Origin of the sequence: Hymenobacter sp. B1770 (genome assembly GCF_049896385.1) — a bacterium.
Lineage (GTDB): Bacteria > Bacteroidota > Bacteroidia > Cytophagales > Hymenobacteraceae > Hymenobacter.
Genome location: NZ_JAFCUF010000003.1, coordinates 172,610 through 287,952 on the forward strand (window position 1 = coordinate 172,610; position 115,343 = coordinate 287,952).

At 59.0% G+C, this 115,343-nt stretch carries 84 protein-coding genes (2 of these 84 running past the window's edge); 32 read left to right on the plus strand and 52 right to left on the minus strand.

Annotation, left to right across the window (positions count from 1 at the left end; all coding sequences use genetic code 11):
* The 8 genes from ACP7AJ_RS07610 to ACP7AJ_RS07645 all read left to right on the plus strand — a co-directional run.
* On the plus strand, positions 1-1,891 hold the 3' portion of the coding sequence (locus ACP7AJ_RS07610) for a SusC/RagA family TonB-linked outer membrane protein (RefSeq protein WP_426059591.1). It extends 1,487 nt beyond the left edge of the window; the window shows 1,891 of its 3,378 coding nt (coding positions 1,488-3,378); its start codon lies beyond the left edge, outside the window; its stop codon occupies positions 1,889-1,891.
* 20 nt (positions 1,892-1,911) lie between these two features.
* Positions 1,912-3,288 (plus strand): SusD/RagB family nutrient-binding outer membrane lipoprotein, encoded by a 1,377-nt coding sequence (locus ACP7AJ_RS07615; RefSeq protein WP_426059592.1) that lies wholly within the window; start codon positions 1,912-1,914, stop codon positions 3,286-3,288.
* Between the two features lie 347 nt (positions 3,289-3,635).
* Positions 3,636-6,881 (plus strand): SusC/RagA family TonB-linked outer membrane protein, encoded by a 3,246-nt coding sequence (locus ACP7AJ_RS07620; RefSeq protein WP_426059593.1) that lies wholly within the window; start codon positions 3,636-3,638, stop codon positions 6,879-6,881.
* Between the two features lie 17 nt (positions 6,882-6,898).
* Positions 6,899-8,671, plus strand: a complete 1,773-nt coding sequence (locus tag ACP7AJ_RS07625) for a SusD/RagB family nutrient-binding outer membrane lipoprotein (RefSeq protein ID WP_426059594.1) — start codon at positions 6,899-6,901, stop codon at positions 8,669-8,671.
* 35 nt (positions 8,672-8,706) lie between these two features.
* Positions 8,707-9,354 (plus strand): hypothetical protein, encoded by a 648-nt coding sequence (locus ACP7AJ_RS07630; RefSeq protein ID WP_426059595.1) that lies wholly within the window; start codon positions 8,707-8,709, stop codon positions 9,352-9,354.
* Between the two features lie 851 nt (positions 9,355-10,205).
* Entirely contained in the window at positions 10,206-13,388 is a 3,183-nt protein-coding gene (locus tag ACP7AJ_RS07635; protein ID WP_426059596.1) for a SusC/RagA family TonB-linked outer membrane protein, read from the plus strand.
* 32 nt (positions 13,389-13,420) lie between these two features.
* Entirely contained in the window at positions 13,421-15,016 is a 1,596-nt protein-coding gene (locus ACP7AJ_RS07640) for a SusD/RagB family nutrient-binding outer membrane lipoprotein (protein WP_426059597.1), read from the plus strand.
* Positions 15,017-15,055: 39 nt separating this feature from the next.
* Positions 15,056-15,694 carry a hypothetical protein gene (locus ACP7AJ_RS07645; RefSeq protein WP_426059598.1) on the plus strand — a complete coding sequence of 213 codons (639 nt, stop codon included), beginning with the start codon at positions 15,056-15,058 and terminating at the stop codon, positions 15,692-15,694.
* Between the two features lie 115 nt (positions 15,695-15,809).
* On the opposite strand, the gene hslU is transcribed toward ACP7AJ_RS07645, so the two are convergent.
* The 3 genes from hslU to lon all read right to left on the minus strand — a co-directional run bounded on the left by hslU (position 15,810) and on the right by lon (position 21,002).
* On the minus strand, positions 15,810-17,222 hold the full coding sequence (gene hslU, locus ACP7AJ_RS07650) for an ATP-dependent protease ATPase subunit HslU (RefSeq protein ID WP_426059599.1): 1,413 nt from the start codon (positions 17,220-17,222) through the stop codon (positions 15,810-15,812).
* 163 nt (positions 17,223-17,385) lie between these two features.
* Complete coding sequence (gene porQ, locus ACP7AJ_RS07655) at positions 17,386-18,450, minus strand: type IX secretion system protein PorQ (RefSeq protein ID WP_426059600.1); 1,065 nt, start codon at positions 18,448-18,450, stop codon at positions 17,386-17,388.
* Between the two features lie 128 nt (positions 18,451-18,578).
* Positions 18,579-21,002: an endopeptidase La gene (lon, locus tag ACP7AJ_RS07660; RefSeq protein WP_426059904.1), complete on the minus strand. Its 2,424-nt coding sequence runs from the start codon at positions 21,000-21,002 to the stop codon at positions 18,579-18,581.
* 377 nt (positions 21,003-21,379) lie between these two features.
* Here lon and ACP7AJ_RS07665 point away from each other — a divergent pair, with 377 nt between their 5' ends.
* Positions 21,380-23,482 (plus strand): OmpA family protein, encoded by a 2,103-nt coding sequence (locus tag ACP7AJ_RS07665; RefSeq protein ID WP_426059601.1) that lies wholly within the window; start codon positions 21,380-21,382, stop codon positions 23,480-23,482.
* A 54-nt stretch (positions 23,483-23,536) separates the two neighbouring features.
* Positions 23,537-23,977 (plus strand): hypothetical protein, encoded by a 441-nt coding sequence (locus tag ACP7AJ_RS07670; RefSeq protein ID WP_426059602.1) that lies wholly within the window; start codon positions 23,537-23,539, stop codon positions 23,975-23,977.
* A gap of 12 nt (positions 23,978-23,989) precedes the next feature.
* Here ACP7AJ_RS07670 and ACP7AJ_RS07675 read toward each other — a convergent pair whose 3' ends face one another.
* From ACP7AJ_RS07675 to ACP7AJ_RS07685, 3 genes are read right to left on the minus strand one after another with little or no spacing between them, the layout of a single operon-like run.
* Positions 23,990-24,439, minus strand: a complete 450-nt coding sequence (locus ACP7AJ_RS07675; RefSeq protein ID WP_426059603.1) for a 3-oxoacyl-ACP synthase — start codon at positions 24,437-24,439, stop codon at positions 23,990-23,992.
* Positions 24,440-24,443: 4 nt separating this feature from the next.
* Entirely contained in the window at positions 24,444-24,917 is a 474-nt protein-coding gene (locus ACP7AJ_RS07680; protein ID WP_426059604.1) for a hypothetical protein, read from the minus strand.
* 11 nt (positions 24,918-24,928) lie between these two features.
* On the minus strand, positions 24,929-26,422 hold the full coding sequence (locus tag ACP7AJ_RS07685; protein ID WP_426059605.1) for a GH3 auxin-responsive promoter family protein: 1,494 nt from the start codon (positions 26,420-26,422) through the stop codon (positions 24,929-24,931).
* 99 nt (positions 26,423-26,521) lie between these two features.
* Between ACP7AJ_RS07685 and ACP7AJ_RS07690 the strand changes: the two genes are divergently transcribed.
* A complete protein-coding gene (locus ACP7AJ_RS07690; protein WP_426059606.1) occupies positions 26,522-27,001 on the plus strand; it encodes an OsmC family protein in 480 nt (159 codons plus the stop codon).
* A 189-nt stretch (positions 27,002-27,190) separates the two neighbouring features.
* Entirely contained in the window at positions 27,191-27,688 is a 498-nt protein-coding gene (locus ACP7AJ_RS07695) for a hypothetical protein (RefSeq protein WP_426059607.1), read from the plus strand.
* Positions 27,689-27,849: 161 nt separating this feature from the next.
* On the opposite strand, the gene dnaA is transcribed toward ACP7AJ_RS07695, so the two are convergent.
* The 3 genes from dnaA to ACP7AJ_RS07710 all read right to left on the minus strand — a co-directional run bounded on the left by dnaA (position 27,850) and on the right by ACP7AJ_RS07710 (position 31,295).
* On the minus strand, positions 27,850-29,406 hold the full coding sequence (gene dnaA / locus ACP7AJ_RS07700) for a chromosomal replication initiator protein DnaA (RefSeq protein ID WP_426059608.1): 1,557 nt from the start codon (positions 29,404-29,406) through the stop codon (positions 27,850-27,852).
* A gap of 152 nt (positions 29,407-29,558) precedes the next feature.
* Positions 29,559-30,500 carry a bifunctional metallophosphatase/5'-nucleotidase gene (locus tag ACP7AJ_RS07705; protein WP_426059609.1) on the minus strand — a complete coding sequence of 314 codons (942 nt, stop codon included), beginning with the start codon at positions 30,498-30,500 and terminating at the stop codon, positions 29,559-29,561.
* Between the two features lie 30 nt (positions 30,501-30,530).
* On the minus strand, positions 30,531-31,295 hold the full coding sequence (locus ACP7AJ_RS07710; protein ID WP_426059610.1) for a 5'-nucleotidase C-terminal domain-containing protein: 765 nt from the start codon (positions 31,293-31,295) through the stop codon (positions 30,531-30,533).
* A gap of 187 nt (positions 31,296-31,482) precedes the next feature.
* On the opposite strand from ACP7AJ_RS07710, the gene ACP7AJ_RS07715 reads away from it, so the two are divergent.
* The 3 genes from ACP7AJ_RS07715 (at position 31,483) to ACP7AJ_RS07725 (ending at position 36,657) form a co-directional block, all read left to right on the plus strand.
* Complete coding sequence (locus tag ACP7AJ_RS07715; protein WP_426059611.1) at positions 31,483-33,264, plus strand: methylmalonyl-CoA mutase family protein; 1,782 nt, start codon at positions 31,483-31,485, stop codon at positions 33,262-33,264.
* 241 nt (positions 33,265-33,505) lie between these two features.
* A complete protein-coding gene (gene scpA / locus ACP7AJ_RS07720; protein WP_426059612.1) occupies positions 33,506-35,683 on the plus strand; it encodes a methylmalonyl-CoA mutase in 2,178 nt (725 codons plus the stop codon).
* A gap of 350 nt (positions 35,684-36,033) precedes the next feature.
* Positions 36,034-36,657, plus strand: a complete 624-nt coding sequence (locus ACP7AJ_RS07725) for an outer membrane beta-barrel protein (protein ID WP_426059613.1) — start codon at positions 36,034-36,036, stop codon at positions 36,655-36,657.
* Positions 36,658-36,804: 147 nt separating this feature from the next.
* Here the strand turns inward: ACP7AJ_RS07725 and ACP7AJ_RS07730 are convergent, their stop codons facing one another.
* The 3 genes from ACP7AJ_RS07730 to ACP7AJ_RS07740 all read right to left on the minus strand — a co-directional run bounded on the left by ACP7AJ_RS07730 (position 36,805) and on the right by ACP7AJ_RS07740 (position 40,062).
* The gene (locus ACP7AJ_RS07730; protein ID WP_426059614.1) at positions 36,805-38,208 is read right to left on the minus strand and encodes a S8 family peptidase; all 1,404 of its coding nucleotides are present in this window, start codon (positions 38,206-38,208) and stop codon (positions 36,805-36,807) included.
* 511 nt (positions 38,209-38,719) lie between these two features.
* On the minus strand, positions 38,720-39,202 hold the full coding sequence (locus ACP7AJ_RS07735; RefSeq protein WP_426059615.1) for an ankyrin repeat domain-containing protein: 483 nt from the start codon (positions 39,200-39,202) through the stop codon (positions 38,720-38,722).
* A 113-nt stretch (positions 39,203-39,315) separates the two neighbouring features.
* The gene (locus tag ACP7AJ_RS07740) at positions 39,316-40,062 is read right to left on the minus strand and encodes a hypothetical protein (protein WP_426059616.1); all 747 of its coding nucleotides are present in this window, start codon (positions 40,060-40,062) and stop codon (positions 39,316-39,318) included.
* A 390-nt stretch (positions 40,063-40,452) separates the two neighbouring features.
* Here ACP7AJ_RS07740 and ACP7AJ_RS07745 point away from each other — a divergent pair, with 390 nt between their 5' ends.
* Positions 40,453-41,310 (plus strand): urease accessory protein UreD, encoded by an 858-nt coding sequence (locus tag ACP7AJ_RS07745; protein WP_426059617.1) that lies wholly within the window; start codon positions 40,453-40,455, stop codon positions 41,308-41,310.
* 25 nt (positions 41,311-41,335) lie between these two features.
* Here the strand turns inward: ACP7AJ_RS07745 and ureG are convergent, their stop codons facing one another.
* The 17 genes from ureG to ACP7AJ_RS07830 all read right to left on the minus strand — a co-directional run bounded on the left by ureG (position 41,336) and on the right by ACP7AJ_RS07830 (position 61,253).
* Positions 41,336-42,088 (minus strand): urease accessory protein UreG, encoded by a 753-nt coding sequence (gene ureG / locus ACP7AJ_RS07750; protein ID WP_426059618.1) that lies wholly within the window; start codon positions 42,086-42,088, stop codon positions 41,336-41,338.
* 130 nt (positions 42,089-42,218) lie between these two features.
* The gene (locus ACP7AJ_RS07755; protein ID WP_426059619.1) at positions 42,219-42,890 is read right to left on the minus strand and encodes an urease accessory protein UreF; all 672 of its coding nucleotides are present in this window, start codon (positions 42,888-42,890) and stop codon (positions 42,219-42,221) included.
* A gap of 24 nt (positions 42,891-42,914) precedes the next feature.
* Positions 42,915-44,630: an urease subunit alpha gene (gene ureC / locus ACP7AJ_RS07760; RefSeq protein ID WP_426059620.1), complete on the minus strand. Its 1,716-nt coding sequence runs from the start codon at positions 44,628-44,630 to the stop codon at positions 42,915-42,917.
* A 1-nt stretch (position 44,631) separates the two neighbouring features.
* Positions 44,632-45,186, minus strand: coding sequence for a hypothetical protein (locus tag ACP7AJ_RS07765; protein WP_426059621.1), 555 nt, complete (start codon positions 45,184-45,186; stop codon positions 44,632-44,634).
* A 31-nt stretch (positions 45,187-45,217) separates the two neighbouring features.
* Complete coding sequence (locus ACP7AJ_RS07770) at positions 45,218-45,961, minus strand: urease subunit beta (protein ID WP_426059622.1); 744 nt, start codon at positions 45,959-45,961, stop codon at positions 45,218-45,220.
* Positions 45,962-46,140: 179 nt separating this feature from the next.
* Positions 46,141-46,701 (minus strand): urease accessory protein, encoded by a 561-nt coding sequence (locus tag ACP7AJ_RS07775; protein ID WP_426059623.1) that lies wholly within the window; start codon positions 46,699-46,701, stop codon positions 46,141-46,143.
* A 249-nt stretch (positions 46,702-46,950) separates the two neighbouring features.
* Positions 46,951-47,964 (minus strand): aspartate--ammonia ligase, encoded by a 1,014-nt coding sequence (gene asnA / locus ACP7AJ_RS07780; protein ID WP_426059624.1) that lies wholly within the window; start codon positions 47,962-47,964, stop codon positions 46,951-46,953.
* A 554-nt stretch (positions 47,965-48,518) separates the two neighbouring features.
* Complete coding sequence (gene leuB / locus ACP7AJ_RS07785) at positions 48,519-49,640, minus strand: 3-isopropylmalate dehydrogenase (protein WP_426059625.1); 1,122 nt, start codon at positions 49,638-49,640, stop codon at positions 48,519-48,521.
* Complete coding sequence (gene leuD, locus ACP7AJ_RS07790; RefSeq protein WP_426059626.1) at positions 49,628-50,224, minus strand: 3-isopropylmalate dehydratase small subunit; 597 nt, start codon at positions 50,222-50,224, stop codon at positions 49,628-49,630. Before leuD ends, leuB begins: the two co-directional genes overlap by 13 nt.
* Before the next feature lie 189 nt (positions 50,225-50,413).
* Positions 50,414-51,811 (minus strand): 3-isopropylmalate dehydratase large subunit, encoded by a 1,398-nt coding sequence (leuC, locus tag ACP7AJ_RS07795; protein WP_426059905.1) that lies wholly within the window; start codon positions 51,809-51,811, stop codon positions 50,414-50,416.
* Between the two features lie 62 nt (positions 51,812-51,873).
* The gene (locus ACP7AJ_RS07800) at positions 51,874-53,040 is read right to left on the minus strand and encodes a 2-isopropylmalate synthase (RefSeq protein ID WP_426059627.1); all 1,167 of its coding nucleotides are present in this window, start codon (positions 53,038-53,040) and stop codon (positions 51,874-51,876) included.
* Positions 53,041-53,220: 180 nt separating this feature from the next.
* Positions 53,221-54,489, minus strand: coding sequence for a threonine ammonia-lyase IlvA (gene ilvA / locus ACP7AJ_RS07805; protein WP_426059628.1), 1,269 nt, complete (start codon positions 54,487-54,489; stop codon positions 53,221-53,223).
* Positions 54,490-54,655: 166 nt separating this feature from the next.
* Positions 54,656-55,723: a ketol-acid reductoisomerase gene (gene ilvC, locus ACP7AJ_RS07810; protein WP_426059629.1), complete on the minus strand. Its 1,068-nt coding sequence runs from the start codon at positions 55,721-55,723 to the stop codon at positions 54,656-54,658.
* A gap of 101 nt (positions 55,724-55,824) precedes the next feature.
* Positions 55,825-56,415, minus strand: a complete 591-nt coding sequence (gene ilvN / locus ACP7AJ_RS07815; protein ID WP_426059630.1) for an acetolactate synthase small subunit — start codon at positions 56,413-56,415, stop codon at positions 55,825-55,827.
* Positions 56,416-56,605: 190 nt separating this feature from the next.
* Positions 56,606-58,342 carry a biosynthetic-type acetolactate synthase large subunit gene (gene ilvB, locus ACP7AJ_RS07820; protein WP_426059631.1) on the minus strand — a complete coding sequence of 579 codons (1,737 nt, stop codon included), beginning with the start codon at positions 58,340-58,342 and terminating at the stop codon, positions 56,606-56,608.
* Positions 58,343-58,522: 180 nt separating this feature from the next.
* Entirely contained in the window at positions 58,523-60,196 is a 1,674-nt protein-coding gene (ilvD, locus tag ACP7AJ_RS07825; protein WP_426059632.1) for a dihydroxy-acid dehydratase, read from the minus strand.
* A 163-nt stretch (positions 60,197-60,359) separates the two neighbouring features.
* Positions 60,360-61,253, minus strand: coding sequence for a branched-chain amino acid transaminase (locus ACP7AJ_RS07830; RefSeq protein ID WP_426059633.1), 894 nt, complete (start codon positions 61,251-61,253; stop codon positions 60,360-60,362).
* A gap of 394 nt (positions 61,254-61,647) precedes the next feature.
* On the opposite strand from ACP7AJ_RS07830, the gene ACP7AJ_RS07835 reads away from it, so the two are divergent.
* The 3 genes from ACP7AJ_RS07835 (at position 61,648) to ACP7AJ_RS07845 (ending at position 69,798) form a co-directional block, all read left to right on the plus strand.
* Positions 61,648-63,192, plus strand: coding sequence for a hypothetical protein (locus ACP7AJ_RS07835; protein WP_426059634.1), 1,545 nt, complete (start codon positions 61,648-61,650; stop codon positions 63,190-63,192).
* Positions 63,193-63,627: 435 nt separating this feature from the next.
* Entirely contained in the window at positions 63,628-68,148 is a 4,521-nt protein-coding gene (gene gltB, locus ACP7AJ_RS07840) for a glutamate synthase large subunit (protein WP_426059635.1), read from the plus strand.
* A 180-nt stretch (positions 68,149-68,328) separates the two neighbouring features.
* Positions 68,329-69,798, plus strand: coding sequence for a glutamate synthase subunit beta (locus ACP7AJ_RS07845; protein ID WP_426059636.1), 1,470 nt, complete (start codon positions 68,329-68,331; stop codon positions 69,796-69,798).
* Between the two features lie 209 nt (positions 69,799-70,007).
* Here the strand turns inward: ACP7AJ_RS07845 and ACP7AJ_RS07850 are convergent, their stop codons facing one another.
* On the minus strand, positions 70,008-71,552 hold the full coding sequence (locus ACP7AJ_RS07850) for a SulP family inorganic anion transporter (protein ID WP_426059637.1): 1,545 nt from the start codon (positions 71,550-71,552) through the stop codon (positions 70,008-70,010).
* Between the two features lie 157 nt (positions 71,553-71,709).
* Entirely contained in the window at positions 71,710-72,876 is a 1,167-nt protein-coding gene (locus ACP7AJ_RS07855; protein ID WP_426059638.1) for an NAD(P)/FAD-dependent oxidoreductase, read from the minus strand.
* A 233-nt stretch (positions 72,877-73,109) separates the two neighbouring features.
* Between ACP7AJ_RS07855 and ACP7AJ_RS07860 the strand changes: the two genes are divergently transcribed.
* The 4 genes from ACP7AJ_RS07860 to ACP7AJ_RS07875 all read left to right on the plus strand — a co-directional run bounded on the left by ACP7AJ_RS07860 (position 73,110) and on the right by ACP7AJ_RS07875 (position 77,110).
* Positions 73,110-73,817 carry a GAF domain-containing protein gene (locus ACP7AJ_RS07860; RefSeq protein ID WP_426059639.1) on the plus strand — a complete coding sequence of 236 codons (708 nt, stop codon included), beginning with the start codon at positions 73,110-73,112 and terminating at the stop codon, positions 73,815-73,817.
* A 54-nt stretch (positions 73,818-73,871) separates the two neighbouring features.
* On the plus strand, positions 73,872-75,038 hold the full coding sequence (locus ACP7AJ_RS07865; RefSeq protein ID WP_426059640.1) for a 1-deoxy-D-xylulose-5-phosphate reductoisomerase: 1,167 nt from the start codon (positions 73,872-73,874) through the stop codon (positions 75,036-75,038).
* A gap of 121 nt (positions 75,039-75,159) precedes the next feature.
* A complete protein-coding gene (gene rseP / locus ACP7AJ_RS07870) occupies positions 75,160-76,506 on the plus strand; it encodes an RIP metalloprotease RseP (protein ID WP_426059641.1) in 1,347 nt (448 codons plus the stop codon).
* A 133-nt stretch (positions 76,507-76,639) separates the two neighbouring features.
* The gene (locus ACP7AJ_RS07875; protein WP_426059642.1) at positions 76,640-77,110 is read left to right on the plus strand and encodes a DUF6702 family protein; all 471 of its coding nucleotides are present in this window, start codon (positions 76,640-76,642) and stop codon (positions 77,108-77,110) included.
* Positions 77,111-77,153: 43 nt separating this feature from the next.
* Here the strand turns inward: ACP7AJ_RS07875 and ACP7AJ_RS07880 are convergent, their stop codons facing one another.
* Together ACP7AJ_RS07880 and ACP7AJ_RS07885 are read right to left on the minus strand one after the other, a co-directional pair.
* Positions 77,154-77,819: a DUF2461 domain-containing protein gene (locus ACP7AJ_RS07880; RefSeq protein ID WP_426059643.1), complete on the minus strand. Its 666-nt coding sequence runs from the start codon at positions 77,817-77,819 to the stop codon at positions 77,154-77,156.
* A 70-nt stretch (positions 77,820-77,889) separates the two neighbouring features.
* Complete coding sequence (locus ACP7AJ_RS07885) at positions 77,890-80,346, minus strand: alkaline phosphatase family protein (protein WP_426059644.1); 2,457 nt, start codon at positions 80,344-80,346, stop codon at positions 77,890-77,892.
* A 184-nt stretch (positions 80,347-80,530) separates the two neighbouring features.
* Here ACP7AJ_RS07885 and ACP7AJ_RS07890 point away from each other — a divergent pair, with 184 nt between their 5' ends.
* The 3 genes from ACP7AJ_RS07890 (at position 80,531) to ACP7AJ_RS07900 (ending at position 84,078) form a co-directional block, all read left to right on the plus strand.
* Positions 80,531-81,337 (plus strand): L,D-transpeptidase family protein, encoded by an 807-nt coding sequence (locus tag ACP7AJ_RS07890; protein WP_426059645.1) that lies wholly within the window; start codon positions 80,531-80,533, stop codon positions 81,335-81,337.
* A 52-nt stretch (positions 81,338-81,389) separates the two neighbouring features.
* Positions 81,390-82,718: a glycosyltransferase 87 family protein gene (locus ACP7AJ_RS07895; RefSeq protein ID WP_426059646.1), complete on the plus strand. Its 1,329-nt coding sequence runs from the start codon at positions 81,390-81,392 to the stop codon at positions 82,716-82,718.
* Positions 82,719-82,986: 268 nt separating this feature from the next.
* Positions 82,987-84,078, plus strand: coding sequence for a hypothetical protein (locus ACP7AJ_RS07900; RefSeq protein WP_426059647.1), 1,092 nt, complete (start codon positions 82,987-82,989; stop codon positions 84,076-84,078).
* Between the two features lie 197 nt (positions 84,079-84,275).
* On the opposite strand, the gene ACP7AJ_RS07905 is transcribed toward ACP7AJ_RS07900, so the two are convergent.
* Entirely contained in the window at positions 84,276-85,688 is a 1,413-nt protein-coding gene (locus ACP7AJ_RS07905; protein WP_426059648.1) for a DUF5723 family protein, read from the minus strand.
* 150 nt (positions 85,689-85,838) lie between these two features.
* Here ACP7AJ_RS07905 and meaB point away from each other — a divergent pair, with 150 nt between their 5' ends.
* Positions 85,839-86,846 carry a methylmalonyl Co-A mutase-associated GTPase MeaB gene (gene meaB, locus ACP7AJ_RS07910; RefSeq protein ID WP_426059649.1) on the plus strand — a complete coding sequence of 336 codons (1,008 nt, stop codon included), beginning with the start codon at positions 85,839-85,841 and terminating at the stop codon, positions 86,844-86,846.
* On the opposite strand, the gene ACP7AJ_RS07915 is transcribed toward meaB, so the two are convergent.
* Positions 86,830-87,300: a hypothetical protein gene (locus ACP7AJ_RS07915; protein ID WP_426059650.1), complete on the minus strand. Its 471-nt coding sequence runs from the start codon at positions 87,298-87,300 to the stop codon at positions 86,830-86,832. The genes meaB and ACP7AJ_RS07915 overlap by 17 nt on opposite strands.
* Positions 87,301-87,701: 401 nt before the next feature.
* Between ACP7AJ_RS07915 and ACP7AJ_RS07920 the strand changes: the two genes are divergently transcribed.
* Positions 87,702-89,312 (plus strand): S8 family serine peptidase, encoded by a 1,611-nt coding sequence (locus ACP7AJ_RS07920; protein WP_426059651.1) that lies wholly within the window; start codon positions 87,702-87,704, stop codon positions 89,310-89,312.
* Between the two features lie 303 nt (positions 89,313-89,615).
* Here the strand turns inward: ACP7AJ_RS07920 and ACP7AJ_RS07925 are convergent, their stop codons facing one another.
* The 8 genes from ACP7AJ_RS07925 to ACP7AJ_RS07960 all read right to left on the minus strand — a co-directional run bounded on the left by ACP7AJ_RS07925 (position 89,616) and on the right by ACP7AJ_RS07960 (position 99,960).
* Positions 89,616-89,789, minus strand: a complete 174-nt coding sequence (locus ACP7AJ_RS07925) for a hypothetical protein (RefSeq protein WP_426059652.1) — start codon at positions 89,787-89,789, stop codon at positions 89,616-89,618.
* Positions 89,790-89,864: 75 nt separating this feature from the next.
* Positions 89,865-90,326 (minus strand): LEA type 2 family protein, encoded by a 462-nt coding sequence (locus tag ACP7AJ_RS07930; protein ID WP_426059653.1) that lies wholly within the window; start codon positions 90,324-90,326, stop codon positions 89,865-89,867.
* A gap of 455 nt (positions 90,327-90,781) precedes the next feature.
* Entirely contained in the window at positions 90,782-93,340 is a 2,559-nt protein-coding gene (locus tag ACP7AJ_RS07935; RefSeq protein WP_426059654.1) for a DUF5916 domain-containing protein, read from the minus strand.
* Between the two features lie 302 nt (positions 93,341-93,642).
* Positions 93,643-96,636 carry a M56 family metallopeptidase gene (locus ACP7AJ_RS07940; RefSeq protein ID WP_426059655.1) on the minus strand — a complete coding sequence of 998 codons (2,994 nt, stop codon included), beginning with the start codon at positions 96,634-96,636 and terminating at the stop codon, positions 93,643-93,645.
* The gene (locus ACP7AJ_RS07945; RefSeq protein ID WP_426059656.1) at positions 96,623-97,048 is read right to left on the minus strand and encodes a BlaI/MecI/CopY family transcriptional regulator; all 426 of its coding nucleotides are present in this window, start codon (positions 97,046-97,048) and stop codon (positions 96,623-96,625) included. The genes ACP7AJ_RS07940 and ACP7AJ_RS07945 overlap by 14 nt, the downstream gene beginning before the upstream one ends.
* A gap of 187 nt (positions 97,049-97,235) precedes the next feature.
* Positions 97,236-97,613, minus strand: a complete 378-nt coding sequence (gene folB / locus ACP7AJ_RS07950; RefSeq protein ID WP_426059657.1) for a dihydroneopterin aldolase — start codon at positions 97,611-97,613, stop codon at positions 97,236-97,238.
* 176 nt (positions 97,614-97,789) lie between these two features.
* On the minus strand, positions 97,790-98,938 hold the full coding sequence (locus tag ACP7AJ_RS07955; RefSeq protein ID WP_426059658.1) for a DivIVA domain-containing protein: 1,149 nt from the start codon (positions 98,936-98,938) through the stop codon (positions 97,790-97,792).
* 95 nt (positions 98,939-99,033) lie between these two features.
* A complete protein-coding gene (locus ACP7AJ_RS07960; RefSeq protein ID WP_426059659.1) occupies positions 99,034-99,960 on the minus strand; it encodes a WD40 repeat domain-containing protein in 927 nt (308 codons plus the stop codon).
* Between the two features lie 117 nt (positions 99,961-100,077).
* On the opposite strand from ACP7AJ_RS07960, the gene ACP7AJ_RS07965 reads away from it, so the two are divergent.
* Both ACP7AJ_RS07965 and ACP7AJ_RS07970 read left to right on the plus strand, forming a co-directional pair.
* The gene (locus ACP7AJ_RS07965) at positions 100,078-100,767 is read left to right on the plus strand and encodes a 4'-phosphopantetheinyl transferase family protein (RefSeq protein ID WP_426059660.1); all 690 of its coding nucleotides are present in this window, start codon (positions 100,078-100,080) and stop codon (positions 100,765-100,767) included.
* Between the two features lie 22 nt (positions 100,768-100,789).
* Complete coding sequence (locus ACP7AJ_RS07970) at positions 100,790-101,386, plus strand: redoxin domain-containing protein (RefSeq protein WP_426059661.1); 597 nt, start codon at positions 100,790-100,792, stop codon at positions 101,384-101,386.
* A 203-nt stretch (positions 101,387-101,589) separates the two neighbouring features.
* Here ACP7AJ_RS07970 and ACP7AJ_RS07975 read toward each other — a convergent pair whose 3' ends face one another.
* The 3 genes from ACP7AJ_RS07975 to ACP7AJ_RS07985 all read right to left on the minus strand — a co-directional run bounded on the left by ACP7AJ_RS07975 (position 101,590) and on the right by ACP7AJ_RS07985 (position 105,104).
* Entirely contained in the window at positions 101,590-102,423 is an 834-nt protein-coding gene (locus tag ACP7AJ_RS07975) for a transglutaminase-like domain-containing protein (protein WP_426059662.1), read from the minus strand.
* 77 nt (positions 102,424-102,500) lie between these two features.
* Positions 102,501-104,228, minus strand: coding sequence for a ubiquinone-dependent pyruvate dehydrogenase (gene poxB / locus ACP7AJ_RS07980; protein ID WP_426059663.1), 1,728 nt, complete (start codon positions 104,226-104,228; stop codon positions 102,501-102,503).
* 279 nt (positions 104,229-104,507) lie between these two features.
* Positions 104,508-105,104: a PH domain-containing protein gene (locus ACP7AJ_RS07985; protein WP_426059664.1), complete on the minus strand. Its 597-nt coding sequence runs from the start codon at positions 105,102-105,104 to the stop codon at positions 104,508-104,510.
* A gap of 498 nt (positions 105,105-105,602) precedes the next feature.
* Between ACP7AJ_RS07985 and ACP7AJ_RS07990 the strand changes: the two genes are divergently transcribed.
* Complete coding sequence (locus ACP7AJ_RS07990; protein ID WP_426059665.1) at positions 105,603-106,676, plus strand: hypothetical protein; 1,074 nt, start codon at positions 105,603-105,605, stop codon at positions 106,674-106,676.
* An 81-nt stretch (positions 106,677-106,757) separates the two neighbouring features.
* On the opposite strand, the gene ACP7AJ_RS07995 is transcribed toward ACP7AJ_RS07990, so the two are convergent.
* The 6 genes from ACP7AJ_RS07995 to ACP7AJ_RS08020 form a co-directional block, all read right to left on the minus strand.
* A complete protein-coding gene (locus ACP7AJ_RS07995) occupies positions 106,758-107,153 on the minus strand; it encodes a Gfo/Idh/MocA family oxidoreductase (protein WP_426059666.1) in 396 nt (131 codons plus the stop codon).
* Positions 107,154-107,158: 5 nt separating this feature from the next.
* Positions 107,159-107,911, minus strand: coding sequence for a Gfo/Idh/MocA family protein (locus tag ACP7AJ_RS08000; RefSeq protein WP_426059667.1), 753 nt, complete (start codon positions 107,909-107,911; stop codon positions 107,159-107,161).
* 571 nt (positions 107,912-108,482) lie between these two features.
* Positions 108,483-108,752 (minus strand): hypothetical protein, encoded by a 270-nt coding sequence (locus ACP7AJ_RS08005; RefSeq protein ID WP_426059668.1) that lies wholly within the window; start codon positions 108,750-108,752, stop codon positions 108,483-108,485.
* A gap of 250 nt (positions 108,753-109,002) precedes the next feature.
* Entirely contained in the window at positions 109,003-110,631 is a 1,629-nt protein-coding gene (locus tag ACP7AJ_RS08010; protein WP_426059669.1) for an acyl-CoA carboxylase subunit beta, read from the minus strand.
* Between the two features lie 88 nt (positions 110,632-110,719).
* Positions 110,720-111,727: an MlaD family protein gene (locus tag ACP7AJ_RS08015; protein WP_426059670.1), complete on the minus strand. Its 1,008-nt coding sequence runs from the start codon at positions 111,725-111,727 to the stop codon at positions 110,720-110,722.
* 114 nt (positions 111,728-111,841) lie between these two features.
* Positions 111,842-112,588: an N-acetylmuramoyl-L-alanine amidase family protein gene (locus tag ACP7AJ_RS08020; protein ID WP_426059906.1), complete on the minus strand. Its 747-nt coding sequence runs from the start codon at positions 112,586-112,588 to the stop codon at positions 111,842-111,844.
* 326 nt (positions 112,589-112,914) lie between these two features.
* Between ACP7AJ_RS08020 and ACP7AJ_RS08025 the strand changes: the two genes are divergently transcribed.
* Positions 112,915-115,343, plus strand: partial view of a putative LPS assembly protein LptD gene (locus tag ACP7AJ_RS08025; protein ID WP_426059671.1) — the 5' portion only. 496 nt of this gene lie beyond the right edge of the window; the window shows 2,429 of its 2,925 coding nt (coding positions 1-2,429); the start codon lies at positions 112,915-112,917; its stop codon lies beyond the right edge, outside the window.

Sequence of the window (115,343 nt, forward strand, 5' to 3'; positions counted from 1 at the left end):
TGGCATCACCCGTACGGTGTACGACAACCCCCTCTGGACCCAGGACCGTGTGCAAAACACCAGCCGCGTAAACCGTTTTCTTGGTGCACTGGAACTGACTTACGACATCACTCCCTGGTTGAACATCCTTAACCGCACCGGGGTAGACACCTACGCGGACAACCGCCGTGCTTATTTCCCGGTTGGGGCCGCCGCCGCTGTGCAGGGTTCGCTTACGGAAGAAGTGATTCAGGAAACGCAGGTGAACAACGACCTGATTTTGCGGGCAAACCGCAGCCTGACCGAAAACATAACGATAACTGGTCTGATTGGCTACAACCTAAACGGGCGCCGCAGCTCCCAGGTAGGTGCTACGGCTACCCAGTTCATCAATCCTTTCTCGCCGCCGCAGCTCAGCAACACGCCGGCGTCAAGCCGCACGCCTTTCAACCTGGTGGTAGAGCAGCGGACCGCCGCCCTTTATGGTCAGCTCGACCTGGGTCTGTTCAACCAGCTGTTCCTTAGCGGCACGGTTCGGGGCGAACAAGCTTCGACTTTTGGCCCCGAGGCGAACAGCACGTTTATCTACCCTGCTGCTTCGGCGGCCTGGCAGTTCACCAAGCTTGGCGCACTCGCTGAGAACCGCATTCTGAGCTTTGGTAAGGCTCGCGCTTCGTTCGGCACCGTGGGTGTGCAGCCTACTCCTTACCTGACCCGCACGTACTACACCGGCGCCAGCAGCGCCATTATCGGCGATGGCTGGGGCACGGCTATCGACGCTGCCAATTACGGCGGTGGCTTTGTGCGCTCTACTACCCAAGGCAATGCTACCCTTAAGCCCGAGCGCAAAACTGAATTTGAAGGCGGCCTGGACTTGCGCTTCTTCAGCGACCGGGTGGGTTTGAACGTGACCGGCTATGCCAACAAAACGGTTGACGCCATCCTGTCGGTACCGGTGGCTGCTTCTACCGGTTTTCAGAGCACAAACGGCAACGTGGCTTCCATCCAGAACCGCGGTTTTGAGTTGAGCCTGGACGGCGACGTCATCAGAACGGGTGGCTTCACCTGGAACATTGCTCCGAACTTCTCGCTGAACCGCAACAAAGTGCTTGAGCTAGCCGGCGCCGAATCCATTTTCCTAACCGGTTTCACCGGCACGTCGTCGCGCGCTGTGCAGGGCCACCAGCTGGGCGCCCTGTGGGGCACTGAGTTTGGCCGCAATGAATCGGGCGGATACATTCTGGATGCCAACGGCTTCCCGACCTTGGCCGACGGCGGCACCGAGCGTGTGATTGGCGACCCCAACCCCAAGTGGCGCGGTGGCCTGAACAACACGTTCAGCTTCAAAGGCCTCTCGCTCAACGTCCTGGTTGACCATGTAAACAGCTTCGATGTGTGGAACGGTACCAAAGGTGCTCTCTACTTCTTTGGCACTTCCGACGAGCTGGAGCAGGAAACGACGGTTTCGGCTAGTGAAGCCGCAAATCTGCGCCGCTACAATGGCACCACAGTAGCCTCATCTTACCCGCTGGTTAACGGGAATTATACCTTCCGTGGCACTGTTGGCAACTTCGGAGGCAACAACGTGGCTCTCGACGAGCAGTGGTACCGCGCTGGCCTGGGCAATGGCTTCTCGGGCGGCCCGGCCAAGCCTTTCATTGAGAACGTGAGCTACACCCGTCTGCGCGAAGTGTCGCTGATATACACCCTCAACCAGGACTGGTTGCGCAACGCGACCAAGCTCGCTGGCATTGACCTGTCGGTAACCGGCCGTAACCTCTACCTCTGGACTAACTACACTGGTGTGGACCCTGAGACTAACCTGACTGGTGTTTCGAATGGCCGCGGCCTCGATTATTTCAACAACCCGAGCACTCGCTCGGTGATTTTCTCCATTAAGTTCACCTACTAGTCCTTAGGGGAATCCTCATCATGAAAAACATTAAACAATTCGTGCTGCTGGCTGCTATGGGCTTGTCTCTGGGCAGCTGCAATAAGCTCATTGAGGGTAGCGATATCAGCCCCAACTCGCCGCAAGACGCTCCTGCCGACCAGCAACTTACTGCTGCCCAACTGAGCATGGGCTTCTTTATGAGCGGCGAGATGCCGCGCCAGGCAGGCATCTGGAGTGGCATGTTTACCGGTGCCGACCGTCAGTACACAGGCCTCAACCTTTACAACACTGCCGCAGGCGACTACGACAATGCCTGGGCTACCGCTTATGCCACCACACTGGCTCAGACTCGTATTGTGTCGGAGAAAGCACAGGCCGTAAACAACCGCGCTCTGCTGGGCGTGGCGCAGGTAGTAGAAGCTCAGATAGTAGGTCAGATTACCGCTCTGTGGGGTGATGTACCCTATTCGGAGGCTCTGCGTCCTAATGCGCCAAGCAAGTTTGACGCTCAGGCCGATGTGTACGCCGCTACCCAGACCCTGCTCGACCAGGCTATTACAAACCTGCCCCTGAATGGCGTTTACACCCGCAGCCGCGACATTTTCTATCAAGGTTCGGTAGCGAAGTGGACGGCCGCTGCGCACTCGCTCAAGGCGCGACACTACCTGCACGTAAAGAACTACGCGCAAGCTGCTACGCAGGCTCGCCTGGGTATTTCCAGCAGTGTAGATGACATGGTAATGCCTTATGCAGGTTCGGCCTTTAGCGGCGATGTGAACCCGTATTACGACTTCATCGACTATAACCGTCCAGGTTACATCTCGGCTGAAGGTTCTTACGCACTGTCATTGCTGAACTCCCGCACAAACGCTAAGACTCTGGAAACAGCCCGTCGCGACTACTTCTACACCGAAGACGGCGACTACTATCCCTTCGACCTGAACTACATCGACGGAGCCTTTGCTGCGGATGCTGATGCGCCGCTGCTAACTTACGTGGAAACGCAGGCCATTCTGGCCGAGGCGCTAGCTCGCACTGGCAACCAGGCTGGTGCTTTGGCTGCGCTCAACAACATCCGCGCAGAGAATCGCTCGACGTTTGCAGGCACGGGTTCCCGTTATGTAGCTTTCACCCTGGCCGACTTTGCTGCTGGTGGATTGATGAATGGCGGTCTCACACCAGAAAAAGCCCTTATAAAGGAGATTCTCACTGAGAAGTACCTGAGCCTGATTGGTCAGTTGGAGCCCTTCCACGACCTGCGTCGTACTGATAACGAGATTGGGGTGCCCAAGAAGAACACAGCATCCCCTAGCCTGCCCCAGCGCTTGCTGTACCCGCAGAGCGAGGTTAACGCCAACCCGAACGTGCCGAATCCGATTCCTGGCGTGTTTGATAAAACGCCCGTGAACCGCTAAGCTGTTTGGTCAGCTAGCTAGCTTCCTGAAAAAAACCTGGTCCGCTTTGGGCCAGGTTTTTTTGTTTACTCAAGTCGAATAATCAACTCATGACTCTTGCCAGTTAGACACTAAACTTAGTGCTGGGCAGGGGGCGAAAATCCATAATAAAAATTGGTAGGCATTTACCAATTCTCGAGTATTGCTATTCAATTCGGCAACTGTAACTTACAATTCTAAAAGAGGTCATCGCTGGCCTTTACCAACACAAACCCACAGCGGCAAGCTTGTGAAGCTATCTAAACATTTCAGCTAAGAATTCGCGCCGCTTTCACTTATTTTCTCCCTCCCATCTTTCCCACAACTCAATGAAGAGAACCTTACTGCTAAGTCTGCTCTTGCTTCTGTTTTTGGTGGGCCGGAGCTGGGCCCAGAGCCGTCCCGTATCGGGCCGCGTGCTTGACAAGGCCACCAACGAAGGCCTGCCCGGGGTAAGTGTTATTGTGAAGGGCACTACCGTGGGCACCGCCACCGACCTCGAGGGCCGCTTTGCGCTCAATATCTCGGGCCCCGAAGCTACCCTGCAGTTTAAGTACCTGGGGTATGTAACGCTGGAGCAGGCAGTGGGACCTTCGGCGACGATTGAGGTGGCGATGGTGGTTGACGCCAAGCAGCTCGACGAAGTAGTTGTCACTTCGCTGGGCATTCAGCGGGAAAGGCGCGCGCTGGGCTATGCCGTGTCCGAGGTGAAGGCAGAGCAGGTGGTGCAGCGGTCCGAGCCGGATATCCTGCGCACGCTCACGGGCAAGGTACCGGGGGTGAACATTACGAGTTCGAGCGGAGTACCGGGGGCGTCATCGCGCATCACCATTCGGGGCAACACCTCGCTGCTGGGTAACAACCAGCCCCTGTTTATCGTGGACGGGGTACCCTACGACAACTCCCAGACCGAATCGGAAAACCAGCTGGTGCGAGGAGCGGGTTATTCCAGCCGCACGGCCGACATCGACCCCAACAACATTGCTTCTATTAATGTCCTGAAAGGGGCCGCTGCCGCCGCGCTCTACGGCTCGCGGGCCGCGGGAGGCGTCATCGTCATCACCACCAAAACCGGCGGTGGCCAGCGCGGGCCCAAAGGAGTGCAGCTGGGCTACAGCACGGGTTATTCCATCGAGAAGATTGCGGGCCTGCCCGAGTACCAGAACACTTATGGCACGGGCGCAAATTTTGGCAATGGCGGCAATGACTATGCTACGAACGGCTCGTGGGGTCCTGCTTTTGGCAGCGACATTGCGCCCCAAACCCTCCCCCACCCCCAGGCGGGCAATGCGAACCTGGGCATCCCCAGCGACGCCCGCATTCCCTATCAGGCCTATCCCAACAACGTTCGGGACTATTTTGACACGGGCCACCTGTATGAAAACTCGGTGTCGCTGACGGGTAGCGGCGACAATGCGACCTTCAGCACCATCGTGTCGCGCGCGGACCAAGCGGGCACCATTCCCAACTCAAAGTTTACGCGGAACAACATAAGCGCCGGCGGGTCGGGCCGCTTCGACAAATTTACCATCAACGGGGCCGTGGGGTATACCAATACCCAGCAGCAAGGGCCACAGCTCGGGGCTAACAACGCACGGGGCAGTGCCTCTGCCTTTGCGCGCACCCTCTTTATTCCGCGCAACCTCGACTTGCAGGGGCTGCCTTACATTGACCCCGTTACGAAGCAGCAGTACTTTGGCTGGCTTTCGGGCCAGGCCGACAACCCGCGCTGGAGCACCGAGAACAACCAATATACCTCCCGGGTGGACCGCATCACGGCCAGTGTTGGCCTTTCTTATGCCATCAAGGATTGGCTGACGCTTAGCTACATGGGTGGTTTAAACTCCTACACCGACAACCGCCGCACCACCGTGCGCCCCGGCTCCAACGGCTATGGGGGCGTGGGCAACGTGCTGGAAGATAATATTCAGAACACAGAATTGGAGCAGACTCTTTTGCTGAATATCAACAAGAATCTGACGGAGGATATCAGCCTACGCGCTTCAGTGGGTCAGAACATCAACCATCGGCAGCAGGAATTCCTGGCATATGCCGGGCGGGGCATCATCGTATTTGGCATTGACAACATCGAGAACACCAACGAAAAAAACACCAATGGCTACGACTTTTTCAGGCGCCGCCTGATAGGGGTGCTGGGCGACGTGACGGTGGGCTATAAAGACTGGGCCTTCCTGACGGCTACGGCCCGCAACGACTGGTCATCGACGTTAAACAAAAACGGAAGGCAGGGCCAAAGCGGGGGCTCCTACTTCTATCCCAGCGTAAGCGGTTCGGTGGTGGTGAACGAAGCCTTAGGCCTAGACTTGGCTTGGCTGTCGCTGGCCAAAGCCCGCGTGGCTTATGCGCGCGTGGGCCGCGATGCCCCGCCCTACACCGCAGGCCCCACCCGTTACCTTATCAATCCGTCCTTCGGGAATGCGGGCCAGGGTCTCGGCACCGAGTTTCCGCTCAATGGCACCCCCGGCCTGGGCCTGAGTGGGCAGATTGGCAACCCAGCCCTGACACCGGAGTTCACCACCGAGCTGGAAGTGGGCACGGACCTGTCGTTTTACAAAAACCGGATTACGCTGAGCGCTTCCTATTACGACCGCCGCTCGACCAACCAGATTGCCCCCGTAGACCTCCCCGTTTCCACGGGCTTTGCATCTATCGTGACCAACTTTGGCGAAATCTCTAATAAAGGAGTAGAGTTGGCCCTTACGGCCGTGCCAGTGCAGACCAAAGGCTTGACGTGGAGCACGACCTTCAACTTCACGCACAATAAGAACAAGGTAGAAAGCCTCACATCCGGCTTGGAGCAGCTGGCTTTTGGCACCGGTTTCACGGGTGGCGTTCAAGCCATTCTCAAGCCCGGCGAAGACTATGGCGTGTTTTATGGCTCGGCCGCAGCGCGCGATGAAAAAGGCAACTACCTCATCAACCCGGCCACGGGCTATATGATTGCCGAACTGAACCCCCAAGTGATTGGCAACCCCAACCCGCAGTTTTTGATGGGATTCATCAACCAAGTCACGTTTAAAGGCTTCACCTTGAACATGCTGGTGGACTACCGCAAGGGCGGCGACCTCTACTCTACTACCCTGGCCTCTTACCTGGGCCGCGGCGTGACTAAGGATACGGAAGACCGCAACCGCCTGGTTATCATCAAAGGCGTGCAGGGCGACCCCAACACCCGGCAGCCTCTGCGCAGCTCGGATGGCACGGCCATCCCAAATAACACTGCCATTTCCCTGAACGACTACTATTTCAGCTCGGGAGCTGCGGGCCTGGGCGCGTTCGACGAGAAACAGGTATACGATGCCACCACGGTCCGCTTGCGCGAGCTTTCTTTGGGCTACGACTTACCCAAGGCTCTGCTGGCCAAAACGCCATTTGGCGTTGTCAACGTTTCGGTTTCGGGGCGTAACCTGTACTGGTATTCGCCCAACATTCCGAAGTACACCAACTTCGACCCCGAAACCAGCACTTTCGGCGCCAGCAATCAGCAGGGGTTTGAGTACACCAATGCTCCAAACACCCGGCGCTACGGTGTAAACCTGCGGGTGAACTTCTAATCAGCCTCCTCATTTTCATGAAATTACGTAAATTTTATAGCGTGCTGGTTTTGGCTGGCCTGCTGGTGGGAAACCCGGGGTGTAAAGGCTTCTTCGACGTTAACGTGGACCCCCTCCGCCCCACCCAGGCCGACTTGCAGCAATTGCTGCCGGTGGCGCAAACGGCGGTATCGACTTACCTGGGCTTTAGCATTGCAGGCTTGGGCCAGCCCACCTCGGCGCTTATGCAGCAGCTCTCCAACGGGCGCGGCATTGGCACGTTTCAGCAAAATGGCGACTCCTTTAGCAATGCTTGGAATGGTCTGTATTCGGACATGCTTGCCAACAACGAGCTCATCATCACGAAGGGCACTGCCGAGCAGCGCTGGGGCTACGTGGGCGTAGCCCAACTGCAGAAAGCCTACGTTTTCAGCCAAATGGTCGACATGTTTGGCGACATTCCTTACTCAGAAGCTTTGCGGGGTGCTGGAAACACCTCGCCTCGCTTCGATAAAGATGCCGACATCTACAACGGCAATGCCAGCTTGGGCATTCAGGGCTTGTTTCAGCTGATTGACGAAGGCCTTGCCAACCTAGCCAAGCCCGGCGCATCCGTGCAGGGCACCGCCGATTTGTTTTATGGCGGGGCCATCAGCAAGTGGGCGCGGTTTGGTCGCACGCTGAAGTTGAAGCTGTACGTGCAGATTCGGAAAACCCGTCCCGATGCTTTCCGGCCCGAAGTAACCACACTACTGGCAGGCGCCCTCGCCAATACCGACGCGGCCGGATTGCTGGATGCCAACAGCGACTTTGAGTTTAAGTACGGCGCCTCAGAGTCGCCCGCCAACCGCAACATTGGCTTCCTGTCCGACTACGTCGACGTGGCCCGAGAGAACCACGTGGGCCGGTACCTGTACCTGTTCATGAGATACGGCGACGGTGCCCGCGTGTCCAACCCCGTGAATGTGCGCCCCGCTGACCCCCGCATTCCTTACTATTTTTTCAATCAGAATACCTCCCGAACCGTCGATTTGAGCGCCTTCGACTACCAGGACCCCAACGATGGACGCTTTGTAACGACGCGCCAGGGCAGCACGGGCCCAGCCAATGCCAGCGCCCTTTCATCGAGCACCCGAACCCTGCCGGGCCTTTACCCCATTGGGGGGCGCTACGACGACGGCCGCGGCGGCAACGCCAATACCACCTACGGTCGGGGTCTGGTGGCCCAACGCCTGCTGCCCTACTTCAGCCGCAAGTTTTTGGAGGCCGAAGCCCAGTTAGTGATTATGAATGACCGGGCCGCTGCCCGCACAGCGTTTCAAGCAGCCGTGCAAGCTTCCTTCGATAAAGTGAATGCCATTGCGCTGGCCGAAGGCACTCCCACTACGCCTACCACCACTTCGGGGGCGCCCTATCCTACGGCTATCCCGGCGGGCTCGCGGGCCCTGGCGCCCATTCCAGCAGCCGAGATTGCGGCCTACATCACGGCCGCCCTGGCCCGGTTCGATGGTGCCACCCCACTCCGCATCATCATGGAAGAGAAATACGTGGCCAGTTTTGGCATGGGCCCCGATATCTATACGGACTGGCGGCGAACCGGCTTCCCCGTCATCACCGTGCCCGACAACAGCAACATCGGCAACAACGCTGGCCTGGTCGAAGACAACGACCCGGTTACCCGCGGGGCTGGCCTCTTTCCCCGGCGCCTGTTCTATTCGCAACAAGACCTTACGGCTAACGCTAACCCGGCGGCTCCCAAAGGCCAAGTGGACCCTACCAGCCCTAACTATCGCATTTTCTGGGACCGCTAGGCCCGGGCAGTCTTCTCCCTATGTTTTTCATCCCAATGAAAAAACTCCTACTTAGCCTGTTAGTTGTTTCGGCTACTCTGGCTTCGCTTAGTTCGTGCCAGGACAGCAGCAAAATTCCGGCCCCTGACGTTACCAGTGTGCCGCTCATCTTCGCGAAGGCCAGCCCCGACCCGTCCAAAAACAGCTTTGATTTCCTGCGGGCGCGGGCCAGCATCAACGAGCTGCCCTCCCTCGCCAACCCCACCCGCCCGGTGTTTGAGTTTACAATAGACATTCCCGACCAGCGCGACGTAAAAATCAGAGAAGTGGAAGTGTACAAAAGCTTCTTGCGCGGCACCCGGCTGGGGCCTAGAGCCTTTGTTGGCGCATACAACACTTTCCCAGCCACAGTATCGCTCAATAGCCAGACTGCATTGACGGGCTTACAACAACTGGTATTTACCTCCAATGCCTCCCTCCCTTCCCTGAGCAGCCTAGTGGGGGCCACCCCCACGGCTCGGAACCCCATTTTCAATGGCGACATCATTGTCTTCACCTTCGAATATGTGCTGCAGGATGGCTCACGCGTGATTTTGACTCCGCTCACTGACGTCAGGCTGGACGATGGTAGCGTTGCTAAGGTCATTTCCGGCACCCAAATCAATCCTCCTTATGCCCTGTACGCCAAATTTCAGGCGCTCTAACCAATCCAGCTGAAGCAGTTTATCAAGCCCAAACAAGGCAAAAGCCAAGGAAACTCATCTAAGCCGAAGAAAAAGCAAAGGCCCCACCGGATTCCGGCGGGGCCTTTCCCATGCCGGGACCCCAAGCTAGACTCCGGGTCAAAGAAGATTCCTACTTGACTGCTCCCAGCGTCTCTGGCTTTCGAGTACTCGGGTTAAACAATGACGCAGGTGCCGACTGTGCCTAGCCAGCCACTAGCCCCTTCTTTTAGAATGCGCCCCTCCCCGAGTGCAAGGTCTTGCAGCGTAACGAACTGATGCAGCTTTTGTGAGAAATGACCTTCAACCTACGCTACGGCAGAAGAATACCCGCTAAATACTCTCCAGCATAAATCACTCCTACATTCTACTGGCGCAATACCTCTGGGCAAATTCCGGGCAAGAAGACACTACCTACTATTCTTCTTTGCTTCAATGGCCCATACCTACCCTGGAAACACCTATTTAGGCAACTGTAGCAATAATTTAAACTATTGGAAACCAATAATTCACACTGCAAACCCGGATATTTTTTATCTTTATGTTCGAGACTCTACCTACTTAGGTTTTCTGGTTAACTTCTATTTAGGAGTTAAATATAAACAATTAGATGAGACTTGTATCTGACATTAAATTATAAACTTTCCAATTATTAACTTTAAAATTACAACAAGACTCATAATAAAGCTAATTCAAAATTTAAGCGTATTCGCTAGCAGGTTTGAAATTTTCAATGTCCTGAAGCTTATTAAATTGTTAGAATGTGACAGTGACGCCCTATTTTTGATAACCAAAGACAACACCACCTTCAATTTTTTTTAACTTTTATGTCCATGAAAAGAATCTTACTCATGAGCTTGGTGCTCATGTTTACATTCCTTAACGGAGTAATGGCGCAAACGCGGACCATCTCCGGGCGGGTAACCGACCAAACATCTGGCGAAGGGCTGCCAGGCGTAACGGTATTGCTTAAAGGCACTACCAATGGCATCTCGACCAACTCTAGCGGTGCTTTTAGCTTAACTGTTCCTGAGAGCGGCGGCACCCTCGTATTCTCGTCAGTGGGTATGGCTACCCAAGAGCGGGCCATCGGCTCTGAATCGACCTTCAACGTTGCTTTGGCTCAAGACACCAAGCAACTGAGTGAAGTTGTGGTAACGGCACTTGGCATCGAGCGCGACACTCGCTCGCTGGGCTACGCTACGCAGCAAATCAAAGCTGACCAGATTTCGCAGAAATCGGAGCCCAACGTGCTGAACGCACTGCAAGGCAAAGTTGCTGGTGTTCAAATCACTACTGCCAGCGGCCTGCCCGGCGCTTCGTCGAACATCAACATCCGCGGCATAACCTCGCTCGGTGGCAGCAACCAGCCCTTGTTCGTAGTTGACGGTATTCCGATTAGCAACGACCTGGACCGCACCGCTAACAGCCTTTTTGGTGCTCAACAGTCTAACCGTGCTCTCGACATTGACCCCGAGAACGTTGAAAGCATCAACATCCTGAAAGGCCCAGCGGCCGCGGCCCTCTACGGCTCGCGCGCTTCTTCGGGTGCTATCATCATCACCACCAAAGCTGGTCGTAACGTAAACAAGAAGCTGGAAGTAACCGTGACTTCGGGCCTCTCGGCGCAGCGCGTGTATGGCCTGATAGACCTGCAGAACGACTATGGCCAAGGCACTGCCATGACCAACCTGCTAACCAACGGCGACCCTAACTCGGGTGGCACTGCTTCCTGGGGTCCGCGCTTCGGAACAACGCCCACTCTGTTCAACGGCTTGCAGTACCGCGATGCCGCCGGCAACCTCCAGACTTACGACTACCGCGCTTACCCCAACAACACCCGGGACTTTTTCCGCACGGGCCGCATTCTGCAGAACGGGGTTAACATTGCCGGGGGCAATGCTGACCAGAACGTGTCGTTGAACATCAACAACACGAACCAGGAAGGCATCACTAAGTTCTCTAAACTGAACCGCACCAGCGTGCAGCTGGGTGGCAACACCACGCTACTTAACAAGCTGAAGGCCGGGGGCTCGGTGAACTTCATCCAAACCAACCAGCTCGGCCCAGTACAGGGCAACGGTGGTTCGCCGTTTGGCCGCCTGAACGTAGTACCGCGCAGCTACAACCTGCAGGGCCTGCCCTACATTGACCCTGTTACGAAGCGCAACATATTCATTGGCACGGGTGAAAACCCTTACTGGAGCCTGGAGCGGAACTTCACGACGTCTAACCTGACGCGTTTCATCAACGTGGCCAACCTGAGCTATGACATTGCACCGTGGCTGAACGTGGCCTACCGCGCCGGCTTGGACACCTACACTGACCGCCGCAAGCAGGTGTACGACATTGGCTCGCAGCGCCAGGCCGCTGGCCAGTTGATAGACCAGTCCTTATTCCGCAGCGAAATCAACGGCGACCTGTTGGTGACCTTGAAAAAGGATAACATCCTAACCGAAGGACTCAATGCTAACCTGTTGTTGGGTCAGAACATCAACCAGCGCCGCGTGCAGGAAATATTTGCCCAAGGTGCCAGCCAAGTATTGCCCGACATCTACAACCTGTCGAACTACACCAACTACAACGGCACCAGCGAATCCGTCCAACTGCGCCGCCTGCTGGGCTACTATGGCCAGCTTTCGTTGGCTTACAACAACTACCTGTTTGTGGAACTGACGGGCCGGGCTGACCAGTCGTCGACGCTGCCTAAAGCCAATAACACGTTCTTCTATCCCTCAGCTACGGCAACGTTGGTGTTCACCGATGCCTTTAAGATTTCCAACGACATCTTCTCGTACGGCAAAATCCGGGGTAACATTGCCCGCGTGGGCCGTGACGCCTCTCCATACCTGCTCGACACCAACTTCCTGGTGGCCGGCCAAGGCAACAACGTAGCGAGCATCACCTTCCCCTTCGCCATCGGTGCGAACAACTTTGCTGGTTTCGACATCGGCAACCGCCTGGGTGGCGGCCAGGTGCTGACCCCGGAATTCACGCAGTCGTACGAAGCAGGCACCAATTTGGGCTTCTTCGGCAACCGTCTGACCTTGGACCTGACGTATTTCAAAACCGTTAGCGAAAGCCAGATTCTAGATGTGAGCACGGCTCCTTCTTCCGGCTTCCTGTCGCGCACCACCAACGTGGGCCGCGTAGACAACCAAGGCTTCGAGGCCCTGCTGAACGTGACGCCTGTGAAATCGAGCAACTTCCGCTGGGACGTGTCTGCGAACTTCACGCGCATTCGCAACAAGGTGCTTGAAATCTCGGAGGGTGTAACCGAGTCGTCCATTGGTGGCGGCGCCTTCATCGGCACCACTCCCTCGTTCATTGTTGGCCAGCCCTACGGCGTTATCCGCGGCGGTAAGAAGCCTCGCGTAACCGACCGCGACAGCGAGTTCTTCGGCCAGTACATCATCAACCCAGGAAACGGCTTGTGGGCTCCCGAGTTGCAGAATCAAATCATCGCTGACCCCAACCCCGAGTGGCAGGGCGGCATTAACAACTCCATTAGCTTCAAAGGCCTCACGGCTTCGGTTCTGGTGGACGCTGTTTACGGTGCCGACGTTGTTTCCTTCACCGCTGCCGGCTACAGAGGCGCAGGTGCTTTGAAAGAAACCGGTGTTGACCGCGAGGCTCCTCGCACGATTCCTGGTGTGATTGAAATTCGGGACACGGACGGCAAATTGACTGGCTACCGCCCAAACAACATCCAGATTGATGCCCAGACTTACTGGAGCAACTTCGGCTTCCAGAGCGACCTGAACGTATTCGACGCTACGGTATACCGCCTGCGCGAAGTATCGTTGGGCTACTCCCTGCCCAAAGGCCTGCTGGAGCGCACTCCATTCGGCCAGGCCAGCATCTCGCTGTCGGGTCGTAACCTGTTCTTCCTTGCCCCCAATGCTCCCTTCGACCCAGAGGTGAACACCCAGGGCGCTGGCAACATCCGCGGCCTGGAGCTGCAGGGCTCGCCAAATGCGCGCAACTACGGAATTAACCTGCGCTTCACTTTGTAATACGGCTTAAATACCGCTTTTCGAACTCAACAATGAGAAATACTAAAGTAATCGGGTTTGCGCTGGCAGGGCTGGTAACACTAGGCGGCGCAGGCTGCAGCGTGGACAAGTTCCTCGACGTAAACAATACACCTAACAACCCCATCACGGCGCCGCCGACAGTACTGCTGACCAGTACGGCTATTGGCACGGCTTTCTCCAACGGTAACGAAATCAACCGCATCACGTCGCTGCTGGTGCAGCACGTGGCAGGTGCGGCCAACCAGGCAGCCGGCCAGGACCGGTACAACATTCGCGGTGGTCTGGACAACCAGTGGCAGTTTGAGCAGTATGCTGGCGTTCTTCAGAACTCCCAGACCCTCATCGAAACGGCTAACAGTGTGAACAGCCCCGCCTACGCGGGCATCGGCAAGCTATTGAAGGCTTACAACTTTGCAATGGTGACCGACCTGTGGGGTGATATTCCTTACTCGGAAGCTCTGCAGGGCCTTAACAAGTTGCAGCCGCGTTTCGACTCGCAGGAAGACATCTATAAGGGTAACTCAGCTCTGGGCATCCAGAGCCTTGACGCTCTGATTAAGGAAGGCTTGGCCGACCTGGACGCGACAAGCACCCTAAAGCCTTCGACCAGCGATGACCCGGTGTACGCAGGCGACCTGGCCAAGTGGAAGCGGATGGGCAACACCCTGCGCCTCAAGCTAGCCAATACCATGAGCCGCAAGGAGCCGGCTTTGGCCCGCACCATCATCAACGAGGTTATTGCCGGTAACAACTTCATCAGCAGCAATGCCGACGATTTCGAGGTGCGTTTCGGTGGTGCCGTAGGCAACCGCAACCCCATTGCAGACTTCAATGGTGTCAACATTGTTAACCCGACGACCGGAGCGGTTACGGGCTCTACTACTCTGGTTGGTCAGCGCAACGTTGACATAATATTGAGCCAGCGCCTGCTCGACAGCATGGCCGTGCGGAACGACCCACGTCTGCCCATCTTCTTCAATACGGTTCCGGCTACTGCCGGTACCCCGGCTGCTCCCGTTGCAGGCGTTACCACCACCTCGGTTGGTACGTTCCGGGGCTTTCAGAACGGTGGCGTCGGTGCACTTCCTACAACTCCCGCTGGCCGTTCGAAGTACTTTACTTACCTGACCGGCAACAGCGGCGAGGCTCCTATTCGCTTGCTGACTAACTTCCAGCGCCTGTTCATCATGGCCGAATCGGCTTTGATACTGGGTACTTCGACGGGTGGTGCTGCTAACGCGCAAGCCCTGTACCGCGACGCCATCCGCGCTTCGATGACTAAAGCCGGTTTGACCAACGCACAGGTAGATGCTTACTTCACTGACAACCCCCAGGTGGCTAACCTCAGCACCAACCAAACTAAGGCGCATAACCAGATTATGACGCAGAAGTGGATTGCTTGGGTAGGCAACGGCTACGAAGCCTACAACGACTACCGTCGCACGGGCTTCCCCCGTTTGGCGCTGACACTGAACGCCGAAGGCGATAACCCAAACGTGCTGCCTAAGCGCTTTGTGTACCCAGCGTCCGAATTGTCGGGCAATGCTAACAACGCGCCCAAGAATGTGCCTGACACCACTGTTCCCGTTTGGTGGGACGTTGATTAATTGTCTGCACCTCGGCGTCACTTCTCATCACGATTGAATATGAAAAATAACCTCATAAAGCTTTGCACCCTGGTGCTTCTTTCAGCTAGCGTTATCTCCTGCAAAAAGGACTATGGTGTAAACCTGGGCCCTGTAGAAGACAGCCAGGCCGAAATTCCTGTAACCGTAACCAACGCCGATGCTTTCGAGCGCTACCCTGTAGTGAATACCTCGATAGCAGCGGGTGGCAACATCACTATTACGCTTGCTATTCCTGCAGACAGAGGCAGAATCAAGCAGATTAACCGGGTGGCCACGAGTAGCACAACTCAGTCAATTAACCTGACGAACATCAACGCTGCTATCAATCCTGGCCCGGCCTCGGCCCCGGTTTCGGTCTTTGCATATAACGCAACGGGTACAGGCACTAACCGGGTAGTTACAACCATTCCGGGTAACGGCAGCAACACCATCACCTTCACGACTACGCTCGCTAGGTACCTGACTCACCGCATTGCGGCAGGAGCTACTGCTGGTCCGGCTGGTCCTCAGGCAGGCACTCCCCCTGCTGGCCCTGTTACGATGCCTGTGCCTAGCACCACCGCTGCGCCAACGGATATTGCTTTCTACTTCCAGCTTGAGCTGGAAGATGGTAGAACCATCATCCCAATGCCGGTACGTGTACGTGTGCTACCCTAGCACTACGCATTACCTGACATAAAAAGCCCCCCGTCGTTTGACGGGGGGCTTTTTTTTATGGCTCGTTTTAGTGCTCTGGTCCGCCAAAAGGCGCCGCACAAAGCAATGGGCAAGGTTACAGAATGTACTGGCTCAAGTCCCGGTTTTTCACCATGTCGTTCAATCGTTCATTCACCAAGTCGGCCGTGATGAGGATGCGAGCATTCGGACCAATCTTATCGGGCACATCGTAAAGGATATCATTCAGCAACCGGCTCATTACCGTGTGCAGCCGACGAGCACCGATGTTCTCCACCTCAGCGTTTACCTGGGAGGCGATTTCGGCTACGCGTTCAAGAGCGGCATCGTCAAAGGTCAGCTCTACCTCCTCGGCTTTCACCAAGGCTTCGTACTGCTTGGTGAGCGCATTTTTGGGGTCTTTCAGAATGCGGAAGAAATCGTCCTTGGTCAGGCTTTGCAGCTCGACGCGGATGGGGAAGCGGCCCTGTAGCTCCGGGATAAGGTCACTGGGCTTGCTGACGTGAAAGGCGCCGGCAGCAATAAATAGAATATGGTCGGTGTTGACGATGCCGTACTTGGTGTTTACGGCCGAGCCTTCCACAATGGGCAGCAGGTCGCGCTGCACACCCTGGCGGCTGACGTCGGGGCCACTGCCGCCGTTGCGGCCGCCGCTGCTAGCCACTTTGTCGATTTCGTCGATGAAGATGATGCCGGCGTTTTCGGCCTGGCGAATGGCTTCGTCCTTCACCTCGTCCATGTCGATGAGCTTGGCAGCTTCTTCGTCAAGGAGGAGCTTGCGGGCTTCGGCTACGGTTACTTTGCGCTTGCGGGTTTTCTTAGGCAGCATGTTGCCCAGCATGTCCTGCAGGCCGGAGAGGGTGCCTTCGTCCATGCCGGGAGGCGCGCCCATCACCCCGATGTTGGGGCCGGACTGGGCTACCTGGATTTCAATGCGGCGGTCTTCGAGCTCGCCGTTTTTGATTTTTTGGCGAAACCGCTCGCGGGTGCGCTCATTCAGTTCGGCGTCCGACTGGGGCATGTCGTCGGCTCCTCCCCCACCGCCGCCAAAGCCCAAGCCAGCTTTGGACCCCGCGGGCCGGGGCACGGCCGGAATCAGAGCGTCGAGAATTAACTCCTCGACGGCATCGGCGGCCTGAGCTTTTACGGCTTCCTGGCGACGGGCTTTCACGCGGTTGACACTTTGCTCGGCCAGGTCGCGGACCATGCTTTCCACGTCGCGACCCACGTAGCCAACCTCAGTGAATTTGCTGGCTTCCACCTTTACAAAAGGAGCATCGGCGAGGTGTGCAAGGCGGCGGGCTATTTCGGTTTTGCCCACGCCGGTAGCGCCTATCATCAGAATGTTGTTGGGCACAATTTCGGCCTGCATGTCGGCCGGGGCGTGCAGTCGACGCCAGCGGTTGCGCAGGGCAATGGCCACGTGGCGCTTGGCATCGTGCTGGCCGATGATATATTTGTCGAGTTCGGCCACAATTTGGGCCGGGGTTAAAAAATCTTGATTAAGCATAAGCGGATGTACGGGAGGGGCTGAAATAAGAACGTCATGCTGAGCGCAGCCGAAGTAGCTCTGCCAGGCATATCCCCCCTTACGAGTGGGTTTGCTGCTGCAGTATAGCTGCTTCGGCTGCGTTCAGCATGACCGTTCTGGTTGTTGAGTGGTGAAGGCAGCGCTATTCTTTCTTTTTAAACAGCGAGTCGAGATTGCGAGACAGCGTGAAGTATTCGCTGGACCCGGCCGCCTGCAGCACAGCGTGAGTATAGTCAATCTGAAAGCTGCTGATTTTAAGCATAACTCCAAAACTGAGACCCGCGCTGCCACTGGTGTTTTCCAGGCGAAGCTCTCGGCGTTGCAGGTGGTTGTAGCCCGCACGCAGGTGCAGGTTCTTGCTAAGCTCCAGAGCCGCACTGGCGGTGAAATGACGCGCCAGGTTGTCGCCGAAGCTTTTGGTGGGTTTCTTTTCTACGTTGTTGCCGTCTAACTGGCCACGTTGGTTGGGGTCGAGGTATTGAATGTCCCACTGCTGCAGATGGTGGGCCGTGAGAGAAAACCGCAATGGCATGTGCTCAGGCTTGATTGTGGCGCCAAGCTGTACATCGAGGGGCAAGGGGCCGCGGTCGGTGCCAGGGTAAGGCGTGAGCTGGAGCCCTACGTTTTTGGCAGCTAAGCCTACTGTGAAATCCTGCGTGGCATGCTTGAACACTACCCCCACATCGGCCACGCCGGCCACTGAGCGGTTGCCGGCAATGCTGGAAACTGCCAGCTTGGTAGTGGCGCCAAACGTGAATTTGCCCTTGGTGTAAGAGTCCGAAATACCCACCGTGTACTCATTTACGCTAAAGGTGCCCAGGCTATTTCCCGCCGGGTCGTAGCTCTCAAAGCTGCCGTAGTTTAGATAGGTAATGCCAACGCCAAAACGGCCGTACTTTTCGGTATTAAAAACGTAGGCCGCAGTGCTTTGCTTGATATCGGCCACGTACGCCACGTAGCTCAGGGCGAGGCGGCCATCCATGCCCTCATTCAGCAGGGCCGGGTTGGCAAAAAGCATTGAGGGGTCGTCGTTGCGAGCCGACACGTTGGTACTGCCCAACGCAGCCTGTTGCGCACCAGTCGGAAGGTCCAGAAAAGGAAACACAGTGCGGCCACCAAGCTGCTGAGCAGCAGTGGGCCGAAATGCCACAAGTCCCCCAACCAATAAGCAAACACCGGCAACCCGGTGAGCGGAAAATTGCTTCATACGTCTAAGTTAACGCTTGTAGAACACGCTTGGGCTTGCTGCCAGCAAGGGCGCCCCAAACAACGTAAGCTGATTAGCTAAAGTATAGGGATGCTCTGACTGACAACAAGCTCGAACGTATCCTCCGCTTATTGCACCTCCACGCTGGGACCTGCTACGGGCAAGGGCTCGTCGCGCACCGGCAGCTTTTGCGGGTGCGGCACCAGCTCATCGAGCAGGGCCACGCGTAGCACATCATCTACGCGCTCAGCGTAGTGAATGGTGAGGCCTTTGAGGTAGTCTTCCTGAATCTCCTCGATGTCCTTGCGGTTTTTGGGGCACAGAATGATGTCCTTCATGCCTGCGCGGCGGGCAGCCAGCAGCTTTTCTTTGATGCCGCCCACGGGCAGCACCTTGCCTCGCAGGGTGATTTCGCCGGTCATGGCCAGGCGGGGCCGCACGCGACGCTGCGTGAAGGCCGAGGCCATGCTGGTGAAAATAGCAATGCCCGCGCTGGGTCCATCCTTGGGCACTGCTCCTTCGGGGAAGTGAATGTGCAGGTCATACTGCTCAAACAGGCGGTAGTCGATGCCAATCTCATCGGCCCGGCTGCGCAGGTACGAGAGGGCCGTAATGGCCGACTCCTTCATCACATCGCCTAGCTGGCCCGAGAGCGTAAGCTTGCCGCGGCCACGGCTCAGCAGGCTTTCTACAAAGAGAATGTCGCCGCCCACGCTGGTCCAAGCCAAGCCCGTTACCACGCCGGCGGTGTCATTGTCCTGGTACTGGTCGCGGTCAAACATCGGCGCGCCGAGGATTTTGCGGATTTCGGCCGGCTCCATCACGGCGGGCAGCTCTTCCTTGCCAGCCTTGCGGCGGGCCAGGTTGCGGGTCACGGCGGCCAGCTTGCGCTCCAGCCCGCGCACGCCCGATTCCCGGGTGTAGTCGTCGGCCACGCGGTGCAGGGCAGCGTCCGTAATCTTTACTTCGCCCTCGCCCAGGCCGTGGTCTTTCAGCTGCTTAGGCCAAAGATGCTTGCGGGCAATCTGTACTTTTTCCTCCTGGGTGTAGCCGGTGAGGTCGATGATTTCCATGCGGTCGCGCAGGGCGGGCTGAATGGTATCGAGTGAGTTGGCCGTGGCAATGAACAGGACCTTGCTCAGGTCGTACTCCACCTCCAGGTAGTTGTCGGTGAAGGTGGCGTTTTGCTCGGGGTCGAGCACTTCGAGCAGGGCCGAGCTGGGGTCGCCGCGGAAGTCACTGCTCACTTTGTCAATCTCATCGAGAATGATGACGGGGTTGGAAGCGCCAGCCTTTTTTATCTGAGCAATGATACGGCCGGGCATGGCCCCCACGTAGGTTTTGCGGTGGCCGCGGATTTCGGCTTCGTCGCGCACGCCGCCCAGGCTCATGCGCACGTACTTGCGGCCCATGGCAGCCGCAATGCTGCGGCCCAAGCTGGTTTTACCCACGCCGGGAGGGCCGTAGAGGCACAAGATGGGCGCCTTCAAATCCTGCTTTAGCTTGAGTACAGCGATGTACTCCAGAATCCGCTCCTTCACCTTTTCCAGGCCGAAGTGGTCGGAATCAAGAATCTTCTTGGTTTGCTTCAGGTTGAATTTATCCTTGGTGTACTCGCCCCAGGGCAGGTCGAGCAGGAACTCCACGTAGTTCATGCTCACCGAATAGTCGGGTGCCATGGGGTTGGTGCGGGCCAGCTTTTCCATCTCCTTTTTGAAATGGAGCGCCACGCTTTCGGGCCACTTCTTGGTTTCGGCGCGGGCCTTGAGGCGGTGCACGTCCTCGTCGGGCCCGTCCTGGCCCAATTCGTCCTGCAGGGTTTTGAGCTGCTGGCGCAGGAAATACTCCCGCTGCTGGGCGTCGATGCCGGTGTGAGTTTTGGACCGAATGTCCTGCTTGATTTCGAGCAGCTCGGCTTGGCTGAGCAACGCCTCCAGCAATTGGCGGGCCTGTTGCTCAGGGTCGGCCAGCTCTAGCAATTTTTGCTTGGCGGGCAAGTCCAGCTGCACGTTCGACGACAAAAAATGCGTCAGAAAAGCCGGTGACTGGATGCCGTCGAGCATGGCCCGAGCCTCCATCGGTATCTCGGGCGTGAGCTCCAGCACCTTGGTGGCCGCCTCGCGCAGGGCTTGCAACAGGCCAAACTCGCCGGGAATTTCGGGATTAAGGGCTATTTCCGAAAAGTAAGTTACCCGCGCCGTGAGCGTGGGCGTGAAGGTGAGTTGCTCTTCAATAGTGAAGCGCACCTGCCCTTGCAGGATGATGGTAACCTGGCCATCGGGCTGCTCCAGCAGCTTAAGAATGCGGGCCAGCGTGCCCACAGAATGCAGTTCGTCAGTGGTGGGCTCGTCGGCGTCGGGGCTTTGCTGGGCCACTACGCCCAGCAGCTTGTCGGCGGCGTAGGCCTTGCGTACCAGCTTGATGCTTTTTTTGCGGGTAACCGTGACAGGCAAAACCACGCCTGGAAACAAGACGGTATTGCGCACGGGCAGCAGTGGCAGCGTGGGCGGGGCATCGTCGCCGCGCAGCAGGTGGTCCGGGTCAGCGGCCATAATGGCAATAGCTTCGGGTTGGGAATTCGTGTCGCTGAAGGCCCGAATGCGGGACGTCGCGGGGGGAGTAGGAGAAATGACTGGTGCCAGACGCATGAACGAGAATAAAGCCTAAAGCAAGAACAAAGGTGCCAGTTTGGCAGCCGTGCGCCGCGTGAAGCGGGAAGTACAAGGTACGGCTTCCCGGCGCTTTTGGCCGTCAAGGGCCGTGCCAGCAGAACTGTTCCGCCAAAGCGGCGCACTTAACAACAAATCGCAACCGCTCTCAGCTTGAAATCGCTAAATTGTTGGCAACTTGCGTAAATTATTATTTTAATACTCTACTAATGCCCGTCTTATTGCGTTGGTGCCAACTGGTTCTCCTATTGCTGTTGGGAATGGCCGCCGCTCCGCACGCTCAAGCCCAACGCCGGCCCACCAAAAGAATTCCCCCGGCCGCATCTCCATCCAGGGACACCACCAGCGGCGGCGCCTCAGCGACCCCGGCCAGCCGCAAGCCCAACGCGCAGAAACCAGCAGCAGCTCAACCAGCCAGCCAGCCGGCTATTGCAGCCGGCAGCTACCACGTTGCGGGCCTCAACAGCCGCATTACCCGCAAGTTGCGACTGCGCCCCGACGGCACCCCAGACTTTATATACATCAATAGCTACCCTTATTTTGAGAACAAGAAAGCTCTGCGGGCCATTGCCAAAGCCGAGCGCCGGCACCAGTACCACGAGGCCCGGCAGCTGCTAGAAAGCTACGTGGCCAAGTTTGGCCCTACCAACTTTGCCCGTAACACCGACATGCTCTGGCGCCTGGGCCAGTTGCTGGAGCGCGACAACCAGCAGGTGAAAGCCAAGGCGTACTACCGACTGGCCCTTAAGCATCACCGCACCGATATTAAAAAGGTGCAACTTTATTACGACTCGCTGGAGAAAAAAAATCAGGACTTATACGTTCCCCTCAAAACGTATTACGACCTGGTGGAGTACCGCAAAAATCTAAACACGTTTCACCCACCGCGGGGCGTGTACACGAGCATGGGCGATGCTGTTAACACCAAGACACCGGACTACGGGCCCGCCATGGGCGGCAACGATTCCATTATCTATTTCAGTAGTAAGCGCAAGCGCCGCGGCATCACCGGCGTGATGGACGAAGACCTGTACTTTTCCCGCAAAGAAGGCATAAGTTGGAGCGATGCCGAGCCCATGCCCAAGCCCATTAATTCGCCTAACAACGAAGGCTCGGCGTGCCTGAGCAAGGACGGACGCACCATTTTCTTCGCCCGCTGCGAATGCTCGACCTGCCACGGTAACTGCGACCTCTTTACAGCCACGATGGGAAAAGACGGCAAATGGAGCACCCCAAAAAGCCTGGGGTCCAACGTTAATTCCCCGGCCTGGGATTCGCAGCCCACGCTCTCCCAGAACGAGGACACGCTTTACTTCGCGTCTGACCGATTGGGGGGCTTCGGGCTCTCCGACATCTACTTCACCCACAAGCTAAAAAATGGCCAGTGGAGCCCCGCCCAAAACGCCGGGCCCGTGGTGAACACCCGCGAGAGCGAAGTGAGCCCCTTCTACCACCCGCTCTACCACGTGCTGTACTTCAGCTCGCGGGGGCAGCTGCTGAACTTTGGCGATTTCGACATTTATAAAACCTACCGCGTGGGCGGCCGCTGGCAGGAGCCTAAAAACATTGGCCCCCTCGTCAACGGCAAAGGGTCGGAATACTACTTTACCATCGACGCCGGTAGCAAAAACCTTTACTACGCCCGCTCCGAAGCCGAGAACATCAACAACCTCGACCTCTATTCCTTTCCGCTGCCCATGGAGGCCCAGCCACTGGCCACTACGCACGTCGAGGGCACTCTCCTTGATTCGGTGTCCAGCAAGCCTCTAAAAGGGATTGTGAGCATCATCGACCTGGACAATGGCATTGAGGTAGCCAGCAAGTTCATCCGGCCCGATGGCACCTTCGACTTTGAGCTGATGGAAGGCTCGCACTACGCCATGCTGATTCAGAGCACCGATTTCTTCAGCGTGGAAAAACAGTTTGAGCTGAAAGGCGACACGGTGATGACCCTGCTCACGAACAGCATCGACTACAAGCTGCCACTGATTTTCAAGAACATTGAATTTCAGCCCGGCAAGTCGTCCATCCTGCCGTCTATGTACGCGACGCTTGACCGGATAGCCATTTTTCTGGTCGACCATCCTACGTTCCGGCTCAACATTGGGGGGCACACCGATGCCAGCGGCGACCCCGACGTGAACGAGCAGCTTTCGCAGGACCGCGCCGAGGAAATTCGCCGCTACATTGAGCGCAAAGGCAAGCTCAAGCCCAACCGCATCGAGAGCTTGGGCTACGGCTCTACCCGCCCCCTCAAGGACGAGCTGACCGATGCCGACGCCAAAGTAAACCGCCGCGTCGAGTTTCGCCTCATCAAGCCCGACGACGAAAAGCCGGCTGATGGTGGCGGAGAGTGGAAATAACATGGTATCAGCGGCACTTATCTTGCCGCCCGAGGCAATTGGGTCCAGGCTAGCGTGATAATCAACCACATTCCCGACTTTAACCTGCAGTACGATGAGGCACTGGGCCTGCTGCGCTTGGAATGGGTTTCGGGCGAAGCCACCCACACGCTCCGCACTAGTGCCGAGCAGCTGTTGCTATTGGCTCGTAAGTTAGCCGTGCGCTCCCTGCTCATCGACATGAACTCGGTGCCCAACATTTCAGTGGAAGACGAGCTGTGGCTGGGCTCCCACTGGATGCCCGGCATTGTGCAGCTGCCGCTAGAGCGTCTGGTGCTGGCCATTGACAGTAGCCAGCTGCACAACCAGCTGGCCATCGACGCGCTTCATGATTTGGTGCAGCCTGCCATTCGGTTCGACTCGCACTATTTTTCCGATGCACTTTCGGCTATGCAGTGGCTTACGGAAGGCACTAATCGCCTGCCTGCACTGCTGGCCGAATGGAACGCCCGGTAGCCCCGCCCTCCCCTACTCCACTGCCAGCACCCGCACCGCCTTGCCGTTGAACTCAACCTGCTCGCCGGCCCGAAGCCCCTTAAGCGCCACCGCCACCGGCGCCGCCGCCGACACTGCAAAGACCTCCGGCCCGTCGCCTACCACCAGCTTGCCCGCGCTGATGCTGATGTAGAAACGGCCCATGCTGGTGTGCACCAGCGCGCCGGGCCGCACGGTATTACAAGCTCCATCGGGGCTGATGCGGGCCAGCTCGACTTGCAGTTGCTGGGCCTGCTGCATGTGAGCGGCGTTGCGGTCGCGCTCGGCGTTGGCCATTTCGCGCCCAGTTTCATACTTGTCGCCGGCGCTGCTCTTGGTTTCTGAACTGGAGGACTCCTGCGCAGCTTGCATGGCCGTGCGAGCAGCGTCGATACGTTCCTGGATGAAGGTCTGGCAGAGGGCGTGTAGGGCGGGTTTAGTCATTTTTCTATTCGTTAGGTGGAAACCAGCCAGCATTTATTAATGGAATCAATTCCTGGATTCGACTTCGGCTTTGATTGGTCAAATCAAGGCAAAAGAGGGTCTTAATCGATTCATCAGATAATGGAGCGACTGAAGTGGCAAACCAAAAACCCTCATCCAAGCTGGTATCGGCGGTGGTCGTAGGAGCTAACCCATAGTCAAATGGCCCCTTATGCTCTTCTTCCCACGCCAATGCCTTTTCTACAATTTCTTCATCAAACCAGTCTTCCATAATAGAAGCACTTTCGCCTACACAACAGATGTAAGACGGCTTGTGCTCTATACAGGCTTTCGTAATCGCTGAAAACAGAACCGGTTCCACTTCACACGTCACGGTAAGAAGAAGCCAATTAGATAGTGGCAAAGCGTCCACCCATTCTTGACATTGGTCTACTCCCAGATACTGCACTTCCAGAATCCCTATTTTACCCAGTTCCATAATCTGAGCTTTTACAATTCAGTGAGTCCCTCCGCCACCTTCCGGTCATTACCCAAGCGCGGCACCTTGTTTTGCCCGCCCAACTTGCCCAGGCTTTTCATATACCGCTGAAAGGCACCAAGCGGCAGCGTTGTAAGCTTCAGCGGAACGAGAATATTGCCCTGGCGGAGGTCGTCGTAATATGTGTTACGCTGGCGTAAAGAGTCATCCAGAGCTGCAGCAAAAGCAGCGGTATCGCGCGGCGGACGGGCAAACTCCACCAGCCACTCGTGGCGCGAAGGCGTCGCGGGGTCCTCACTCACCAGGGGCGCTACGGTGAATTCTACTACTTCCACCTCTGGAAACAGCGCCATGCCGGCGCGCAGCGCTTGTTCGACCTCTTCGCCAATGACGTGCTCTCCAAAGGCCGAAAGAAAATGCTTGATGCGGCCCGTTACCACCACGCGGTGCGGCGCCAGGCTCACAAAGCGCACAGTGTCGCCCAGCGAGTACGCCCACAGGCCGGCGTTGGAAGTGAGTACTACGGCGTATTGCTTGTCCAGCTCCACATCAGCAATGGTGAAGCGGGGCGCATCAGGCTCGAAGAAGCGCTCGGCCGGCACAAACTCGAAGAAAATGCCGCTGTTCAGCAGCAGCAGCAGCCCCGGGTTGCCCGGTTCGTCCTGGAAGGCCAGAAAGCCCTCAGAGGCCGGAAACAGCTCAATGCTGTCGACTGGCCGGCCAATGCTTTCGAAAAGCTTGGCGCGGTAGGGCTCGAAGTTGACCCCGCCGTAAACGAACAGGTTAAAATTCGGGAAAATGTCTTTGATGGGGCGGCCGGTACGGGCTGTGAGTCGGTCGAAGTACATCTGCACCCAGGGCGGAATGCCCGAAATGACGGTCATCTTCTCCCCCAGTGTTTCGTCCACGATGCGTTCCAGCTTGGTTTCCCAGTCCTCCACGATGTTGGTGGCGTAGCTCGGCAGCTGGTTGCGACGCAGGTAGGCCGGCACGTGGTGATTGGCAATGCCCGAGAGGCGCCCGGTGCGGATGCCGTGGTGCATTTCCAGCTCCGGGGAGCCTGACAGGAAAATCAGCTTGCCGTCGAGAAACTGGCTACGGCCGGTGCGGTAGATGTAATAAAGCAGGGCATCGCGGGCCCCATCGATGTGATTGGGGATGCTGTCCTTCGTAATGGGAATGTACTTGGTGCCAGAAGTGGTGCCACTGGTTTTGGCCAAATACAGCGGGTGGCCGGGCCAGAGCACGTTGGCTTCCCCGGCCTGGGTGCGGTCGAAATAAGATTTGAGGCCTTCATAGTCGCGCACGGGCACTTGCCGGGCCAGCTGGGAAGGCGTTGCTACGCTGCCCAGGTCGTGGTCGCGGCCAAACGCCGTGTTGGCAGCCGCAGTGGTAAGCTGGCGCAGTAGCTCGAGCTGGGTGACTTCGGGGCGGTGTTGCCAGCGCTGGTAGCGCCGGGCAATGTACCGGGCCAGCGGCCGGCTGAGTGCAGATTTTACTCCCATAATCCGATTAAAAGCGCTATTTCAACGGTTGCGAAGGTACGTTGGCCCGGTTCGTCGGTGCTCAAGCTGGGCAACCCGGTTAACTTGCTGCCGTTACCCTTGTTTCCCATACTCAACACTTACCTCACCAACCACCATACAATCATGGCAGACCACAAAGGCACCGCCGCCTGGACCGGCGATATCAAAGGCAGTGGCACCCTCAGCACCGAAAGCGGCGCACTGAACGCTCCCTACTCCGTGGGCAGCCGCTTCGAAGGCAAGCAAGGCACCAACCCCGAGGAGCTCATTGGCGCAGCCCACGCTGGCTGCTACACCATGTACCTGACCAGCGTGCTCACCAAGCACGGCCACCAGGTCGAGAGCATCACCACCCACTCCACCGTCACGATGAACCCGAACAACGGGCACCCTGTCATCGAGCGCATTCACGTGAGCACCGAGGGCCGCGTGAGCGGCGGCAACATCACGGCTGAGGACTTTCAGAAGCACGCCGAAGATGCCAAAGCCAACTGCCCAGTGTCGAAGGCACTGAGCGCCGTGCCCGAAATGACGCTGGACGCTAAGTTAATCGGCTAGTTTTTGCCCAAGCTGATTTGAAAAAACGTCGTGCTGAGCACAGTCGAATCACCGCTACCGCGCAATTAGTCAATTTTAGTATTGCGGTAGTGGTGATTCGGCTGTGCTCGGCACGACGTTTTCATTGTTCCAAGGAGGCATTATTGGCCTATGCGCCGCTGTTTCTGCTTTCCGCACTAAATTTGCCCTATGCCCACTGGTACCACTCGCATCCGCCTTCGCCCCGCCAATACTTCCCGCATTCCCTTCTGGGGTCAATTAGCCATTGGCGCCTTCTGGCTAACCTATGTGCTGTTTTCAATGTGGGGCGATACCAAAGCGAATGACTACCATTTTCTGCACTGGGTTTTCTTGGTGTTCACGTTCGTGTACATCGGCTACGTGCTGGTGCACAACGCGCCCATTTTTGGTACCCAGAGCTACTTGGAGTTTACCCCTGGCTACATCGTGCACAAGGCCGGCCTCTTCCGTGCCAAGCAGGTATTCGCGGCCGAGCGAATCGCGACGCTAGAGCTTCGCCCCATGATGCTGCGCCTGCAGCTCAAAGACGGCGAAGTATATGCCCTGAACCTACGCGAGGTAAAAGGCAAAATGCGCAAAACCCGCTTTCGGGAGCAGGTACGGGATTTTGCAACCAAACACGATGTTCGGCTGCTGGAAACCAACAATCCCACGGCTACGGCCTAATTCTCGGGTTCACAGAACGAGGTAGAGGCCCTACCCTTGGCGTCCGGTTGCCCGCGCCGTTAGGGAATAGTCGCCCACATACTATCGTTCGGGTATCGTTAAACGACGAGACGCGAACCTAAGGTCGGCGTAGCCAAGTGTCGCATCTCTACGGCATGCGCCTACTTCGCGAACTTCTTGCGCAACTCGTCGACTTGGTCGCGAAATTTTTTGTCCGAGTCTACCAAATCCGACACCGTTTGCACCGAGTGCATTACGGTGGTGTGGTCGCGCCCGCCAAAGTGAAAACCAATGGTTTTCAGGGTGTGCGCGGTATGGTGCTTGGCGAAGTACATGGCTACCTGGCGGGCCGTCACCACTTCTTTCTTGCGGGTCTTGTCTTTCAGCAGCTCGACTGAGATGCCGAAATAGGCGGCCACGGTCTTCTGAATAAAGTCGAGGTTGACTTCCGCTTCCACTTCTTCAATGATGTGGCGCAGGGCCTGCTTCACCATCTCCAAATCGATGTCGCGGCGCGAGAGGCTGCTCTGCGCTACCAGCGAGGCAATCACACCTTCCAGCTCGCGCACGTTGGTATGCACCGAGTTGGCGAGGTAGTCCACTACGTGGTCTGGCGGAATGTCGATGCCATCCTGCTCCATCTTATTGCGGATGATGGCCACCCGCGTCTCAAAGTCGGGGCTCTGCACATCGGCCGTGAGGCCCCACTTGAAGCGGTTAAGCAACCGGTCTTCCAGGCCCAGCAGGTCCTTGGGGGGCCGGTCCGACGTCATCACAATCTGCTTGCCGGACTGGTGCAAGTGGTTGAAGATGTGAAAGAACATCTCCTGGGTCTTGCCCTTGTTGGCCAGAAACTGCACGTCGTCCAGAATCAAGGCGTCGACTTGCAGGTAAAAGTTAGCAAAGTCCTGCACCTGCGCGCGCTGCACGCTGTCAATGAACTGGTTGGTGAATTTCTCAGCGGACACATATAGCACAAACCGCTCGGGCGCGGTGGCCTTGATGTGGTTGCCGATGGCCTGCACCAGGTGCGTTTTGCCCAAGCCTACGCCGCCGTACACCATCAGCGGGTTAAAGCTGGTGGTGCCGGGTTTGTTGGCCACGGCCAAGCCCGCTGAGCGCGCCAGGCGGTTGCAGTCGCCCTCGATGTAGTTATCGAAGGTGTAGGAACCGTTCAGCTGCGACGGCACGAGGTTGCCGTCCATGGGGCGGGCCGTGTCGAAGGGATTGCGCGGCGGTGCCATGGTGTCGGCGGCCTGGTTGTTGATGCCGAAGTTGCCGCGGGGTGTAGTGCGCACGGCACCCGAGTTCACGTAGCGGGCCGAACCGGCACGTGCACTGCCAGCAAAGGGGTTGCCCGATGGCTGCGATGGCGCCGTCTGCGGGGTGTCGCGCGGGTCGGGCGCAGCGGTTTTGCGAGGTGGCGGCAGGTGCAGGGCGCGTGGCGGCGTCTGCTCGTTGCCCTGGTCCACCACCACACTGTATTCGAGGCGGCCATCGGCGCCCAGCTCGCGAAACAGGGCGCGGCGCAGCTCGTCCACATAATGCTCCTCCAGCCAGTCGTAGAAGTAGGCGCTCGGCACCTGAATGGTCAGCACGTTGCCCTTCAGCTCAACCGGAACAATGGGCTGAAACCAAGTTTTGAAACTCTGCTCCCCGATTTCCGCCGAGATGCTGCGTAAACAGCCAGCCCAAACCGTGCGAAAATCTTTGAGCATGAGTTTTTTGAACAGTAACCGGGTGCGGGCCGGAAGCGAAAAAAGTGACAAAAACAGCGGGCACGGGGTGCCCAGGTTTTTTTAGAGGGGGACAAAATTGTGGAAAACTCAGCACTTAAAAAAGCCGATTCCCGCTTGTTTATATCGTGCTTTTAACAGGCTGCCCGAACCGGCACCACAGAAGCACTGGCTAAGCCGGCCCGCTTTGTTTTCGGCGAAAATTCATAATCCAGCCTTCCCAAATTTATACCCGACCAACCCACTTGGTTTATCAGGGTGGGCTTGCCATCGGGGCTGGCAATGGGCTCCGGCGCGTCCATAAATGTGTGGGTGTGTCCGCCTAGTATCAGGTCGATGCCGGAGACCTGAGCCGCCAGCTTGCGGTCGTCAATTTTCGCATTTTCGTACTTGTAGCCGAGGTGTGAGAGACAGATAACGAGGTCACACTTTTCGGCCCCGCGCAGCTGAGCCACGGTTTCCGTGGCTTTCACCACCGGGTCGAGGTACTCGGTGGCGCCAAAGTTCTTATCGCCCACCAGGCCCGCAAGCTGAATTCCTAAGCCGAACACGCCAATGCGGACGCCCTGCTTCTCAAATACCTTGTAAGGAGCAAAACGGCCAGCCAGCGGCGTCTTGGAGAAGTCGTAGTTGGCGATGAGGAAGGGGAACGTGGCGTTGGGCAGCTGGCGTAGCAACCCGTCGAGGCCGTTGTCGAAGTCGTGGTTGCCGAGCGTGCTGGCGTCGTACTTCATCTCGCTCATGAGCTTGTATTCCAGCTCGCCCCCGAAAAAGTTGAAGTACGGGGTTCCCTGGAAAATGTCGCCCGAGTCGAGGAGCAGCACGTTGGGCTCTTTGCTGCGGATGTCTTTGATTAGGGCTGCCCGCCGCGCCATGCCGCCGAGCCCGGCCCACTGCCCGCCGTTGTTGGGAAAGGGCTCGATGCGCGAGTGCATGTCATTGGTGTGCAAGATGGTGAGCTTGATGGGCTCTTTAGCAGCAGCGGCGGCTTCGGCGGTGTTGGCCAAGCCACCCAGCATGGTAAGGCCGGCGGTGCCGAGCAAGGATTGACGAAGGAAATCGCGGCGAGTAGTCATCGGGATAGTAGTAATTAAATTCCTTGCGCTTTACTGTTTCACGCGGCCCTCGACCTTGGCGGTCACAGGTTGGCCGGCCTTGGTGAGGCTGCGGATGTGGTCGGCAATGGCGTTTCGCAGCAGCACATTGGTGTGGCGGGGCTCTATAGATTTGAAAAACACCATGTTATCGCCGCCCGAAGCCAGGTAATCGGAAATGGCAATGGGCCAGGTCCGGTCCTGGTTGGCGTCGAACACTTGGTTGCCGATGCGGATGTCTTTGGGCATGCCGTCGAAGGTGACGGCGTAGGTAGCACCCGAAACTGCCATTTTGATGCGGGCTGCGTACTCGAATAGCTGCTGTACTACCGGGCCGGGGGCATCTAGCACCACCAGCTCGTTTTCGAAGGGCATCAGCTCAAACACCGAACCCAGCGTAACGGGCCCGGCCGACAGCCCAGCGCGCAGACCGCCATTGGTCATCACGCCCAGCGGAACGGGTTTGCCTAATACCTGGCTGGCGCGGGCGCGCTGCAAGTCGGCCACAAAGTTGGCCAGCGGCGATTCGCCCTGGGCTTTCACCAAAGCTACCGGCGCTGTGCCCAGCACTTCTTGCATGTGGCTGGTGACCCGGTCGTGGTAGGGCGCAATCATGGCGGCCACGGCAGGGTCTTCAGCCTGAGTTTTGCCCACGGGCTGGCTGGTGACGGGCGCAAAGCGGGCCGTGGGTGCATAAGCAGCCCGTTGGCAGCCGGGGGCTACCGCCACCACCACCAGCAAGGAGGCTAAAGCGGTACGAAAAGAGTTTTGCAGCATGAATGCGACGGCTAAAGCAGCTTGGTTATTTTTTTACAAAGCTACGATGTATGCCCCTCCTTATACAGAAGTAGGAAGCTGCCAGCGGACAGCTTCGGGACTAGCGCGGTATCTTTCGGCCTGTTTTCAGCGTTGCTATGCCCAAAGCTGGGCCGTTGGAAATGATGCTCCGAAGCGCCACATACTTATGTCTGACACCCCCGTTTCCACGCCCGTTTCGTTTGCCGAATTTCCGGCTGTGACCACTGCGGAGTGGCAGGCCCGCCTGACCCGCGACCTGAAAGGCCAGGACCCCGCCACGCTCCGCTGGCCCCTACCCGATGGCTTTAGCGTGGAGCCCTTTTACCACCGCGAGTCCCTGGCAGCACTGGGCGGGCCGCCCGCTCCCCTGCCCCACCCGCAGACACCGTGGCTGAACGTGCCCGTGATAAACGTGCCCGCCGGTGATGGCCGCGCAGAAATTGACCGAGCGGCGGCCGCTTTAGAGAAAGGAGCCGATGGTATTCACTTTGTACTGACGGAAACAGGGTCCTTCGCCGTGCATCACTTGGCCGAGCAAATGCCGCTGGCTACCACTTACATAGGATATACAGTTGTGGCAGACCCTGATACATTGCTTACCCACCTGATTGATACGGCACCGGGCACGGCCCTGCGCGGCTTTCTGCGCTTCGCGCCCGGCACTGTGCCCGAAGGTGCCGAACTAGCCAACTACCGCACTGCTCTGCGCCGCTGTATAAGCCTGACCACCGGCATGCCCGACTTCCAGGCCCTGGCCGTGAACGGCGCCTTTTTTGGCAACCGCGGCGCTACCGCCACCCAGCAGATTGCCTTCAGCCTGAACACGGCCGCGGCGCTGCTGGCCGAGCTGCCCAACGACGAAATTAGCTTAGACCAGGTAGCGGCGGCGATGCATTTGCACGTGGTCATTACGCCCAGCTACTTCCCGGAAATTGCTAAGCTGCGGGTCCTGCGCCGCCTGTGGGCCACGTTGCTACACGCCTTTGACCTGCCTGCCGCGCTCAACCAGTGCCTGCGCATTCACGCCGCCACGGCCTCCTGGACCCAAACCACCCTCGACCCGCACACCAATCTACTGCGTCACACCACTGAAGCCATGAGTGCCGTGCTCGGCGGCGCCGACTCGCTGTCGGTAGCGCCATTCGATAGTTTATTTGCCGTGCCCAACGATTTTTCGGGCCGGCTGGCGCGCAACCTGTCAGTGCTGCTGCGCGAAGAATCGGGCCTGGGCTGGGTGCAGGACCCCGCCGCGGGTTCCTACTACCTCGAAACGCTCACCGACCAGCTGGCCCAGGAAGCCTGGGGGCTGTTTCAGCGCACGGAGGCGGCCGGCGGCCTGCCCAAAGTGCGGGCGCAGGTGCTGGACGAAATCAAGCAAGTGGCGACCGAAACGTTCCGGCGCATTGCGAGTGGCCAGCAAATTGTGGTGGGAACTAACCGCTTTCAGAACCGGGGCGAGCAATTCAGTTTCAACCCCAAAAAGCTGTTGCGGTCCGCCAATTTTGACGTCACCCGCGCTACGTATCCCACCGAAGTGCTGCGCTTGGCTACGGCCTTGCACTTTGAGCGCCGCGAGAAAAAGAGCAAGCGCGCCGCCGTGGTGCTGCTGGGCACCAACACCAACCAGGTGATTCTGGATACCTTCCTCAACATGCTGCTGCCCCACGAGCGGCCCGAAATTGCAGCTAGCCATCCGGAAGGCACTTTGTCGCTGCTGTACTCGTCGCCCGAAGAAGCCACGTTGATGTACGCCACGCCCGAGCAGTTCCAGCGCTTTGCCCGCTTCATTTACCAGATTCCGACCGAGAAGCAGGTGTTCATACCCCCCACCCTGCTCAGCTCCGACATGCCTACCCTACAAGAGGCTGTGCGCGTGTTTGGCTTTCACGAAATGAAGGTGCAGGGCTACACCACAGAGCAAGTACTGGACCGAATTCAAGGCCGCTAGCCTTTTATCTTTTATAAAGCACGTAATACACAGCGCAGTAAGTCTACTGCTTTGTTAGTAAACCAAATCGTTTGTCATACTTACGAAGGAAGCATCTTATCGCCGCTAAACGAATCGTTGCGGATTGAGAAGATGCTTCGCAAGCTCAGCATGACACACGGAATAAACGAAGCGGTAAATATGCTTGGCTACGCCGACTTTGGTTCGCTCCGCATGACGCTTTTACATTCCAATCCCACCCATGAAACCCGACTTTTCCACCATTCCCTACAACGCGGCTACGGCGCCCAGCGCCACATCCGCTGCTTCGGAAGCTGCTACGCTCACGCCGGAGGGCATCGCCATTAAGCCGGTATATACTCCGGACGATGTGGCCGGGCTCGACCACCTGGGTTTTGGGGCAGGCCTGCCGCCGTATCTGCGCGGTCCCTACGCCAGCATGTACGTGCAGAATCCGTGGACCATTCGCCAGTACGCGGGTTTCTCGACGGCCGAGGCCAGCAATGCCTTCTACCGCCGCAACCTGGCGGGCGGGCAAAAGGGTCTGTCGGTGGCGTTTGATTTGGCCACGCACCGGGGCTACGATTCCGACCACCCGCGGGTGCAGGGCGACGTGGGCAAGGCCGGCGTGGCCATCGATTCGGTAGAGGACATGAAGATTCTCTTCGACCAGATTCCGCTCGACCAGATGTCGGTGTCGATGACCATGAACGGGGCCGTGCTGCCGGTGCTGGCCTTCTACATAGTGGCGGCCGAAGAGCAAGGCGTGACGCCCGACAAGCTGGCGGGCACCATTCAGAACGACATTCTGAAGGAGTTCATGGTGCGTAACACCTACATCTACCCACCCGCGCCGAGCATGCGCATCATCGCCGATATTTTCAGCTACACGGCGGCGAACATGCCTAAGTTCAACTCGATTTCTATCTCGGGCTACCACATGCAGGAAGCTGGCGCCACTGCCGACCTGGAACTGGCCTACACCCTGGCCGATGGCCTTGAGTACGTGCGGGCGGGCCTGGCGGCGGGCATGAAGATTGACGAGTTTGCCCCGCGCCTGTCCTTCTTTTGGGCCATCGGCATGAACCACTTCATGGAAATTGCCAAGCTGCGCGCCGGGCGTATGCTCTGGGCCAAGCTCATGCAGCAGTTCAACCCCACTAACCCCAAAAGCCTGGCCCTGCGCACGCACTGTCAGACCTCGGGCTACTCGCTGACGGAGCAGGACCCCTACAACAACGTAGCCCGCACGGCTATCGAGGCGCTGGCCGCCGCCCTTGGCGGCACCCAAAGCCTGCACACCAATGCTCTGGACGAAGCCATTGCCCTGCCCACCGACTTCTCGGCCCGCATTGCCCGCAATACCCAGCTTTACCTGCAGCACGAAACCGACATCACCAAAGTAGTTGACCCCTGGGGCGGCTCTTACTACGTAGAGTCCCTGACCCACGAGTTGGCAGACAAGGCCTGGGCCCTTATTCAGGAAGTAGAGGAACTCGGCGGCATGGCCAAGGCCATTGAAACCGGCTTGCCCAAGCTGCGCATCGAAGAAGCCGCCGCCCGCAAGCAGGCACGCATCGACTCGGGCAAGGAAATCATTGTGGGGGTGAACAAGTACCAGACCACCGAGAAAACCGAGGTGGAAGTGCTCGACATCGACAACGACGCCGTGCGCGAAAGCCAGATTGCCCGCCTCAAAACCATCAGGGCCAGCCGCGATAACGTGGCCGTGAAGGTGGCCCTGGCCGCCCTTACCGAAGCAGCCGGCGTGCGCGTGGAGGAGTTGGCAACCGCAAAGTCCGCATCCGACAACGGGCAACCGCTCGCCCACAACCTTCTGGCTCTGGCTGTGACCGCCGCCCGGGCCCGGGCCACGCTGGGCGAAATCTCCGACGCCCTCGAAGCCATGTATGGCCGGCACCAAGCCACCACGCGCACCGTTTCGGGCGTGTACTCTCAGGAAATGCACTACAACGAAGCATTCGAAAAGGCCCGCAAGGCCGCCGAAGAATTTGCCGCCCGCGAAGGCCGCCGCCCCCGCATGCTGGTAGCCAAGATGGGCCAGGATGGCCACGACCGTGGTGCCAAAATCATCGCCACCAGCTTTGCCGATGTGGGCTTCGACGTCGACATTGCCCCACTCTTCCAAACGCCCGCCGAAGTAGCCCGCCAGGCCGCCGACAACGACGTGCACGTGGTGGGCGTTAGCAGCCTCGCGGCGGGCCACAAAACGCTGCTGCCTCAGCTGCTGGCAGAGCTTAAGCAACTAGGCCGTGAGGATATTCTGGTGATAGCCGGCGGCGTGATTCCAGCCCAGGACTATGGGTTTCTGTACGCGGCCGGCGTGGCTGGCGTGTACGGGCCGGGCACGGTGATTGCCACGGCAGCGCAGGAGATTCTGGCGAAGCTGGGGGAGTAATTCCAACAATTGCAAAGTTCCTTCATGCCATGCACTGCAATCAGTATAAGTCACTGACTTTAAAGTTTTAACACTATAATTCAAGAGCATAATCGCTCCAAAAACAGCTGCAGTAAGGTCTGATGAACGCAAAAGTTAAGCTACTGCCCAATTGGGAAAGCACTTCCTTTACATCGTTCAATCAGGCCTATATTATAATGAAATTGTTTTTATGCCATTGCCTCTTGGCTGGGCTAATTTGTTCATTACCCGCACTAGCCTAGCAAGCGGCTCCCCTCCTATCTACTACTGTGAGCTTGGGGCTGTCAGCAGGGGCAGGCATTCCATTCACGGCCATGAGCCCAACCCACTTGGACCTAGGCGGGGTTTCCCAGATTCGTACTAATGCCGAGGCATCCTGGCTCAATGGCACGACTAAAGAAGCTTTCTCGGTAAACCTGTTCATGCGCCTGGCCTGCGGCAAGTGGTTTTTGCAGCCCGAGGCGGGATACCAATCCTTGCTCTCTTCGCCGGTTGAGTATAAGGATGACTACCCCAACGGTTTCGGCGGAATCATCACCGCACGCAGTGAGGATTTGCATAATTTCCGTTCCGACCAGCTTAGCCTAGGAACCCTAGCTGGTTGCTATGTGGGGTCCGGACAGCATTTTTATGTCTTAATAGGTCCCGCAGTAGGGTTTCGTGTGGGTGGCGCTGATTACGGCAGTCCCCGGACGGAACTGGGCCATGAAATAAGAGCCAGTTTGAACCAAGCGCCCGCAAGCACTCGATTTCTTGTTCAAGGTGGCCTCGGCTACTGGGGCTTGGCGAGGCACCTCAATTTTGAGCTGCGCTACGTGCATGGCCTCACTCCCCTGGTAAGGAGCGTTACGTTTCGAGACGAAAAATATGCGTTGAAAGCGCAGGCCCACATGCTGCTGACAATGGCCTTTACTTACGATTTCCGACGCAAAGTCACGGCTGCTACACTTTGAAGCTAATTTAACAACCCTGCGCTATGCCCCCGTTTCCGGCCTCGACCGCCTCAAAGCTAAACTTTATGCTTTGCGGCCGCTTGTGCCGGAACGGGAGCAGCGAGTGACGCAGAAGTTTCTATCGGTACGGCAGCGCTGCCCCCTATTCTACTTTTTCTGCGTGACGGCTCGCAGCGCATTCACTCGCCCAAAACCATAGTACGGGTCGCGGCCGGGCTTGCCCAAGTCGTCGGCCGAGGCGCGGAGGATGGCCTCAACGCGGGCGGGGTCCATCTGGCCGCCGTTTTTGCCGATGATGAGGGCGGCGACCCCGCTGGCGTGGGGCGCGGCCATGCTCGTGCCCGCCAGCCAGGAGTACCCCCCGTGGTGGTCGGTGCTGAGCACCATGTCCATGGCGTAGGTGGGCTGGTAATAGCCAAATAGTGTAGTTATCTCGCTAAAGTCGGGGTAGCGGGAGTCGCCACCTGGTGCGGCGAACATCACTGTGGGCGTGCCGTAGTTAGAGTAAGAGGCAAACCGGTCGAGGTCACAATTTTCGGGGGCCTTGCCCCAGCCCATAGGACCCGTGGCGGAAATGGCAATAACCCCAGAGGCGTCAGCTGGCATGCGCACCCAGTTGTGGTCCTGGCTGCTGTCGATGCCGTCGTTGCCAGCCGAAGCAATGATGGTAGCACCGTGTTTACGGGCGTAGCTCGTGGCCTTGTTCAAAGCAGACAGCAAATCTTTGGTGGTTTTGGAATTGGTGATGGACTTGCCGTTCTCGTCGCGGAACTTCCCGTTGCGGGGCAGCAATGCCGTCAGGCTCATGTTGATGACGTCGGCGTTGTGGTCGGCAGCGTAAATAATGCCGTTGATTAACCAGGACAGTTGGCCTTCGCCGGCGTCGCTCATCACTTTCACCAGCAAAAGCTTGGCTTTGGGTGCTACTCCTATCACACCCTCGTTATTGTCGGCCGCAGCAATGGTGCCGGCCGTGTGTGTGCCGTGGCTAGTACCAAAGGTTCGGTGCTGCGCATCGTAGCTTTCACCGGGCATCGTCACGAAGGAGGTGCTGCCGATGATGTTGTCCCGCAGGTCGGGGTGGGTCAGGTCGTAGCCCGTGTCCAAATCGGCAACTATCACGCCTTCGCCCCGGGCGCCCGTGTTCCAGGCAGCAGGCGCATTAATGGCCGTCAGGCCCCACTGAAGCGGGAGGAGAGGGTTGTTGCCTCGCACGCCAGAAGAGCCGTGCGAAGCCGGGGTTACAAATGGTCGCGCCGGCTGAACTTCGTCGGCATGAAACACAAAATCATTGACTACGGCCTGCACTCCTGGCATCTTGGCGGCTTTGGCGGCAAAATCAGGGTCGTCGGAGGTAGCCGTGGCCAGACCTGCGCCTTTGAACTCGGCAGTTACTTTACCCTTGGCCCGCTTGGTTTGGTTAGCCAGGTCGGACGGTAGATTATCGCCCGAGGAGATAATAATGTAGTGCTGGGACAGTAGCTGGACTTCTTTTTTTTTCGGTTTGCTGTCTTGGTAGATGGGCGATGCTTCTGGCCCCTCAGGGCTCACTTGGTCTTTGCTACAACCAACAATAAAAAGCAAACCCAAACAGAACGCTGGGATAATACGCCGGGTAGAGGCACGATACCACATATAGGTTAATAATGAACGAATGATAGAAAGAGCCTACATACTGTGTAAGCCTCTTTGAAGTTAATTAATTATCCAGTCCCCGACCTGATTTTCTTATAGTTTAAATTGAATTGGGACAAATTAATTGGATAACATCATCCGTAGAAGGTGCCATCGATTTATCCTGTAGGCAACTATGAAATAGGCCCAAACCAGCTTTTTTTATTCTGATTTGGGGCAACAAATAAAAAAGCTCCTCACAATGAGGCTTTGCCACGGCTAGCTTGCCACATTCCAAAAACTGCAGACCACGCGCACACATATGCCGGAGCCGTGCATCAACACCTGCCGCCGGCCCGAATGGGTAAGCACAACCAGCACCCACCCATGCCGGTGGCAGGTCAGAAATCCTCGCGTCGTGTTAGAAATTGGCTAAAGCTGCTGGGTGTTAGGCCAACTGAGTCAGGGCTTCTTCATTGCCCTGCTGTAGGGCCAGGCCGCGAGCGGTAAGGCCCCGAACATCGGCAATGGTTTGGTCAGCCCCGGCTTCAATCAGCAGCTTCACCAGGTTGTTGCGGCCAAAAAGGGTGGCAAACATGAGAGCAGTGCCGCCGTTGCCGTTTTGCAGATTGAGGTCGGCGCCGTGCTGAATCAGGAGCCGGGCAATTTCGGGGTAGCCTTTGAAGCTGACGCCCATCAAGGCGGTGTTGCCGCTCACGTCCTGCACGTTGGGGTCGGCCTTGGCTTCGAGCAGGAACCGGGTGGCATCGAGGTGGTCGTCGTACGAAGCCAGGATGAGGGCCGTGAAGCCTTTACCGTTGGTTACGTTGATGTCGAGGCCGGTGGCCAGCAGTTCCTGTAGCACGGCAACGTCGCCGCGGCGAGCGGCATCAAACAGTAAATCCTCGGGGCGGGAAGAGGTAAAATCCATGGTTGGGGTAATCAGAGTTGAAAACTTGGTGGTCCGTATTCGATAATTCAGGGTCAGGAGTTGGCAAAATTTTACTCACCAGCACCTGACTCCCTCATACTGACAACCAAAGATTAAAACCACATCAGCATGACTAGGTTTAGAACGGTCAGCAAACTACTTAAGGTTGCGGTGTTAATCACGGCTTCGGGCGAGAGCCTGGGCCATACGCCCAAGCCCGCCACTAGGCCCAGCAGCAGCGGCAGCAAGGCAAACGTGCCGTAGATGGTGCCACCATAGGGCTGAAATACCTCGGGGCCCTCGGGCGAGGCGGGCGAGCTCACGCGCCGCACCACTCCCAGCAAAGGCGTTTTCCAGACGCTGACGCGCTGGCCCGGGCGCACGCGGTGGCTGATGCGGTTCGGCAGCCGGAACGACGTGTGCTGGGTGTGCACCCGGTAGGCCAGTTGTGGGCTGGACAGAGCCGAGGACACCAACACTGGAAACCGGGTGTGTACCTTTTCGTTGGGGTATTCGCGGAGTGGCAAGCCCCAATCGATGGCCAAAAGAAGGAAGCAGGCCAGCAGCGCGGCGTTGAGACTGCGGGCTACGCGTGCGTAGCGCAAGAGCCGCTCGTCGTGGCCCAAGCGCGGCCGGGCGGGCGCCTCGGGCTCCTGGGCCAGCAGCAGGTCGTAGGCAATGCGACGGCGGGCATTGCCCAGAATGTCGAACCCCGCTTCCACATCGGCCAACCGCGCCTTCATAATGCGGTCGGCCGCCGCGAGGCGCTTAAAGCGGGCGCGCTGACGCACGTAGGCCTGCTCAATCTGTACAGCCGTGGCCGTGGGGCCAACTCCCAATATGTGGTAGTAGTTCTGCATACATCAGGCGTGGGTGAGGCTCTAAAATACAGAGTCGCCGCGATATAAAAACGTTGCTTGCAGCCAGCCCGTTGTTCACTAAACGCGACAGTTGCCATCGGCCCTGGGCCGGGCCAGGCGGGCATTACCAAAAGCCTATCTGAGGGATAATGTGGCCGTCATGCTTCATCTGGCGTCCGCTTGGCTTTCCCAACCTTCGGTTGGACAAACAGACGCCAGATGAAGCATGACGGCCACATTAATTATCGGGATTGGCATTTTTGGACAGTCTTTACTAGCACAGCCTTTATAGATAGTTGCTTACTAAGCACCGAGGGCGTAATTCGTGGTTACAAAGCCCACTTCAGCGCAGCGCTTCCACTTTCAATCTCTCATCACTTTCTGCCCGACATGAACACCCCGACGGAGTGGAGTACGCTGGAGGTAGCGCAGGTGCGCGGCAAATCGCGGCTCATCACCAGCAAAAGCATTCAGCCCCTTAAGGTTTTCAATCCTGCTTCGCCCGGCCGCACCTGCCACGTGGTGCTGTCCAGCTACGGCGGCGGCATGGTAGCCGGCGATGCCATTCGGCTGCGCATAGCCGGGGCAGCGCATGCACAGCTGGTGGTGAGCACCCAGGCCAGCACCAGAATTTTTCGTTCGATAGACGGCGCCGTGGCCGAACAACATACCACCGGCAGCCTGGCCACGGGCGCCATGGCCGTGGTTTTTCCCGACCCGGTGGTGCTGCAGGCCGAGAGCCGCTACCGCCAAACCCAGCAGTGGCAGCTTGAGCCAGATTCGCTACTGCTGCTGGTCGACTGGTTCCACTCCGGTCGCATGGACCAGGGCGAGCGGTTTGCCTTCACCGCCCTGCACTCGGAGCTACGCGTGCGCGTGGCCGACAGATTGGTGCTGCTGGACCGCTTTGCCTTCAGCCCCGCCGAAAACATCGCCACTTCGCCCGGCAACTTTGCGGGGTATCAAACTTTCTTCTCAGTGTTTTTGGTGGGCAGCCCCACAGATGCGCGCTTCCAACTGCTGGCAGAGCTGCTGGCGCGGCAAAAGATGCCCGGCAGCACAGGCCCGCACTTCAACATCAACAGCCAGGAATGCGTAATTTCGGTGGCACAGGCGCGGGAGAATGTGTGGGTGCTGCGGGCGGCTGCGCACGGCCGGATGGCTTTGCAGCCACTGTGCGAGCGTATTTTGGCGGCGCTCGCGGATAAGGAGCTACTAGGGTATAATCCGCTGGCGCGAAAGTACTGATGTAGAACGACTCTGCCCGGCATTGCTACCGCCGGTCTTCGCGCACGGCGGCCAAGGCGCGCTCCCTGGCCGCTTTGATGTGGGCAATAATGTCGTCTAACCCATGCCCATCTATAGCGCGGGCGAAGAGGAAAGGTCCCTCGCCACGCATCTTACGCGAGTCGCGCTCCATCACGCCCAGGTCGGCTTTAATGAGGTCTTTAAGGTCGATTTTGTTTATGATTAGCAGGTCAGACTGCGTGATGCCGGGGCCGCCTTTGCGCGGAATTTTGTCGCCGCCCGACACGTCGATGACGTAGATGGAGTAGTCGACCAGCTCGCGGCTGAAATGGGCGGCCAAGTTGTCGCCGCCGCTTTCCACGAAGAGGTAGTCCAGCCCGTAGTCGAAACGCTGCATGAGGCCTTCCAGCGCGTCCATGTTTAGCGAGATGTCCTCGCGAATAGCGGCGTGTGGACAGCCACCGGTTTCCACGCCCACAATCCGGTCTTCGCTCAGGGCGCTGTGGCGAATCAGAAACTCGGCGTCTTCGCGGGTGAAAATGTCGTTCGTAACCACGCCCAGCTCGAACTCGTGGCGCAGTCGTTCGCACAGGGCTTTGAGCAGCGCGGTTTTGCCCGTGCCTACCGGCCCGCCAATCCCCACCGTGAAAGCCCGCTTGCGGAAGTTGCGGTAAGATGGCAGGCGGCGGGTTTCGCGCTCCGCAAAGTCGCCTGGCGATTCGTAAGCTTCGTGCTGGTGGCCGTGGAGGAGAAGGGCGAGTTTTTCGACAAAAGCCATAGTGAAATAGAAGTTACAGAACGTCATGCCGAGCGCAGCCGAGGCATCTCGCGGGCAGCAATCTAATTGTTGAACGAAGCGAGCAAGATGCCTCGGCTGCGCTCGGCATGACGGCCTTTGTTAATTTTAGTCAGTTCTGAAAAAGCTTGGAATAAATATCCTCGTGCAGCACCTGCGCAACATCAAGCAAAAAGGCTGAGCGAACCGCCTCGCCGTATTCCTTACCTGCGTGTGCCGCCAGAATATGCTCGAATACTGTATAAAAATCGTGCTGCAGCTGGTGCCCCTCCAGTGGCCCCAGAAACCCGAGGCGAATAGCGGCGCTGAGCTGGTCGCGCAGCAGCATGTGCAAGTACATGGCCTGTAGCTCCGCCAGCGCGAAGCCGGACCGCTGCAAAGCCAGCGCGAAAACCAGCGTGAAGTGCGGCGGAATATTCAAGCCTGCGAACCATTGGGTAATGGTGTCCAAGCCAGACTCCGGGTAGAAGCTGGCCAGCAGCTTCAGCCAATTCCGGCCCTGCACGGCGCTGGCTTTGTACAGACTTGGCACCTGCAATTGCGCGTCGTACTCTTCGGCCACCACTTTCATTTCTTCGCCGAGCTCCGCTAGCCGAAAGCTGGAATTGATGAACGGCAATTCGGCACTCCCGGCCTGCTGCAAATAGGAATACAGGTAGTTCCGTAGGGCAAACGGTGTACTTACCAAACCCAGCGTGATGCTGCTTTCCAGCCCATAGGAATAGGCAAACGAGCCGGTTGGAATGGCAGAGTCGACGAGGTGCAGGAGGCGGGCGAATTGCATTTGGAACGTTCTAACGGGCGCCTGTTAGAACAAATTATACAGCTGCGCCAGCGGCAATTTCTCCGCCGGCTCGCACGTCAGGTGCACACCGTCTACCATCACACGGTAGGTTTCCGGGTCCACTGAAATATTGGGCAAATAGTCGTTGAGGGCCATGTCCTTTTTGCCGATGTTGCGGCAGTTTTTCACGGCTACTACCTGCTTAGTCAAGCCATAATCAGCTCGTACCCGCTCCACCGAAGCTGCTGATACAAACACCATCGACGACTTGCCAATGGCCCCACCCAGCGCCCCGAACATGGGCCGCGAAAAAGACGGCTGCGGTGTGGGAATCGAAGCATTAGCGTCGCCCATCTGCGACTGCGCAATGATGCCGCCTTTGATAATCATCTCCGGCCGGGCGCCGAAAAAAGCCGGTTTCCAGAGCACCAAATCGGCCAGCTTGCCGATTTCGACAGAACCTACCTCGTGCGAAATGCCGTGGGCGCGGGCCGGGTTGATGGTGTACTTTGCCACGTAGCGGCGCACCCGGAAGTTGTCGGCCTGGGTGGCAGCGTCCTCAGGCAAGGAGCCGCGCTGCTGCTTCATTTTGTGGGCCGTTTGCCAAGTGCGGGTGATGACCTCCCCCACACGGCCCATGGCCTGCGAGTCGGAGCTGATAATGCTCAGGGCGCCTAGGTCGTGCAGGATGTCCTCGGCGGCAATGGTTTCGCCCCGGATGCGGCTTTCGGCAAAGGCCACGTCTTCGGGAATATTGCGGTCGAGGTGGTGGCAGACCATGAGCATGTCGAGGTGCTCGTCGATGGTGTTCACCGTGAAGGGCCGCGTGGGGTTCGTGCTCGACGGAATGACGTTTGGCTCGCCGCAGATTTTGATAATGTCGGGCGCGTGGCCGCCCCCCGCCCCTTCGGTGTGGTAAGAATGAATGGTGCGCCCCTTAAACGCCGCCGTGCTCGTTTCCACGAAGCCGCTTTCGTTCAGCGTATCGGTGTGGATGCACACCTGCACGTCGTATTCCTCGGCTATGCGCAGGCACTGGTCGATGGCCGCCGGCGTGGTGCCCCAGTCCTCGTGCAGCTTAAAGCCCAGCGCCCCGGCCTCGGCCTGTTCGCGCAGCCCCTCCGGCTTCGAGGAGTTGCCTTTGCCCAGAAACCCGAAGTTGAGGGGGTAGGCCTCGGTGGCCTTCAGCATCATTTCGAGGTAGAATGCGCCGGGTGTGCAGGTGGTGGCGTTGGTGCCCGCCGCCGGCCCGGTACCGCCCCCTATCATGGTAGTGACACCGGAGGCCAGCGCCTCGGGAATTTGCTGGGGGCTGATGAAATGAATGTGGCAATCGATGGCTCCCGCGGTCAGTATCTGACCTTCGCCGGCAATGACTTCGGTGGTCACGCCCACCACCATGCCGGGCGTGACGCTAGGCATGATGTGCGGGTTGCCAGCCTTGCCGATTCCCACGATGCGGCCGCCTTTAATGCCAATATCGGCCTTAAAGATGCCGGTATAATCAACCACCAGCGCGTTGGTGATGACCAAATCCAGTGCGTCGGCCTGTCCGATGCCGGCCGCCTGGCCCATGCCGTCGCGCAGCACCTTGCCGCCGCCAAACTTGCATTCCTCGCCGTACACGCAGTAGTCGCGTTCCACTACTATCAGCATGCCGGTATCACCGAGGCGCACCTGGTCACCGGTGGTAGGGCCGTACATATCGGCATAGGCGCGACGGGAGATGGGGAGGGACATATTAAGCTATTGAAACAAGCGGCGTGGAATTGTAAAAAGCGTTAATTCTGTCGAGCAAAGGGCCAATTGGTTTGCTACCAATCATGATGCTGTAGAATTGATTATTCACTGATGTATCAATCACTTGACAATTCTCAATTTTCAACAAGTATGGAAAGCCTTTTCGCTCTTTTACACCATAGAGCATTTTTGAAATGTATTTACTATCAGGCCCATTTTTAACATTACTTCCCTCCACAAAAACGACGTGTACTGATGGGTCTAATGCGGGCACAATAATATCCTGAGCGAATGCTATGCTGCTTTTGCGGTTGTTATAACAGAAGAAGCGTGCCCCATTCATCCGCTCCAAATACAGCTTATATTCTTTATGAAATTTCTTATCTGAAAACTGCGAGATTACCAGAAGCGAAAGAAGAAACACAAGCATAACAGCAATAAATGTGGCTACTAATACCAGAGTAATTCCAAGTACGTACTTGGCCACGGAGGCAAAAGCAACCACTAAAGCGGTATAAAGAATCTTATCGACCCATTCACTATTAGCATGTCTCATACAGCAGAAATAATTTATTCAACTGCGAATATTATTTATTGCTGAGACTCTCCAGCGCCTGTTGCTTCTTTCCAGCATTATTCAGCTGCCCATCAATCAGCCCATTGCCGCCGTACACGATGCGCTCGCCGGCCAGGGCCACCAGGCGCACGCACTTGCGCTCGCCGGGCTCGAAGCGCACCGCCGTGCCGGCCGGGATGTTGAGGCGGAAACCGTAGGCTGCCGCGCGGTCAAATTGCAGCAACGCGTTGGTTTCGAAAAAGGGATAGTGCGAGCCGACCTGCACGGGCCGGTCGCCCATGTTCACGACTTCCACGTCCACGGTGGCACGGCCTTCGTTGAGGATGACCTCGCCCAGGTGCAGCAGGTATTCGCCGGGCTGGGCGTGGCTGGCATTGTCGGGCGCGGCGCTGGGGGCCGGGGCTTTGTGGAGGCCGGAGCCGTAGAGGGCCAGGGCGGCATCGCCAGTTTCGCGGCAGATGGGGTGGTGCACGGTCACGAGCTTGGTGCCGTCGGGGAAGGTGCCTTCTATTTGGACTTCGTGGAGCATGTCGGCCACGCCGGGCAGCACGTCGGCCAGGCCCAGCAGTTGCTTGCCCTTGTCCATGAGCACGGCCACCCGCTCGCCGTCGCGGATGAACTCCAGCAGCTGCGTGGCGATGAGGGCCAGGGCTTCGGGGTAGTTCAGGAGCAGGCCACGGGCGTAGCGTTTCTGGGCCACGAAGCCGGCCTGGTGCAGCACGAGCTTGTCGAGGTCTTTGGGAGATAGATGCATTGGGGTTTCGTTCTTACGGGCGCCTAACCCCCTAACCCCCCTCCTCCGAAAAGCAGAGGGGACTAATTGCTAGTTTTTTAAAGGATGTTTTTCTGTGGCAAGTTTGATTTAGAACTAGAGGCTAATCCCCCTCTCCTATGTCGTAGAGGAAGCTAAGGAGTAAGGCGCACCGTTGCACGTTAAGTGTTTCCATAAATCATCCACCCGCCATACCCGATACATAGCAGCGAGGACAAGGTGACGGTACTAAATTTCAGCACTCGGCTGATTTTCATGCGCTTGGTAAATGGCACGCTGCATAGCCCGGCCACGATGAACATGCCCAAAATAGAACCGATGCCGAACACCGCGAAGTACAGCACGCTCAGCCACGGGTCGCTGATTTCGCTCATCACCAACAGCACCAGTGCGCCGCTGCCGGCCAAGCCGTGCAGCAGGCCCACCGCGTAGGCCGCCCGCGAGGGAGTAGCCCCGGGCCGTACCTTGGCAGGCAGCCGGCGCTGGTCGAGCAGACGGCTAATGCCCATTACGACGAGCATGAGGCCGACAGCAGCCTCGAAATAGCCAGAAGTAAGAAAAGTGATGCGTCCCAGCAGAATAAAACTGCCCACAACTACCAGCGTTGTGGTGTGTCCCAAGCCCCAATACACGCCGTCGCGCATGGCTTCGGCCATCGTGTCGCGGCGCGAAATGAGGTTGCCCACAGCCAGCAAGTGGTCGGGTTCGAAAGCATGACCCATTCCGGCCACAGAAGCGAATAAAACTGGCAACACCGCCTGCATATGATAGGGTTCCCGGAAAAAAATATCCTATCGGAGGATATACGCCCTATTTACAAAGGCATCCTTCAATATTAGTCAATTTTTCATCTAGCTCCCCGCAAATATTTAGAAAAGCTGCTTATTTTCATAAACCGCGGAATAAAATGGGGGATTGAATGCCTAGCTGAGCATTCAATCCCCCATATGCAAGCTTGCTCGCAGCAGTTGTTACAGCAACGCTATGCCGGCTTCGGCTAGCTCCTGGCGCACCGCTTCGGGCCAGATGCTCACCTGCACCTCCCCGATGTGGGCCTTGCGCAGCAAAAACATGGTCACCCGCGACTGCCCAATGCCGCCGCCGATGCTTTGCGGCAACTCGTCGGCCAAGAGCAGGCGGTGAAAATGCAGAGACTGGCGCTCGGAGCAGCCGCGCAGCTCCAGCTGGCGGGTTAGGGCCTCCTTATCGACCCGAATGCCCATGGAAGAAACCTCAAATGCCGTTTCCAATACCGGGTTCCAGAGCAGAATGTCGCCGTTCAGGCCGCGGTGGCCGTCTTCGTTGCGCGTGCTCCAGTCGTCGTAGTCAGGGGCGCGGCCGTCGTGGATTTCGCCGTGGCTGAGCTCCCCGCCAATGCCCATCAGGAACACCGCGCCGTACTCGCGGGCCGCTTCGTGCTCGCGCTGCTTGGGCGTGAGGTTGGGGTAGCGCTGCAGTAGGTGTTCGGCATGTACGAAGGCAATGGTGGGCGGCAGAATGGGCGCGATGCCGAACCGCTTGCGCACCTGCTCCTCGGTCGCTTTCAGGGCGCCGTAAATGGTTTCAACGGTGGCTTTAAGAAAGGGAATGGTGCGCTGCTCGGGCAGGATGTGCTTTTCCCAGTCCCACTGGTCCACGTAGATGGAGTGAATGGCGCTGTAGTCCTCGTCGGGGCGCAGGGCGCGCATGTCGGTGAGCAGGCCTTTGCCGGCCGGAATGCCTAGCTCGAACAGGCGCAGGCGCTTCCATTTGGCCAGGGAGTGCACCACCACGGCACGCTGCTCGTCGAGGGCTTTGATGGGGAAGCCTACGGGCCGCTCAATGCCGTTCAGGTCATCGTTGATGCCGGTGCCGTCGAGCACCACCAGCGGGGCCGACACCTTCACTAGGTGCAGCTGCTGGGCCAGCACTTTCGCGAAGGTTTCCTTCACGAACGAAATGGCTTCTTCGGTTTCGAGCAGGTCGGCCGCAGTGGGCCAGGTCATGGATGATGAGCTAGTTTTCATGGGGGTGAAATGGGGGGTTGGTTTGATATAAGTTGAATTAATTGAAGAGTCAGGGCCTTGGGTTTGGGCAATAAGCAGCCACCTCCCTCGCAGAGAGTTTTTTTGAGATTTCGGAAGTGAGCCTTGGGGCCGGAAGGGCTAAAAAAAAAGCCTTCCAGATAACGGAAGGCTTTTCAAATTGAAAATATGTTCTTGGGTTTATCCTTCGGAACAATAGCCTCCCTGTCTCGGAATATTATTATTCGAGTTATTCAGGAAAGAATTGTTGCTGCGGAAGGACATGAATGCGATTTTTGTCTTAGCGAAAGCAAATTAGGAGCTAATAATTTAAGAAGCAAGAATTAATTTCTAGCGCGTCTTAATTAAAAGTTGTTGAGAAAGCAATTTCTTATCTAGTCGTTGTTCCGGTCCTTCCGCCCCAGGCGGGCCGACCGGTGGCCGCTGGAGCAAGCTGCGCAGACTTCAACCGGTCGGCCTGCCTGGGGCGGAAGGACTGGAGCAACGACCTATTATTATAGGCCCAGGAAAGCAGCTTATATAATTGTACTCTTGCCGCAAGCTACGTTGCTGCGGTGCAGATGGCAGTCCATCAAATCGAGCACACCGTAGGCAATGAAGCTGCCTACCTGCTCGGTGGTATAGGGGGCGCCGGGGTTAAGCTCGGGCGTTAAGACTTCTTCGCTGAGGGCGTTTTCCACGGCGGCGCGCACGGCACGGGCCTCGTCGGGCAGGCCGAAGTAATCCAGCATCATGGCTGCCGACAGGATGGCGGCAATGGGATTGGCAATGCCTTTGCCCTTGGCCTGCGGGTAGGAGCCGTGCACGGGCTCAAACAGCCCTGCGCCATCGCCAAGGGAGGCGGAGGGCAGCAGGCCCAGGGAACCCGCAATCACGGAGGCTTCGTCAGACAGGATATCGCCGAACATGTTCTCGGTCAGGATAACATCGAACTGGCGCGGATTGAGAATGAGCTGCATGGCGGCATTGTCGACGAATAAATAGTCGACGGCTACCTCGGGGTAGTCAGGGGCGATGCCCTGAACGACTTCGCGCCAGAGCCGGGAAGTTTCCAGCACGTTGGCTTTGTCGACTAGTGTCAGCCGTTGGCGGCGGCCCTGGGCGGCACGGAAGGCGCGGTGGGCGATACGAGCAATTTCTTCGTGGTTGTAGGTGCAATGGTCGAAAGCGGTGCCGTCGGGCGTGCGGCCCTTTTCACCGAAGTACACGCCGCCGGTCAGCTCCCGGAAGATGAGCAGGTCGGTGCCGGCAATGCGTTCGGGTCGCAGCGGTGAAAACTCCAGCAGCTGCTCGTAGGCCGTGACGGGGCGAATGTTGGCGTAGAGGCCCAGGCTTTTGCGCAGCCCGAGCAAGCCCTGTTCGGGGCGCACCTTGGCGGCGGGGTTGTTGTCGTACTTGGGGTCGCCGATGGCCCCGAGGAGCACGGCGTCGGCCTGGTGGCAGGCCTCGAGCGTGGCATCGGGCAAGGGGCTGCCGGTGGCGTCGATGGCGCAGGCGCCCATCAGTTGGTAGTCGAAGGTGAAGCGGTGCCCAAACCGCTCGGCCACGGCCTTGAGCACGCGTACGGCTTCGCCGCATACTTCCGGGCCGACGCCGTCGCCGGGCAATACCACAATGCGTTTGCTTAAATACTCCATGTGCGTGCTTCTTCGTATTTGGTGATGGCAGCCTTCTGGCTCAGCAGGTAATCAATGTCGTCGTAGCCGTTGATGAGGCATTCTTTTTTGTAGGGGTCGATGTCGAAGGCGAAGCTTTCTTCCCACACGGGCACAGTGAGCGTTTGGGCGGGCAAATCCACCACCAGTTGGGTGTTGGGATAATGCGTGACGCGCGCCACCAGCCGCTGCAGCACTTCGGCCGATACCTGGAGGGGGAGCAGGCCGGTGTTCAGGGCATTACCCCGAAAAATATCGGCGAACTCACTGGAGATAACCACTTTGAAACCGGCGTCATACAGTGCCCACGCGGCGTGCTCACGGCTGGAGCCGCAGCCGAAGTTTTGGCCGGCTAGCAGAATCTGGCCGTGGTAGCGCTTGTCGTTCAGCACAAAGCCGTGCTTGGGCTCGCCGTTGGAGGCGTAGCGCCAGTCGGCAAACAGGTTGGCGCCGAAGCCCTCCCGGGTGGTTGCTTTCAGGAACCGGGCCGGAATAATCTGGTCGGTATCAATGTTCTCCAACGGTAGCGGAACCGCTGTAGAGTGCAGGGTCTGAAATTTGTCCATGGGAATTTGAGGTATTGGATTGCAGAATGGCGTGGGGAGAGAAATGCAACTGGCCATCCTGTTCGGCTTGCCGGAGCATTTGGGTGGCGTAGGTTATCCAATCGATGGACTTCTTATTCTCGGCTTCTGAATGCTTGAAGAAGGGTAGCATAATGGTCTATATCAATCGGTTTATAAAAGGTATTTCCGTTAGTTCAGGTATTGGGTAATGTCGACAATGCGGCCTTCCACGGCTGTGATGGCGGCCACCAACGGGCTGGCCAGCAGCGTGCGCGCCCCCGGCCCCTGCCGTCCCTCGAAGTTGCGGTTGGAGGTGGAGACGCAGTAGGCACCGGCGGGTATCTTATCGTCGTTCATAGCTAGGCAGGCGCTGCAGCCTGGTTCGCGCAGCTCGAAGCCGGCTTGGGCCAGAATCTTGTCGAGGCCCTCGGCAATGGCTTGCTTTTCTACTGACTTGGAGCCGGGCACGATGATAGCCTCCACGTGCGCGGCCTTTTGCTTGCCTTGCACATAGGCCGCCACGGCGCGCAAATCCTCGATGCGGGAATTGGTGCAGCTGCCAATGAAGACGTGGGTAATTTCCTTGCCCAGCAGTGTTTCGCCCGGCTGAAAGCCCATGTACTGCAATGACTTTTCGAAGCTGGCGGCTTCGCTGGCCGCTACTTGCGCCGGAATATGGCCGTTGAGGGCGATGCCCATGCCAGGATTGGTGCCGTAGGTAATCATCGGCGTAATAACCTGGGCGTCAATCAGCAAGTCAGCCTCAAACTCGGCACCTTCCTCCGAATACAGGGTTTGCCAATAGGCCAGTGCCTGCTCCCAACGCTCGCCCTGCGGCGCGTAGGGGCGGCCCTGCAGGTAGGCAAACGTGGTGGCATCTGGTGCAATCATGCCGCCGCGGGCGCCCATTTCGATGCTCATGTTGCAAACCGTCATGCGGCCTTCCATGCTCAGCGAGCGGATGGCGCTACCGGCATATTCCACAAAGTAGCCCGTGGCGCCGCCCGTGCCCAGTTGCGCAATGATGTGCAGAATCAGGTCTTTGGCCGTGACGCCAGGCCGCAGCTCGCCATCCACGGTGATGCGCATGCGCTTGGGGCGGCTGAGAAGCAGGCATTGCGTAGCCATTACCTGGGTTACCTGGCTGGTGCCGATGCCGAAAGCAATAGCGCCGAACGCGCCATGCGTGGACGTATGGCTGTCGCCACACACGATGGTCATACCTGGCTGGGTGATGCCCAGCTCCGGCCCAATGACGTGCACAATGCCCTGGTTTTCGTGCCCCAGCCCAAACAGCTCCACGCCGAAGCTGGCGCAGTTCTCGGTAAGCTTGTCGACTTGCGAGCGGGAAATGGGGTCGGCTATGGGCAGGTGCTGGTTGCGGGTGGGCACGTTGTGGTCGGCCGTGGCTACCATCTGAGTGGGGCGCAGCAGCGGTAGGCCGCGCTCGCGCAGCTCATCAAACGCCTGCGGGCTGGTGACTTCGTGAATGAGGTGCCGGTCGATGTAAAACACCTCCAGCCCGCCGGGAATGGCTTTTACCACGTGCGCATCCCAGATTTTATCGAATAAGGACTTGGCCATTATTGAAGCGTTTTTATAAAATCGACCGTCATGCTGAGCGGAGCCAAAGCATGACGGTTTTTTTGTCACCCTGCATTTACCAATTGCTCTTGTTCTACCAAAGCGTGGAGGTCGTGGTCCACGACTTCCTTTTGGCGGTCAGCAAGCTGCAGAAACGAGGCGTAGGCTTTGTTGAGAGACTGCCGGTCGAAGTCGTAGCCAATCTTTTGGAGGCGGTAGGCCAGCGCGGCGCGGCCGGAGCGAGCTGTAAGCACAATCGATGAATCGGCCATGCCCACGTCGCGGGGGTTCATGATTTCGTAGGTTTCGCGGTGCTTGATGACGCCGTCCTGGTGAATGCCGCTGGAGTGCGAAAAGGCGTTGGCGCCCACCACAGCCTTGTTGGCTTGCACGGGCATGCTCATTAAGTGCGCCACCATGGCCGAGGTTTCGGCCAGCAGCGGCGTGTTGATGCTGGTATCGAGGTGCAGATAGGGATGCTGGCGGAGCACCATCACTACTTCTTCCAGGGCGGTGTTGCCGGCCCGCTCCCCTACCCCGTTGATGGTACACTCAATCTGCCGCGCGCCGTTAATGACGCCCGAAATAGAGTTGGCAGTGGCCATGCCGAGGTCGTTGTGGCAGTGCGTGGAGAGCGTGACCTTGTGAATGCCGGTCACGTTTTCAGCCAAATACTTGATTTTGGCGCCGTACTCTTCAGGCAGGCAGTAGCCGGTGGTATCCGGGATGTTGAGCACTGTGGCCCCCGCCCGAATGGCCGCCTCGCACACGCGGGCCAGGAACTCATTGTCGGTGCGGCCGGCATCTTCGGCGTAAAACTCCACGTCCTCCACGAAGGATTTGGCCAGCTTCACGGCGGCCACGGCGCGGGCCATCACCTCTGCCTGCGTGCTGCACAGCTTGTAGCGAATGTGCGACTCGGAAGTGCCAATACCGGTGTGAATGCGCGGATACCGCGCCAGCTTCAAGGCCTCGGCGGCAACACGAATGTCGTTTTCCACAGCCCGCGACAAACCACAAACTGTGGCTTCGCGGGTTTGGGCCGCAATGGCCTGCACCGCTGCAAAATCGCCAGGACTCGACACCGGAAAGCCCGCCTCAATCACATCGACGCCCAGTAGCTCCAGCTGCCGGGCAATGACGAGTTTCTCGTCGCGGTTCAGCTTGCAGCCCGGCACTTGCTCGCCGTCGCGCAGGGTGGTATCGAAGATTTGGATTTTCTGATTTGCCATGGGAATAGTGGCGCTAAGCACTTTTAAGTGCTTGCAAGTACACCGCTTTCCCGCTCGTTTAGAAATAACTTTTTCAGCGGCTTACTATTTCTAAACAATGAATTATTGCCTACAATCAACTAATATCAAGCAACTTAATAAATTTAAAAATACAATTGCTAATGGGGTAACTGATGATTTTTATACCAGCAAACTCAGAAAATCGGGCTTGTCATTCAGGTATTCGTAGGTGAATCCTTCGGCCAGCATGCGGGACTGCATGCCATCAACCTCGCCCGCCTGCTTTTGCTCAATGCCCACAAAAACGGGCCCCTTTTCCTTGTTATTTTTCTTGATGTACTGGAAGTGGATGATGTCGTCTTCGGGCAGCAGCACGCTGTTGACGAAGCGGCGCAAAGCCCCCGGCTGCTGGTCGAACGTGACCATGAAGTAGTGCTTGCGGCCTTGGTAGCGGGTGGCGCGCTCCTTGATGTCCTCCATGCGGGTGATGTCGTTGTTGCTGCCGCTGACCACGCATACCACGTTTTTGCCCTTAATCTGCTCGGCGTATTGATGCAGGGCCGAGATGCAGAGTGTGCCCGCAGGCTCGAGCACTATGCCTTCCTCGTTGTACATCTTCAGCAAGTCGAGGCACACTTGGCCTTCAGGCACCAACACCACGTCGTCGAGCAGCTCGCGGCACAGCTCAAAGGTGAGCGCACCGGGGCATTTCACGGCCGCGCCGTCCACGAAGCTCTCAATCTGACTGAGGGCCTGCCGGTGCCCGGCAGCAATGGACCGCTGCATGGAGGGTGCCCCCAGCGGCTGCACTCCAATCAGCTTGGTGTGCGGGCTCAGCTGCCGAAACACGCTGCCCACGCCAGAGGCCAGCCCACCGCCCCCAATGGCCATAAAGCAGTAATCGATGCGCGTGGTGGCGGCTTTCAGAATTTCCAAGCCCACGGTGGCCTGGCCTTCCACAATGGCCAGGTCATCGAACGGGTGCACAAAGGTGCTGCCCCGCTCGTCGCAGAATTCGCGAGCCGTTTTGAAGGTGTCGTCAAACGTGCGGCCCGTGAGAATGACCTCAACTTGCTCCTGGCCAAACAGGCGCACTTTGTCTACCTTCTGGGCCGGCGTTTGGGCGGGCATGAAGATGTAGCCTTTCAGGCCCAGGAGCTGGCAGGCGTAGGCCACGCCCTGCGCGTGGTTGCCGGCGCTGGCGCATACCACGTTGAGGGCCCCTTCGGCCGCGGTGAGGCCCGCCATCTTGTTGTAGGCGCCCCTGATTTTGTAGGAGCGCACCACCTGCAGGTCCTCACGCTTAAGGTACACCTGGGCCTCGTAAGCCCGGGAGAGGCCTAGGTTCAGGAGCAGCGGCGTTTTGGAGATGACGCCTTTGAGCAGGCGGGCAGCTCGAGCCACGTTTTTCAGGGTGACGATGGGCGGAGCTGCGGTGGCGTTTTCCATGGGTAGGGATTATAATTGGCAAAACCAATGTGTTGTAACCAGCAAAACAGAACGTCATGCTGAGCGCAGTCGAAGCATCTCTACCGCGAAGAGTAAATAGATTACTTGCGCAGTAGGGATGCTTCGACCGCGCTCAGCATGACGTTCTGTTTATTTCAAACTCCCGCTAGCTAAGCGCTTCCACCTTTTCGGCGGCTTTGGAGCGCAGCTGCCGCACGGTGGCGCCGGTTTGCCACAGCTCGGAGTCGCGTACTTCTTTCAGCTCCGCGTCCAGTTCCTGGCGGTAGTTGGGCGTGGTGCCGCGCTGGATGGTGCGGGCAGCTTCCTGGCCCGAAGCCACGCTGTCGTACAGCTCGTTGAGCACCGGCAGGGTGGCTTCGCGGAAGCGGCCTTTCCAGTCGAGAGCACCGCGCTGGGCGGTTACGGAGCAGTTGGCAAACATCCAGTCCATGCCGTTTTCGCCTACCAGCGGCACCAGGCTTTGGGTGAGTTCCTCCACGGTTTCGTTGAAGGCTTCGGAGGGCGAGTGGCCGCGCTGGCGTAGCACCTGGTACTGGGCCTCGATGATGCCGGCCAGGGCGCCCATCAGCACGCCGCGCTCCCCGGTGAGGTCGGAGTAAACTTCCTTTTTAAAGTCGGTTTCGAATAAGTAGCCTGAGCCTACGCCGATGCCCATGGCCACTGCTTTTTCGTAGGCGTGGCCGCTGGCGTCTTGGTACACCGCAAACGAGGAGTTGAGGCCGCCCCCGGCTTGGAACAGCCGCCGCAGGCTGGTGCCGCTGCCCTTGGGGGCCACCAAAATCACGTCCACGTCGGCGGGCGGGATGATGTTGGTTTGGTCGTTGAAGGTGATGCCGAAGCCGTGCGAGAAGTACAGGGTTTTGCCCGCCGTGAGGCGCTCTTTCAGCATGGGCCACAGCGCAATCTGGCCGGCATCGGAGAGCAGGTTGCACACGATGGTGCCGCGCTCGGCCGCTTCTTCCAAGGAAAACAGGGTTTCGCCCTCTACCCAGCCGTCATTGATGGCGCGGTCCCAGGAGGAAGTGCCCTGCCGCTGGCCTACAATTACGTTGAAGCCGTTGTCGCGCATGTTCAACGCCTGGCCCGGGCCCTGCACACCGTAGCCGATAACGGCAATGGTATCGTCCTGTAGCACGGCCAGCGCCTTTTCCAATGGGAATTCCTCGCGGGTAACTACGTTTTCATCGACTCCGCCAAAATTGATTTGTGCCATGGTTAGTGGGGTTTGTAGCGCGGTCGTACCCGGTAGGGACTTTTAGTCCGCGCATGGGTTAAAAAATGTCGTTCGAACGCGGACTAAAAGTCCGCGCTACATCACATCGCAAACACGCCGTCGCGGTCGTTGAGGTATTCGTTTTCGATGACTTCGTCGCCGGGCTCGGCTTCTTCGAATTCATTAAGCTTCAGGTGGAAGCCGTCGCTGGCTTTGATGATGGCAATGCGGGCACTGCGCACAAATTCGATGAGCCCATAGGGTTGAAGCACGCGAATCAGATTGTCGGTTTCCTGGCGGTGACCAGTGGTTTCGAAAACCGTGTAATCCTTGCGAATGACCACGGCTCGGGCCCCATTTTCGCGCAGCAGCCGCTCTACCAAAGCGCGCTCAGCAATGACATCGGTGGGCACTTTGTAGAGCGCCATCTCCTGCCAGATAACCTCGTCGTTGGTGTTGAAATACACTTTCAGCACCTCCACCTGCTTTTCTATCTGCCGAGAGATTTTGCGCACTACTTCCTCCGTCTCGGTGATGACGATATTGAAGCGGTGAATGCCCTCAATCTCCGAGGGCGAGGTATTCAGGCTTTCGATGTTGATTTTACGGCGCGAGAAAATGATGGCAATGCGGTTAAGCAGCCCGATGTGGTTCTCGGTGTAAGCTGTGATGTTGTATTCCTGGCGTTCCATGGGTAGTTTTTTTATAGAGCCCAGCAGCCTGGGGACGACCAGCAGGCCAGAAAATTTGGCGTCATGCTGAGCTTGTCGAAGCATCTCTACCGCTTCGTTGCATTAGGTATTGATTACTCTCGTGGTAGAGATGCTTCGACAAGCTCAGCATGACGTTCAATCAGCATCAGGGGTCAAAAAGACTCCTGCGCTATCGCAGTCGAATCTCACTCACGCTGCACCCTTGGGGCACCATGGGAAAAATGTTTTGTTCCTGCGCCACCATCACTTCTAGCATGAAGGAGCCGGGGTGCGCCAGCATAGCTTGCAGCGCCGGCCGCAGTTCGGCGCGGTCCGATACGCTTTGGCCCTCGATGCGGTAGCCGCGGGCCACGGCCACATAATCGGGGCTTTGGATGTCGACAAAGGAGTAGCGCCGCTCGCTGAACAGCTCCTGCCACTGCCGTACCATGCCCAGAAACTGGTTGTTGAGCACAATAATCTTTACGGCAATGCCGGTTTGCATCAAGGTACCCAGCTCCTGAATCGTCATCTGCACGCCCCCATCACCGATGATGGCGACCACCGTAGATTCCGGCATGCCAAACTTGGCCCCGATGGCAGCCGGCAGCGCGAAGCCCATGGTGCCCAGGCCACCGCTCGTGATGTGGCGGCGCGACTGGTTGAGGCGGGCGTAGCGGCAGGTCACCATCTGGTGCTGGCCCACATCGGTTACCAGAATGGCCTCCCCTGCGGTTAGCTCGTTCAGCTGCTGAATCACCTCGCCCATGGTCAGCTCGACGGAAGTGGGGAACAGCGCTTCGCGGATTACCGCGTCCACCTCTGCATTCTGGAAGGGCACGAAACGCTCGCGCCAGGCCGGGTACGTGCGCGGGGCCACCAAGCGGGTGAGCAACGGCAGGGTCTGCTTGCAGTCGCCCCACACGGGCACGGTAGCGGCCACGTTTTTGTCAATTTCGGTGGGGTCGATGTCGAGGTGAATAACCTGGGCCTGCCGGGCGTACTTGTCGAGGCGGCCGGTCACCCGGTCGTCAAAGCGCATGCCGATGGCAATGAGTACGTCGCACTCGTTGGTGAGCACGTTGGGGCCGTAGTTGCCGTGCATGCCCAGCATACCTACGTTTAACGGATGGTCGGAGGACAACACGCCGGCGCCAAGGATGGTCCAGGCGGCCGGAATACCACTCTTTTCAATAAAGGCCTGAAACTCGCGCTCGGCCCCGCCCAGCACCACGCCCTGCCCCCACAGCACCAGCGGGCGCTGGGCCTGGTTGATGAGCGCGGCGGCCTGCGCCACGGCTTCGGGCCGCACCACGGGCGCGGGCCGGTAGCTTCGAATGTGCGTGCAGGGCTGGTACCCCGCAAACGCAATTTTGTCGAGCTGCGCGTTTTTGGTAATGTCAATCAGCACCGGGCCGGGCCGGCCGCTGCGGGCAATGTAGAACGCCTTGGCCAGAATGTCGGGGATTTCGCTGGCCTCCGTCACCTGGTAATTCCACTTTGTTACGGGCGCCGTGATGTTGATGACGTCGATTTCCTGAAAGGCATCGGAGCCCAGCAAATGCGCAAAAACCTGCCCCGTGATGCACACCAGCGGCGTGCTGTCAATCTGAGCATCGGCCAGGCCCGTCACCAAGTTGGTGGCGCCCGGCCCGCTGGTGGCAAACACCACGCCTACCTTGCCGGAAGCGCGGGCATACCCCTGCCCGGCATGAATGCCGCCCTGCTCGTGCCGCACCAGCACGTGGTTCAGCTGCTCTTTGAAATCATAGAGCGCGTCATAAATGGGCAGAATGGCTCCGCCAGGGTAGCCAAAAATGGTGTCAACACCCTCGGCCAGCAGTCCCCGCAATAGCACCTCAGCCCCGGATACTTCGCGGGTTGTGGCAACTGGGGCATCCAGGAGAGGTAATGCTTGCGTGCTCATGGCTGAAAGGATTAGGAATGAGAATTGACTTTGGGTATGGAGTAGGCTTACCTGTTATGCTGAGCGCAGCGAAGTATCTTATCACGTCAGAGCCAATCGTTCGGCGGGGAGAAGATGCTTCGTGCCTCAGCATGACGGGAGAGGCGGGGGCAACCATATTGCCCCTCTTTGTTTCTGATTTTAACTATCTGTAATGCACCCTGAACTGGCGCTGCCCACCGTGCGCACGTATTTACGCAGCACCCCGCGGGCGGCATTTATTGCGGGCGGCCGCCACTGCTCGCGGCGGGCTTGCAGCACGGCGGCATCCACGCGCACATCAATGGTGTTTTTGCTGGCATCGAGCACAATCCAGTCGCCGTTTTCGACCAGGGCGATGGGGCCACCGTCGTAGGCTTCGGGGCTGACGTGCCCAATAACGAACCCGTGCGTGCCGCCCGAAAAGCGACCATCGGTGAGCAGGGCCACTTTATCGCCTAGGCCGGCGCCCATGATGGCCGAGGTTGGCTTGAGCATTTCGGGCATGCCTGGGCCACCCTTTGGCCCCACGTAGCGGATGACGACGACTTGCCCGGCCTCCACCACACCCTGGGCTAGGCCTTCGTTCACGGCTTCTTCGGAGTCGAACACAATGGCAGGCCCGGCAAACTGCTCGCCTTCCTTGCCTGATATTTTGGCTACTGCGCCTTCCGGGGCCAGGTTGCCGTAGAGAATTTGAATGTGGCCATCGGCTTTCAGCGGGCGCGAGCTGGGATGGAGCAAGTCCTGCTCGGCCCCCAGGGGCTTGATATCGGCTAGGTTTTCGGCCAGGGTGCGGCCGGTTACGGTGAGGGTATCGCCAGTAATAAGGCCTTCCTCCAGCAGGGTTTTCAGCACGGCTGGCACCCCGCCAAGGGCCGACAGGTCTTCCATCAAGTACTTGCCGCTGGGCTTCAAGTCGGCCAGCACCGGCACCCGGTTGCTGATGGCCTGGAAGTCGGCCAACGTGAGCTTCACCCCTGCCGCATCGGCAATGGCGATGAGATGAATGACGGCGTTGGTTGAACCGCCAAGCACGGTGGTTACCACCATGGCATTCTCGAAGGCTTCGCGCACCAGAATGTCTCGGGGTTTGATGTCCCGCTCCAACAGCCGGCGCAGGTACTGCCCGGTGTCGAGGCATTCCTGCATTTTGGAGGCGCTTACGGCCGTCGACGATGATGAGAAAGGCACCGTCATGCCCAGCGTTTCGATGGCCGCGGCCATAGTATTAGCGGTGTACATGCCGCCGCAGGCGCCCGGCCCGGGGCAGGCATTGTTGATGATGCCGCGGTAGTCTTCGTTGGAAAGCTGGCCGCGCAGCTTCTGACCGTAGGCCTCGAAGCACGACACAATGTTCAGCTGCTGTCCCTTGAAAGTGCCGCCCTTGATGGTGCCGCCATAAACCATAAGCGCCGGGCGGTTGAGCCGGGCCATGGCCATGAGCGCGCCGGGCATGTTTTTGTCGCAGCCCACCACGCAGGCCAGGGCATCGTAGTTGTGCGCCCCGGCCATGGCTTCGATGGAATCGGCGATGATTTCGCGCGACACCAGCGAGTAGCGCATGCCCGGCGTGCCGTTCGTGATTCCGTCGCTCACCCCGATGGTGTTGAAGCGCAAGCCCACTAGGCCCTGCGCGGCCAGGCCCCGCTTCACCTCGTTGGCCAAGCCGTCGAGGTGCATGTTGCAGGTGTTGCCCTCAAAGCCGGTGGAGCACACGCCCACGAACGGCTTGCGCAGGTCGTCCTCCGACAAGCCCGCTCCAATGAGCATGGCTTGCGAGGCCGGCAGGCTGTCGTCCTGGGTGTAGATGCGGCTGTATTTATTGAGGACCATGAGTTGAGATTTCAGAACGCCGCCCGTCTGTTATGCAGAGCGCAGCGAAGCATTTCTACTGCTTTGTTGAGCAGATTGAGTTTGAGTAGATTGAGTTACAATTGAGGTAAATATGCTTTGCTGAGCTCTGCATGACAGCCTCAATTTTGACTTATCAAATGCCTTAAAGCGAAGCTTCCACGGCCTCCTTCTGGCCGGTTACCAGGGCACTGTAACTGGCGGCTAGCTGAGCCCCTAGCGTTTGCTCAAAAGGGGTGTCGAACACGACGTCGTCAACCGACGCCACGCCGATTACCTCGGCGGCAGTGCCTGTCATGAAAGCGCCAGTGGCCCCGCGCAGCTCTTCAGGTCTGAAGAACCTTTCCGTCACCGTAATCCCAGCCTCGCGGGCTAAGTCGATGATGGTGTTGCGGGTGATGCCGCGCAGAATGCTGCCGCCCGGTGCGGTGAACAGCTCGCCATCTTTCTCCACGAAGAAGTTGGCCCCGGGGCCTTCAGCCACGTAGCCGTTCATGTCCAGGAGCAAGGCTTCGTCGAAGCCGCGACCTTTGGCTTCGGAACTGGCAATGATAGAGTTGGCGTAATGGCCCGATACTTTGGCCTCGATGGGCACTGCTTTGGGGTTAGGCCGTTCGTAGGGCGAGATGGTGAGGCGCAGGCTTTGGCTACCCAGGTACTTGCCCCAGTGCCACACGGCCATCAGCAGGTTGCCGGAGGCGGGCGTGGTGAGGGTCATGTGGGGCGTGGCGGCGAAAGCCAGCGGCCGGATGTAGGCATCCGACAGGTTGTTTTTGGCAAGCAGGTCGTAGCTGATTTCGGTTAGCTCTTCCACCGAATAATTGAGCGGCAGGCCAATGGCCCGGCAGGAATAATGCAGCCGCTCGTAGTGCTCGCGGGCCTTGAAAATGCGGGTACCCTGCGGCGTGCTGTAAGCTCGGATTCCTTCAAACACGGCGTAGCCGTAGTGCAGCGATTGGGCATAGGCGCCACAGGTAGCCTGCTCGGCGGGGATGAACTCCCCGTCCAGATAGACCAGGGTACTGTTGTCGAAATACATGGGGAAGAAAGTTGATTACGGAAGAAAAAACCGCAAAAAAGCCTTTCTGAGCACAGGGCTGAGAAAGGCTGGTTTGCTAGCAGGCAAAACGGCGCTTTCAGCCCTACGGCTGCTTGATAATGACTAGAAAAATGGGCAGAAAAGAAGGGCTCATCAGGGGTCAACTATTGTGCGGCCTGAAACCGCAGTGTTTGTTCGTGCTTAGCTTGCGCCAAGTGGAGCGCCAAGCTGAGCAAAAAGTTATTTAGTTTTTTGTCAGCCTGTTAATGGTCACAATTTTAGAGTAATTGAAAGGCGCGCAAAAATTTATTTTAGGCGGACTTACTATTTCCAAGAAGGAATTTCATAATCATAATTCGCTACTGGACAGAGCGTAACACAATTGTCCTTTACAATGCCAAACGAAAGCAGCGACCCGGTTTTTCAATTGATAAAGTCGTTGACGCGCTCCGAAAAGCGTCACTTCCGCCTGTTTGCCAACCGGCAGGGCTCGACGGATGGGTTGAAGTTTCTGCAGCTGTTCGACGCCCTGGATGCCGCCGTGCATTACGACGACGAGCGGGTACTGGCGCAGTGTCCGGCCATTAAAAAGGTGCAACTCGCCAACCTCAAGGCCAACCTTTACCGGCAGCTGCTGGCCAGTCTGCGCATGTACCACGCCGGCCAGAACCTCGACATTCAGCTGCACGAGCAACTCGACTACGCCCGCGTGCTTTACAACCGCGGTCTCTACCAGCAGAGCCTGCGCATGCTGGAACGCGTGAAACTTGCGGCCCAGCAGGCCGGTGTGGGCCACATTGCCCTGCAAGCGCTCGATTTTGAGAAGCTCATCGAGGCCCAGTACATCACGCGCAGCCTGCAGGGCCGGGCCGAAGACTTGTCAGCCGAGGCCCTGACGCTGGTGGAGCACGTCAGCCAGCAGCACATGCTGTCCAGTTTGGCGCTGCGCATGTATGGGTTCTACCTGCAAATTGGCCACTCCCGCAACCAGGAAGACTACGACCGCCTCACCACGTTTTTCCGCTCGGCGTTGAAGCACGTGGACATGTCGAACCCCGATTTTTTTGAGGAGCTCTATTACTACCAGGCCCACGTGTGGTACCACACCATCACGCAGAATTTCGCGGCCTGCTACCGCTACGCACAGAAATGGGTTGACCTGTTTGAGCGCAACCCCAGCATGCGCGACCAGCAAACCATGCTCTACCTCAAGGGCTTGCACAACCTCCTGATATCAACCTACAACCTACTGTACTACAGGAAGTTCATAGCAGTATTGAACACCCTGGAGGCCTTCGCCGCCGACCCCGAGCGCCGCTCAAACCCCAACATTGAGGTGCTGCTGTTCCTCTACATCTACACCAACCGTATAAACGCCTCCTTCATGCAGGGGCGTTTCACCGAGGGCCTCGCCATTGTGCCGCCGCTGCTGGCCAACCTCAGCCAATATCAGCAGCAGCTCGACCCGCACCGCCTCATGGTGTTCTACTACAAAATTGCCAGCCTCTACTTTGGCAGCGGCGACTTCAACAAGGCCATTGAGTACCTGACCAAGATTATTCAGTTTAAGGACAGTGCTTTACGCGAAGACATTCAGTGCTTTGCCCGCATCCTGAATTTGATTGCGCACTACGAAGCTGGCCGCGACGAAAGCCTGGAATATCAAATCAAATCGGTGTACCGCTTCCTGGGCAAGATGAACGACCAGCAGCAAATGCAAGTCGCCATCTTCCGATTTCTCCGCTCCTTGGGCGACATGAACCCGCAGGAGCTGAAAACGGCCTTTATTCAGCTAAAAATCCAGCTCACCGAAATTGCTGCCAACCCCTTTGAACGGCGGCCCTTCATGTACCTCGATATCATTTCGTGGCTGGAAAGCAAGATTGAAAACCGGCCGGTGCAGGAGATTATGCAGCGCAAGTTTGCGCTGCTGAGGTAGGCTTCACCGTCGACAAACATCTCTAAGCAGGGGCGACTCGGGATAGCAGACGAGCTGGGCAGTAGCGCGACCGTGCCCGGCAGGGACTCTGTAGCTCGCGTCTTCTCGCCGTTTGCAAATCGTTCGGGGACGCGAGCTACAGCCCTGCCGGGCACGGTCGCGCTACAGTGAAACGGTGGCGAAGCGGTTATCAGGTTGTCGTATAAGCTATTTGATATTGTACACAATCAGACTGTAAAATTCTTATTACCTGATGATTATTTCGCCGCCTCCCGTACTGGAAATAGTAATTATTGACAAAATAAAAATTCACTGCCCTTGTGGAGCGAGGAAATTGCGAATCATCGTCAGCTAGTGCCTACTACAGTCAGTTCAGGCAAAGCCTAATGACTGCAGGGCTAGCCTGATGGATTCTTTAAGCATTTACTATTCGCAATGCAATCCACCGACAATGCCGAAGGCTTGTACCGCCCCGAATTTGAGCATGATGCCTGTGGTACTGGATTTATAACCTACCTCAACGGCCGCAAAACACACAGCATCATCGGCGACGCGCTGACGATGCTGGAAAACATGGAGCACCGCGGCGCCTGCGGCTGCGATTCCGATTCCGGCGATGGCGCCGGCCTGATGCTGCAGGTTCCGCACTGGTTTTTTCTGGAAGAGTGCACGGCCCTGAACATCCGCCTGCCCGAACCGGGCTGCTACGGCGTGGGCATGGTATTCCTACCCAAAGACGAAACCGCTCAAGCCGCTTGCCGGGACAGTATTTCGGCTGGTGCCGAGCAACTTGGCATGCCCCTGCTCGGCTTCCGGCCCGTGCCGGTGAACCCGCAAGGCATTGGCCCCACCGCGCTGGCCGCTGAGCCCCTCATGGAGCAGGTGTTTGTGGGCCGCCCGGCTGGCATTGCGCAGCCCGACGACTTTGAGCGCAAGCTCTACGTGCTGCGGCGCTTCATTGAGAAGACTGTGGCCGAAACGGTGTCGGGTGCCGAAGACTTCTACTTTACGTCGTTTTCCTGCAAAGTCATCGTCTACAAGGGCCAGCTGACCACCTACCAGGTGCGCGGCTACTTCCCCGACCTCAGCGACAAGCGGGTGACGTCGGCCTTTGGCATGGTGCACTCGCGGTTTTCCACCAACACCTTCCCGAGTTGGAAGCTGGCTCAGCCCTTCCGGCTACTTGCCCACAACGGCGAAATCAACACGCTGCGCGGCAATTTGAACTGGTTTTATGCCGGCCTGCGCAACTACGTGTCGCCTTATTTCTCCTCGGAGGAAATGGACATGCTGCTGCCCGTCATCGACAGCCGGCAATCGGACTCGGCCTGCCTCGACAACATCGTGGAAATCCTGCTGCACTCGGGCCGCTCGCTGCCCCACGTGATGATGATGCTGGTGCCCGAGGCCTGGGACGGCAACACCCAGATGGACCCACTAAAAAAGGCCTTTTACGAGTTCCACGCCACGTTTATGGAGCCCTGGGACGGCCCCGCTGCCCTGCTCTTCACCGATGGCAAAATGATTGGCGCCATGCTGGACCGCAACGGCCTGCGCCCCCTGCGCTACGTGGAAACCAGCGACGGCCGCGTGCTGGTGGCGTCCGAAGCGGGCGTGCTTACCATCGACCAAAGCACGGTGGTGCAGAAAGGCCGCCTGCAGCCCGGCAAAATGCTGCTGGTCGACACCGTGGCCGGCCGCATCATTGCCGATGCGGAGCTGAAAGCCCAAGCCGCCGGTAGGCAACCCTACGGCGACTGGCTGAACGAATACCAGATTCAGCTGGAAGAATTGCCCGAGCCGCGCCAGGTTTTCACCGACCTGGCCGCCGACTCCGTGTTCAAATACCACCAGGTATTCGGCTATACCCGCGAGGACATTGACACCATCATCACGCCCATGGCGCTGGAAGGCAAGGAGCCCATCGGCTCCATGGGTGTGGACGTGCCGTTGGCCGTGCTCTCTGACCAGCCCCAACACCTGAGCAGCTACTTCAAGCAGTTTTTTGCCCAGGTCACCAACCCGCCCATCGACCCTATTCGCGAGCGGCTGGTGATGAGCCTGGCCACGTTTCTGGGCAACAACGGCAACATTCTCGACGAGGACAAGCACCACTGCCACTGCGTGGCACTGCGGCAGCCCATTCTGAGCAACCACGAGTTGGAGAAGCTGCGCAGCATCGACACGGGCATGTTCAATGCCAAGACGTTGCAAGCGTATTTCCGGGCCGACGGACAGCCGGGCTCCCTCGAAAACGGCCTGGCCCGCCTCTGCCGCTACGCCGAGGACGCCGTGGTCGACGGGTTTGAAGTGCTGATTTTGTCGGACCGCGCCGTGGACTCCGAGCACGCGCCTATTCCGTCGCTGCTCGCGGTATCGGCCGTGCATCACCACCTCATCAAGCTGGGCTACCGGGGCTCGGTGGGTTTGGTGGTGGAAGCTGGCGACGTGTGGGAAGTGCACCACTTTGCCTGTCTGCTGTCGTTTGGAGCCACGGCCATCAACCCCTACCTCGCGCTGGCCACCATCCGGACCAGGCAGGAAGCCGGGCAATTCCCGGTGGAGCAAGACTTCTCCAAGCTAACTTACAACTACGTCAAGGCGGTGTGCGACGGCTTGCTGAAGATTTTCTCGAAGATGGGAATCTCCACGCTGCAGTCTTACCATGGCGCCCAAGTGTTCGAAATACTGGGTATCAACCAGGCTGTGGTGGACGCTTATTTCTGCGGGGCCGTGACGCGTATCGGCGGCCTGGGCCTAGATGAAATAGCCCGCGAAACGCTCTACAAGCACTTCCAGGGTTTCAAAACAACTACTCCCGAGGAGCAAACCCTGCTGCCCGAAGGCGGCGTGTATGCCTGGCGCCGCCGCGGCGAGGTGCACACTTTCAACCCCGAAACGGTGCACCTGCTGCAGCTGGCCACGCGCACCAACAACTACGCTACTTACCAGCGCTACGCCCGCCTAATCAACGAGCAGCCAGAGCGGCATTTTACCCTGCGCGGCCTCCTCGATTTTGCCCACCACCGCGAGGCCATTGCCCTGGAGGAAGTGGAGCCGGCTGAGGGCATTATGAAGCGCTTTGCCACGGGGGCCATGTCGTTTGGCTCGATTTCGCACGAGGCGCACAGCACCCTGGCCATTGCCATGAACCGCATTGGCGGCAAGAGCAACACCGGCGAGGGCGGCGAAGACCCGCTGCGGTATGAGAAAATGGCCAACGGCGATTCCATGCGCTCGGCCATCAAGCAAGTGGCTTCGGCCCGCTTCGGCGTGACGGCCCACTACCTCACCAATGCCGACGAGCTGCAAATCAAGATGGCCCAGGGCGCCAAGCCCGGCGAAGGGGGTCAGCTGCCCGGCCATAAAGTCGACGAGTGGATTGCCAAAGTGCGCCACGCCACGCCCGGCGTCGGCCTGATTTCGCCCCCGCCCCACCACGACATCTACTCCATCGAAGACCTGGCGCAGCTGATTTTCGACCTGAAAAATGCCAACCGCGCCGCCCGCATCAACGTGAAGCTCGTGAGCAAGGCGGGGGTAGGCACCATTGCAGCCGGCGTGGCCAAGGCGCACGCCGACGTTATCCTCATTGCCGGCTACGATGGTGGCACCGGGGCCTCCCCCATCAGCTCCATCAAGCACGCCGGCCTGCCCTGGGAGCTGGGCTTGGCCGAAGCCCACCAAACCTTGGTGCGCAACCAGCTCCGCAGCCGCGTGGTGCTGCAAGCCGACGGCCAGCTCAAAACCGGCCGCGACCTGGCCATTGCCGCGCTGCTGGGTGCGGAAGAATGGGGCGTGGCCACGGCCGCGCTGGTGGCAGGTGGCTGCATCATGATGCGCAAATGTCACCTCAACACCTGCCCCGTGGGCGTGGCCACGCAAGACCCCGAGCTCCGCAAGCTCTTCACGGGCCAGCCCGAGCATATCGTAAACCTGTTTCGCTTCCTGGCCGAAGAGCTGCGCGAAATCATGGCCGAGCTGGGATTTCGCACCATCAACGAAATGGTGGGCCGGCCCGAGTTCCTGAAGGTGCGCGAAGGCCTGACCCACTGGAAAGCGCGCCACCTGGATTTGTCAGGCATCCTGCATCCGGCCGCGAACATTTCGGGCGGCACGCTTTACAATAGCGAATCGCAGGACCACGGCCTGACTCATATTCTGGACTGGCAACTGCTTGAGCAGGCCCAGCCGGCGTTGAATGAGCGGATTCCAGTCTTCGCGTCCTTCGACGTGCACAACACCGACCGGACCATCGGCACGCTGCTATCCAATGAGATTGCGAAGCGCTACCACGCGGCCGGTCTACCCGAGAATACCATCAACTACAGCTTCAAGGGCTCGGCGGGGCAAAGCTTTGGTGCCTTCAGCGTTCGGGGTCTGTCTTTCTCTCTGGAAGGCGAAGCCAACGACTACGTGGGCAAAGGACTCTCGGGGGCGCAGCTGGCCATTTTCCCAGCGGCCGAAGCCCGGTTTGTCCCGGAGCAGAACATCATCATCGGCAACGTAGCGCTGTATGGGGCTACCTCCGGCGAGTTGTTTGTGCGCGGGCAGGCCGGCGAACGGTTTGCGGTGCGCAACTCCGGCGCCACGGCCGTAGTCGAAGGCGTGGGCGACCATGGCTGCGAGTACATGACGGGCGGTCGGGCGCTCATTCTGGGTCGCACAGGCCGCAACTTCGCAGCAGGCATGAGCGGCGGCATTGCTTGGGTGTACGACCCCGACGGCGTGCTGCCCCAAAACTGCAACCCCGAAATGGTGGAGCTCGACCCCCTCGAAACCGAGGACGAACACCAGATTCAGGCGCTGCTACGGAAGCACGTGCACCTCACCGGCAGCCAGGTAGCCACGTTCCTGCTAGCGAATTGGAGCGAGGAAGCCGGGCGGTTTGTGAAGGTGTTTCCAAGTGAATACAAGAAGGTGCTGCAGAAGGCGCAGTATGCCACGGCAGGGTAAACCAACTTCATAAGCCGCTTGTCATGCTGAGCTTGCGAAGCATCTTATCAGAACTGAACAAGTCGTTGTGACCTGATAAGATGCTTCGCAAGCTCAGCATGACAGACGCCTCAGCAAGGCGGATAATACAAGCATAATACATATCAGACAGTTAGCCTTTTGACGAGCAGACTTATTACCATGGGTAAAATTACCGGTTTCAAAGAATTTGAGCGGGAGCTGCCACCCAAAGCGGCTCCTCAGGAGCGCCTCTCGCATAGCCGCGAATTTGTAGGTGCATATTCCGAGCCGCAGCTTAACCAGCAGGCGGCTCGGTGCATGGACTGTGGCATTCCGTTTTGCCATTCGGGCTGTCCGCTGGGCAACATCATTCCCGAGTTCAACGACGCGGTATACCAGCAGGATTGGGAAGATGCGTACCGCATTCTGTCATCAACCAACAATTTCCCGGAATTCACGGGGCGCATTTGTCCGGCGCCGTGCGAGTCGGCGTGCGTGCTGGGCATCCACAACTCGCCGGTAGCCATTGAGGAAATCGAGAAGCACATCATCGAAACGGCGTTTGCCAAAGGCTACGTGCGCCCAAGCGCACCCCTACTGAAGTCGGGCAAGACCGTAGCAGTGGTAGGTTCGGGCCCGGCGGGCCTGGCAGCCGCAGCACAGCTGGCTAAGGCGGGGCATTCCGTCACGGTATTTGAACGCCACGACCGCCCCGGCGGGCTGCTGCGCTACGGCATCCCCGATTTCAAGCTGGACAAGTGGGTAATTGACCGCCGCCTGCAGGTGATGGAAGACGATGGCGTGGTGTTCCGCTGCAACACTGAAATCGGCCGCGACATATCGGGCGCCGAGCTCACCAGCACCTTCGATGCCGTGGTGCTGGCCGGGGGCGCCAGTATTCCGCGCGACCTGAACGTGCCGGGCCGCGACCTGCCCGGCATTCACTTCGCCATGGACTACCTCACCCAGCACAACCGGCGCGTGGGCGAACTGGAGGTGTTCGAGGAGCCCATTCTGGCCCACGGCCAGGACGTGGTGGTCATCGGCGGCGGCGACACCGGCTCCGACTGCGTAGGCACGGCCAACCGCCAGGGCGCGGCCTCGGTCACGCAGTTTGAGCTGCTGGCCCAGCCGCCCAAGCAGCGCACCGAGCACATGCCCTGGCCCAACTATCCCATGGTGCTCAAAGTAACTTCCTCGCACGAGGAGGGCTGCCAGCGCTACTGGGGCGTAAACACCAAGGCATTCCTCCCCGATGAGCAAGGCAACCTGCGCGCCCTGCTCGTGAGCGAAGTGACCTGGGAAACCGACATCATGGGCCGGCCCATGCGTTTCGAGGAAGTGCCCAACTCCGAGCGCGAAATCCCCTGCCAGCGCGTGCTGCTGGCCATGGGCTTCACAGGGCCCCGCACTACCGGTCTGCTAACCGAACTGGGCGTGGAGCTGGACGAGCGCAGCAACGTGCGCGCCACCGAAAAAGACTACCAAACCAGCCTGCCCAATGTATTTGCGGCCGGCGACATGCGCCGCGGGCAGTCGCTGGTGGTGTGGGCCATTTCAGAAGGTCGCGAAGCGGCGCGGCAGGTCGACAAGTTTTTGACCGGGAAGACCGCCCTGCCCAGCAAGAATGCGGTGGGAATGTTTACGTAAAAGAAGTAGCGCGACCGTGCCCGGCAGGGACTCTGCAGTTCGCGCTACAGTACTTAGAGCCTATCCCAATAGGCTCGAAAAAAGAACGGTCATGCTGAGCTGGTCGAAGCATCTCTACCGCGCAAGTAATCCCATCATAGGAGTTAGTTACGCGGTAGAGATGCTTCGACCAGCTCAGCATGACCGCCTTTTAGGATAGGCTCTTAACCTCAATACATTCGGTTCGCCCCCGCCACTATATACAGCGGGTCTTCTTCAATATTCACATCGATAAGCGCGCTGGCATTACCCAGCAGCTTGCGGCAGTCGGGGCTGAGGTGACGCAGGTGCAGAGTTTTGCCGGCGCGTTGGTAGCGCTCGGTAAGCTTGTGCAGCGCGTCGATGGCCGACATATCGGCCACCCGGCTTTCGCGGAAGTCGATGATGACTTCGGCCGGGTCGGTGGCTACGTCGAACTTCTCGCCGAAGGCCTGCACCGAGCCGAAGAAGAGGGGCCCATATATTTCGTAGTGCTTCACACCGGCCGCATCCACGTGGTGGCGGGCGCGGATGCGCTTGGCGTTTTCCCAGGCAAAGGCCAGCGCCGACACAATGACGCCCAGCAGCACGGCCAGCGCGAGGTTCTGCGAAACGGCCGTGACGACCGTTACGAGCAGCATCACCAGCACGTCGGTGAGGGGCATGCGGCGCAGGATGCGCAGGCTGGCCCACTCAAACGTGCCGATGACAACCATGAACATCACACCCACCAGCGCGGCTAGCGGCAGCCGCTCAATTACGGGCGCGCCCACTACCACAAACAGGGCCAGCGCCACGGCAGCCACCACGCCCGACAGCCGCCCGCGGCCCCGCGATTCAAGGTTGACCATGGTCTGGCCAATCATGGCGCAGCCGCCCATGCCGCCAAACAGGCCGGAGGTGACGTTGGCCAAGCCCTGGGCCACGCAGTCCTGGTTGCCCCGGCCGCGGGTATCAGTCATTTCATCGACTACGGTGAGGGTGAGAAGGCTTTCGGTGAGGCCCACCAGAGCCATGATGAAGGCGTAGGGTAGCACCAGCACGAAGGTGTCCCAGTTGAGCGGCACCTGCGGCAGGTGGAAAGAGGGCAGCCCGCCCGCAATAGAAGCAATGTCACCCACCGCCTTAGTTTGCAGTCCGCCAAAAATCACCAGTGCCGACACCACCACAATGGCCACCAGCGAGGCAGGCACCGCCTTCGTGAGCCGCGGCAGGAAGTACACAATGGCCATGGTAAGGGCTACCAGGCCCATCATCAGCAGCAGTGCCGTGCCCGTGAGCCAGTGCTCGTCTCCGGCTGCATCGCGCACCTTGAACTGCTCGAGCTGCGCCATAAAGATGATAACGGCCAGCCCGTTCACAAATCCGTATACCACCGGCTGCGGCACAAGCCGAATGAACTTACCCAGCCGCAACAGCCCGATGGCAACCTGAATCAGGCCCATGAGCACCACGGCGGCAAACAGGTACTCGACCCCGTGCTGCACTACCAAACTCACAATTACCACGGCCACTGACCCCGCCGCCCCGGAAATCATGCCCGGCCTACCACCGAACACACTTGTAATTAAACATATGATAAATGCCGACCCGATGCCCACCAATGGGCTGATATGGGCCAGCAGCGCGAAGGCTACCACCTCCGGCACCAGGGCCAGGGCGGTGGTGAGCCCGGCCAGAATTTCGTTTTTAGGATTGAACTTGTATTGGGTGAGATAAGCAGAAACAGCAAACATCAATAACGGAGAAAAAGGCAAAAGAAAAGCCGCACGCTTCCGGTGGGAAGCGGCGGCACCACGTTTTTGGGCCAGTTCTCAGGGCGGGGTGAGCTTGAAAATAGCGGGGAGAGGGAAGGTTTCCACAAAGGTAAGCCCTACGCCGCGGGGTTGGCCCCTACCCTATCGCCTTCTGCACCCAGGGCTTCAGCCCTGGCACCTTGGCCAGGCTCACGGCCGCGTTCACCAGCCAGGGCTTGGTGCTCAGGAAGCGCATGAGGCGGTAGCTTTTGGCCAGCTTCTTCCCAATCTTGTTCGCCACTTGTGCATCGTAGCCAGCAATGTGAGCGGCGCTGAAATCCTGGCTGGCAAAACAGGCCGCCGCTTGCACTGCCGCCAGCATGCCGCTTTGAATGGCCGTATCGATTCCGTGGCCCTGCAGGGGGTCGATGAGCGAGGCTGCATCGCCGCAGAGCATGAACCGCTCGCCGCTGATGGGCCGCACGCGCCCGCCGCCCAGTGGCAGGCCAAAGCCCACCGTGGGACCCAGTTGCCGGGCTTCGGCGAAGCGGCCGGCCAGGGCGGGATGCGTAGTGAGCAGGCGCTGCAACTGCTGCTTAAGGTCGACTTTGTGCTCGGCTACTACTTCGGCCAGCATGCCCAGGCCCACATTGTAGCGGCCCTGTCCCACGGGAAACAGCCAGCAGTAGCCGGCCAGATAATCGCGGGTGAGGAAAAACTCGGTGGTGCCGCTTTCGGCACCTTTTATGTTCTCGAAGTAAGCCCGCACGCCCACGCAGTGGTGAGCCCGGGCCAGCCGGGGCTCGGGCAGCAGCTTGCGGCCGACGGCAGAGTTGGCGCCGTCGCAGCCGATGACTAACTGGCAGCTGATTTCGGGGCCAGCTGCGGGTTGTAGCCGAACGTGGTCGGCTTCGATATGAAGGCTTTTCAGGCTGGTATTTTCGACGATAGTAGTGCCGGGGGCGTAGGAGCGCACCAGCGCCAGCAGGGCATCATCGAAGCTTTCGCGGGGGCAGTTGAAGCTGGGCAGCTTCCACTGCAGGTCGAGGCTGCCACCGTTTGGAGCCACGAGGCGGGACTGGCGCACGGCGTCGAGCGGCTGAAGGTGCCAGAGGCTGTCGGCAAAGGCGGGGTCGAGCTGGCGCAGGGCCTTGAGGGCGTGGCCGGGAATGGCATCGCCGCATACCTTGTCTCTCGGGAACTGGGCCTTGTCGAGCAGGACCACGCGCAGGCCGCTCTGGCGCAAACCCAGGGCGCAGGCTGTCCCGGCCGGGCCCGCGCCGATGATGGCAACGTCGTAGTCGAATTGAGAGAGAGTGGGCACGGCTTCAAAGGTAGTGGGCGGCACCCCTCCGAGGGAAATATTGCACTAATCCCACCACATCCAAACAAAAACACCTTCTGCTGGATACTATGGGCGCAGCGTCTAATTAAACCAGCAACTTGCGAAACCCTTGAGCAACTGCAACGGTACACCTCAACGATGGTTGCTGAGTAAGCGGCACTTTTTGCCCGTCGAGGCCTCCCTTTTCATTGCTACGTCCCCCGCCTCATACTTTGAGTTCAACCCCAACTCCCCTTATTCCGGCCTACGATGCCGCCCGACTGCAGGAACTGGAGCGCTACAAGCTGCTGGATGCCAGCAGCGAAAAGGTACTGGACGATGTGGTTGCCGCGGCCGCCCGGCTATTCCGGGTTTCCAACGCCATGCTTTCCATAGTGCAGGAAAAAGAAGTACTGATTAAAGCCCCCTACAACCTGCCGGTGCCCATCGAGCGCATACCGCGCGACCAAAGCCTGTGCTCAGCCACTATTCTGCAGAACGACACCGCGGTGTTTGAGGATTTAAATCAGGATGATGTGCCGGGCATCGACATTTCGCTTATTCAGCAGCTGGGCCTGCGGTTTTATGCCGGCCACAACCTGCGCACCGCCGAGGGCCATAACATTGGCACGCTCTGCCTGTACGACGGCCCACCCCGGCAATTTTCGCCCGTCGAGCGCAAGTTGCTCGGCACGTTTGCCGGGCTGGTGATGCGCTTACTTGAGCTGCGCCGCATCTTGGGGGCCCACGCTGGCTCCACGGCCATGCTCTGGACGTTTATCTACAAAGCCATTGGCGAGCAGCTGGCCCGCCTCACTGCCCTGGCCGAGCGTGCGGCTCCTACCCCACAGGCGCCTCTTTCCTCCGCCATTGCCAAGGAAGCCGGCGACATTGTTGGCATCATCGACCAGTTTGTAGCCGCTACCTTGCGCCGCACTTAATTCCGGGCTGGCAGAGGCGCCTTACTTTTGCGGCGTTTCTGTGTTAGTAGCATTATGGTTGACAATAACAAGGTGAAAACGCTGGCGCTGCTAGGCTCCACGGGCTCCATCGGCACGCAGGCGCTGGAAGTGGTGCGGCAGCAGCCGGGCCGGTTTCGGGTGGCAGTGCTCAGCGCCCAGCGGCAGTGGGAGCTGCTGGCGCAGCAGGCGCAGCAGTTTCGGCCCGCGGTGGTCGTGATTGGCGACGAAAGCTTTTACCAGCCGCTGAAAGCGGCCCTAGCCCAGCAGCCTGAAACGGAAGTGGTAGCCGGCCCCGCCGCGCTGGCCGAAGTGGTGACGCGCCCCGAAATCGACATTGTGCTCACGGCCTTGGTGGGTTACGCGGGGCTATTGCCCACGGTGGCCGCCATTCGGGCTGGCAAAGACATTGCCCTCGCCAACAAGGAAACCCTGGTGGTGGCCGGCGAACTGATTACCGGCCTCGTGCGCCAGCACAAGGTGCGTCTGCTGCCCGTCGACTCTGAGCACTCGGCCATTTTCCAGTGCTTGGTGGGCGAAGAGCAGAACCCCATCGAGAAAATCATCCTCACGGCCTCCGGTGGCCCATTCCGCGGCCGCACGGCCCAGCAGATGGAAACCGTGACCAAGGCCCAGGCCCTCAAGCACCCCAACTGGGACATGGGCGCCAAAATCACCATCGACTCCGCCTCCCTCATGAACAAGGGCCTGGAAGTGATTGAAGCCAAGTGGTTGTTCGGCCTCAGCAACGAGCAGGTCGATGTGGTGGTGCACCCGCAAAGCATTGTGCACTCGCTGGTACAGTTCCAGGACGGCTCGCTGAAAGCTCAGCTCGGCCTGCCCGACATGAAGCTGCCCATCCAATACGCCCTGGGCTACCCGCAGCGGCTAGCCAACACCTTCCCGCGCTTTTCCTTCCTCGACTACCCCACCCTCACCTTCGAAGCACCCGACCGAGCTGCTTTCCCTAACTTGGAGCTGGCTTTTGGGGCCATGCGGCGGGGCGGCAACGCCCCCTGCGTGCTCAATGCCGCCAACGAAGTGGCAGTGGCTGCTTTCCTGCGCGAGCAAGTAGGATTCCGGCAAATGTCGGACCTGGTGGCGGGGTGCCTGGCACGGGTTTCGTACCTTGCAGAGCCGTTGCTGGCCGACTTGGTAGCTACCGATGCGGAAACGCGCCGCGTGGCTGAAACGCTACTGTAAAAACTTTTGTCCTGCTAACGAAGGAAGCATCTTATCACGGCTACTTTCGTCAGACCATTTAACCTTAGGGGCGCCAGCGTGATAAGACTCTTCGCAGCGCTCAGAATGACAAATCCCTCCCTTGGAAATCTTAACCATGATTGGCCAGCTGCTGCTGGCGCTGTCGCTACTTGTTGGCTTGCACGAATTCGGCCATTTTGCCTTCGCAAAGCTTTTTAAAATTCGGGTCGATAAATTTTACATCTTCTTCGACTTTCTGTTTCCAATGCCCAATGTGGCAAATTTTGCGCTTGTCAAAAAGAAGATTGGCGAGACAGAATACGGCATCGGCTGGTTCCCGCTGGGTGGCTACGTCCAGATTCACGGCATGATAGACGAGACGCAGGACGCCTCTGCCCTGGCCGGCCCACCCAAGGATGATGAGTTCCGCGGCAAGCCCGCTTGGCAGCGCCTGCTGGTGATGCTCGGCGGCATTATCATGAACGTCATTACCGGCATCGTGATTTTCGCGGCCATGACGTTTCACTACGGCGACGTGTTTCTGCCGGCTTCGGAGGCACGCTACGGCATTCTGCCGAACGGCCTGGGCCGGGAAATTGGCTTCCGCACCGGCGACAAGATTGTAAAAATCAACGGCCGGCCCTTCACCGAGTTCGACGACGTGTACAAGCCCGATGTCATCATGGGCAACAACTCGTTCTACACCGTGGACCGCGGCGGGGAGTTGGTTGACATCAACATTCCGAGCAACTTCCTCGACAAATTTGCCAAGCAAAGCGCCGACAGCCTACTGGTGCGCCCCCGCGAAACCTTTGCCGTGGAGCGCGTGGTGCCCGGCGGGGCCGCGGCCAAAGCGGGCCTGATAGCCGGCGACAAAATCACGACCGTAGGCGGCCAGCCCGTGCAGTTCTTCGATGAACTGCAAGCCGCGCTGCTAGCCAACAAAGGCAAGAAAACCGAGGTAATCGTAGAGCGCAACGGCGAAACCATCCCCCTGGCCATCGAGGTGAGCGAGTCGGGACGCATTGGTTTCGAGCGCAAGTCCACGCTGAAGCTGGGCACGCGGAGCTACACCCTGGCCCAGGCCATTCCGCAGGGCGTGGAAAAGGCCTTTGGGGTAATTGGCCTGCAGGCCCGGGCTTTCGGCAAAATCTTCCGCCGCGAAATCTCCGCCTCGGAGAGCCTCGGTGGGCCCGTTGAGATTGCCCAGCAGTTTGGGGGCACCTGGGAGTGGCAGCATTTTTGGGGCCTGGCCGCGGGCCTGAGCATGGTGCTCGCCTTCATGAACCTGCTGCCCATTCCAGCCCTCGATGGCGGCCACGTGGTGTTCCTGCTCTACGAGATGATTCTGCGTCGCAAGCCGTCCGACAAGTTCTTGGAAGGCGCCCAGCGCGTGGGCACCATGCTGATTCTGGCCCTGATGGCCTATGTCATCATCCTCAAGCCCCTGCTGAAAGCCATTTCCTAAGTGCTGCAATTGTAAATTGGTGGGTTAGTGAATTGATTTCGGGCCTCAAGGGTCTTACAATTCACTAACCCACCAATTTCATTTATCCCCTCCCCCAGCCATGCGCTTGCTTTCCGTTTTTGCGGTTTTGCTCTTGCTGCTTCCTTTAACGGGGGCCGCCCCGGTCTTCCACGCCTATCACTCCTCGCTGACGGAACTGCGTTACAACGCCGCCAAAAAGCAGCTAGAGCTATCGGTGAAGGTGTTTACGGACGATTTTGAGAAGGCGCTTTCCGAAGGCCAGCCCACGCCGGTGAGCCTGAGCGCCCCGGGGCCGCGCCCGCTGGTGCTAGCCGCAGCATACTTGCAGCGCACCCTCAAGTTCAGCACTGCCGCCGGGGCGCCGCTGCCGTTGCAGCTATTGGGCATGCAGGCTGAGAACGACGGCTACTGGCTGTATTGCAAAGTGCCGCTCCCCGGTCCCGTACCCAGCGTGCAGCTACGTCAGGGCCTGCTGCTCGATGTATTCAGCGACCAGATGAACATCGTGAACATCGAAGCCGGCGACAAAAAGCAGAGCGTCCTTTTCCGCGCCGGCCACGAGCAGGAGCTGCTAACCTGGTAGCAGCGCAGTAGTACAAAACGAGCCGTTGCAGCCCACGCCTACGCTACGAAATGGCCCCGCGCATAAACTGGCAGAACGGCACCATGGCCCGGAAAACCTCCAGCACGTGCGCCTGGAAATCTTCGTGGCTGAGCACATCGGCATCCGGCATCTGGTGGGCGGCTACGAAGCTTTTGTGCTTAAGCAATTCAATATCCGGGTGTTCGACGGGGTAGCTGGCAGGCGACTTTTTAAGCTTGTCACCAACCATATTCCCGAAGTAGCGCCGGAAACCGGGCGCGGCGAGCAGGGCTTTCAGCTCGTCGGCGTTGTAATCGATTTCCTGGCGGATGGCGGCCAGTTGATTTTTATCGGGATGATATAGGCCGCCGGCTATCATGGTGCTGCCATTGGGACCGAGCTGCAGGTAATAGCCCGGCGCGTCGACTTCCTTGCTGCTGCTGGCGGTGAAATACACCGAAAAGTGCGTTTTGTAGGGGTCCTTGTTTTTGCTGAAACGCACGTCGCGGTAGATGCGGAAAATGCTGGTACGGCCCTCAGGCCCGGCCAACACGGGGTCGAGCTTGGCCAGTTCCCGGGCCAGAAATTCTGCATCTTCCACGAACTGAGCACGCAGCCCGTCGTAGGTGGCTTTGCGCTCCTGAAACCAATGCCGGTCGTTGTGTTTGGCTAGGCCAGTAAGGAAAGTGAAGAGGGGTTTAAGCTGCATGAAGTTGGAGAAATGAGGACGTTCAAACTCCCCTCCTTAGCTAAGGAGGGGAGTGATGTTCAATAAATGCTTAGTCGTCATCATCGTCTTCATCCTCGTGCTCTGTTTTGGCCTCGCGCACGGCGGCGCTGCGCCGCGGAGCAGGCATGTAACTGTGCTCGCCCCGGATGGCCTGCCAGATATTCTCGTTAAACGCCAGGTCGGGCGCGGCGTCTTCGCGGCTGAAATCGAATTTTTCGGCGCGCCGAGCGGGCGCGTTGTAGGCGGTGTTGCGCATGTCGAGAGCCGTGGTAGGCGGGCGCAGAACGTAGGGCGCGAAGTTGGGCTTGGAGGTGAAGCAGGCCCAGAGTGGCACGGCGGCGGCGTCGTACTGGCTCATGGGCGGCAGGCCAAGGATAAGCTCCAGCGTGCGCAGCATGCCCGAGGTGGTATAGGCTGTGTGCACCACGGCGTGGCGCCGGATGTAGGGCCCTACCAAGTAAGCCGTGGAGCGGTGTGCGTCGACGTGGTCGGGGCCGTTCTGGGCGTCGTCCTCGATTATCATGACTACCGACTCTTTCCAGACGGGACTTTTCGAGAGGTGCTCCAGCATCCGTCCCAGGGCCAGGTCGTTGTCGGCGGCGTAGGACAGCGGGTGCAGGGCGCCTTTGTAAGCACCCAGCGTGTGGTCGTTGGGCAGGCGGATAATGCTCAGGTCGGGCACGGCGTTGATGGCCACAAGGCTATCGAAGTCTTGCTCCCACACCTTTTCGCGGTCTACATCGAGCACGTTCATGTCGAAGCCTGCGTACTTTTTGCAATAGTTGGCCGCAATGGCCGGTGTGGTGGGCTTGCCCTGAAACACGAACTCGCCGTAGGAGCGGAAGCTGCGGCCGGCGCGCAGGCAATAGTCCCAGAGGAAGCCGTCTTTGGGCTGGGCCACTTCGCCCCGTGCGCCCTCAAAATCGTAGCTGCCACCGCGGCCGCTGTAGTTGCTGGGCCAGCTTTTCTCCACGAAATCAGTGGCGTAGGCGGCCGTGCTCCAGTTGTGGCCGTCGGCACTGACTTCAGCATCGACGTAGAAGTTATCGAGCAGCACAAACTCCCGCGTAAGGGCGTGGTGGTTGGGCGTCACCTTTTCCGGAAACAAGCACAAGCTAATATCGCCGTTGCCGGCGGGCACATCGCCAAGCACTTGGTCGTAAGTACGGTTCTCTTTGATGATGTAGAAGACGTGTTTAATGGGCGACTTATCGCCCACGCGCTGCGGCACGGGGTTGCCGGCCGGCACGTCGGGCGAGGCTTCACGGTCTTTGGAGAAGGGTGTGTTGGCATACACCTGAGCCGAGAACGTGGCCAGTGCCGCGGCATCGGGCAGCGGCAGGCGCGCCAGGGAACTGCCCAGCAGGCCTCCTATGTAGCCAGCGCCCTTTTCGCCTACGTCGCGCACTGGGTTAGGGCCGTTGGGGTTGGGCTTGGGGGTCTGACCTTTGCCATTGACAACCATCAGCTGCGAGCCCGCCACGCGCACCGCCGTGGGGTACCAGCCGGTGGGCACGAAGCCCAGGGGCCGGCTGGCGCGGGGCTCGCGCACGTCGAACACAGCCAGGCAGTTGTTGTCAGCGTTGGCAATGAAGAGCTGGGTGTCGTCGGCGTTCAGGGTCACGCTGTTGGGCGTGCTACCGGCGGGCGAGGCAGGGAACAAGGCTGTATTTAGCGTTTCGATGACGCGACCCTGGCGGGTGTCGATGATGGAAACCGAGTTGCTGTTGGCGTTGGCCACGAACAGGCGGCCGCCGTCATGGGTCAGGGCCATGTCATTGGGGTGGCTTTCCACCTCAATGCTGGGCAAGAGTTTCTGGCTGGCGATGTCGTAGGGAACCACCGCGTGGCCGCCCCACAGGCTGATATAGAGGCGGGCTCCATCGGGGCTGAGCAGCACGGCGTAAGCTTCGGCGGGCAGCTTGAGGGTGCGCAGTATCCGGCGCGTTTTCAGGTCGAAAGTGTAGAGCGAGTTGTCTTCCCGCGTCACGGCGTAGAGCAGGTTGCGCCGGCCATCTACCACGAGGCCGGCCACGCCGATTTTCTGCTTCGGCCATTTGTCGCCGAGCACCAAGGCGCTGTCAGGGCGCAGCTTCTGGCCCTCCACCCGGAAGCTGTGGATGCGGTTGTGCTGGCCGCCCGAGGCGTAAAGGCTGCGGCCGTCGGGAGCAAAGGCGAGGCCCATCCAGGCGGCGGGCACCACGCGGGTATCGAGCAGCTTGCCGGTGGCTACTTCGAGGAGTTGAACTGAGTTTTCGCCCCAGCCTGCGTTCACTACCGCGGCCAAGCGGCCATCTGGGCTGATTTGCAGGTTGAGGGGCAGGTCGCCTAGAGGCGTGAGGGCGCCGGCGGGGCTCAGCTTCCAGCCGTTGGGCAGCAGCGTTTGGTTGGTGCCGGCTATGGGGCCGGGCAGTACGCCGGGCGCTTCAGCCACGGTTTTGGTGCCGGGGCTACCGGAGCAGCCCAGCAACACCAGCAAGTGCAGCAAAGGGGCAAAAAAACGCAATCGGGCAGAAAAAACCATAAGCAAAAAGCTCCGCGGGAAAGCTGCCGCGCCAGCCGCCACGAAGGTAGCCAGCAAGCACGAGCACGTCGTTACCCCTACATTACTTCCACCGATTTAGCGCCCTGGCAGCACGTTTTTGCCTTTCATAAAATAGAAACAACTGAATGACGTTGTAGCTGCATTCATGGTCTTTGTGGTTAGTATTATGCTGCGTCTGCGTCGTTTGTCGTGCTGCGTGTTTTTGTTATTGCCCCTGTATCAGCTGCTGGCCCAAGCCTGTACGCCGCCCGCTGAAACCACTACGCTGGGGGAAGCCGGCCCTACCGACGGAGCTTTTTGGCAGGAGCAGCTCCGGTTTGTGCGGGTGCGGATGGCGCAGGTCGGCACCGGGCCCGTAGTGGCCGACCGCCTCCGCGCTCATAAGCTCGACCCGCGGCAGCTCGAAATCTTTCTGCGGGTCATCAAAACCAACCAGGAGCTGGAGGTGTGGGCGCGCAATCGGGGCGCCGGACCGTTTGCGCTGCTGCAGGCGTATCCTCTGGCAGCCACGTCGGGCCGGTTGGGTCCCAAACGCCGCGCCGGCGACCGCCAGGTGCCCGAAGGCTTTTACGAAATCGACCGCTTCAACCCCCAAAGCAACTACCACCTTTCGCTTGGCATCAACTACCCCAACGCCACCGACCGTGCCTTGGGCGAGGCCAACCCCGGCGGCGACATCTTCATTCACGGCGGGGAGGTCACGGTGGGGTGCCTGCCCATCACCGACATCGGGATTGAGGAAGTGTACCTACTGGCGGTGGCGGCACGGGCAGCCGGCCAGGGCATTATTCCGGTGCACATCTTTCCCTTCCCCCTCACCGAAAAGGAGCTGGCCAAGCGCGCTGCCAGCCCGCACCAAGCCTTCTGGCGGGGCCTGATGCCGGGCTATACCTACTTTGAACAACACCACGAAGCCGCCGAACTGGCTCGCCTGTCGGTGGCCGGGAAATAAGGAGCGTTTAGCAACAGCCGTGCCCCCGCCACCGGCGCACTAACTTGCCGGCGTGCCACGCTACCTGCTGCTTTTCCTGGTTTTGGTTGTCCTGTTCAACGCGAGCCGTGTGCTGCGCGAACCTCGTCCCGACGCCGACCGGCCCATGGATTTCCGGACCTGCTACGTGGGCCAAGCCGTGCTACGCGAGGGCCTCAACCCCTACCATGACACCACGCTCAAGCAGGGCTGGCAGCGCATTGTGCGGCAGGAAGCCCTCAGTAGCCGCACCCAGCCGGGACTGCCCAACCTGCCTTTTCTGTATCCGCCGTGGGCAGCCGCTCTTTTTGGTCTCACCATTGGGCAGCTCCCCTATCGCCTGGCCTGGCCGCTGTGGACTGCATTGGCAGGGTTGAGCCTCGCGTTGCTGGCTTGGCTGTGGCCCCTCGTTTTGCGTTCGGAAAACGCGCCCGTTGCGCCGTGGTGGCACTACTTGGTGGCAGCGCTGGCGCTCAAGGGCACTGTGCCCGCCTTGCTCACGGGCCAGCCCACTTTTGTGGCCCTAGCCCTGGGTGTGGGCGCGCTAGCCGCGGCCCGCTTGGGAACAAGCTGGTTACCCTTCCCCTTAGAGGCTACACCTGCCACCCATGAAGCTTCAGCGGCAGTCGTGGCTCCGGCACTGGGCGGAGTTACCAGGCGGGCCGTGCTGGCCGGCCTGCTGCTGGGGTTGGCAGCCTTCAAGGTAACCCTACTCCTGCCGTTCGCGGCGTGGTTTTTATGGCAAAAACAGTGGGCCACGCTCACCGTGGCAGCGGTGCTGGTAGCACTGCTCAGCGCCGCGGCCTGGCATTGGGCGGCCTTCCCGGCCGATTTGCTGCCCACCTACCAAAGCCTGGTGGCGCAGGTGCGCGCCCAGGCTTTCGACCCCAGCGACCCAGACTATCCCCTCACCCAGGGCATGACCTTGCGCCTGGAACTGGGAAACGTGCTGGAGTGGCTGCAACCCGGCAGCAGCCCTTGGCACCCGCTGCTGCACCGATCAGTGTGGCTGGCCGCCGGGCTGCGGCTGTTCTGGCTGCGGCGGCGCGGTGTGGTGCTGGCCCACTGGTATTTGTTTCTGGTATTGAGTTTCCTGACGCTGCTCACTACCTATCATCTGTACTATGATGCCGTGCTGCTTGTGCCGCTGCTGGCCTTCGGGTTTCGGCTGCCTAAGCGGCTGCGCTGGTTGCTGCTGGCATTACTGCTTCCCTTCTTTCTACCGCTCAATGGCATTGCCCTGGCCTTAGGCAACCCGGCGGGGCTGCAGTTTGTGTATTTCCTGATGCCGCTGGCGCTGCTGGGAGCACTGGGTTTGCTGCTAGCCCGGCCAGTGCAGGCTAGGTCGGCCGGTGAAGGGTAGGCCGACCTACTAAAGCGACGTCAGCGGCATCTTTACCGCGCCATCTGTCATGCTGAGCTTGTCGAAGCATCTCTACCCCGGGAGTAATCAATGCTACTTCAACGAAGCGGTAGAGATGCTTCGACAAGCTCAGCATGACAGTCAATTTATTTTTCGGCTAGGCACCGAGCTGCATCTTTCCTCAGCCTTACAAATGGCCCCTGCAAGCGCATCACACCAGCCGGCACGATTTTTTCGTTTACTCCGCCAACAACCTGCTTTTCCCATTATGAAACGCTTTCTTTTCGCCATCATCCCCCTCCTGCTTTCCTTCTCGGCCCGTGCCCAGCGGCCCACCGACATTTGGTATTTTGGCCAGCAGGCCGGCCTCACCTTCGCCGATGGCAACACGCCCAAGCCGCTCAACGACGGCAAGATGACTACCTACGAAGGCTGTGCCGTGGCCACCAGTTCCCGGGGCGAGCTGCTCTTCTATACCAACGGCGAAACCGTGTGGAACCGCAAACACCAGGTCATGCCTAATGGCCGCAAGCTTATGGGCAGTGGTAGCAGCACGCAGTCGGCCCTCATCGTGCCTGACCCGGGCTCGGGTAACATCTTCTACATTTTCACGGTAGCCCCGCAGGGCACCCCCGAAGGCCTGCGCTATTCCATCGTCGACATGACCCGCGACAATGGCTTCGGCGACCTGCCGCGCCTGAACCTGCTGCTCATTCAGCCGGTAGCGGAAAAGCTGGCCGCCGTGCGCCACACCAATGGCCGCGACACCTGGGTGGTGGCCCACCGCTGGAACTCCAACGCCTTTGTGTCTTACCTCGTCACGGCCGATGGTGTGGCCGGCAAGCCCATCATGAGCAATGTAGGCAGCATGAACGCTGGCCCTGGCCGCAATGCCATTGGCGCCCTGAAGTTCTCGCCCGATGGCCGCCGCCTGGCCGCCGCGCTGTGGCGCGAAAGCAACAAGTTTGAACTGTACGACTTCGACCGCACCACCGGCAAGGTGAGCAACCCCAGCAGCTTTGGCCCCTTTGCGGAGGCCTACGGCGTTGAGTTCTCGCCCGATGGTACCAAGCTCTACGGCACCTGCAACGGCGTGGGCGGTGGCCAAACCGAAATCTGGCAGTTCGACCTCCGAACTAAGGACAAGCTGCTGGTGGGCAAGTCGGCCAACCGCAAAATTGGCGCCCTGCAGCTCGGCCCCGACGGCCGCATCTACGTGGCCCGCGAAGACAACCCCAACCTGGGCGTGATTCAGAACCCCAACGCCCTGGGCAAAGACTGCCAGTACGTGGACGAAGGCCTGAAGCTAGGCGGCCGCCGCAGCAAACTGGGCCTGCCCGCCTTCGTGGTAGTGCCCTAAAGTGAGGCTAAGGGGACTATAATAGTACCTAACTGGGCTATTACAGTGCGCCAACTGTCATGCTGACGAAGGAAGCATCCTTTCACGTCTTGACGATTCGTTCCGCGGGGATAAGATACTTCCTACGTCAGCATGACAGACGGAACGGCAACTGTCATGGCAGCCTCTTTGCCTAACTTGCCGGGCAGCCGATTAGCTTATTTATCCCCGCCGAACTTGAAGCGCAGAACCCCCAGAGCCATGGAGTAGTATGGCGACTTTTCGCTGGAGAAGCCGAACACGTCGCGCGTGCTGATGCCGGCTTCCCAAATAGGGGTTACCAGCGTGAGGCCCAGCGGTAGGTTGGTGCCGAAGCCTGCGCCGCCACTTACGCCGCTGCTCAGGCGCAGCCAGCGCGTAGGCTTAAAGTCAACACCTAGCCCCACAAAAGGCGACGTCAGGTTCCCGGCTACTTTGTTGAGCGGCGCGGTGAAATCGACTCCCGCCTCGAGCAGGCTGCTGATGCGCACGCCAGCGCCCAGGCGCAGCTTGGCCGGCAGGGCGGCGGTGCGTTCCTGCTGGCCATCGTAGGTAAAGAGGTTGTCTTGGTCAGTATCAAATTGCTTCACCACCTCTTTGAGCACGTCGTAGGTTTCGAGGCCCGTAGCGGAAGTGGGCTGAAGTTGCTGGTCGGCAGCAGTCACTACGTTGCCGGTCCAGGTCATGGAGCCCAGGTCGGTGAAGGATGCGCCGACGCGCACGATTTTGCCTATTTCGGCAGCTAGTCCTAAGTCGTAGCCGTGGCCGCGGCCCACTGGCTTCAGCCCCGAACCCATTTCACGGCGGAAATTTGGGTTGTTCGCCAGAGCACTGTAATCAACTCCTAGAAACGGGGTTAGTGCCGAATAGGCCGTCAAATTGCCTTCTTCAGCTCGAATATCGGCAACCCCGAAGCCCTGGATATATCGGTATCCCGCCCCAGCGGAAAGCTTAAAGCCCGTTTTGTCGAGCACGCGCAGGCCGTAGGATATGTTGTACTCGCTGGTCCAGGCCATCTGGATGGCGGTGCCGTCCAGAAATTCCGACAGCAGCGGGGGCGGCAGCGGGCCAGGGCCCGTGGTGGTGTAATAAGGCTGAATGCTGGCGGCTTCCTTGCCATTGATGATGACATCGGCCGCGTTGCGGTTCAGGGCCAGGTGAGCGCTGAGGCGTTGGCGGTTGCTGAAGGCCAGGCCACCCAGGCCGTTGGGCAGGCTGACGGCCAGCCCCAGTGTGGTGGCGTCGACGTTCAGATTGAAGGCATTGTCGCCCGCAAAGCCATCGACCAAGGCGTTGCGGTCGGCGGGGCTGATGGCTTCGGTGCGCTCAAAAATGATGCGTTCGAAAAAGGTCTGGCTCAGCGAGCGGGAAGCCAGGCCCATGCCCACCTCGCCAATGGTGAAAGACACCGCCGATTCGCCGGTGCGGCCCAGGTTGGCGGGGTTCACTCCGATGGCCTGGTAGCCATGGGCAAACGTATTGATAACGCCGCCCCGGCCGGTAGCCGAAAAATTGCTAAGCTCGTTTTGGGCGCGCACGGCGGTGGGCAGCGCCAGCAAGGCGGCCAGGGGCAGGAGGCGTAGGGATTTCATAGGGTCCGGGGTAAAGTCAGCAGCAGCTGGGCGGGCTAGGCCATCCTATCCATTAGCTTGCCGTTTGATTTCGTAAAATAAGCCGCCATCGAGCAATTCTGCTCCTGACAAGTCCATCCAACCCCGAGCGCAAGCTCGTGCTACTACCTCATGCCTGCTCCCAAACGACTTACTGCCCCAGAGTACGCGGCTGGCATTCTGGCCGGCAACCGCACCATTCTGGGCCGGGCCATCACCTTGGTCGAAAGCACCCTGCCCGCCGACCAAGCCCTGGCCCAGGAAGTGCTGCAGGCCGTGCTGCCCCACACCGGCCGCAGCCTGCGCGTGGGCATTACGGGCGTGCCGGGCGTGGGCAAAAGCACGTTTATTGAGGCCTTGGGCCGGCACTTGGTCGAAACCCTGGGCAAGCAGCTGGCCGTGCTGGCCGTGGACCCCAGCAGCCAGCGTGGCGGCGGCAGCATTCTGGGCGATAAAACCCGCATGCCCTGGCTGTCGGCGCACCCGTCGGCCTTCATCCGGCCCTCCCCTGCCGGCACCAGCCTGGGCGGCGTGGCCCGCGCCACCCGCGAGGCCTTGCTGCTGTGCGAAGCCGCGGGCCACGACGTCATTTTCGTCGAAACTGTGGGCGTGGGTCAGTCCGAAACCACCGTGCACGGCATGGTCGATTTCTTTTTGCTGCTCATGCTTGCTGGCGCCGGCGACGAGCTCCAGGGCCTCAAGCGCGGCATTATGGAAATGGCCGATGCCCTGTGCATCACCAAAGCCGACCACGGCAACGAGCAGGCCGCCCGCCGCGCCCGCGTCGATTACCAAAGTGCGCTGCACCTGTTTCCGCCCTCGCCGTCGGGCCAGGCGCAGCCCGTGCTGCTGACCTCGGCCGTGAGCGGCACCGGCCTGGCCGAGGTGTGGGAGGTAATTGAAAACTATGCCGCCGCCACCCGGCAAAACGGCTATTTCCAGCAGCGACGGCAGCAGCAGCAGCTTCAGTGGCTGCACCAAAGCATTGTGCAGGAGCTGGAAGCGCGGTTTTATGCAGCGGCGGCGGTGCGCAAGCGGCTCCCCGATATGCAACAAGCCGTGGCTGCCGGAAGGTTGACACCCTTCGCAGCAGCCACGGAATTGCTAGAGCTTTCCGGCGACCTTACAAAGACGCCGTAGCCAGTCCGCTCTCCACGCGGCGGCTCATTGTTTCGCTTACGGCGATGGTGGCGCCCCCAGGCTTTTTGCTGTATACCTGCACATTGTAGCGGTAGCGGTTGGGTCCCACGCTCAGTATCACGGCGTACCGACCACTGGGGAGGGTGTTGAATTTAAGCAGCGTGCCGTAGGCTGACTCCCGGTGGATTTCGTGGAGAATCGTGTTGCCTTTAGTCATGTTCACTACCCGCAGCACGGCGGGCTTACTGGTGGAGTTGCTGATGCGGATGCGCAGGCTTTCGGCGTCGGGCTGCGTCACGTGCACCGGCTGGGTTTGCTGGGCCTGGGCGGGGCTGCCGAAACCGGCTCCGACCACGGCAACCAAGCCAAGCAGCGCTGGACGCACCATAGAGCGGACAATGAGTTGTACTTCGGCAACGGGCTGCGAAATGAGGAGATTGAAAGAGGTTTTCATGACTAACAGAAAAAAGATGGAAGGTGAAATTGTACTACCCTGGCGAGGCCGGCGCAAGACAAATGCTTATGTCCGGTTTTGAGCATCTGCCGCCCAGAGGTATTAGGGTAATTTCCAACGCCATGCCAATTTTTCAATTAACTGACAATCAATATAATAATAGAACAAACGGCTTATTGGCCTGGACAGAATATGTTCGTCTTTGGGCAGGTGTTCGATAATGAACACCCGCTAACAACCCAAGGCTAAGACCGCCGCTTATGGCTGGCAGCCATTACCCGCATTAATAATGCTCCAAAGCAGGCCAGCGGTTAGTAACTCTCGCCGCTGTCGAATAGCTTCGTTGTTGATTCCTGTTGTCGGCAATTCATTTCTTCTTGTCCCTTATTCTCCCCGATTATATGCTCGTTTCTACTCGCCTGGCCTTGCTTGGGCTCCTGACTTTCACCTCGTTCATGGCTCGGGCCCAAACCACAGAACAACTGCGCCGCTGGCAGCACCTGGACCTGAAGGCCGACGGCGTGCCCGGCATCAGCGCCGACCGGGCCTACCAAGAACTGCTGGCTGCCCGCAAGCCCACGCCGGTGCTGGTAGCGGTGCTCGACTCGGGCATCGACTCAACCCACGTGGACCTGAAGCCCATTTTGTGGAGCAAACCCACCGAAATAGCTGGCAATGGGATTGACGACGACAAGAACGGCTACGTGGACGACGTGCGCGGCTGGAATTTTCTGGGTGGCAAAGACGGCCAGAACATTGCCGTGGAAACGCTGGAGCAAACCCGCATCTATGCGCAGTACAAGGCGCAGTTTGAAGGCAAGAAACGCAGGTCGCTGTCGGCAGCCGACCAAGCCAGGTTCGATGTGTACGAGCAAGCCAAAGCTTCTTACCAGCAAGACCGGGCCCAGGAAAACAAGCAGTTCTCCATGCTGACCGGCGCGCTAGAAAGCAACACGGCCGCGTTCGAACGGGTAAAAAGAGTGCTGAATGTAGCCCTGCTCGACACCGCTACCCTGCGGCAGGCCACCCGCTCTCGCCCCGATGTGCCCAGCGCAGCCTCCCTAGATGGCTTTCTGCGCCGCAACAACTTCGCTAGCACCGATGCAGCCCTGCAGAGCCTCAACGAAGCCCTTACGCACTCCCGCGACCGGCTCGAAAAAAGCCTCAACCCCGATTACAACCCCCGCGCCCTGGTGGGCGACGACCTGACCAACCTCACCGAAACAGGCTACGGCAACCCCGACTCACAGGGCCCCGATGCCACCCACGGCACACACTGCGCCGGCATCATTGCCGGCGTGCGCAGCAACCAGTTAGGCGCCGATGGCGTGGCCGCCTCGGTGCGCATCATGAGCGTGCGCTCGACGCCCAGCGGCGATGAGCGCGACAAAGACGTGGCCAACGCCATTCGCTACGCGGTGGACAACGGCGCCCAAATCATCAGCATGAGCTTTGGAAAGGACTTTTCGCCCGACAAAGCCGCAGTGGACGCGGCCATGCAGTACGCCGACCAAAAGGGCGTGCTGCTGGTGCACGCTGCCGGCAACAGCAGCCGCGACACCGATGCCGGCCGGAACTTCCCCTCGGCGCGCTACCTCAGCGGGCAGGACATTCCGAACCAGATTACGGTGGGCGCCAGCAGCCGCCTCAACACCGAGCAGCTGGTGGCCGAGTTTTCCAACTACGGCAAGCAAACGGTAGACGTGTTTGCGCCCGGCGTCGACATCTATTCCTCTACACCGGGCAACACGTATGGCACTTTCAGCGGCACCAGCATGGCGGCCCCGGTGGTGGCGGGCGTAGCGGCTGTGCTAAAGGCGTATTTTCCGCAGCTCACCCCGCAGCAGCTCAAGCAGATTATCATGCAGTCGGCGGTGCCCTACCACACCAAAGTCCTCAAGCCGGGCACCAAAAAATCGGTTGATTTTGCCACGCTGTCCCGCAGCGGCGGCATCGTGAACCTGTACGAAGCCGTGAAGCTGGCGGAGCAGCAAACTACTGCGAGCAAGTAGCCTGTGAGTTGAACCGCCTAGCGTTGGCAGGACAGCCTTGCTGCTCTTTTAGCTTGTTCTGTTTATGCAGGAAGCAATAAAGACGGTCATGCTGAGCTTGTCGAAGCATCTCGCATGGGTGTAGTAAGTCAATTGTCTGTCATGCTGAAGCACGAAGCATCTTATCTCCGTTGAACGAATGGTTCTAACGTGACAGGATGCTTCGTGCCTCAGCATGACAGGCGATTGGATTTACCACCCCACGCGAGATGCTTCGACAAGCTCAGCATGACCGTTCGATGGGGCAGCCAGTCATACAACCTGCTACTCTTTCACCGCCTTCGCCAGCTCTTTCAACTCCTTCACAGTGCCACTGCCATTGAAATGCATGGTAGCATCTTTCGCGTCTTCTTCCCCTACTGCCACGGTGGCGGTGCCGCTGAGCTTGTAATCGGTTTTTTTGGCCTTGAACAAGGATTTGAACAGCACCTTAGGCATGGATTTGGACTCGAACTTGACGTGGACCGGCATTAGCTCGGTGCCCTTTTTATTAAAGGTGACGTCCTTGGTTTCCTAGCCTTTCACGTCGAGGCCGTCTTCAATCTGAAAGCGGTAGTTCACGCTTTTAACGGTGAAAGGAATGGATTCGTAGTTCGTGACACGCAGGTTCACCATGGCTTTTCCCTCCTGCAGGCCCAGCTTGGTAACGTCCACATCGGCCACTTCAATCTTGGGCAGTTTGGGAATATAGACGCGCTTGCTCACATCCACGGGCATTTTGGTGGGGCCCACCCCGGGCAAGTCAGCGTAGAGCAGGGTGCGCATCTGCACGGCCACGCAGTCCTGCTGGGCCGTTTCGGCCGTGTTCTTCAGCTTAGGAATGTTGAGGCTGATGGGCAGTTCGAGGCGGTTGGTGGCGTTTTTCTCAATCTCCAGGGGCCGGTCTTTGCGGCCCTGGGCGAGGCGCTTGCCGTCTACCAGGGTTTCGTAGCTCAGGCTGTCAACTTTGAGGCTCACGGGCGCGTTGTTGCGCATGTGCACCACCATTTTGCCCCGAATTCTTTCGCGTGATGTTGCTGATGTTTAGGGTCGGGGCTTCGAGGGTGGGTGCCAGGTCGCGGCTGCGGTCGGTGGCGAATTAGGCAATGCCGCCGCCCACCAACAACAAGCCAAGCAGCACAAAAAAGCCAGTCGGCAGCGCGTGCCGCCGCGGATACGATTCAGAAGCCATAATCCAGGAGGTAGATTAGAATAAACTGCGCCTCGCCCAGCCATCAATCGGCTGAGATTCAACATCATACTTCCTTACCTACGCGAGTACCCAGCGGGCTAGTTATGGCCGGGTTTACGAAAACCGAAACCCGTCGCAAAACGCGTCACAGCTAACGCGCACACAATCAAAGGCTTTTTTTGTATAGCGCTAAGATTTAAAAAAAACTGTAAAAACAATGTCAGGGGCGAGTAAAGCGCTCTAACATCTTCCCGGCTGTCTAAGCGCGGCGCGGCCGCAAGGCCAGGTAATCCAGGAAGTACAGCACCTTCACCGACACCGAGTTATTGTGCGGGGTGTTGATGGTGTTGCTCAGGTTATCGAAGTAGAGCGGCGTGGCGGCATTGGCCTCGAGAAGGGTTGCCCCGGCGTTCTTCCACACCACGCTCACCTGGGAGCCAGGCGCAAACCACCACGAGTACACGGCGTCGATGTTGAAAGCGTTGAATGTGTTGTCGCGGTTGCGCTGGTAGGCCACGGGAGTTTCCACGCCGTCGGGGCGCAGGCGCGTGAAGTCCAGGTAGTGCACGTTGCTCACGTAGTGCCGCATCCGCACGTTGAACGACATGCGGTTGGTGAACGTGTAGGTGGCCGTGGCTGTGTTGGTGATGGTAGTGACGGTGCGTCGGCCTAGCAGCACGTCGCGGCCAAAGGCCGCCAGCAGGGCGGCATCCTCGGGCTGGGACCGGTTGAGGCCGCCGGCGTAGCCAATCTGGTTGCGGCGCAACTCGTAGTGCAGGTTGTAGATGAAGCTGAGCTGGTTGCTGGCCCGGTAGCGCGGGCTTAGAGTGGCGGAAAAGTTGTTACGTCCGGTGCGGTCGCCATCGGCAGCATAAAAGCGGAGGCCGTAGCTAAAATCGTAGGCAAATTTCTTGCGGTAGTCCGACGACAAGTAGCCGTGGAGGCCCACGTTGGCCGGGAGGCGCACGTAGTATTCTCCGATGGGCGTGCGGCGCGGGTCGAAGTAGTCGCGGTTCAGCGGCGAGGCATCCCCGTTGATGCCCGTGGAGATAAAGTTCTTGGTGAAGGTGGTATTGGCGCCAAAATACAGGGTTGTGCTCTGGTAGCGCAGCAGGGGCTGCTGCAGCATCGTGTACAGAAGGTTGGCATGGGTTGTGAGCCGGTTTACCTTCCAGAAAGGCGTGTAAATATTGTAGTTCGCGTTGAGCGACTGCGAAATCTTGTTGTTGCTGAACAGCAGGCCAAGGTCGTTGGGATTGTACGTGTGCGACTCGATGCCGTGGTCGACGTTCCAGGTAAACTTGCCGCTGATTTTGCCGAAGTTCAGAAAGTATTTGTAACCGTTCTGGTCAGATATTTCTTGGTCCGAATTGAAGGCTTTGCCGCGGCGATTGGAATAAATCAGCCGGCCGTCGAGGGCGTAGCGATTGGCTTTGTTGGCAAAGCGAAACAGGCCACCGGTCACGTTGGCGTCGTAGGTGTTGCCGGCCCGCGTCACGTTGGTGTTAATAAGGCTGACGAAGGAGTTGTTTTTCAGGCTCTGGTCGAAGACCACAATGCTGTAGTTGCTGAACGGCTGGGTGAGCACCTCGCGGCGAGCGCCGGTGGTGCTATCCTGTAGGGTGGCGTACACGTTATTGCTCAACGCATTGAATATACCCACCCCCAGGCCCTTACTGGTACGGCCCGATACCTTGGTGGCGTTCAGCAAAGGCGTGGTGCCCGGGTTCTCCAGCACAAATTCGCCGCTTTGGCGGCTACCGTCGGCCTCGTGGGAGCCCGGGCGCACCTGCCCGCCCACCTGCCCGAAGCCGATGGGCGTAGCGCCCACTCGGCGCGAGTAAAACAGGTTGCCTTTGTTGAACAGCTCGGTGCCTTCGGTGAAGAATTGGCGGTTTTCGTTGAACTGCACTTCGAAGGGCGAGAGGTTAAGCACCTGGTTGTCGCTCTGCACCTGCCCGAAGTCGGGCACGAGCGTGGCGTCGAGCGTGAAGCTCTCGTTGATGCCCCACTTCACGTCGGCCCCGCCATTGAAGCTGGTGGCGGTGTTCCGCTTGCCCTGCTCGTTGAAGGGGTAATGGTCGACGTAGGTCGAAACGTAGGGCGTCAGCGAGAGGCGCAGCGGCGGCTTCAGGTCGCGCAGGCCCGTGAGCTCGCCCCATTGGTTCACAAAGCCCGACACCTGGGGCTTCACCTCGTTCCAGAAAAACTTTTGACGGGTGCTACGCCGCTGGCGCCCAAAGTTCAGGCCCCACACCTGTTCGGGGGCATTGCTGAAGCGAATGGCCGAAAATGGGATGCGCATTTCGGCCACCCAGTCGTTGCCCTGCAGCGTGGTGCGGGAGTCCCACACGGCGTTCCAATTACCGTCTTCGCCAGTAGCGGGCGAGTTGCGCCTGTCAATCTGAACGCCGCCGGGCGTCAGCAGGAATTCGTAGCCGTTCAGGTGGTCGTTGTAGGTGTCGATGAAAACCCCAAACCAGTCGGAATTGCCAATGTGGTCACGGGCGCTGAGCTCGCGAAAAATGGAATCCTGCGACACGTCGTGCATGATGGCGCCCACGTAAATGGCCGCGTCGTCGTAGAGAATGCGTACTTCGGTGGGGTGTTTTTCCGGGCGGCCGGGCGTGGGCTCCAGCTCGTAGAACTGCGACGCGACGGGCGCCGATTGCCACACCTCGTCATTGAGCAAACCATCGAGCTTGGGCGGGGTGCTGATGCGCACGGCCTGAAGCTGGCGCTTAGGAGCAGGTTGGGCGGCGTTGGGGGCGGCGGTGCTGGACACCGAATGCTGCTGCCCTTGGGCTACACCTGTCAAAAAACATAACCAACAAATCAGTAATAAACAACGCATATAACTACACCAATACAGCTCGCCTGAGGTAGGCCCATAGATGCCGCAAAGGTCCGAAAGTTGCTTCCCCTACCCTAACTTCTTGCATTAATAAAATCTGACTAACAACCAGAAAGGCCGGCACTCGAATCGAGCACCGGCCTTTGCTTTTGCTTAGCGCCTAACCACAAAGTCCAGAGGGGTCATGGTGAGCTTGAGAAAGCACGACATCTTTTTTTTTCACCAGAGCAGGCTTTTCGGTCAGGTCATTATCCGTGGCGGCTTTATTAATCGTCGAAGGAAATTGACATGTTGTGAACTTGCCCGGGCCGGTCGTGGCCAACGAGCTTGCGGTACTTAGCCGCTATCTCGTCCGACTGCTGCTTGCCGTTCACCGTGAATCCTGCGTCGTTGAGTTGAAACTGAAAGCTTTTATCAGTAGCGCCAATCAGGCCATCTTTCCGCAGTTCGTCGCGCAGCGTCTTGGTATCGATGCTGGGGGCCTTTGGGGGCCGGGGCGGGGCCGGAGCATCCGTGGCGCGCGGCGGGGCAGGTGCCTGTGGGGACCTCGGCGCGCGTGGTGGGCTCGGCGGAGTAGGCGGAGTGATGCTGCCCCCGTTAGAGAACATGTTGGTATTGGAGGTGCTGTTGCGGCTCATCACCCACGAACCGGTGGCGCTCATTTTTCGCCCCGTGGTGCTTTCATACAGCTTCATATACTTCTGAAAAACGGCTTCGGGCTGGGTTTTTCCGTCTACTACCAGGCTAGTGGCACTCAGCTTGAGTTGGTAGTTGCTCCGGTCCTTCACCAAGCCGTCCTTCACCAGCTCCGCCATGATGGCTTCCGTCTGCTGGCGGTCACGCTCGGCACGCTCCCGGTCACGCTCAGCACGTTCCCGGTCACGTTCGGCACGCTCCCGGTCGCGTGAAGCGCGGTCACGGTCACGGTCGGCTTGCGCGCGGTCAAGGTCAGCCCGCCTCCGCTCCCGGTCCTGTTGGGTGCGGTTCTGCTCCAACTCCCGCAGTTCCTGCTGCGACTCCCGGATGCGCTCACGCAATTCTTCGCGGCGCTTTTCGCGGATAACTTCTTGCTTGGGGCCGTCCTGCAGCAGCCCCGCATCGTCGCTGATGATGGTGCCTGGAGCCAGTACCTGCACGTCGTTGCCGAAGCGCAGCACCCTTGGGGTGCGGGTTGAGCTTTCAAGTGCTTTCAGCTGCGCCTGCACTTTTGCAAGTTCTTTCTCGATGTCTTTGCGCTCCTTAGAAGTCAAGCTTTTGGCAGCACTGGCTTTGCGAAGGGCACTTTCGGCTGTCTGCAACGACTCGCGCTGACTGCGCAACGATTCGAGTTGGACGCGCAAGGGCTCACCGTCTATAAGAGGTGCAGGGGTAGCCAAACGGTATGTGCGCGTGCGGCCGTCGGGCGCGTGGCGAAGGCTGGGCACAACATCGCGGTATACGGTGTGGTCGCGGAGCGGCGTAAGGGTGCGGTACTCCACGCCGGGCGACCCAGCCCGCCCAAAGTGGGTTACACCACCCTCGCTCCGGTACACAAAGCCCCGCGCCTCGGGTGAGTTCTGCGGCACCACCCGAATAACTTCGAACTCCTGGCCGCCGGTTTGCTTGCCGCCTTTTTCCTTGATTTTGAGCTTGCGCTTGCCCGAACCCGAAACCGGCTCGGTGTCCACGCGCTGGCCGTTCACCAAGAGGTCGGTCAGGCGGCCTTTTTTATCTTTTGTGATAACCACTGTGCCGGGGCTGCCCCGGAAGGTAGGAGGAGCAGGCACATCGCGGCCCGTGACGATGACCGAACGGCTGTTGCTCACCCGCCCGGCCTTGCGCCGGCTTGCCCGGCCCCGCAGAACGGTGTCGCGGCTCACCACAAACGGATACAGACCCGCGTGAGCCGGGGCGAAGTTCCAGCCGGCCGTCGGAGCTGCCACGTCCCAGGCCGGGAGCATTGCCGGTTGGGATGCCAGAACCAACTCATTGACGGGCGAGGCAGAGTCGCAACCCCGCCAGTTGAAGGTTACCGGCTTGCTGAGCGGGGTGGCCGACTGCGATAAAGGGCCAGCCAAGGCCACGCTGCTACCCAATAGCCCCAGCCCTCCCAGCACCAAGGCACCGGCCATAATTCCTTCGGCCAAAGTAGGGGCAGCCGGACGACGCTGCACCAAACGGCGCACCCGGGTTAGCAAGGCTCCGCGGCCACCCATGGCTGCCAGGGCCAGGCGGGGCGAGGCGGGCACCACGGCACTTTGGCTCCACTCGGCCAGGGCCGTGAGGGCACGGGCCAGGCGCAACGAGTCGCCGCCGCAGAGGGCGGTAGCGGTGTCATCGCAGCAGTTTTCGCGCTCGGCGCGCACGCAGTTGGCCACAAACCACACGGCCGGATGGTAGAAAAACAGCACTTCGGCCACGGTTTGCAGCAGGTTCACGAGGTAGTCGCGGCGCAACACATGGGCCAGTTCATGGGCCAGTATGGCTTCTAAGCTAGCGGGCGAAAGGCCGGCCACTACCCCCAGCGGCAGTAAAACCACCGGTCGCAGGTGCCCCACCACCAGCGGCACCTGCACCAGCGCCGACTCCAACAGGGCCACTGGACGGCGCACGCCGCTGCGGGCGGCCAAGGCAGCAAAGCGGGCTTGCCAGGCAGCATTCAGGGGTCGCACCCGGTAGCGCCGCAAGCGCTCCACATACAGCAAGCCGCCCAGCATGCGCAGGCTCATGGCCAGCAGGCCCAACAGCCATGCTACTACCAAAAGTGGCAGGTGGTGGTCGAAGTAGCGCAGCCCGGCGGCCAGCCAGCTTATCGCAGCTGCTCCGCTTGCTTCGCGGGCGCCAGACCGGTCAGGAGCCGCTTGTAGCGGTGCGGTAGCAGGTGCTCCTGGTGCTTCCTCGGCAGTGCGGGCACGGCCAATAGGCGGCGTGCCTGTGCCCAACGTGGCCAGGTATACCGAGTGGCTGGGAGTCACCGGCCGTGCTTTCTCCGTTTTTAAGGGCAAGACCAGCGTGGGCTTCAAGGAGCTGGGCTTGAGCAAAGCATCTGTGCTAGTCCCAGCAGTAAAGTAAAGCCCAAACGTGATGCCTGCCAGCGCCACCACCACGCCCAACGCCCCGGCGGACGCCACGTAGCGGACCTCGGCTCGCTGCCGACGCAGCAATAGCAGCGCCCCAGCCAGCACGGCCGCTACCAGTGCCCCCTGCCACAGCGAGTGCACCAAAGTCCAGCCCAAAGCCCGCATGAGCGCGGGTGAAACGAAATTCTCAAGCGCGTTCATCGTCGTCGGAGTTAGAGGTGGAATTTTGAATTTCAATGTCGTTGAGCAAGCGGCGGATTTGTGCCAGCTCGTCGGCAGAAGTCTGGCGGCTGCCTAGGGCCTGCATCACCAGCTTTAGGGCCGACCCGCCGAAGGTGGCGTCCACGAATTTGTCGAGGAGCAGGCCCTGTGTTTCCTGCTCGCGCACGGCCGCCCGGTACACGTGGCTGCGGTCGGCATCGTCGCGCCGCACCAGCCCTTTTTCCAGCATTAGCTGCAGTATTTTGAGGGTAGTGGTGTAGCCCACTTCGGCCTGGCGGCGTTGGCTGAGGTGGTCGTTGATGGCCCGCACAGTGGCGGGCCCGTGCTGCCAGAGCACGTTTAGGATTTCCAATTCGGCATCCGTAGGTTTGGGGGGCGGTGCTTTGCTCATGCTGGTAAAACGTGAGGTTACTACGAATTATTTCGTAGGATAGAACAAAGATGTTACGAAAGCCTTCGTAGTTGCAACGCATAACTACGAAGACTTTCGTACAAGCAGCTTTGCCAAGGGCAATCACCTGTATCCCAAAGCAATAATTTTCCAAGCAGGAATGTATTCGGGCTGCGCTTCGCTTGCCCTAAGCCTTCGCCTCTTGCTTCCGCCGCTTCTGCACCAGCGTCACCCGAGCCCGTTGGCAGATGCCGCCCAGCGGCGGATTGAACTTGCTCACGCTCACGCGCACCTTCCGCACATGGGGCAATTCAACCATGATGCGGTCGAGCACGCGGTGAGCTACGTGCTCCAGCAGCCGGGCGGGGGCCCGCATTTCTTCGGCCACCATGCGGTACAGCACTTCGTAGTTCACCGTCTGGTGCAGCTTATCCGATTCGCCGGCCGCGAGCAGGTTGGTGGTGATGTAGAGGTCCACGCCGTACTTGTTCCCGATTTTCTGCTCCTCGTCGTAATAGCCGTGAAAAGCAAAAAACTCCAGTCCTTCGAGTGCGATTTGGCCCATGCGGTGGGGGTGAAATAGTAAGCGGATAACAGAATGGGAAGAGCAACGCTTCCCCAGTGTAAGTGGCAACAGCTAAAGCAGCTCCGTTGGCAAAGGTCGGTGCATAAAAAAGAAAGCCTACCGTTCTGGTAGGCTTTCTTTCTATTGCTGAGTGTTTAGAGGGTTGACGCCGTGGGCTAGATTTCGTCGAAGAACGACTTTTCTGCCACTGCCACTGCGGCTTCTGCAGCTACGGGGGCTTCTTTCACGGCTACTTTCTCAGCCGCTGCTGTTTTTTCCATGCCGGGGTGCATGGGCGCGGGCGGGTTGATTTCTGGCCGGTTGGGGCCGATGGGATGAATTTCGGGCCCGGTGGGGTCTATGCGCGGGGCGCCGGGATGCGGCACCTCCGAGGGGTCGGTGGGGTCGACGCGGGGAGCGCCAGGGTTTGGCACGCGGGAAGGCTCGGCCGGGTCGACGTGGGGTGCTGGCGAAATACCGGGGTCTTCGGTCGGGGCATTGGGCCGCTCGATGTCCGGCGTTGGCTCCTGATAAGGGTCGGGCTGCTGGCCGGGCTTCGGGTTATAAGCCAAGGTCTGGCTGATTTCGCCCTTGGGCTCGGGCTGGGCGATACGGGCCGCGGACTGCGACACCGGGCGCTCAAAAGTTGCGGGCGCGGCAGCGGCTACCGCGGCGGCCGAAGAAAGAGCGGAAGAAGAAGTAACCTGCATAGCGGGAATGGGCTCGGGTAGGGGTTCAACGACCGGTTCTTTCGGACGTTCTACCTGTACGCGCGCCGCACGAGAAAGGATGGCCGCCGTGCTGCCCTTGGGCCGGTTGCGGGCCTTCTCCACCTTGTCCAGGGCATCGGAAGCGAGGTGGTGCAGGTCGCGGGCGAGGCTGTCGAGTTGTTGCTCCAGGCGCTGGCACTCCTGGCCTAGGCCGGTTACCTCGCGCTGCATTTCCGACACCGTTTTCTCGGCCTGCTGGTAGGCTTCCTCCACCACCATGCGGGCGCGCTGGCGGGCCTCGCTCAGCAGTTGCTCGGCTTGAAATTGAGCTTCGCGAATGCGCAAATCAGCATCGCGCGAGGCTTGCTCGGTGATGTTGTTGCTGGTGTCTTCGGCTGTTTTCAAGGTGCGGTAGAGGCTGCTTTCCACCTCGCGCATCTTCTGCACGTCCTGCTGGGCGTGCTCCAGCTTCAGGCGCAGCTCGCGGTTTTCATCGCCCAACCGCTCCCACTGCTGAGAAATCGTGTTCAGGAATGCTTGCACCTCGTCCTTATCTATCCCGCGGAAGGATTTTTCAAACGTTTTTTGGCGGATATCGAGGGCGGTAATTTTCATTTTAGTAAGTATCAATGCTGGGTTGCCAGGGAGTTATTGCGCGCATCAGGCAGGGGCTTGTTGAACCCTACTTCCTGACAACGAACAACTGACAACTATGCGTCTATTTCCCATATGGCTAAGCTACGGTCGTCGCTACACGAAACTAGCCGGTTTTCGGCGCCCGGCCAAACGAGGCGGTTCACCGAAGTACCGTGTCCGGCTGCCCGCGCCCTGTCCAGCACGCGCAGCAAGGTCATGGTGCGCGCATCCCAGAGCTTAATGCTCTTATCGAGGCTGCATGAGGCCAGGAACCGGCCATCGGGACTAAAGGCCAGGTGGTTGATGGTGTACATGTGGGCGGGCACGGTGCTGACCAGGGCATAGCCCGCCGCCACGTCCCAGCTCCGGATTTGGGCGTCGCGCCCGGCCGTAAAAAGCTCCGTGCCATCGGGCGAATACGCAACCGAAAAAACTGAATTGGTGCTTTCGCCCAACGTGAACCTGGTTTCCAGCGAATCGAGGTCAAGAATGCGGGTAAGGGTGTCGGAGCTACCCACGGCCAGCTCGCCGCGGCCTTCGTGCAAGGCCAGGCAGCGCAGGCTTTTGTCGGTAATGCGCAGAAGTTTTTCCAGCTTAAACTCCGGCACCGAGAGCACGGCCAGCGTGCCATCGCCGAGGGCTACGTACAGGCGCTGCCGGCTTTCGGAAAAGACTATCTCGAAGATGGCCACCGGGGGCAGCGCTGTGGCATGCGCCAGCTGCCGCTGTGCCAGGTCGATGGCTTGAATGCCCTGAAAATTGTGCCCCAGCACCAGTAAATTCAGCGCCGGCAGGTGCCGCAGTGCGTACACTGAATTTTGAACACGGGCCAGCAGCACGCCGTCTTGGGCGGGCTGGGCAGTGTCCCAACCCACCACCATGCCATCGGCGCTTCCCGAATAAATGGTGCTGGCCGAGCCGCCCGTGAGGGCGTATACCGCGTCGCGGTGGCCAGCCAGGGTGGCAATTTTGGTAACGGGGGGGCGGAAAATCTCGGACATACGGGCGATGCAAAGGTAGCTTCGCCGCCTATTGTTCGTTAGCAGCGGCTCGTGGTCGACGGCACGCTGCCAGGAAATGGCCACTTCTCTACCAACCCAACAACCGACGCTCTGCCCATGCCACTCCACTCCCTCCAGCACCTCTCCCCTACTGCCGTGCTCGGCTTGTGGCAGCTCACAGAAAGCTCAATTGAGTTGTGGAAACAGCTACCGCAGGCCGCCGCCTACGAGGCCTTGATGCCCACCACGGCCGACACAACCCGCCAAACGCAGTGGCTGGCGGGTCGGGCGTTGGCCCACACCCTGCTGCAGGAATTGACTGTTGCCACGGCGGACCGTTTGGTGGTGCACAACGATGCTACCGGCCGGCCGTGGCTGGCGGGCGCAGCCCACGATTTAACCTTGTCTTTGTCGCACTCCGGGGTGTGGGTAGCGGCGGTGCTGGTCGCGGGCGGCCGGGCGGGCGTCGACGTTGAAATGATTCGCGATAAGGCCCAGCGGCTGGCCGTCAAATTTTTGAATACCAATGAGTGGAACGATGCCGCCGCTGTTGCCCTCGCCACACCCGAAGCAACCAGCACTCATTACACCCGCCTGTGGAGTGCTAAGGAGACGCTTTACAAGCTGGCCGCGCAACGCGGCATCATTTTCAAGAAGCAACTCTTGCTAGGTACTTTCGTTCCCGCTGAATCCGGCGAAATCCCCGCAACGTTGGTATTGGACGGCGCCGAGACGCGGCACTGCATTTGCTATTGCCAGCCGTCGCCGGGCTACGTCCTCACGTATTGTCATGAATCATTCACGTAGCCTGCGGCGCATTCCTGCAATCATGCCTTACCTTACCGCCATGTCCTTCCGCCGAATTACTATCATCGCTGCCATAGCCCTGCTGTTTGGCACGCTGGCAATGGGTGTGGCCCGTGCCCAAACCGGTACCGTTACCGACTTCACCCTCAAAACTGCTGCCAACGCCGATGTGGCCCTCAAAAGCTACGCCGGCAACAAGGCTGTGGTGGTGGTGTTCCTAAACCCTGCCTGCGCTTTTTCCCGCCTGTATCAGGAGCGGCTGGCCTCCCTGAGTAACAGCTACCGCAGCCGAGGCGTGGAGTTTCTATTCATCAACGTCCCCATTAACCTTGACGCCCCCGGCACCGCCGCCCCCGGCGAAGTAGAGCTGCCCACCCTCACCGATGCTAGCCAGCAAGTAAGCAACCTGCTGGGCGTGAGCAAAACCGCCGAGGCCGTGGTGCTGCAGCCCACCCCTGGCGGCTTCGCAATTCGCTACCGCGGCGCCATCGACGACAACCCCCAGATGGCCGGCAGTGTACAACAGCCCTACCTAAAGCAAGTGCTGGACAACGTGCTGGCCGGCCGCCCCGCTGGCGTGTCTGATAAGCGGGCTGCGGGCTGCTTGATTAAGCGGTAAGCGGCTCCTGTCATTGCGAGCACAGCGAAGCAATCGGTCCTGGTCTTAGCGACCAACCTTATAATGTGACAAAGCCCTGGCTCTGCGCAGAGCCAAGGCTTTTTGTTTAATTGAATTGCCTAGTTATTACAGGACGGATTGACGCCGCTTGATGCGCGGAATGTCGTGCCGCCTTGCAATGACAGGCGGTGCCTTGCGGTTCGTTACTCCAGAATACTCAGCAGCACTGCTACCTCCGCCGCTTTCCCAGGCTCCTGCAGCTTCTCGAAGCTCATCTGCAAGTTGCGCAGGGCGCGGCGTACGATGTCCAGATTGGTGCAGGGCTCGAAAAACATCGGATTTGACGAAATATTGAGTTGGCTCACGTAGTGCTCGATATCAGTGCGCGAAAGCACTAGGCCGCGGTTGTAGCAGTTGATGTAGAACGGCTCGGCACCCGGCAGTTCGGGGCGGAAGGTGAGCACGAACAGATTGGGCAGGTTTACGCCAAAAACCGGCAGATGCAGGCGGTCGGCCACGAGCAGGTAAATCACGCACAGCGTGAGCGGGTTGCCGCGCTTGGTTTCTATCACGCGCTGCAGCATGGAGTTGGCCGGCGAGTGAAAATGCTGGGTGTTGGCCGCAAACTTGTGCACCCGGAACATAATGTGGTTCATCACCTGCACCTGGTCGGCGGGGTGCATTCCGGGACGCATAGCCGTCCAGGCCTCAAAACGGAGCTGCTCGATGGCACGGTTCAGGGCCTGCAGGTCGGCATCGGGGTATTGGTAGGTATTCAGCAACCACATGCCCTCCAGCAAGTCGGTGGCGCCGGCTTCGCGCCACACGCGCAGGCGCTGCTGCAAGCCCTCAAACTGCAGGTGGTGTATCAGGTCTTCCAGGCGCTGCTGCTGCTGGGCGTCCAGGGTTTCTTCCCACGACTCCTCCAGAAAGGGAATGATGCTTTCCCCCAGATTCTGAATTTTGTCCTGGATTTGGGGCGCCACCTCCGGGTCGTCGAGCAGCGAGATAAGGGCTTTAATTTCTTTGTTTGTCATTGCACAGGAAGAAGGGCAGGGCAAATTTACGCCGGGCATCCATTTCTAGCCTCTTCGCGCCTTTTTCAACGTTTCTGCTACCGAAACAAGTTCGTTTTGGCCATTTCCAGAAGCTCGCCTCCGCGGCCGTCCATCAGCGCCTTCATGGCATAGAGGCTGAAGCCGCCGGCCTGCTTGGCGTTGACGCTGGGCGGCATGCTTAGCTCCTGGCGCTTTACCACGGCATCAACCAGCGCGGGGCCGTCGTGGGCCAGGGCTTCACGCAGCACGCTTTCCAACTGGCCCGGGTCGCTCACGCGGAAGCCCCGCAAGCCGGCCGCCTGGGCCAACGCGCCAAAATCGGGGTTGTCCAGCTCGGTGCCGTATTCCAGAATGCCGGCGGCTTTCATCTCCAGTTCCACGAAGCCAAGGGATGAATTGTTGAAAACAATGATTTTGACCGGAATTTTGTGCTGCCGAATGGTTAGCAGCTCGCTGAGCAGCATGGCCAGGCCGCCGTCGCCGCACAGCGCCACCACTTGCCGGTGTGGCTGGGCCAGCGCCGCCCCGTAGGCCTGCGAAACGGCATTGGCCATGCTGCCGTGCACAAACGAGCCGATGAGGCTGCGCCGACCGTTCATGTGCAGGTAGCGCGCCGCCCAGATGGTGGGCGTGCCCACGTCGCAGGTAAAAACGGCGTCTTCGCTGGCCAGTTCGTCCAGTAGTCGGGCCACGTGCTGGGGGTGCAGGCTGGTGTCGCCGGGCTCGCCGGTGGCCAGCTCGGCCAGGCTTTCTTCGTCGGCGCGGTGGCGTTCCTGGGCTTCCGTCAGGTGGTCGGAGTTGTTGCGGGGCGTGAGGCGCGGCAGCAAGGCCCGCAGGGTAGCGGCCACGTCGCCCACCAGCCCGATTTCCACGCGGGTGCGGCGGCCAATGTGCTCGGCGCGGTTGTCTACCTGCACCACACGGGCATCGTCGGGCAGAAACTGCCGGTACGGAAAGTCGGTGCCGAGCATCAGCACGGTGTCGGCATCCAGGAGGGCGTGGTAGCCGGCGGGCATGCCCAGCAATCCGGTCAGGCCCACGTCGTAGGGGTTGTTGGGCTCCACAAATTCCTTACCGCGCAGGGCGTGCACCACGGGCGCGTGCAAGGCCGCGGCCGTTTGCAGCAGCTCGGTGTGGGCTTCGGCGCAGCCAATCCCCGCCAGGATGGTCACCTTCTCGCCAGCGTTGAGCAGCTCGGCGGCCTGGCGGATATCGGCCTCGGAAGGATGCAGGGCGCTGCGGCGGCCCAGCGTTGGCAGCCGCACCTCGGGGGCTTCGGTCTTGAGCTCGGCCACATCGCCGGGAAATACCACCACGGCCACTCCCCGGTTGCCAAGCGCGGCGGTCACGGCGCTTTCTATGGTGCGCACGGCCTGCTCGGGCACCGATATCAACTCACAGTAATGGCTGCATTCTTGAAACAGCCGCTCGGGGTGGGTTTCCTGAAAATAGCCGGTTCCAATTTCTGCGCTCGGAATTTGGGCTGCCAGGGCCAGCACGGGCACGCGGCTGCGGTGGCAGTCAAACAAACCGTTGATGAGATGGGTGTTGCCGGGCCCGCACGAGCCGGCGCACACCGCAAGGTCGCCGGTGAGGTACGCCTCGGCGCCGGCAGCAAAAGCGCCGCCTTCCTCGTGGCGAACGCCGATAAACTCGATGCCCTCGCGCGCCCGAATGGTTTCGGTAATGCCGTTCAGCGAGTCGCCCACCACGCCAAATACGCGCTTGACACCGGCGGCCTGCAAGGTGTCGATAATGATTTCAGCAACGGATTTATTAGCCATAAGAATAGAATTAGTCCTACTAGCTGTACGCAAAAGCAAAAGGCCCGACAGGTTTTGCCTGGTGTTTTTGTGTTTCGTGTTCCCTCACGTGCCTACCGTAGGCCGCCTCTCCTACCGCACCCGGCCCATTAGCGACGTACCGGACATTGCTACCCAGGCACTGCCATAGCCAAACTCCCGGAAATTAACTAAGGCCCATAGGCACCAGCCACCGACCAGTCAGGACATTAAAAAACCTCATCCAATTAGAATGAGGTAGTTGCCGAAGAAATGAGGTCATTAATACAATGGGAATGCTGCGTTACCCAGTTGGTCGAACCCACCCTGATGCAGTGAGCGGACGCTAGGCTCCTTCCATTGCTGGTCTATTTTTAGTAATTTGTCCGGGTTGCGCCCCCCGGGCTCTGCCAGGGAAAGCCTGTAGCTGATGTTGGCGTCGCGGCTGGTTACTCCCACTGCTTTTTCCCGATTTTTAGCAGAGCGATGGTCGGCATACTCCGCCTCTTTTATCCTGGCAAAATCGTGCAGCCTGCGGGCTTGCGCCAGTGGCAAATAGCCCATGATTTCAGTAACCTTCGCTGTTCTCACGGTGATGCTGGTACTGGCGATGTTTTCGACGAACTGCATGGTCAATACGTCCTGCCACAAATATGCTTTAAACTCCATGTTCAAGCCAAAATTTCGCAAGCGGCAGAAAATAACGCGCAGCTGCGTCACGGCCACACAATCAGGAAAGGCGTTGAACAACGGCTTTTGCTGCACTGCTACATACTCGATTTCCTCCCCAGCGGCGAGCAGGGTGGTAACGTTGCCCATCAGTTTCTCAACTGTTTCAGGGTCTTGTCCTTCAGTCAAATAATCAGCACGCGGGACCATTATAATAGATACGAGGTTTGGGAGGAAATGGTAGCGCTTGGGCTATTACAATTTTTAATAAGTATCATTGATACATCCCTCGTTTCCGTGCTTCTAGCGCATGAGTTGCCATTTTTCTTCGTCTGACGGGCCTGCGTTCTTAAACAAGACCCCGCATTTCGTTTACAATCAGAGGCCAAAAGGGTTAACACCTGTATGGTCGAGAATAAAAGCTGCTGACAGGGCTCTAGACAAGTAGTACAAAGGTGAATCGACGGCGGCCACCAACGCAAAGGCCAAAATTTTCTTTTTTTATTTGACTTTACACCTACATTCTGCCGAGTGCCTCAAATTTCACCCCATCTACATACTGCCCTTCGCAACGCGGTTGCGGCCCGCTTTGGGCAACCATTGCTTTATCCGAGTCATTGCGATGCACTGGAAGCAGAGCTTCTAAAAGCCGGGGGCACGTGCACGCGACGTCTGAGTCCAAGCACATTGCGGCGGTTCTTCGGGCTTGTGGATAAAGAGGGCGGCTACCACTTGCACACCCTCGACACCCTGGCACGCTACGCTGGCCACGGCAACTTTGCTGATTTTGGGCGCGCCGTGTCCAGCCTTGTGGGGTCTGAACCAGCCGCGCTGGGCGTTCCCACCGATATTCCGGAGCTTCTGGCCATGGAGCGACTTTCTTACCCCGAGCGCTTGCTGCTGGGCTATTTCCTGGGGCGCGTGTCGCGCCCCTCCGACCCCAGGGGCATAGCCAGCCCGCTGGCGCTCCGGCTGGCCGCTCACCCTGCCGGCCAAGAGTTTTTTGTAGAGTCGTTTGTGGACTTGGCTCACCTCAACGGGGCCTATGGCGAAGTACTGCGGGAATACCTGCGGCATAAGCAAACCGCCGAAGCTAAGCTATTCGGAAATTGCGCGCTCTTCCTGGGCGAGTTCCTGGCGGAAGACGAAGCTGCCTGGCGCAATCGGCTGCCGGAGCTGCTGGCCCTGCCCGTGCCCGCAGAAGTGCATGCCTTTCCGCGGGGCCGGCGCGCCTTCACTGAGTTGGTAGTGGCCTGGCACGACGCTCCTCATCAGGCGCTGCCGGCCGCAACGTTGGCCCGGCTTCGCTTCGAAGCAGCCACGGCGCCGCGAGCTTTGGCCCCCGCACCGGCGCTGCCCGCTTTCTACAATCACTTTCCGGCCGGGCACCATTTCTTCGTGGCCGAAGCTTTGTTTCTAACGGGACAGTTTGGCCCGCTGCTGGAGTGGTTGGAGTTTACGCAGCTCGAATTCCCCCAGCTGGCTACTCTGGAACAAAACGTATTCAACGAACTGCTCCGCGCGTTCCGCGCCGTGGCCGAGTTGAACACCGGCCATTCTCGCCCCGGCAGCGTGGGGATGCATTCGCTCTTTCAAATAGAAAGCCACAGCTGGCTACTCGACTACTACCAGGTGCATATCTGGCTTGTAGAACTGCACCTGGCTGACAAAACAGATGCCGCCGAAATCACGCGGCTTCAAAATAAAGTAGAGGAATTTTCAGCCCTGCACAGTATGTCATTCTTCAACCGGGTGGCGCGGCAAATAGTAGCCGGTTCCTAAAAGCGCGGCTACTACGTTCCCGAAATAGCCGCGCTCAACCAGTTTAAGTTGGCTTCAGAATTTGTCCTTCTAAGCCAGAAGCTACACCTTCACGGGCTTGCCCTTACGGGCCGATTCGTAGATGGCCATAATCAGCTTGATGTCGCGCAGGCCTTCCTCGCCAGGGGTTTTGGGCGTTTTGTTTTGGAGCACGCACTCAGCCATGTGGTCGAGTTCGGCGGCAAACTGATTGCCTTCCTTGATGCTGGGCTTCATCTCACCATCGGCTTTGCCAATGGTCATGTTGTGCTTGTAGTAGTCGGTAGCGGGGTCGAGGTCGAGATACGCTTTGTCGCCGAAGGCCCGGAACCGCTTCACCCCCTCAATGCTGTAGGCACTGGTGCAGGTGGCCAGCACGCCGCTGGGGAAGCGGAGGGTGAAATGAATCTGGTCTTCCACTTCCTTGAAGCGCGGGTCGGAGCGGTCGGTCGACTCCATGGCCATTACTCCACGGGCTCTTCGCCGGTGAGGTAGCGGGCGGCATTGAGGGAGTAGATGCCAATGTCCATGAGCGAGCCGCCGCCGGCCAGTTTTTTCACCACGCGCCATTCGTCGGCCTTGTCTTCGGTAGGCTTCACCTGCCGGCCGTGGTCGGAGGTGACGTAGCGGAGCTTGCCCAACTCGCCTTTCTTAATACGGTCGATGGCCTCCAGGTTGAAAGGCTCGAACTGGGCACGGTAAGCCACCATGAGCTGTTTGCCGGCCTTGCGGCAGGCGTCAATCATGCGCTGGCACTCGGCTACGGTGTTGGCCATCGGCTTCTCGGTAAGCACGTGTTTGCCGGCCTGGGCGGCCCGCACCACGTACTCGGCGTGCATGCCCGGGGGCAGCACCACGTAGACCACATCCACGGCCGGGTTGTCCTTGATGCTGTCGAAATTCTGGTAGCTGTAGCAGCTCTTGGCATCCACGCTGTACTCTTTGGCCAGCTGCTGCATCTTACCCGGCGAGCCACTCACCAGCGCTGTGATTTTCGCGTGCTTGCTTTCCTTGAAAGCGGGCATCATTTGCTCGGTGGCATACTTGCCGAGGCCTACAATGGCAAAACCAATCTTGCGCTGGTCGTCGTTTTGAGTTAGGGAGGCTGACATAGGGAGTGCAATGGCCGGGCCGGCAATAGCCGCAGTGGCGGCCGTCAGGCCCGCCTGCCGCAGAAACTGACGGCGGGAATTGGTATGGTTAGAGTCGGTAGACATCAGGCAGGCATTGAATAGCGCTGCCTGTGGAAACGAGCGGAACTGTAGTGGCGTTGCGTTTGAGATGTAATCGTAACACAGGCACTTGCTAAAAATTCATACCAACTCAAGACACAATACCCAGCTATACGGCACTGGGCGCAGGTGGCATTTTCTCCGGTGGCACAGCTATTATTTTACCGTCGCGGGAGATGATGACTGGACTCTGCTTGTACTTCTTGAAAGCGAGCGTCTATTGGCGCGAGTTTAGCAGAGCGTAACTCGTACCTAGCATTCAGGCGAGGCTGTGTCTCGCATTAGTACATCTCTGAAGAATGACAGCATGACTTGGTGCCTCCATTGAAGCTCTACCCTGCTGCCAGCAACTCGTGGAGCCGCGCCAGCATCAGCCGGGGCCCGCTTGGATACTGATCGTTTCGGGCTGGAAAGGGAAAGACCCCGGGCTATTTCGTCGGCATTCACGAACTCGCGGCAATTCAGTAGGCTGGGCAGCTAAGTGAAGGCGGCGGTGGTTTTGCCCGCCCCGTTTTAGCCGGGAAGGAGGCAGAGTGTTTACATGGCAGTATTTGGCTTAAACCAAATCTATCCCATCAGCCACAATTTCAACTCCCATCGTTCGCCAACTTCTTAGAATCTTGACAAATAGCTGGCTTTGTGCATGCGAATCTGCAAGAAAAGCAACGACGATAGGAGGTTTTCCTGCTATCGGATAAAAACTAATGATGTTGCCACTTCCATCCCTAACATACCTTCCAATAGGTTGGCCTCGATAGCTGCTGAATTTCACCTCAACACGTTGTAAAACCAAGGCTTGAAGCTCATGCTCCTCTACCCCTTTCATCTTAATACTTTGCTCACTTATTTCAAGCCGCCCCCGGGTTTAGTATAACGCTACTCCTGATGCTGTGGCTGCCATAGAACAAATCAGAAAACCCAACAATAGAATTGCAGAGAATGGGAGCGCAAACCGCCACTGCGGCACAACTAGGCACACTGCTCCCACTCCCAGGCTAATTATCATAGCCCACTCTAGCCAGCGGTATAATGACTTCTTTCCTCCTTGGATCAAGAAGCTGGTTTTAATCATTACCTCACACCTGAATAACCCCCACATTGTACGCCTTCTCAATTGGCGCATGGTTCGCCGCCGCAATCCCCTCCGAAATCACCCGACGCGTTTCCAACGGGTCAATCACAGCATCGACCCAAAGTCGGGCCGCGGCGTAGTAGGGCGATAACTGCTCCTCATACCGCGCCTTGATGCGGTCCAGCAGTTCCTTCTCTGCCTCCGGAGTAATCACTTCCCCCTTGGCTTTCAGAGAAGCTACCTGAATCTGCAGCAGCGTGTTGGCCGCCGCAGCGCCGCTCATTACCGCGAGCTGTGCCGTAGGCCAAGCCACAATGAGGCGCGGGTCGTAAGCCTTGCCGCACATAGCGTAATTGCCGGCACCATAGCTGTTGCCTACGATAACCGTGAACTTGGGCACCACCGAATTGGCCATGGCATTTACCATCTTGGCGCCGTCCTTAATAATGCCGCCTTGCTCGGAGGCTGAGCCTACCATGAAGCCCGATACGTCGTGCAGAAACACCAGCGGGATACGCTTCTGGTTGCAGTTCATGATGAAGCGGGCGGCTTTGTCGGCTGAGTCGGAGTAGATGACGCCGCCCATCTGCATGCCGGTTTTCTTGCTCTTCACAATCTTGCGCTGGTTGGCCACGATGCCCACAGCCCATCCATCGATGCGGGCCAGGCCGCAGATGAGCGTCTGGCCGTAGAGGTCCTTGTAGGGTTCAAACTCCGAGTTGTCGACCAAGCGATTGATGATGTCCATCATATCGTAGGGCTTTACCCGGTCGGAGGGCAGCAAGCCGTAGATTTCCTGCTCGTCCTGCGCGGGCTTGGTTGGGGCTACGCGGCTGAAGCCTGCCGTAGCCTGCCCACCCATCTTGTCGAAAATGTTGCGGATGTGGTCGAGGCACTCCTCGTCGGTTTCGAACTTGTAGTCCGTCACGCCCGAGATTTCGGAGTGCATGCTCGCGCCGCCCAGAGCCTCGTTGTCGATGGTTTCGCCAATGGCCGACTTCACCAGATAAGAACCGGCCAGGAACACCGAGCCAGTGCCGTTCACTATCATGGCCTCGTCGCTCATGATGGGCAGGTAGGCGCCACCGGCCACGCAAGGCCCCATAATGGCTGAAATCTGCACAATGCCCATGCTGCTCATCACCGCGTTGTTGCGGAAGATGCGGCCGAAGTGCTCCTTGTCCGGAAAAATCTCATCTTGCATGGGCAGGTACACGCCGGCCGAATCGACGAGGTAGATGATGGGCAGCTTGTTTTCGATGCTGATTTCCTGGGCCCGCAGGTTCTTTTTGGCGGTAATGGGAAACCAGGCGCCGGCCTTCACGGTAGCGTCGTTGGCCACTACCACGCACTGCCGCCCCTGCACGTAGCCGATAACTACCACCACGCCGCCACCGGGGCAGCCACCCTCCTCCTGGTACATGCCCTCGCCCGCAAAGGCGCCGATTTCAACCGTGGCGGCTCCTTCGTCCAGCAGGTAGGCAATGCGCTCGCGGGCGGTGAGCTTGCCTTTGGCTTTGTGGGCGGCAATGCGCTTCTCGCCCCCGCCGAGGGATACTTTCTGAAACTTCTGACTGAGTTTAAAGCTGAGTTGCTTGAGTTGGTCTTCGTTGCGGTTGAACTCGACGTTCATAAGGGGATGGTGGTGGGATTTTGGAAGAATGAGCACAAAAAAATCCGCCCGGAGGCGGATTTCAAAGGTACGGCAGCGACGCGAAGCGCTACTTAACGGTGGTTTTGATTTCGGTGTCTACTGTAGTGCCGTTAGGCCGCGTGGTGGTAGTTTCTACCTCGGTTTTGGTTTTCTTGTCCTTGCCACCTCCGAACACCGAGAAGTGCACGTACCGCTTGGGGTTGGCCTTGAAGTCGGAAATCAGCGCGTTGGAGCTGGCAGCGGTGGCGTTGAGGTTGTTGTAGAGTAACGTGTCGTTAATCAACTTGCCCATCGAGCCCTTTTGGTCGTTGAGGGCGCGGTTGAGGCTGGCCACAGCGGTTTGGGCTTCGGCCATGGTAGCATCGAGGCGGCGCAGGGCCGGGCCGATGGGGGCAGCCTTCAACGAATCGGACAGCTGGCTGAAGTTGTTAGCAATGCGGTCAAGCTTCACTGTCGACTTATTCAGGGCGGCGCTCATCTGAGCGAAATTGGAGGTAATCTGATTGATGTTGCGCTGGTTGGCGGCAATGAGGGCCTGCAGGGCCTCGGTGCTCTTGCGGGCGCTGAGCAGAGTGCTTTGAATGTTGGTTTGCGCATCCTGGTTCAGGAAGGCGTTGATGTGGGCCAGCGTGGCACCCACTGTATCAAGCACAGGCAGGGCCTTGGCCTGAAAGGCATCGATGGTGCTGATGGCCGACTTGGTAGCCAGTTCTTCTCCGCCGTCAAACTCCTTGCTGTTCTTACCCAGAAACAAGGTAATGGTCTTCGAGCCCAGCAGGGTGCCGCTGAGGCCGGCCACCGTGGAGTCGCCCACCACAATGCCCTTTTGCAGTTCCAGCGAGGCGCGCACCGCGTTGCCCCGCTCGGGCTGGAGTTCCAGGTTTTTAACCTGGCCCACTTTAATGCCGTTCAGGATTACCTGCGCGCCTACATTAAGGCCCTCTACGTTGGGGTAGGAAGCGTAGTAGGTGCGGTCGTTGGACAGCACGTTGGTGCCGCGCAGAAAATTGAAGCCGATAACGAGCGCGGCGATGGCTACAATGGCAAGCAGCGCCACTTTTATTTCTTTAGACACGGGAAGCTAATGTATGGGTGGGTGTATAGGGACGCAACGCAACGATATCAGGGATGGTACGAGAGAATACAGCAGGCGGATTTCGCCGGTAATACTACGTGTACCGGCCCTTTTTTATGAGCCGCCTTCTAGTTCGCGCTTGTATTCGCGGAAAGCACGATAGATTCCCGCCGCCATATACGACTGATTAGCTTTGTCGTTGAGGTACCGCTCCTCGGCCGGGTTGGTGAGGAAGCCGGATTCGATGAGTACCGAGGGCATGGTTGATTTCCAGAGCACCAGAAAACCGGCCTGTTTTACGCCGCGGCTGGGGCGCTTCACCGTGGTGCGCAGCTGCCGGTCAACGCGCTGGGCAAAGCGCAGGCTGTTGGTGATGTAGGCCGATTGAAAGAGCGAAAACAAAATATGACTCTGGGGCGAGCGGGGGTCAAAGCCATCGTAGCGCTTCTGATAGTCCTTTTCCTGCAGAATAACCGCGTTTTCGCGTTGGGCCACGCCCAGGTTGGCGTTGGACTTGTGCAGGCCCATGGTCCACACTTCAGCGCCGTGGCTCTGGCTGGGGCCAGCGTTGCAGTGGATGGAAATGAACAGGTCGGCGTGGTTGCGGTTGGCGATAGCCGCCCGCTCAGCCAGCTCCACAAACACGTTGGTTTTGCGGGTATAAATGACTTTTACATCGGGCATATTTTCTTCAATCTGCTTGCCCAGCGCCAGCACCAGTCTTAGGGCCACGTCAGCTTCCCGCGCCGAAACCCCGGCGCAGCCCCGGTCCTTGCCGCCGTGACCGGCGTCGAGCACCACGGTGCGCAAGCGGTAGCGGTAAGGAGAATTAAATGCAGGGAGTGCGGTGTCGGCCGCAATGCGGCCCGAATCGGCCGTGGTCTGGGCCTCCGCTTTCCACTCCCCGCTGCCCGCGCCGAGTAGCAGCAGGGCGGCACTAGCCAAGATGACAATAATCCGCACGTTGTTCGTTGAAGGGGCGGTAGCGACCTGCTACCTTTGTAGAAGCCCCAAAAGTAAACGAAATTAACCGCTACTACCCTTTGCCTGCTTGGTTTGGTCTTCGTTTTGATGCTTGGACGCGGCCGCGGCCGCACCGCATGGCCCCAACGATGAAGGGCCCCAAACTGCTGGGGCTCATTTTTTTATTTTGTTTCAGCTTCGCTAGCGCAAGCTGGAGCCAGACCGTGACGCCGGCCAAACCCAAACCGGCGCCCGCCAAGCCTACCCAGCGGCCGGGCAGTACCCCTACCCCGCCGGTCCGCTACATCTCGCCCGACCCGCGTGACCCCGTGGGGCCGCCCCCGCCTGGCGTGCGGAACACCGGCCAGCCCCGCATACCTGGCGCCTCGCGCAAGCCCGTGCCCGACACGCTCGCTCCGGCTGGCCGAGTCATCCGGCCTGGCACCACCCCCACCGATACCACTGGCCGGATAAATGGCGTGAGCCGCCGCGGCGACTCCCTGCAAGTGGCGGCCCGGCGCCGCGGCCAGATTGAATCCACCATCGCGTACACGGCCAAGGACTCCATCCAGTTCGACGTTACCAAGAAAGTTGCCCGGCTCTACAACAAAGCCACCGTCAACTACGGCGACACTGACCTGAAAGCGGCGCTCATCACCGTGGACTACGGCAACAACACCATGACCGCCGACGGCCGGCGCGACTCGCTCACCAACCGCCTCATCGACCGGCCCGTGCTCAAGGACAAGGGCGGCTTGTACACGGCCAGCAACATTGCCTACAACTTCAAAAGCAAAAAGGCCCGCGTGAGCGATGCCGTCACCACCCAGGGCGAGGGCTACGTGAGTGCGTCTGTTATCAAGCGGCTGCCCAACGGCGACATCAACGGCCTGATAGGGCGCTACACCACCTGCAACCTCGAGCACCCGCACTTCTACATTCAGGCCAAGAACATGAAGGTAATTCCGGGCGACAAAGTCGTGACCGGGCCCTTCAACCTGGTAATCGGCGACGTGCCCACGCCCTTGGGCTTTCTGTTCGGCTTCTTCCCCACGCCCAACAAAAGCCGAGGCTCGGGCGTGCTTATCCCCACGTTTGGGCAGGCCGCCGACCGCGGGTACTTCCTCACCAACGGTGGCTACTACTTCGCCCCCAACGACTACATCGGCGTGCGCCTGACCGGCGACATCTACGCCGGCAACGCCCAGACCTGGGGCGGCTTTGGCGCCACGGCCGACGTCACCTACCTTAAGCGCTACACCTACCAGGGCAACTTCAACTTCCGCTTCGCGAACCGCCCCGGCCAGCAAATCCTGGCTACCGATGCGCTTACCACCAGCCAGGTCTACATCAAGCCCCCCGATGCCAACTCGTTCTGGATAACCTGGAGCCACACGCCCGTGCCCAAGCCCGGCGGCGGGCGCTTCTCGGCCAACGTGAACGCCGGCACCAGCAGCTACAACCGCATCAACAGCTTCGACGCCCGCCGGCTGCTGGCCACCCAGTTTACCTCCGGCATCAGCTACTCCAAGCAGATTCGCAACTCGCCCATCAACTACGACCTCAAGCTCAGTCAGAGCCAGGGCACCGACGGGTCGATGCGCTTCATTCTGCCCGACGTAAGCCTGGGCGTGGCCCGGCAGTACCCCTACCAGTGGTTTGGCATCGAGCCCGGGGGCAAGTATGGTTCCTTGTATGAGCAAATCACCATCAGCTACAACCTCACAGGGAGCAACGAAATAACCAACAGCGTGCCCGCCCGCACCCTCACCAACGGCCTGCCGCTGCTGGGCGGCTCCACCACTCCCACCACCATTCCGCTGCGGCTTGGCAACGCGGGCCGGCTGCTGCGCAACTCCCGCAACGGCATCCAGCACGCGTTCAACATCGGCCTGGGCTCCTACAATGTATTCAAGCATTTCCAGTTCACCCCCACTTTCAACTACGGCGAGGTGTGGTACGGCCAGCGCCTCAACTACAGCTTCAGCCCCGTGGCTCAGGCTGTGCGCATTGACACCACCTACGGCCTGAACCGCATCTACAGCTATTCGACCTCGGCCAGCCTGAACACCACGTTCTATGGCACCGTCATCCGCAAGGGCACGCACAAAATCCAGGCCTTGCGGCACAAAGTCACCCCAAGCCTCAACTACAGTTTCTCGCCAAACCTGACGCAGCGCGACAACGTCAACCCCACCGGCGCCAACATCCTCACTTCTCCCACGGGCCAGCCATTGCTGCTCAACCAATTTGGCGGGTTCGTCACCAACGAGGCCACCCTCAACCAGTACACGTTCAACAACTTCAACAACTTCCTATACGGTACCCCCGGCGGGCCTCTGCAAAGCCAGGTTACTTTCTCGCTGCAGAACGCCGTCGAAATGAAGGTGCGCGACCCCAACGACACCACCGGCCTCACGCCCTTCAAAAAGGTGGATTTGTTCCGCAACCTCGACCTTAACCTCTCCTACGACTTCACCCGGACCGCGTTTAAGCTCTCGCCGCTGTCCCTCATTTTCAGCACCGAAATTGCCAAAAAGCTGGCGCTGAACGGCAACGCGCAGTTCGACGCCTACCAGCGCGACAGCCGCGGCCAGCCCGTCGACAAGTACTTGTTTCAGGCCAGTCCGACCCGGCTCCTGCGTTTGACTTC

Excerpts from the sequence above, each read along its gene's own strand:
- ACP7AJ_RS07615 (WP_426059592.1), top strand. The coding sequence starts at position 1,912 with ATGAAAAACATTAAACAATTCGTGCTGCTGGCTGCTATGGGCTTGTCT.
- ACP7AJ_RS07620 (WP_426059593.1), top strand. The coding sequence starts at position 3,636 with ATGAAGAGAACCTTACTGCTAAGTCTGCTCTTGCTTCTGTTTTTGGTG.
- ACP7AJ_RS07625 (WP_426059594.1), top strand. The coding sequence starts at position 6,899 with ATGAAATTACGTAAATTTTATAGCGTGCTGGTTTTGGCTGGCCTGCTG.
- ACP7AJ_RS07630 (WP_426059595.1), top strand. The coding sequence starts at position 8,707 with ATGAAAAAACTCCTACTTAGCCTGTTAGTTGTTTCGGCTACTCTGGCT.
- ACP7AJ_RS07635 (WP_426059596.1), top strand. The coding sequence starts at position 10,206 with ATGAAAAGAATCTTACTCATGAGCTTGGTGCTCATGTTTACATTCCTT.
- ACP7AJ_RS07640 (WP_426059597.1), top strand. The coding sequence starts at position 13,421 with ATGAGAAATACTAAAGTAATCGGGTTTGCGCTGGCAGGGCTGGTAACA.
- ACP7AJ_RS07645 (WP_426059598.1), top strand. The coding sequence starts at position 15,056 with ATGAAAAATAACCTCATAAAGCTTTGCACCCTGGTGCTTCTTTCAGCT.
- hslU (WP_426059599.1), bottom strand. The coding sequence starts at position 17,222 with ATGCTTAATCAAGATTTTTTAACCCCGGCCCAAATTGTGGCCGAACTC.
- porQ (WP_426059600.1), bottom strand. The coding sequence starts at position 18,450 with ATGAAGCAATTTTCCGCTCACCGGGTTGCCGGTGTTTGCTTATTGGTT.
- lon (WP_426059904.1), bottom strand. The coding sequence starts at position 21,002 with ATGGCCGCTGACCCGGACCACCTGCTGCGCGGCGACGATGCCCCGCCC.
- ACP7AJ_RS07665 (WP_426059601.1), top strand. The coding sequence starts at position 21,380 with ATGGCCGCCGCTCCGCACGCTCAAGCCCAACGCCGGCCCACCAAAAGA.
- ACP7AJ_RS07675 (WP_426059603.1), bottom strand. The coding sequence starts at position 24,439 with ATGACTAAACCCGCCCTACACGCCCTCTGCCAGACCTTCATCCAGGAA.
- ACP7AJ_RS07680 (WP_426059604.1), bottom strand. The coding sequence starts at position 24,917 with ATGGAACTGGGTAAAATAGGGATTCTGGAAGTGCAGTATCTGGGAGTA.
- ACP7AJ_RS07685 (WP_426059605.1), bottom strand. The coding sequence starts at position 26,422 with ATGGGAGTAAAATCTGCACTCAGCCGGCCGCTGGCCCGGTACATTGCC.
- ACP7AJ_RS07695 (WP_426059607.1), top strand. The coding sequence starts at position 27,191 with ATGCCCACTGGTACCACTCGCATCCGCCTTCGCCCCGCCAATACTTCC.
- dnaA (WP_426059608.1), bottom strand. The coding sequence starts at position 29,406 with ATGCTCAAAGATTTTCGCACGGTTTGGGCTGGCTGTTTACGCAGCATC.
- ACP7AJ_RS07705 (WP_426059609.1), bottom strand. The coding sequence starts at position 30,500 with ATGACTACTCGCCGCGATTTCCTTCGTCAATCCTTGCTCGGCACCGCC.
- ACP7AJ_RS07710 (WP_426059610.1), bottom strand. The coding sequence starts at position 31,295 with ATGCTGCAAAACTCTTTTCGTACCGCTTTAGCCTCCTTGCTGGTGGTG.
- ACP7AJ_RS07715 (WP_426059611.1), top strand. The coding sequence starts at position 31,483 with ATGTCTGACACCCCCGTTTCCACGCCCGTTTCGTTTGCCGAATTTCCG.
- scpA (WP_426059612.1), top strand. The coding sequence starts at position 33,506 with ATGAAACCCGACTTTTCCACCATTCCCTACAACGCGGCTACGGCGCCC.
- ACP7AJ_RS07735 (WP_426059615.1), bottom strand. The coding sequence starts at position 39,202 with ATGGATTTTACCTCTTCCCGCCCCGAGGATTTACTGTTTGATGCCGCT.
- ACP7AJ_RS07740 (WP_426059616.1), bottom strand. The coding sequence starts at position 40,062 with ATGCAGAACTACTACCACATATTGGGAGTTGGCCCCACGGCCACGGCT.
- ACP7AJ_RS07745 (WP_426059617.1), top strand. The coding sequence starts at position 40,453 with ATGAACACCCCGACGGAGTGGAGTACGCTGGAGGTAGCGCAGGTGCGC.
- ureG (WP_426059618.1), bottom strand. The coding sequence starts at position 42,088 with ATGGCTTTTGTCGAAAAACTCGCCCTTCTCCTCCACGGCCACCAGCAC.
- ACP7AJ_RS07755 (WP_426059619.1), bottom strand. The coding sequence starts at position 42,890 with ATGCAATTCGCCCGCCTCCTGCACCTCGTCGACTCTGCCATTCCAACC.
- ureC (WP_426059620.1), bottom strand. The coding sequence starts at position 44,630 with ATGTCCCTCCCCATCTCCCGTCGCGCCTATGCCGATATGTACGGCCCT.
- ACP7AJ_RS07765 (WP_426059621.1), bottom strand. The coding sequence starts at position 45,186 with ATGAGACATGCTAATAGTGAATGGGTCGATAAGATTCTTTATACCGCT.
- ACP7AJ_RS07770 (WP_426059622.1), bottom strand. The coding sequence starts at position 45,961 with ATGCATCTATCTCCCAAAGACCTCGACAAGCTCGTGCTGCACCAGGCC.
- ACP7AJ_RS07775 (WP_426059623.1), bottom strand. The coding sequence starts at position 46,701 with ATGGGTCATGCTTTCGAACCCGACCACTTGCTGGCTGTGGGCAACCTC.
- asnA (WP_426059624.1), bottom strand. The coding sequence starts at position 47,964 with ATGACCTGGCCCACTGCGGCCGACCTGCTCGAAACCGAAGAAGCCATT.
- leuB (WP_426059625.1), bottom strand. The coding sequence starts at position 49,640 with ATGGAGTATTTAAGCAAACGCATTGTGGTATTGCCCGGCGACGGCGTC.
- leuD (WP_426059626.1), bottom strand. The coding sequence starts at position 50,224 with ATGGACAAATTTCAGACCCTGCACTCTACAGCGGTTCCGCTACCGTTG.
- ACP7AJ_RS07800 (WP_426059627.1), bottom strand. The coding sequence starts at position 53,040 with ATGGCAAATCAGAAAATCCAAATCTTCGATACCACCCTGCGCGACGGC.
- ilvA (WP_426059628.1), bottom strand. The coding sequence starts at position 54,489 with ATGGAAAACGCCACCGCAGCTCCGCCCATCGTCACCCTGAAAAACGTG.
- ilvC (WP_426059629.1), bottom strand. The coding sequence starts at position 55,723 with ATGGCACAAATCAATTTTGGCGGAGTCGATGAAAACGTAGTTACCCGC.
- ilvN (WP_426059630.1), bottom strand. The coding sequence starts at position 56,415 with ATGGAACGCCAGGAATACAACATCACAGCTTACACCGAGAACCACATC.
- ilvB (WP_426059631.1), bottom strand. The coding sequence starts at position 58,342 with ATGAGCACGCAAGCATTACCTCTCCTGGATGCCCCAGTTGCCACAACC.
- ilvD (WP_426059632.1), bottom strand. The coding sequence starts at position 60,196 with ATGGTCCTCAATAAATACAGCCGCATCTACACCCAGGACGACAGCCTG.
- ACP7AJ_RS07830 (WP_426059633.1), bottom strand. The coding sequence starts at position 61,253 with ATGTATTTCGACAACAGTACCCTGGTCTATCTGGACGGGGAGTTCATC.
- ACP7AJ_RS07835 (WP_426059634.1), top strand. The coding sequence starts at position 61,648 with ATGCCAAACGAAAGCAGCGACCCGGTTTTTCAATTGATAAAGTCGTTG.
- gltB (WP_426059635.1), top strand. The coding sequence starts at position 63,628 with ATGCAATCCACCGACAATGCCGAAGGCTTGTACCGCCCCGAATTTGAG.
- ACP7AJ_RS07845 (WP_426059636.1), top strand. The coding sequence starts at position 68,329 with ATGGGTAAAATTACCGGTTTCAAAGAATTTGAGCGGGAGCTGCCACCC.
- ACP7AJ_RS07850 (WP_426059637.1), bottom strand. The coding sequence starts at position 71,552 with ATGTTTGCTGTTTCTGCTTATCTCACCCAATACAAGTTCAATCCTAAA.
- ACP7AJ_RS07865 (WP_426059640.1), top strand. The coding sequence starts at position 73,872 with ATGGTTGACAATAACAAGGTGAAAACGCTGGCGCTGCTAGGCTCCACG.
- ACP7AJ_RS07880 (WP_426059643.1), bottom strand. The coding sequence starts at position 77,819 with ATGCAGCTTAAACCCCTCTTCACTTTCCTTACTGGCCTAGCCAAACAC.
- ACP7AJ_RS07890 (WP_426059645.1), top strand. The coding sequence starts at position 80,531 with ATGGTCTTTGTGGTTAGTATTATGCTGCGTCTGCGTCGTTTGTCGTGC.
- ACP7AJ_RS07900 (WP_426059647.1), top strand. The coding sequence starts at position 82,987 with ATGAAACGCTTTCTTTTCGCCATCATCCCCCTCCTGCTTTCCTTCTCG.
- ACP7AJ_RS07905 (WP_426059648.1), bottom strand. The coding sequence starts at position 85,688 with ATGAAATCCCTACGCCTCCTGCCCCTGGCCGCCTTGCTGGCGCTGCCC.
- meaB (WP_426059649.1), top strand. The coding sequence starts at position 85,839 with ATGCCTGCTCCCAAACGACTTACTGCCCCAGAGTACGCGGCTGGCATT.
- ACP7AJ_RS07915 (WP_426059650.1), bottom strand. The coding sequence starts at position 87,300 with ATGAAAACCTCTTTCAATCTCCTCATTTCGCAGCCCGTTGCCGAAGTA.
- ACP7AJ_RS07920 (WP_426059651.1), top strand. The coding sequence starts at position 87,702 with ATGCTCGTTTCTACTCGCCTGGCCTTGCTTGGGCTCCTGACTTTCACC.
- ACP7AJ_RS07925 (WP_426059652.1), bottom strand. The coding sequence starts at position 89,789 with ATGCCTAAGGTGCTGTTCAAATCCTTGTTCAAGGCCAAAAAAACCGAT.
- ACP7AJ_RS07930 (WP_426059653.1), bottom strand. The coding sequence starts at position 90,326 with ATGCGCAACAACGCGCCCGTGAGCCTCAAAGTTGACAGCCTGAGCTAC.
- ACP7AJ_RS07940 (WP_426059655.1), bottom strand. The coding sequence starts at position 96,636 with ATGAACGCGCTTGAGAATTTCGTTTCACCCGCGCTCATGCGGGCTTTG.
- ACP7AJ_RS07945 (WP_426059656.1), bottom strand. The coding sequence starts at position 97,048 with ATGAGCAAAGCACCGCCCCCCAAACCTACGGATGCCGAATTGGAAATC.
- folB (WP_426059657.1), bottom strand. The coding sequence starts at position 97,613 with ATGGGCCAAATCGCACTCGAAGGACTGGAGTTTTTTGCTTTTCACGGC.
- ACP7AJ_RS07955 (WP_426059658.1), bottom strand. The coding sequence starts at position 98,938 with ATGAAAATTACCGCCCTCGATATCCGCCAAAAAACGTTTGAAAAATCC.
- ACP7AJ_RS07960 (WP_426059659.1), bottom strand. The coding sequence starts at position 99,960 with ATGTCCGAGATTTTCCGCCCCCCCGTTACCAAAATTGCCACCCTGGCT.
- ACP7AJ_RS07965 (WP_426059660.1), top strand. The coding sequence starts at position 100,078 with ATGCCACTCCACTCCCTCCAGCACCTCTCCCCTACTGCCGTGCTCGGC.
- ACP7AJ_RS07970 (WP_426059661.1), top strand. The coding sequence starts at position 100,790 with ATGCCTTACCTTACCGCCATGTCCTTCCGCCGAATTACTATCATCGCT.
- ACP7AJ_RS07975 (WP_426059662.1), bottom strand. The coding sequence starts at position 102,423 with ATGACAAACAAAGAAATTAAAGCCCTTATCTCGCTGCTCGACGACCCG.
- poxB (WP_426059663.1), bottom strand. The coding sequence starts at position 104,228 with ATGGCTAATAAATCCGTTGCTGAAATCATTATCGACACCTTGCAGGCC.
- ACP7AJ_RS07985 (WP_426059664.1), bottom strand. The coding sequence starts at position 105,104 with ATGGTCCCGCGTGCTGATTATTTGACTGAAGGACAAGACCCTGAAACA.
- ACP7AJ_RS07995 (WP_426059666.1), bottom strand. The coding sequence starts at position 107,153 with ATGGAGTCGACCGACCGCTCCGACCCGCGCTTCAAGGAAGTGGAAGAC.
- ACP7AJ_RS08000 (WP_426059667.1), bottom strand. The coding sequence starts at position 107,911 with ATGTCTACCGACTCTAACCATACCAATTCCCGCCGTCAGTTTCTGCGG.
- ACP7AJ_RS08005 (WP_426059668.1), bottom strand. The coding sequence starts at position 108,752 with ATGAAAGGGGTAGAGGAGCATGAGCTTCAAGCCTTGGTTTTACAACGT.
- ACP7AJ_RS08010 (WP_426059669.1), bottom strand. The coding sequence starts at position 110,631 with ATGAACGTCGAGTTCAACCGCAACGAAGACCAACTCAAGCAACTCAGC.